Consider the following 85,317-nt stretch of genomic DNA (forward strand, 5'->3'; position numbering starts at 1 on the left):
ATCGACGACGCGGAATTCCGGTACGGGCAGGACACCATCGACCCGGAGCTGACGGTCGACGCCCTGGAGCGGATGGCGGGCCGCCTGCGCAAGGCGGCGGCCGGCAAGGAGAGGGTCCTTTTCGCCACCGGCCACCCCGGAGGCCTGCTCGACGTGCACCGCGCGACGGCCGCCGCCCTGCGCGCGGCGGGCTGCGAGATCGTCGTCATCCCGGAGGGCCTCACCGCCGACGAGGGCATGGTCTTCCAGTTCGCGGACGTGGCGATGCTGGAGCGCGGCGCGACCCTGTGGCACACGCACTCCCCCGAGCCGATGAACGCGATCCTGGACGGCCTGGAGCGCGAGGGGCGCCCGCTGCCTGACCTGGTCGTCGCCGACCACGGGTGGGCCGGTCGGGCGGGCCAGCGCGGCCTCGACTCCATGGGGTACGCGGACTGCAACGACCCGGCGCTGTTCATCGGCGAGGCCGAGGGCACCCTCCAGGTGACGGTCCCGCTGGACGACCACGTCACGAGCCCGCGCTTCTACGACCCGATGACGGCCTACCTCCTGGACGCCGCGGGCCTCACGGCCACGGGTTGAGCCCTTCCTCGCGGCGCTGGGCGTACCCCGGCGTCGGGTCCAGATAGACCCGTCGTACGCCGGGAAACCGCTCCCGCACCCGCCGCTCGGCCTGTTCGCAGGCCCACTCGATCTGCGCCGCCGTCGAGGCGTCCCTGAAGTCGACCTTGGCGGCGACGAGCGCCTCGCGCGGCCCCTGGAGCAGCGTCGTCAGTTCGAGCACGGCCTCGACGTGCTCGGAGGCGAGGAGTTCGTCGCGGATCTCCTTGCGCATCGGTTTCGGCAGCGGGCGCCCGATGAGGAGCTGTGCGTTGCTGCGCCCGAGCACCCAGGCGACGTACAGGAGCAGCGCGCCGATGCAGAGCGAGGCCACGCCGTCCCACACGCCGGAGCCTGTGAGCTGGCCGCCGAGGAGTCCGAGGGCGGCAAGGACGAGTCCGGCCAGGGCGGCGGAATCCTCCAGGACGACGGCCTTCACGGCGGTGTCGGGCGTGTAGCGCAGGTAGCGTCCGAAGGACGCCCCGAAGCGCTCCGCCTCGCCACGGGCCTGTTTGACGCCGGTGCGCAGCGAATAGCCCTCCAGGAGGAAGGCGATGGCGAGCACGATGTACGAGATGAGCGGGTCGCCGAGCTCCTCGCCGGCCACCAGCGTGTGGATGCCGTCGTAGATCGAGAAGACGGCGCCGCCGACGAAGGTGGCGACGGCCGCGAGCATCGCCCAGATGTAGCGCTCGGGACCGTAGCCGAGCGGATGCTCCTCGTCGGCGGGCTTCTCGCTGCGTTTCAGGGCGGTGAGGAGCAGCAGTTCGGTGACGGTGTCGGCCAGGGAGTGCGCCGCTTCGGAGAGCATCGCGCTGGAGCCGCTGATGACACCGGCGACGGCCTTGGCGACGGCGATCCCGAGGTTGGCGACGGCGGCGACGATGACGGTGAAGGTGCTCTCGCCGCCGCCTCCGGGCGGTTCGGGCGGCCCGGTCCTGCTGCTGTCGACCTGCTCACTCATGTATCGGACGGTATGTCCGATCACCGGGGAACGCGAACGACACCTTCCTGGATCACCGTCACAGCGAGCTGTCCGTCCTGCGTCCAGATCCGCGCCTGGCCGAGGCCACGCCCGCCGGACGCCGACGGCGACTCCTGGTCGTACAGGAGCCATTCGTCGGCCTTGAAGGGGCGGTGGAACCACATCGCGTGGTCGAGCGAGGCGCCGACGACGTCACCGACCGCCCAGCCGCCTCGGCCGTGCGCGAGCAGCACCGAGTCCAGGAGCGTCATGTCGGAGACGTACGTGGCGAGGCAGACGTGCAGCAAGGAGTCGACGGTGTGGTTCGCGTACTCGTCGAGTTTGCCGTTCGTGCGGAACCACACCTGGGAGCGCGGCTCGCGCGGCTGCCCGACCGTGGCCCAGGGCGGCGCGTCCACGTAACGCAGGTCGACGGCCGCGCGGGCCTCGATCAGGCGGTCGGCCACGTGCTGCGGCAGATGGCGCGGCAGCATCTCGGCGGCGGTCGGGAGCGTCTCGGGGTCCGGCGCCGACGGCATCCCCGTCTGGTGCTCCAGGCCCTCCTCGTACGTCTGGAAGGACGCGGAGAGGTGGAATATCGGCTGCCCGTGCTGGACGGCGACGACCCGGCGCGTGGTGAAGGATCGGCCGTCGCGGATCCGGTCGACGGTGTAGACGATCGGCGCGCCCGGGTCCCCGGCACGCAGGAAGTACGCGTGCAGGGAGTGGGCGGGCCTGTCGGCGGGGACCGTGCGACCGGCCGCCACCAGCGCCTGGGCGGCCACCTGGCCGCCGAAGACGCGCGGGACGAGCGCCGAACGGCTCTCGCCCCGGAATATGTCCTCCTCGATCTGCTCGAGGTCGAGCAGATCGAGGAGTGACTCAAGTGCCTTGTTCATGAATCCAGTTCTACAGGGCGGTCTTTACGGGACCATGTCCTTGAAAGCCCATGTCCTTACAGGCTCATGTCCTTACAGGCCCATGTTCTTGGCGATGATCATCTTCATGACCTCGCTGGTGCCGCCGTAGATGCGGTTGACGCGGTTGTCCGCGTACAGGCGGGCGATGGGGTACTCGTTCATGAAGCCGTAGCCGCCGTGCAGCTGGAGGCACTTGTCGATGACGCGGTGCGCGACCTCCGTGTTGAAGAGCTTCGCGGAGGCGGCCTCGGCGGCGGTCAGCTCGCCCGCGTCCAGGGCCTCAAGGGCACGGTCGGCGACGGCCTCGGCGGCGTCCACCTCGGCCTGGCAGGCGGCGAGCTCGAACTTGGTGTTCTGGAAGGAGGCGACCGTCTTGCCGAAGACCGTGCGGTCCTGGACGTACTCCTTGGCGAACCGGACGGCGGCCTTGGCCTGCGCGTACGCGCCGTAGGCGATGCCCCAGCGCTCGGAGGGGAGGTTGCTGCCGAGGTAGTAGAAGCCCTTGTTCTCCTCGCCGAGGAGGTCCTCGACGGGGACCTTGACGTCGACGAACGCGAGCTCGGCGGTGTCGGAGGTCTTCAGGCCCAGCTTGTCGAGCTTGCGGCCGATGGAGTAGCCATCGGACTTGGTGTCGACGGCGAAGAGCGAGATGCCGTAGCGGCGGTCCTCGGCGGTGGGCGCGGAGGTGCGGGCGCACACGATCACGCGGTCGGCGTGCACGCCGCCGGTGATGAAGGTCTTGGAGCCGTTGAGGACGTAGTGCGTGCCGTCCTCGGAGAGCTTGGCCGTGGTCTTCATGCCCGCGAGGTCGGAGCCGGTGCCCGGCTCGGTCATCGCCAGGGCCCACATCTCCTCGGCGGAGACGAACTTCTCGAGGTAGCGCTTCTTCTGCTCGTCGGTGCCGAGCGCCTTGATGTAGGGCAGGGCGAGCAGTACGTGCACGCCGGAGCCGCCGAAGCTGACGCCCGCGCGGGCCGTCTCCTCGTACTGGATGGCCTCGAACTTGTGCGAGTCCATGCCCGCGCCGCCGAACTCCTCGGGGACGCTGATGCCGAAGAGACCGAGCTCGGCGAGCTTGTAGTAGAACTCGCGCGGCACCTGACCCGCGGCGAACCACTCCTCGTGGACCGGAACGACCTCGGCCTCGATGAAGGCGCGCAGGGTCTCCCGGAACGCCTCGTGGTCCTCATTGAAAACGGTACGGCGCACGGGGGAACTCCTTCGATACGACACCAGGCTCGACCAGACGCAACACGACTAAGCGCTTGCTCATATAAACGTTACCCGTCGGTCACCGGGCCGTCCAGAGAGAAGCCCTGTCGCTCCCGTCACGCCACGGCAGCCGCGAACGCCCCACGGGCGAGGCCGTGCAGCAGCTCGGCCATGGCCGTGCGACTGGGCAGCGCGTCGCGCCTGCTCAGGTGCGGCGTGGAGTTGAGCAGCCCGAAGACGGCGTGCACACAGACGCGGGCCTCGTTCTCGGCGAGGTCCGGATAGACCTTGCGCACGACGTCGACCCAGATCTCCACGTACTGCCGCTGGAGCTGGCGGACCAGCTTGCGGTCGGTGTCCCGCAGCCGGTCGAGCTCGCGGTCGTGGAGGGTGATCAGGGAGCGGTCGTTCAGGGCGAAGTCGATGTGCCCGTCGATCAGGGCGTCGAGCACCTGCTCCGGCGACCCGTCCGCGTCGGCCACGCACCGCTTGCCGCCGGTCAGGAGCTGTCCGCTGATGCCGACGAGCAGTTCGGCGAGCATCGCGTCCTTGCCCGCGAAGTGGCGGTAGAGGCCGGGCCCGCTGATGCCGACGGCGGCTCCTATCTCGTCCACTCCGACTCCGTGGAAGCCGCGCTCGGCGAAGAGCCGTGCGGCTTCTCTGAGGATTTGCTCGCGACGGGTGGGGGCGTCGGTTCTGGTGGCCATGGAATCAATTCTAGACAGGGCGGTTAGCGGTCGTTAACCTGAACGAAACGCGTTAACGCTCATTAACCGAGCAAGGGGGCTCGACTGATGCTGCAGGCACCGGTGCTGACGAGCGCGGCTGATCCCGCGTCCGAAGCATGGCGGACGAACGAGGCGGCGCACACCGCTCTCGTCGAAGACCTGCGGGCCAAGCTCGCGGCGGCCAGGCTCGGCGGCGGCGAGCGGGCCCGGGCCCGGCACGTCGCGCGCGGCAAGCTGCTGCCCCGCGACCGCGTGGACGGCGTACTCGACCCCGGCTCGCCCTTCCTGGAGTTGGCACCGCTCGCGGCCGACGGTCTGTACGGCGGGGACGCCCCGGCCGCCGGAGTCATCGCGGGGATCGGCCGGGTCTCCGGGCGCACCTGCGTGATCGTCGCCAATGACGCCACCGTCAAGGGCGGCACGTATTACCCCATGACGGTGAAGAAGCACCTGCGCGCCCAGGAGGTCGCGCTGGAGAACCGCCTGCCCTGCCTGTATCTGGTGGACTCGGGCGGCGCCTTCCTGCCCATGCAGGACGACGTCTTCCCGGACCGCGAGCACTTCGGGCGGATCTTCTACAACCAGGCGCGGATGTCCGGGGCGGGCGTCCCGCAGATCGCGGCCGTGCTCGGCTCGTGCACGGCCGGCGGGGCGTATGTCCCCGCGATGAGCGACGAAGCGGTGATCGTCCGCGGTCAGGGCACGATCTTCCTGGGCGGTCCGCCCCTGGTGAAGGCGGCGACCGGCGAGGTCGTGACGGCCGAGGAGCTGGGCGGCGGCGAGGTCCACTCGCGGGTCTCCGGAGTGACGGACCACCTCGCGGAGGACGACGCGCACGCGCTGCGGATCGTGCGAACGATCGTCTCCACGCTCCCGGAGCGCGGCGAACTCCCCTGGACCGTCCGCCCGGTCGAGGAGCCGAAGGTCGATCCGCTCGGGCTCTATGGAGCGGTGCCGACGGACTCCCGCACCCCCTATGACGTCCGCGAGGTCATCGCGCGCGTGGTCGACGGCTCCCGCTTCGCCGAGTTCAAGGCGGAGTACGGCACGACGCTGGTCACCGGCTTCGCCCACATCCACGGCCACCCGGTCGGCATCATCGCGAACAACGGCATCCTGTTCTCCGAGTCCGCCCAGAAGGGCGCGCACTTCATCGAGCTGTGCGACCAGCGCGGCATCCCCCTGGTCTTCCTGCAGAACATCTCCGGCTTCATGGTCGGCCGGGACTATGAGGCGGGCGGCATCGCCAAGCACGGCGCCAAGATGGTGACGGCGGTGGCCTGCACGCGCGTGCCGAAACTGACGGTCGTGATCGGCGGTTCGTACGGCGCGGGGAACTACTCCATGTGCGGCCGGGCCTACTCCCCCCGCTTCCTGTGGATGTGGCCGAACGCCAAGATCTCCGTGATGGGCGGCGAGCAGGCGGCCTCGGTCCTCGCGACCGTCAAGCGCGACCAGTTGGAGGCGCGGGGCGAGGAATGGTCGGAGGCGGACGAGCAGGCCTTCAAGGACCCGGTCCGCGCCCAGTACGAACAGCAGGGCAACGCGTACTACGCCACCGCCCGGCTGTGGGACGACGGCGTGATCGACCCCATGGAGACCCGGCAGGTCCTCGGCCTCGCCCTGACCGCGTGCGCCGAGGCCCCGCTGGGCGAGCCCGGCTTCGGCGTCTTCCGGATGTGAGGGGCGCCCGATGAGCGACATCCAGCAGGGGACCACCCCGGGGAGAGGGACGATGTTCGACACGGTTCTGGTCGCCAACAGGGGCGAGATCGCGGTCCGCGTGATCCGGACGCTGCGGGCGCTCGGCGTGCGCTCGGTCGCCGTGTTCAGCGACGCGGACGCGGACGCCCGGCATGTGCGGGAGGCGGACACGGCCGTGCGCATCGGTCCGCCTCCGGCCTCGGAGAGCTATCTGTCGGCCGAGCGGCTGCTCGACGCCGCGGCCCGCAGCGGCGCTCAGGCGGTCCACCCGGGGTACGGCTTCCTCGCGGAGAACGCCGAGTTCGCGCAGGCCTGCACGGACGCGGGCCTGGTCTTCATCGGGCCGCCCGCATCGGCGATCGACCTGATGGGCGACAAGATCCGCGCCAAGGAGACGGTCCAGGCGGCCGGGGTCCCGGTGGTCCCCGGCTCGTCGGGCAGCGGCCTGACCGACGCCCAACTGGCCGACGCGGCCCGGCAGATCGGCATGCCGGTACTGCTCAAGCCGTCGGCGGGCGGCGGCGGCAAGGGCATGCGGCTCGTGCGGGACGCCGACCTGCTCGCGGACGAGATCGCCGCCGCACGCCGCGAGGCGCGCTCCTCCTTCGGGGACGACACGCTGCTCGTGGAGCGGTGGATCGACCGGCCCCGGCACATCGAGATCCAGGTCCTCGCGGACGGCCACGGAAACGTGATCCACCTCGGCGAGCGCGAGTGTTCGCTCCAGCGTCGCCACCAGAAGATCATCGAGGAGGCCCCCAGCGTCCTGCTCGACGAGGCCACGCGCGCGTCGATGGGCGAGGCGGCGGTCCAGGCGGCACGCTCCTGCGGGTATGCGGGCGCGGGCACGGTGGAGTTCATCGTGCCGGGCAAGGACCCGTCCTCGTACTACTTCATGGAGATGAACACCCGCCTCCAGGTGGAACACCCGGTGACGGAGCTGATCACCGGCGTCGACCTGGTGGAGTGGCAGCTGCGGGTCGCCGCCGGGGAGGAACTGCCGTACGGACAGGAGGACATCACGCTCACCGGGCACGCGATCGAGGCCCGAGTCTGCGCCGAGGACCCTTCGCGCGGTTTCCTGCCGTCCGGCGGCACCGTCCTCGCCCTGCACGAACCGCAGGGCGACGGCGTGCGCACCGACTCCGGGCTGAGCGAGGGCACGGAGATCGGGAGTCTGTACGACCCGATGCTCTCGAAGGTCATCGCGTACGGCCCCGACCGCCCCACCGCCCTGCGCAAGCTGCGGGCGGCGCTCGCGGACACGGTGACGCTCGGGGTGCCGACGAACGCCGGTTTCCTGCGCAGGCTGCTCGCGCACCCGGCCGTGACGGCGGGCGAGCTGGACACCGGCCTCGTGGAGCGCGAGGCGGAGAGCCTCGTCCCCCGGGGCGTGCCCGACGAGGTGTACGAAGCAGCGGCGGCCGTGCGCGCCGCCGCCCTGGAGCCCACCGGCGACGGCTGGCGCGACCCCTTCTCGGTCCCGCGCGGCTGGCGCCTGGGCGGCACCCCGGCCCCGCTGACGCACCACCTCCGGGTGCCGGGACACGAGCCCGTCGCGCACGTCGCGGGCGAGGGCCCGCGCACCGTGGAGCCCGGCCGCGTCACGGTCCACGTGGACGGCCTCACCCACACCTTCCACCGCGCCGCGCACTGGCTCGGCAGGGACGGCGACGCCTGGCACGTCCAGGACCACGACCCGGTGGCGGCAGGCCTCACCGGTGCCGCCCACGCCGGGGCCGACGCCCTGACCGCCCCCATGCCCGGCACCGTCACGGTCGTCAAGGTGTCCACCGGCGATCACGTGAGCCAGGGGCAGAGCCTCCTGGTGGTGGAGGCCATGAAGATGGAGCACGTCATCTCCGCCCCGCACGCGGGCACCGTCAGCGAACTCGACGTCACACCGGGCGCGACCGTCGCCATGGACCAGATCCTGGCCGTGGTGATCCCGGACGACACGGAGGAGGAGAAATGACGCTCCCCATGACCGTCCCGGCCCGGGACCTCCCGCCCCGCGTCCGCATCTATGAAGTGGGCGCACGGGACGGCCTGCAGAACGAGAAGACGGTCGTCCCCACGGAGATCAAGGCGGAGTTCATCCGCCGCCTCGCCGCCGCGGGCCTCACGACCGTCGAGGCGACCAGCTTCGTGCACCCCAAGTGGGTGCCCCAACTGGCCGACTCGGAGCAGCTGTTCCCGCTCGTGCAGGACCTCGAACGGGACGCGGCGGCCCAGCTCCCCGTCCTCGTGCCGAACGACCGCGGCCTGGACCGCGCCCTGGCGCTCGGCGCCCGCAACGTCGCCGTCTTCGTCAGCGCCACGGAGTCCTTCGCCAAGGCCAACCTCAACCGCACGCTGGCCGAGGCCCTCGCGATGTCGGAGCCGGTAGTGGCGCGCGCACGCGAGCAGAAGGTGCACGTGCGGGGCTATCTCTCGATGTGCTTCGGCGACCCGTGGGAGGGCCCGGTGCCCATCGCGCAGGTGGTCCGCACCGCGAAGGCCCTGATGGACATGGGCTGCGACGAGCTGAGCCTCGGCGACACCATCGGCGTCGCCACACCGGGCCACGTCCTTTCCCTGCTCGCCGGGTTGAACGAAGAGGGCGTGCCGACGGACCGCATCGGCGTGCACTTCCACGACACGTACGGCCAGGCGCTCTCCAACACCCTCGCCGCCCTCCAGCACGGCGTGCGGACGGTCGACGCGTCGGCGGGCGGCCTCGGCGGCTGTCCGTACGCGAAGAGCGCCACCGGCAACCTCGCCACCGAAGACCTCGTATGGATGCTCGACGGCCTCGGCATCGAGACCGGCGTCGATCTCGGCCGCCTCACCGCCACCAGCGCGTGGATGGCCGAACAACTGGGCCGACCCAGCCCGTCCCGCACCGTCCGTGCCCTGACGGGCACCTCCCACCAGGAGCAGTGAAGAACGATGGACCACCGTCTGTCCCCCGAGCACGAGGAACTGCGCCGCACCGTCGAGGCGTTCGCGCACGACGTCGTCGCCCCCAAGATCGGCGACCTGTACGAGCGCCACGAGTTCCCGTACGAGATCGTGCGCGAGATGGGCCGCATGGGCCTGTTCGGCCTCCCCTTCCCCGAGGAGTACGGAGGCATGGGCGGCGACTATCTCGCCCTCGGCATCGCGCTCGAAGAGCTGGCGCGGGTCGACTCCTCCGTGGCGATCACCCTGGAGGCGGGCGTCTCGCTCGGCGCCATGCCGATCCACCTCTTCGGCACGGACGAGCAGAAGCGCGAGTGGCTGCCCCGGCTCTGTTCCGGTGAACTCCTCGGCGCCTTCGGCCTGACCGAGCCGGACGGCGGCTCGGACGCGGGCGGCACGCGTACGACCGCGGTGCGAGACGGCGACGAGTGGGTGATCAACGGCTCCAAGTGCTTCATCACGAACTCCGGCACGGACATCACCGGTCTGGTCACGGTCACCGCCGTCACCGGCCGCAAGGCGGACGGCCGTCCGCTCATCTCCTCGATCATCGTGCCGTCCGGGACGCCCGGCTTCACGGTCGCGGCGCCGTACTCGAAGGTCGGCTGGAACGCCTCGGACACCCGCGAGCTCGCCTTCTCGGACGTGCGGGTCCCGGCCGCGAACCTCCTTGGCGAAGAGGGCCGCGGATATGCCCAGTTCCTCCGGATTCTCGACGAGGGCCGGGTCGCCATCTCCGCGCTCGCGACGGGCCTCGCGCAGGGCTGCGTCGACGAATCGGTGAAGTACGCCAAGGAGCGGCACGCCTTCGGCAAGCCGATCGGGGCGAACCAGGCGATCCAGTTCAAGATCGCCGACATGGAGACGCGGGCGCACATGGCGCGGGTCGGCTGGCGGGACGCGGCGTCACGCCTCGTCGGCGGGGAGCCCTTCAAGAAGGAGGCGGCGATCGCGAAGCTCTACTCCTCCACGGTCGCCGTCGACAACGCCCGCGAGGCCACACAGATCCACGGCGGGTACGGCTTCATGAACGAGTATCCGGTGGCACGCATGTGGCGGGACTCCAAGATCCTGGAGATCGGCGAGGGCACCAGCGAGGTGCAGCGCATGCTGATCGCCAGGGAGCTGGGCTTCGCGGGATAGCCGGGCTTGGCAGGACGGGAGCGGGCTCGGCTGCACGGGGTGGGCGGGCTGCCCCTTCGCGGGACGGGCGGGCTCCCGGGATGACCCGGACAACCGCCGGATAACCATTCCCGCACCGGGGAAGGCGACCGCGAACGGCCACTGGACTTCCGCTTAGGTTAGGTTAGCCTAAGCGCTGATTCCGGCCAGTGGCCGCTCGCCACCGTCCTCACGAAAGCAGAGACCTCATGCCGAACGCCCGCTTCCCCCAGCCCTCCCGCCGCGGCATCCTCGCCGCCGGCGGCGCCCTCGGCCTCACGGCCCTGCTGGCAGCCTGCGGCGACGAGAAGAAGGACGGCTCCGGCGCGGCGGACTCCGGCGACTCCGGCCCCTGGAGCTTCAAGGACGACCGGGGCACGACCGCCAAGAGCAAGGGCACCCCGAAGAACATCGTCGCCTTCACCGGTGTCGCCGCCGCCCTCTTCGACTACGGAGTAGAGGTCAAGGGCGTCTTCGGCCCGACGAAGACCAAGGACGGCAAGGCGGACGTCCAGGCCGGCGACATGGACATCAGCAAGCTGACGATCATCGGCAACGAATGGGGTCAGTTCAACATCGAGAAGTACGCGGGCCTCGCCCCCGACCTCCTCGTCTCTACGATGTTCGACGACGCCGGCACCCTCTGGTACGTGCCTGAGGAGAGCAAGGACAAGATCCTCAAGCTCGCCCCGAGCGCCGGCATCTCCGTCTACGACCGCCAGATGACCCAGCCCCTCCAGCGCCTGCTCGCGCTCGCCGAGTCGCTCGGCGCCGACGTGAAGGCCGAGAAGGTCGTCAAGGCGAAGAAGCGCTTCGAGGACGCCGCCGAGCGGCTGCGCAAGGTCGCCAAGGCGAACAAGGACATCAAGGTCATGGTCGGTTCGGCCAGCCAGGACATCTTCTACGTCTCCGGGACGAACCTCTCCGCCGACCTGGAGTACTTCAAGTCCCTCGGCGTGAACTTCGTCGAGCCCTCCGAGGCCTCCAAGAAGGAGAGCGGCGGCTGGTTCGAGAACCTGAGCTGGGAGAACGTCAACAAGCACGGCGCGGACGTCATCATGATGGACAACCGCACCTCCGCCCTGCAGCCCGACGCCCTGGACAAGGCCAAGCCGACCTGGGCGAAGCTCCCCGCGGTCAAGGCCGGGCAGGTCATCCCGCGCGTCACCGAGCCCATCTACTCGTACGACAAGTGCGCGCCGATCCTCGAGGACCTCGCCGACGCGATCGAGAAGGCCAAGAAGGTCAGCTGACCCGGGCCCCGAAGGCACCCGCACGGCAACCCTCACTGAAGGCACCGCACCACAGCCCTCTCCGCATTCCGGAGAGGGCTGTTCCGTTTTCCTGCCTCTTGGTGACCAAGGGGACCCCCTGGGTTTAAGGAGGGGGGCAGTTAGGTTAGGCTTACCTCACTTCCCCCAAGTCCCCTCACCCAGAGGAAGTTCATGCGCTCGCACCTGCTCAACGACACCACCGCGGAGCGTTACCGCAGCTCCGTGACCGAAGGAGTCGAGCGGGTGGCGGCCAGAATCGCCACCACCTCACGCCCTTTCACCGGCGTCTCCGTCGACGACCTCGCGCCCCGCATCGAGGCCGTCGACCTGGACGAGCCCCTGCACGACACCATCGCCGCCCTGGACGAGCTCGACGAGCTCTACCTGCGCGACGCCGTGTACTTCCACCATCCCCGCTATCTCGCTCACCTCAACTGCCCGGTCGTCATTCCGGCCGTGCTCGGCGAGGCAGTGCTCTCCGCGGTCAACTCTTCCCTCGACACCTGGGATCAATCCGCGGGCGGCACACTGATCGAGCGCCGTCTCATCGACTGGACCGCCCAACGCATCGGGCTCGGCCCGGCCGCCGACGGCGTGTTCACCAGCGGCGGCTCGCAGTCCAACCTCCAGGCCATGCTGCTCGCCCGCGAGGAGGCCGCCAAGGCGGGAAAGCCGGCCTCCGAGCTGCGCATCTTCGCCTCCGAGGTCGGCCACTTCAGCATCCAGAAGGCCGCGACGCTGCTCGGCCTCGGCGAGGACGCCGTGATCGTCATCCCCACCGATCACAACAAGCGCATGCAGACCGTGGCACTCGCCCGCGAGCTGGAGCGCTGCCGCGACAACGACCTCACCCCCATGGCGGTCGTCGCCACGGCGGGCACCACCGACTTCGGCTCCATCGACCCGCTCCCCGAGATCGCCGAACTCTGCGAGCAGTACGGCACCTGGATGCACGTGGACGCGGCGTACGGCTGCGGGCTGCTCGCCTCGCTCAAGAACCGGCACCTCATCGACGGCATCGACCGCGCCGACTCCGTGACCGTCGACTACCACAAGTCCTTCTTCCAGCCGGTGAGCTCCTCCGCCGTCCTGGTCCGGGACCGGACGACGCTGAGCCACGCGACCTACCACGCGGAGTACCTCAACCCGCGCCGCATGGTGCAGGAACGTATCCCCAACCAGGTCGACAAGTCCCTCCAGACGACCCGGCGCTTCGACGCCCTCAAGCTGTGGATGACGCTGCGGGTGATGGGCGCCGACGCCATCGGCGAGCTCTTCGACTCCGTGTGCGACATGGCGGACGAGGGCTGGGCGCTGCTCGCCGCCGACCCGCGCTACGACGTCGTCGTGGAGCCCCAGCTCTCCACGCTCGTCTTCCGCTACATCCCCGAGTCGATCTGCGACCCGACCGCCATCGACCGCGCCAACCTCTACGCCCGCAAGGCGCTGTTCGCCTCCGGTGACGCCGTCGTCGCGGGCACCAAGGTCGGCGAACGCCAGTACCTCAAGTTCACCCTGCTCAACCCCGAGACCACGGTCGCCGACATCACGGCCGTCCTCGATCTGATCGCCGGCCACGCCGAGCAGTACCTGGGAGAGACCCTTGACCGCGCTTCCTGATCACCGAGAACCACTGGAATCAGCGGGACCGGTGGAACCGCTGGACTTCATCGGTATCGGCCTTGGCCCCTTCAACCTCGGCCTCGCCTGTCTGACCGAACCCATAGCCGAGCTGAACGGCCTCTTCCTGGAGTCCAAGCCGGACTTCGAGTGGCACTCGGGCATGTTCCTGGAGGGCGCTCACCTCCAGACCCCGTTCATGTCGGACCTCGTCACGCTCGCCGACCCGACGTCCCCCTACTCCTTCCTCAACTACCTGAAGGAAGCGGGGCGCCTGTACTCGTTCTACATACGCGAGAACTTCTATCCGCTGCGCACCGAGTACAACGACTACTGCCGCTGGGCAGCCGCGAAACTCTCCTCGATCCGCTTCAGCACGACGGTGACCGAGGTGACGTACGCCGACGACCTGTACGTCGTCCACACCTCCACCGGCGACACCCTGCGCGCCCGCCACCTCGTCCTGGGGACCGGCACCCCGCCGCACATCCCCGAGGCGTGCGCGGACCTCGGCGGCGACTTCATCCACAACTCCCGCTATCTGCAGAGCAAGGCGGAGCTCCAGCAGAAGGAGTCGATCACGCTCGTCGGCAGCGGCCAGTCCGCCGCCGAGATCTACTACGACCTCCTGAGCGAGATCGACGTCCACGGCTACAAGCTCAACTGGGTCACGCGCTCCCCGCGCTTCTTCCCCCTGGAGTACACGAAGCTGACCCTGGAGATGACCTCTCCGGAGTACGTCGACTACTTCCACGCGCTGCCGGAAGCGACCCGCTACCGCCTCCAGGACCAGCAGAAGACGCTCTTCAAGGGCATCGACGGCGACCTGATCAACGACATCTTCGACCTGCTCTACCAGAAGAACCTCGGCGGCCCGGTGCCGACGCGCCTTCTCACCAACTCCTCGCTGCAGAGCGCGCGTCACGAGAACGGCACCTACACCCTGGGCCTGCGCCAGGACGAGCAGGGCAAGGACTTCGAGCTGGAGTCCGAGGGCCTGGTCCTGGCCACCGGCTACCAGTACGCCACGCCCGACTTCCTGGAGCCGGTGCGCGACCGCATCCGCTGGGACGGCCGCGGCCGCTTCGAGGTCGCCCGCAACTACTCGATCGACACCACGGGGCGCGGCATCTTCCTGCAGAACGGTGCCGTGCACAGCCACTCGCTGACCAGCCCCGACCTGGGCATGGGCCCCTACCGCAACGCGTACATCATCGGTGAGCTGCTCGGCGCGGAGTACTACCCCGTCGAGAAGTCCATCGCGTTCCAGGAGTTCTCCGTATGACCACCGCCCCGGAGCTGACCCTCCGCCCCCTCGACCCGATGAAGGACGCCGAACTCCTGCACGGCTGGGTCACCCACCCCAAAGCCTCGTTCTGGATGATGCAGGAGGCCACGCTCCCGGACGTCGAGCGCGAGTACATGGCGATCGCCGCCCACGAGCACCACGACGCCTTCATCGGCCTGCACGACGGCGTTCCCGCCTTCCTGATGGAGCGCTACGACCCCAGATACGTCGAACTGGTCGGGCTCTACGACCCCGAGCCCGGTGACGTGGGCATGCACTTCCTCACCGCGCCGTCCGACGTGCGCATCCCCGGCTTCACCCGGGACGTGATCACCAAGGTCATGGCGACGCTCTTCGCCGACCCGGCGACCGCCCGCGTGGTGGTCGAGCCCGACATCGACAACACGGCCGTGCACGCCCTCAACGAGGCCGTCGGGTTCCGCGCGTCCCAAGTCATCCAGAAGCCGGAGAAAAGAGCTCTGCTGAGCTTCTGCACCCGCGACCAGTTCGAAACAGCAGTACGCGAAAGGGAATCGGCGATATGACCCTGTCCGACGCAACGGCGCACCTCTCCCCCGAGCGCTGGGAGCAGGCCAACCGCCTCCTCATCCGCAAAGCCATCGCGGAGTTCTCCCACGAGCGACTCTTCACCCCGGAGCCACTGGGCGACGACAAATACGTCATCCGCAGCGACGACGCCCTGACCCGCTACCGCTTCACCGCCAAGCGCCTGCGCCTGGACCACTGGCAGGTCGACGCCGACTCCATATCGCGGCACCGCGACGGCACCGAACTCCCGCTGAACGCCCTCGACTTCTTCATCGAGCTGCGCACGGCACTGGGCCTGAGCGACGAGATCCTGCCGGTCTACCTGGAGGAGATCTCCTCCACCCTCTCCGGCACCTGCTACAAACTGACCAAGCCCGCGATCCCGGCCGCCGAGCTCTCCCGCTCCGGTTTCCAGGAGATCGAGACCGGCATGACCGAGGGCCACCCGTGCTTCGTCGCCAACAACGGCCGGCTCGGCTTCGGCGTGCACGAGTACCTCTCGTACGCTCCCGAGACCGCGAGCGCCGTACGCCTGGTGTGGCTGGCCGCGCGCAAGGAGCGGGCCGCGTTCACCGCGGGCGCCGGCATCGACTACGAGTCGTTCCTGCGGGCCGAGCTCGGCCAGGAGACCCTGGACCGCTTCGACCGCAAACTCCGTGACCAGGGCCTGGACCCCGAGGACTACCTGCTGATCCCGGCCCACCCCTGGCAGTGGTGGAACAAGCTGTCGGTGACCTTCGCGGCCGAGGTCGCCCAACGGCACCTGGTCTGCCTGGGCGAGGGTGACGACGAGTACCTGGCCCAGCAGTCGATCCGTACGTTCTTCAACAAGAGCGACCCGGCCAAGCACTACGTCAAAACGGCCCTGTCGGTCATCAACATGGGCTTCATGCGCGGGCTCTCGGCCGCGTACATGGAGGCGACCCCGGCGATCAACGACTGGCTCGCGGGCCTCATCGACGGCGACGAGACCCTGAAGTCGACCGGCCTCACGATCATCCGCGAGCGCGCGGCCGTCGGCTATCGCCACCTGGAGTACGAGGCCGCGACCGACCGCTACTCCCCGTACCGCAAAATGCTCGCGGCCCTGTGGCGCGAGAGCCCTGTCCCGTCCCTCGGGGAGGGCGAGCAGCTGGCCACGATGGCCTCGCTGTTGCACACCGACCTTGAGGGCGCGTCCTTCGCGGGCGCCCTCATCGAGCGCTCGGGCCTCACCCCCGCCGAGTGGCTGCGCGGCTATCTGCACGCCTACCTGACGCCGCTCCTGCACAGCTTCTACATGTACGACCTCGTCTACATGCCGCACGGCGAGAACGTCATCCTGGTCCTGAAGGACGGCGTCGTACAGCGGGCGATCTTCAAGGACATCGCCGAGGAGATCGCGGTCATGGACCCGGACGCGGTGCTTCCGCCCGCGGTCGAGCGGCTGCGGGTCGAGGTCCCCGACGACCAGAAACTCCTGTCGATCTTCACGGACGTCTTCGACTGCTTCTTGCGCTTCCTGTCGGCGAACCTCGTCACCGAGGGCCTGGTCGACGAGGAGACGTTCTGGGGTGCCGTCGCCGAATGCGTCACGTCGTACCAGGAGGCCACGCCCCAACTGGCCGACAAGTTCAAGCAGTACGACATGTTCGCCCCCGAGTTCGCCCGGTCCTGCCTGAACCGGCTCCAGCTGCGGGACAACGAACAGATGGTGGACCTCGCCGATCCGGCGGGCGCGCTGCAGCTGGTCGGGACGCTGAAGAACCCGATCGCGTAAGCACACCCCCATAAGCCGAGTGGGGCTCCCGGGACGGTCCCCGGGAGCCCCACTCTCACGTGCTCAGGCAGTTACTTCGACGGCCACGGCACCTCGGGCGACTTGTAGTACCCGATGCCGAGGGCGTCCCAGCGCGGCCCCTGCTCCGCGAGCCGCTGCTTGTAGGTGTCCCAGTCGTGCGTCGACGCGGGCGACCAGCCGAGCTCGGCGATGCCCGGAAGACGCGGGAACGCCATGTACTCGATGTGCGCCGATGTCGAGAGCGTCTCCGACCACAGTTCCGCCTCGACACCCTGGATCGAGTCCGCGGGCGCGCCCGCGAGGTACGTCCCCGGGTTCCAGTCGTAGCTGCGCTGCACCGAGACGTAGCCCGCCCAGGACAGGCCGAGCGGGGTGTTCTTGTCGTACTTCATGTCGAGGTACGAGCGGTCGGCGGGCGAGAGGACCAGCTTCGTGCCCTTCTTCGCCGCGTTCACCACCTGCTCGCGCTCGGCGGCGCCGGTGGCGTCGTAGCCCCAGTACTGCGCGAGGGCGCCCTTGACGGGCGTGGCGCCGGTCAGCTGGTGCCAGCCGACCACCGTCTTGCCGTACTTGGCGACCACGGGCTGGACCTTGTTCATGAAGGTCACGTAGTCCTCGTGGCTGGTGGAGTGCGCCTCGTCACCGCCGATGTGGATGTACTTGCCGGGTGTCAGGGCGGCGATCTCGCGGATGACGTCGTCCACGAAGTCGTACGTCACGCCCTTCTTCACGCACAGCGAGCTGAAGCCGACCTCGGTGCCGGTGTAGAGCGGGGGCGCGACGCCGTCGCAGTTCAGCTCGGCGTACGAGGCCAGTGCGGCATTCGTGTGACCCGGCATGTCGATCTCGGGGATCACTTCGAGCTGCCGCGATGCCGCGTACTTGACGATGTCCTTGTACTGGGCCTTCGTGTAGTAGCCGCCCTTGCCGCCGCCGACCTGCGTGGAGCCGCCGTACGTGGCGAGCTTGGGCCAGGAGTCGATGGCGATGCGCCAGCCCTGGTCGTCGCTCAGGTGCAGGTGCAGCTTGTTGACCTTGTAGAGCGACATCTGGTCGATGTAGCGCTTGACCTTGTCGACCGAGAAGAAGTGCCGCGACACGTCGAGCATCGCGCCGCGGTGCTCGTAGCGGGGCGAGTCCTCGATGGTGCCGCCGGCGACCAGCCAGGGGCCCTTCTGCTTCGTCCTCTTCTCGGCGGCAGCGGGCAGTTGCTGGCGCAGCGTCTGGACGCCGTAGAAGAGCCCCGCGGCCTTGCGGGCCGTGATGGTGACGGAACCGCGCTTGGACTCCAGGCGGTAGCCCTCGGCGCCCAGGGACTTGTCCTTGGAGTCGAGGCGCAGCCGGATGCCGTCGCGGCCGCCGTCGTCGGTGACCTTCAGGGAGTAACCGGTCGAGGGACGCAGGACGTCCGCCAGATAGCTGCCGATCCGGTGCGCGTCGCGCGAGTCGTCGACCCGGATGCGGGTCTTGGAGCTGATCTCGTACGGGGAGCCGCCGGGGTCGGCGGAGGCCGGGGCCGGGATGACCTGGCCGAGCGGGGTCGGGGTGGTGGCCGTGGCTGCCTCCTGCAAGCCGCTTCCGCCGCCGGGTGCAGCGGCCACGGACGAGAATCCGGCCGCGGCGACGAGCAGCAGCGAGCCGAACAGACGGGTCGATCTGTGGTGCTGTCTCACGAGCGGGTCCCTTCGACGGGCCGTCACTGTGGTGCATCGCAATCGAACGGTCACCATGGGTACCGTGCGCCCCGTGGCGGGTCAAGGGTGTAGACCACTTCCGCGGCCTGCCGATGGAAGAATCGTCGCATGGCGGAAATCATCCAGCGCGACGGGACCTGGACCTTCGACGGAGAGACGCTGCGCCTTGTGCCGGGACGCGACAAGAACGTCCCTCTGCTGCGCAAGTCGCTGGGAGAACTGGCCGTGCCGCTGGCCGCATTGGCGGGCATCGCCTTCGAACAGGGCAAGAAGACGGGGCGCCTGAGGCTCCGTCTGCGGGACGGCGCGGACCCGCTGCTTCAGGCCGCCGGCGGCAAGCTGGGGGAAGCGGAGGATCCGTACCAGCTGACGGTGGAGTCCGACCGCTACGGGGTCGCGGAGTACGTCGTGGACGAGGTCCGCAACGCGCTGCTGCTCGAGCAGGTGCCGCCCGTGTCCTGCGACAGCTATCTGCTGCCGGGCCCGTCGGTGCCGCTCTCGGTGTCTGCGGGGGACGGCACGGCGAGCTTCGACGGTGAGCACATCCGCCTGGAGTGGAACTGGAAGACGGAGGAGGCGAAGTCGGCGTCCGGCACGCGCATGCTGGCCCTCGCCGACGTCGCGGCGGTTGAGTGGCAGCCCGCGGTGGGCCTGGAGAACGGCTATCTCCGCTTCACCGTGCGGCACTCGCCCACCAAGGCACCCCCGAAGTACGACCCGAACTCGGTCGAGCTGTGGGGCTTCAAGAAGGACCCCCTGATGGCGCTGGTGGCGGCGGCGGTACAGGTCAGGCTGCCGCATCCGGCGGGGGCGCCTGCGGAGTCCTCGGACGCACCCCCCGCCCTGACGGCGCAGGCCGCGCCCGCGCCCGCCGTCCCGGCCGAGGACGATCACGACGCGCTGCTGCGCCGGCTGCGCGAGCTGGGCGAACTGCACAAGGACGGGATACTCACCGACGAGGAGTTCTCCCTCGCCAAGCAGGCGATCCTGAAGCGCATGTAAGCCGCCGGGGCTTATTTTCGCTCCTTTTCGCCGCACTCCTGCCCGATTCCGGGCAGGATTGTTGCACCTGGAGGGCTATTCCTTCAGGATCAACGAATGCACGACGACCTGGTGGATCACCTCACCCGCAGCACCCCGCTCCAGCGGGGCGAAGCGCTGCGGGTCATCCAGGACGTGCTCGCCTACTTCGACGAGACGACCGAAGAGTTCGTCCGTCGCCGCCACCGCGAACTGCAGGGTCAGGGCCTGCTGAACGCGGCGATCTTCGAACAGATCTCGGCGGACCTCGGCTACCGCGCGGTCTCGCCGCCCGAGCTCACGCTCCGGCAGTTGCGCCGCATGATCTACGGCTGACCATCACCCTCTTACGGCTAGGACACCCTCTATGTGCGGAATCGTCGGTTATATCGGCAAGCGTGACGTGGCCCCCCTCCTCTTGGAGGGCCTCCAGCGCCTGGAGTACCGCGGCTACGACTCCGCGGGCGTCGTCATCACCAGCCCCAAGGCCTCCGGCCTGAAGATGGTCAAGGCAAAGGGCCGCGTCCGCGACCTGGAGGCCAGGGTGCCCGCCCGCTTCAAGGGCACCACCGGCATCGCCCACACCCGCTGGGCCACCCACGGCGCCCCCTCCGACGAGAACGCCCACCCGCACATGTCGGGTGACGACAAGGTCGCCGTCGTCCACAACGGCATCATCGACAACGCCTCCGAGCTGCGCGCCAAGCTCACCGCCGACGGCGTCGAGTTCCTCTCCGAGACCGACACCGAGGTCCTCACCCACCTCATCGCCCGCTCGCAGGCGGACAAGCTGGAGGAGAAGGTCCGCGAGGCCCTGCGCCACGTCGAGGGCACGTACGGCATCGCCGTCCTGCACGCCGACTTCAACGACCGCATCGTCGTCGCCCGCAACGGCTCCCCCGTGGTCCTGGGCATCGGCGAGAAGGAGATGTTCGTCGCCTCGGACGTCGCCGCGCTCGTCTCGCACACCCGCCAGGTCGTCACCCTCGACGACGGCGAGATGGCCACCATCAAGGCCGACGACTACCGCACGTACACCACCGAGGGCTCCCGCACGACGGCCTCGCCGACCACCGTGGAGTGGGAGGCCGAGTCGTACGACATGGGCGGCCACGACACGTACATGCACAAGGAGATCTTCGAGCAGCCCGACGCCGTGGACCGCGTCCTGCGCGGCCGCATCGACGACCGCTTCTCCACCGTGCACCTCGGCGGCCTGAACCTCGACGCGCACGACGCCCGCAAGGTGCGCCGCGTCAAGATCCTCGGCTGCGGCACCTCGTACCACGCGGGCATGATCGGCGCCCAGATGATCGAGGAGCTGGCCCGCATCCCCGCGGACGCGGAGCCGGCGAGCGAGTTCCGCTACCGCAACCCGGTCGTGGACCCCGACACCCTCTACATCGCCGTCTCCCAGTCCGGCGAGACGTACGACGTGCTCGCCGCCGTCCAGGAGCTGAAGCGCAAGGGTGCCCGCGTCCTGGGCGTGGTGAACGTCGTCGGCTCCGCGATCGCCCGCGAGGCCGACGCGGGCGTGTACGTCCACGCGGGCCCGGAGGTCTGCGTCGTCTCGACCAAGTGCTTCACCAACACCACGGTCGCCTTCGGCCTGCTCGCCCTGCACCTGGGCCGCATCCGTGACCTGTCGGTCTCCGACGGCAAGCGGATCATCGAGGGCCTGCGCAGGCTGCCCGGCCAGATCTCGGAGATCCTCAAGCAGGAGGACGAGATCAAGAAGATCGCCAAGAAGTACGCGGACGCCCGCTCGATGCTCTTCATCGGGCGCGTACGCGGCTACCCCGTGGCCCGCGAGGCCTCCCTGAAGCTCAAGGAGGTCTCGTACATCCACGCCGAGGCCTACCCCGCGTCCGAGCTCAAGCACGGCCCGCTCGCCCTCATCGAGCCGGCCCTTCCGACGGTCGCGATCGTCCCGGACGACGACCTCCTGGAGAAAAACCGCGCCGCCCTCGAAGAGATCAAGGCCCGCAGCGGCCAGATCCTCGCGGTCGCGCACCAGGAGCAGGAGAAGGCCGACCAGACCATCCTGGTCCCGAAGAACGAGAACGAGCTCGACCCGATCCTGATGGGCATCCCGCTCCAACTCCTCGCCTACCACACGGCATTGGCCCTGGGCCGCGACATCGACAAGCCCCGCAACCTGGCGAAGTCCGTCACGGTCGAGTAGCCACGGCCGCTCTGTCGCCGCAGACAGGGCCGCCGCAGACATGAACGCCCGGACATGAACGACCCCTCGCGCGTGCCACCAAACGCGCGAGGGGTCGTTCTTCAAGGGGCGGGGGCGCCCATTCCCCCGTCCCACGCCTGCCTCAGCCGGTGGCCGTCACTCCACGGTCGGCAGGGGGTCGTGCCCCTTGTTCGTACCCTTCACAAGGGCGCAACCCACCTGTACGCACGAGTAGATTTATCTACACGGGAAGGAAGTTGACGCCCCGCCACCCCTGTCCCACCTGGGACGGAAGAGCGTTACGGAATGACCACCACGGGCCGTTGCGCACGGCGCGCGAGCCGGCCCGCGACCGAGCCGAAGATGCGCCCCACGATCCCGTGCGTCGACCCGACGACGATCGCGTCCGCGGAGTACTCGCGGCCGACCTCTTCGAGTTCGTGGCAGATGTCGCCGCCGCGCTCGACGAGGATCCACGGCACCTCGGCCAGATAGTCCGCACACGCCAGTTCGAGGCCGAGCACTTCCGTGCGATGGTCCGGCACGTCGACGAACACCGGCGGCTCACAGCCCGCCCACACCGTGGTGGGAAGTCTGTTGGCGACATGCACGATGATCAGGCCGGATCCGGAGCGATGGGCCATGCCGATCGCGTACGAGAGCGCGCGCTCACTCGATGTCGAGCCGTCGAAACCGACGACGACACCGTGCCGGAAGGCCGGATCGCAGGAATGACGTGGTTCTTCCGCCGCCTGGGGGGTCGCCGTGGGATCGGCGACCTGCCGCTTGCGGTCCGCTGGGGGTTCGGAGAATTCGTGACCGGCCATGGGTGTCTCGGCGAAGGAGTCCTCTGTGGGAGGGTCGGCTCTGTTCGGGTCGTACGGCGCAGTGTGGAGCAGAACGGACAGGATCGGGCAGGGACGAGGAGGAGCGGCGACAACCACCGGAGCTGTGTCCGGGAATCATCTTCCCAACCCCATACCCCCAAGGGTACGGCGACACTCCTCTCCTGCCCAGAGCTTGCTATCGGCCCTGCGGGAGCCTCACGGCGTTCACCGGAGCATGCATGAGCAGCGCCCGTATGGCAATGGTTGCTGCCTGGTACAGGCGGTTTGGGCACCCGCTCGCGTGGTCTGCCGTCGGCCACCAGGTCTACGCCAGTGACCGGCCGGGCGACCACGCGTTGAACTCCGGTACGCCACCGCCACAGGGAGCCCGCCGTGCCTGGACCGCCGTCAGCCTCCTCAAAAGTCACGCCACCCTCAAGAGTCACGACATCCTCACGAGTGACGCCGTCCTCGCGAGCCGGGGCGCAGGGCCACCGGCGCCAGCCGCAGGGGGCGCACGAGCGTCCGCGCGGCGCTGTCCCGGCGCCACGCGCCGAGGGGACGCCTCCCACTCCCGCGCAGGACTCGGCGAGCGACGTCGTGCGCTGGGCCGCGTTCAGCTGCGTCCTGGTTCCCGTCGTCCTGGTGGGGTACGGGACATCACTGGCAGGCGCCGCGGGGGCGGCCCTGGGCCTCGTGGCCGTGACGGGGGTCTGCCGGCTGCTCCTGCGACAGTCGGAGCGGGGGGCGGAGCGGGGGGCGGCACGGCCGGTCGAGGAGCAGGACGACGACCGCCGCGGACGGCACGGACGGACGGGCGCGGGGGCGCACAGGAGCGGTCGGCATGCTGGTGGGTCTACGCCGGGGGGCTGACCGATTCGCGCGTACTCCCCCGTTGCTTTTCAGCCAACTTCCTATGGCCATGCATTCCTTGGCCGAAGGGGTACCCAACCCTGGTCCCACCAGGGCTGAAAGGCATGCGGAGGCCGCCTGAACCCTACGGGGACCGGCCACGGAGGCGAGGCGCACTTCCCAGCAACGCCCGTGAGTGCAACGCTTCGTGATCGACTGCTTCACGCCAAGTTGCCATGTCGACATAGTGCCGGGTCCTTAACTGGTCACCCCGGCAGCACGGGACGCAGTAGATTCGATCATGACTGTATTACGGCGGGGGACTGGTGGAGGACCGAGGGGAAACGTGCAGGAGCGACAGGTCCGACAGGAACGCCAAGAGCGCCGGGAACGCAGAGCCCGCAGAAAGCACAGCAAACAAAGCAAAAACAGAACAGGCCAAGAACAGGGAGCCGCGACGACCGAGGGGGGCTTAGCACCATGAGCCACGACTCCACTGCCGTGCAAGAAGCCGCGTCGCGGAAGCTTTCCGGACGCCGCCGCAGGGAGATTGTCGCGGTGCTGCTGTTCAGCGGTGGCCCCATCTTCGAGAGTTCCATACCGCTCTCCGTGTTCGGGATCGACCGGCAGGACGCCGGGGTTCCGCGTTACCGGCTGCTTGTCTGCGCCGGTGAAGAGGGGCCGCTGCGTACGACCGGGGGGCTCGAACTCACCGCGCCGCATGGCCTGGAGGCCATAGGGCGCGCGGGCACCGTCGTGGTGCCGGCCTGGCGGTCGATCACATCGCCGCCGCCGCCGGAAGCACTCGACGCGCTGCGCCGCGCACACGAAGAGGGCGCCCGCATCGTGGGGCTCTGCACCGGAGCCTTCGTGCTCGCCGCGGCCGGCCTGCTCGACGGCCGTCCGGCGACCACGCACTGGATGTACGCACCGACGCTGGCCAAGCGATATCCGTCCGTACACGTGGACCCGCGTGAGCTCTTCGTCGACGACGGAGACGTGCTCACGAGCGCGGGGACCGCGGCCGGAATTGATCTGTGCCTGCACATCGTGCGGACGGACCACGGCAACGAAGCGGCGGGCGCGCTCGCCCGCAGGCTCGTCGTGCCTCCGCGCCGGGCCGGCGGCCAGGAGCGCTATCTCGACAGGTCTTTACCAGAGGAGATCGGCGCCGACCCGCTCGCCGAGGTCGTCGCCTGGGCCCTGGAGCATCTCCACGAGCAGTTCGACGTGGAGACCCTGGCCGCGCGCGCGTACATGAGCAGGCGCACCTTCGACCGCAGGTTCCGCTCGCTCACCGGGAGCGCTCCCCTGCAGTGGCTGATCACTCAGCGCGTACTGCAGGCACAGCGGCTGCTCGAGACCTCCGACTACTCCGTCGACGAGGTAGCGGGTCGCTGCGGCTTCCGCTCGCCCGTGGCCCTGCGCGGTCACTTCCGCCGTCAGCTGGGCTCTTCGCCCGCCGCCTATCGGGCCGCTTACCGCGCCCGCAGGCCGCAGGGGGGTGAGCGGGCCCTGCTCGAATCCCCGGCGCCCGTGCCCGCCGCGCCGTCGGTGAACGCCGAAGGCGGGCCCGTACCGTCGCAGACCCGGCGTACGGCTGCCGCGAGTGCGCTCGGTCCCTCGACCTCGCTGCCCGCGGATCCGGGAAAGCCGTACTCGGATCTGTACGCGCCAGGCCGTCCGCCACTGCCCGGCCAGAGGAGTGCGCCGTAGGGTAAGACGCATGAACGATCGCATGGTGTGGATCGACTGCGAGATGACCGGGCTCTCGCTGGCGGATGACGCACTTATCGAGGTGGCCGCACTGGTCACCGACTCGGAACTGAACGTGCTCGGCGAAGGTGTGGACATCGTGATCCGCCCGCCGGACGCGGCGCTGGAGACCATGCCCGAGGTGGTGCGCAAAATGCACACCACCTCGGGGCTCCTCGACGAGCTGGCCGCGGGCACGACCCTGGCCGACGCCGAGGCGCAGGTCCTCGCGTACGTACGTGAGCACGTCAAGGAGCCGCGCAAGGCTCCGCTCTGCGGGAACTCCGTCGGCACCGACCGGGGCTTCCTGCTGCGCGACATGGGGACGCTGGAGGAGTTCCTCCACTACCGCATCGTCGACGTCTCCTCGATCAAGGAACTGGCCCGGCGGTGGTACCCCCGGGCGTACTTCAACAGCCCGGACAAGAACGGCAACCACCGGGCCCTGGCCGACATCCGCGAGTCCATCGCCGAGCTGCGCTACTACCGCGAGGCGATCTTCGTGCCGCAGCCCGGGCCGGACTCGGACACCGCGAAAACCATCGCGGCCAAGCACGTGCTGCCTGCGGAGTAGCCTCCGCGGAACCGCTCTGTACGGGGTCCGGAAAACGCGTGCGCGAGCACCCCTTCGGACCCTGTACACTTTTTCTCGGCCGGTCGGAAGAACGAAAAACGACCGGACATGGTGGGTGTAGCTCAGTTGGTAGAGCACCTGGTTGTGGTCCAGGTGGCCGCGGGTTCAAGTCCCGTCACTCACCCTGAATGATCAAGGCCCGGTCCGCGAAAGCGGACCGGGCCTTCTTCGTGTCGCGGACCTTCGTCTCCGGCCAGCACTCCGGCGGATACTGCATGCAGCAAAACGGCACGAAGGAGTGGAGAACGGTCTTGAGCAGCACGTGGCTCATCTACAGCGGGGCCCTGATGGTGGTCCTGGCGGCGGGCATCACGATGGTCGCGGGCAGGCCCGTGATGCCTCCCTGGCGTGATGCGCCGTCCGTCGTCGCCGGGGTCGGTGCCGGCGCCCTTGTGTGCGTCCTCGGTCTGGCCTTCGGTTCCCCGGCGTCGACGGCCGTGTCCGGCGGATGCTTCTGGCTGGCCGCGACCATGACCGCTGTGCACGCCCTGCGGGGCCGCGTCGGATCGCGGAGCTGACGACGGCGGCTTCCTCACACGGGGCGTGAACGCCGTCCCCGCGATGGACCCGCGCACACCCTTCCCGCCCGTGTGCGGGGCGGGGCACAGTGCAGGTGGCGCTTCGGGGGCCGTGTCGGTACGGACCCCCGGGGCGCACGGGTCGTAGGTCGCCTCCCGCGCCGACGGCCCGTTTGTCGTTCCAGGGGCCCTCAGGACGAGGCCCGCTCCACCAGTTCCGTCGGCAGGACCAGCTGGCGGTGTTCCAGGCGTCGGGCGGATGCGGGGCGGTCGTCGGCGATCTCGGCGAGCAGGAGGTCGATCATCGCGCGGCCCATCTCCTCGATCGGCTGGCGCACGCTGGTGAGCGGCGGGTCCATGTGGCGGGCGATCGCCGAGTCGTCGAAGCCGACAAGGGCCACGTCGTCGGGTATCCGGCGCCCGGCCTCGCGCAGCACCTGGCGGGCGCCCGCGGCCATCACGTCCGAGCCGGCGAACACCGCGTCCACGCCGGGGTGGGCGGCGAGCAGCTCCGTCATCGCCCGGCGGCCGCCCTCCTCCGTGAAGTCGCCCGGCGCGATGAGGCTCTCGTCCACCCGGTGGCCCGCGTCCGCCAGGGCGGCGCGGTAGCCGTCGAGGCGGCGCTGGGCGCCGTAGACGTCCAGGCGGCCCGTGATGGTGGCTATACACGTGCGGCCGCGCCCCAGGAGATGCTCCACCGCCGAGTGCGCGCCCGCGAAGTTGTCGGAGTCGACCGAGGGCAGCGCCTCGTCGGCCGAGCGGCGGCCGCTGATCACCGCGGGGATCTCCAGCTGGGACAGGAGGTCGGGCAGCGGGTCGTCGGCGTGCACCGAGACCAGGAGGACCCCGTCGACGCGGTGGGCCGCGAGGTACTGGGCCAGGCGCTGGCGCCTGCGGTCGTTCCCGGCGAAGATCAGCAGGAGTTGCATCTCCGTCTCGCCGAGCTCCGCCCCGACACCGCGCAGGACGTCGGAGAAGTACGGCTCGGCAAAGAACCGCGTCTCGGGCTCGGGCACGACCAGGGCGATGGCGTCGGTGCGGTTGGCGGCCAGCGCGCGGGCCGCCGTGTTCGGGACGTAACCGAGTTCCGCGACGGCGGCCTCGACCGCCGTGCGGGTCGCCTCGCTCACCCGCGGCGATCCGTTGATCACCCGGGACACCGTCCCGCGGCCCACTCCCGCCCGCGCGGCGACCTCCTCCAGGGTCGGTCGCCCGCCACTGCGGCTGCGTGCCCCGTGAGCTGCCATTGTCCGCCTCCCGTCGCACTTCCCCCGGCGAGGAATGTAGAGGAATGTAACAGCCTGATCTTTGCCGGGCAGAAGGGCCGATCATGCGGGCGTCCTCGTAACAGCCCGATAACTGAAGACATATCTCTCTGTCCGGTCCCTTGACACCCCCGCTTCAAGCTACGACTCTTCAACTCATCACTTGTGGGAGCGCTCCCACAGTACCTGACACGTACACATCCCGCACGTTCCCCGCCCGAGCCGAAGAGTCAAGCAACGGGGCAAGAAGTGCAGTTGGCCGGGGGGTCGGCACGTCAGGCAACAGGAGGACGTAATGCGCACGAGTTATCGCCGACCCGGTCGGCTGGTGGCCTTCGCGGCCGTGACCGCGCTGGCAACAAGCCTGCTGGCCGGTTGTTCCAGCGACGACGACAGCAGTTCGGAGGGCGGCGACGGCAAGGTCACGCTCAATGTCGGCACGTTCGGTGTCCTTGGCCTGAAGCAGGCAGGGCTCTACGACGAGTACGAGAAGTCGCACCCGAACATCAAGATCAAAGAGAACGTGATCGAGCGGAACGACGCCTACTACCCGAAGCTGCTCACCCAGCTCCAGTCGGGCGCCGGCGTGAACGACGTCGCCGCCATCGAAGTCAGCAACATCACCGAGGTCGTGCAGACCCAGGGCGCCAAGTTCGAGGACCTGAGCAAGGCCGAGGGCGTGGACAAGTCCACGTACCTCGACTGGAAGTGGAAGCAGGCCACGACCGAGGACGGCAAGACGGTCGGCCTCGGCGTCGACATCGGCCCGACCGCGCTCTGCTACCGCAAGGACCTCTTCAAGAAGGCCGGTCTGCCCACCGACCGCGAGGAGCTCGCCAAGGAGTGGTCCGGCGACTGGAACAAGTACGTCGCGCTCGGCGACAAGTACATGAAGAAGGCGCCCAAGGGCACCAAGTTCGTGGACTCCGCCTCCAGCGTCTACAACGCCGTCTTCGCCGGTGCCACCGAGCGGTACTACGACAAGAGCGGCAAGGAGATCTACGAGGACAGCCAGGGCCGCAAGGACGCCTGGGACGCGGCCATGAAGGTCGCCAAGGGCGACATGTCGGCCAAGCTCAAGCAATTCGACCCGACGTGGGACCAGGGCTTCGCCAACGCCAAGTTCGCCACCGTGGCCTGCCCGGCGTGGATGGCCGGCTACATCCAGGAGAAGACCGGCCCGGAGGGCAAGGGCCAGTGGGACATGGCCAAGGCTCCGGCCGACGGCAACTGGGGCGGAACGTTCCTGGGCGTGCCGAGCGCGGGCAAGCACAAGAAGGAGGCGACCGAGCTCGCCGTCTGGCTGACCCAGCCCGAGCAGCTCGCGAAGGTCTTCGCCAAGCAGGCCAGCTTCCCCTCCACCCCGTCGGCGTACGACACGCTGAAGCCGTCGCCCGCCACCAAGGCGTACTTCAACGACGCGCCCATCACGGAGATCTACGCCGACATCGCGAAGAACACCCCTTCGGCCATCTACGGCCTGAAGGACGCCCAGATCGGCCAGTCCATCACGGACATCGGTGTGCTCCAGGTGGAGCAGCAGGGCAAGTCTCCGGCTGAGGGCTGGGAGGCCGCGCAGAAGGAGATCAAGGATGTTCTGGGACAGTGACGCGCATGTCCGAGACCACTGAGTACGCCGAGACCGCGTCCCCTGAAGGGGACGCGGCCCCGGCCGCGTCCGGGACCCGCAAGGGCTCCCCCACGTCCTCGTGGCGCAGTCGCCTGTACCGCTGGGACATAAAGGCGTCGCCGTATGTCTTCGTCGCGCCGTTCTTCCTGTTCTTCGGTGCCTTCGGCCTGTTCCCGCTGCTCTACACCGGCTGGGCCTCGCTGCACCGCCTGGAGCTGACGAACCTCGACGACAGCACCTGGCTCGGCCTGGAGAACTACACCAACCTGCTGCAGAGCGAATACTTCTGGAACGCGCTCGGCAACACCTTCACCATCGGCATCATCTCCACCGTCCCCCAGCTGGCCATCGCCCTCGGCATCGCGCATCTGCTCAACTACAAGCTGCGCGGCTCCACCCTGTGGCGCGTGGCGATGCTCGCTCCGTACGCCACGTCGGTGGCCAGTGCCTCGCTGGTCTTCACGCTGCTCTTCGCGTGGGACGGCGGCATGGTCAACTGGCTGGCCGGGTCCATCGGCATCGACCCGATCAACTGGCGTGAATCCTCCTGGGGTTCGCAGTTCGCGGTGTCCTCGATCGTCATCTGGCGGTGGACCGGCTACAACGCGCTGATCTACCTGGCGGCGATGCAGGCCGTACCGCACGATCTGTACGAGTCGGCCTCGCTGGACGGCGCATCGCGCTGGCAGCAGTTCCGGCACGTGACCATCCCGATGCTGCGGCCGACGATCCTGTTCACGGTGGTCGTCTCGACCATCGGGGCGACCCAGCTCTTCGGTGAGCCGCTCCTGTTCGGCGGCACGGCCGGGTCCAAGGGCGGCGCGGACCACCAGTTCCAGACCCTTGGCCTCTATCTGTACGACCAGGGCTGGATCAACGGCCATCTGGGCAGGGCCTCGGCCGTCGCCTGGCTGATGCTCGCGATCCTGCTGATCATCGCCGCGGTCAATCTGCTGATCGCCCGACGTCTGAGGAAGGCCCAATGAAGTCCCGCACCACGGGCCCGACGACCGACGTCGCCGCGGACCCGCAGACCGACGTGGTCGCGAGCCCGAAGGCCGCCCGCGCCACGGGCCCGAAGGCAGGCCGCCCCCTGGGGCTCAAGGCCGGCCGCACGATGCACGCGGGGCCCGTGACGTACATCGTCCTTGCGCTGTTCACGGCCGTCTCGCTCGCCCCGCTGATCTGGACGGCGATCGCGGCCTCGCGCACGAGCGGGCGGCTCGCCCAGACACCGCCGCCCCTGTGGTTCGGCGGGAACCTCTTCAAGAACCTGGAGCGGGCCTGGACGGAGGCGAGCCTGGGTGACGCGATGCTCAACACCACGATCGTGGCGGGCAGCATCACGATCGGCACCGTGCTGTTCTCCACGATCGCCGGATTCGCCTTCGCCAAGCTGAAGTTCAAGTTCAGCGGTCTGCTGCTCCTCCTGACGATCGGCACGATGATGGTGCCGCCGCAGCTGAGTGTCGTACCGCTCTATCTGTGGGTCGCCGACCTGCAGTGGACCAACCAGCTCCAGGCGGTGATCCTGCCGACGTTCGTGAGCGCCTTCGGCGTGTTCTTCATGCGGCAGTACCTGCTGCAGGCGCTGCCGAGCGAGCTGATCGAGGCGGCCCGGATGGACGGCGCGAGCAGTCTGCGCATCATCTGGCACGTGGTGTTCCCGGCGGCGCGGCCCGCGATGGCGGTCCTCGGCCTCCTTACGTTCGTCATGGCCTGGAACGACTTCCTCTGGCCGATCATCGCGCTCAACCAGTCGAACCCCACCGTGCAGGTGGCGCTCAACTCCCTCGGTACGGGCTACATCCCGGACCGGGCGGTGATCATGGCGGGCGCGTTGCTCGGCACACTGCCGCTGTTGTTCGCGTTCATCCTGTTCGGCAAGCAGATCGTGAGCGGCATCATGCAGGGCGCGGTCAAGGGCTGAGGCCCTTTCCGGACCCTTCCGTCGCCAGGGTCGAGCCGCCGCCACCTCGGCCCTGGCCGCCTGCACCACCCTTGCTTCCCCTCCTTCTTCCCCCTTCCCATGGGAGCGCTTCCATGCCTGAACCCATTACCTTTCCGGCCGACTTCCTCTGGGGAGCCGCCACGTCCGCGTACCAGATCGAGGGCGCCGTACGCGAGGACGGCCGCACCCCCTCCATCTGGGACACCTTCAGCCACACGCCCGGCAGGACGGCCGACGGCGACACCGGTGACGTGGCCGTCGAGCACTACCACCGCTACCGCGACGACGTGGCGCTCATGGCGGACCTCGGTCTGAACGCCTACCGCTTCTCCGTCTCCTGGTCGCGGGTGCAGCCCACCGGGCGCGGCCCCGCCGTCCAGCGCGGCCTCGACTTCTACCGGCGGCTCGTCGACGAGCTGCTCGCCAAGGGCATCAAGCCCGCCCTGACCCTCTACCACTGGGACCTGCCGCAGGATCTGGAGGACGCGGGCGGCTGGCCGGCGCGCGAGACCGCCTACCGGTTCGCCGAGTACGCGGGCTTCGTCGCCGAGGCCCTCGGTGACCGCGTCGAGTCGTGGATCACCCTCAACGAGCCGTGGTGCAGCGCCTTCCTGGGCTACGGCTCCGGCGTGCACGCCCCCGGCCGCACCGACCCGGCGGCCGCGCTGCAGGCCGCGCACCACCTCAACCTCGCGCACGGCCTGGGCACGCAGGCGCTGCGCGCCGCCCTGCCGGCCCGCGCCCGCGTCGCGGTGAGTCTCAACTCCTCGGTGGTCAGGGCGGTTTCCGACAACCCCGAGGACCTGGACGCCCGCCGCCGCATCGACAACCTCGCCAACGGCGTCTTCCACGGCCCGATGCTGCACGGCGCCTACCCGGCGGACCTCCTCACCGACACCGCCCGGATCACCGACTGGTCCTTCGTCCAGGACGGCGACCTGGCCGCCGCCCACCAGCCGCTGGACGCGCTCGGCCTCAACTACTACACGCCCGCGCTGGTCTCGGCCGCGCAGAACGACCCCTCGAACGCACGCAACGACGGGCACGGCGTGAGCGACCACTCCCCGTGGCCCGGCTCGGACGACGTGGCTTTCCACCAGACGCCGGGCGACCGCACGGAGATGGGCTGGACCATCGACCCGACCGGTCTGCACGACCTGATCATGCGCTACACCCGGGAGGCACCGGGCCTGCCGCTGTACGTCACCGAGAACGGCGCCGCCTACGACGACAAGCCCGACGCGGAGGGCCGGGTCCACGACCCGGAGCGCATCGCCTACCTCCACGGCCACCTGGCCGCCGTCCGCCGGGCCATCACGGACGGCGCCGACGTCCGCGGCTACTACCTCTGGTCCCTGATGGACAACTTCGAATGGTCCTACGGCTACAGCAAGCGCTTCGGCGCGGTGTACGTCGACTACGAGACCCAGGCCCGTGTCCCGAAGTCCAGCGCCCGCTGGTACGCGGGCGTCGCGGCCGCCGGTGAGCTGCCGCTGGACGGCGCCGTGAGCTGACCGACGGCGGCAGTACTCCCTGAGGAGCCGAGTGGCAGGCTGCCGCACGGCTCCTTAGGTTTCCCATATGCCTCATATCGCAATAGATCAGGCACGGTGAGCGCCGGTGGGCGTACTCCGTGATCACCCCGAGTTCGCGCTGTTCGTCTGCCTCGCCCTGGGCTACCTGGTCGGCAAGGTGCGCGTCGGCCCCATCACCCTGGGCGGCATCTGCGGCACGCTGATCGTCTCGCTGCTGCTCGGCGCCTGGGCCAAGGTCGTCGTCTCCGACGACGTCAAGACGATCTTCTTCGCGCTCTTCATCTTCGCCCTCGGCTATCTCGCGGGCCCCCAGTTCTTCTCCAACCTCAACCGCAAGAGCCTGCGCTTCTTCGCGCTCTGCGCCATCGAACTCGTCTGTGTCCTGGGCATCGCGCTCGGCCTCGCCAAGGCCTTCGACCTGGACGTCGGCACCGCATCGGGCATCCTGGCGGGCGCGGCCACCGAATCGGCCGTCGTCGGTACGGCGACCGAGGCCATCGGCAAGCTCGACGGGCTCACCCCGGACCAGATCACCCAGTACCAGGGGCACGTCGCCACCGCGTACACGGTCTGCTACCTCTTCGGCCTGATCACCATCGTGCTCTACACCAGCCAGATCATGCCGATGATGCTGCGCATCAACCTGCGGGACGCCTCGCGCGAGCTGTGGGAGAAGATGCGCGGCTCGGGCGAAGCCCTGGAGTCCGACGAGCGCCAGGCCCTGCCCGGCATGGTCGGCCGCACCTATCTGGTGACGACGGCCGACGGCAGGACCGTCGGCGACCTGGAGTCCGAGCTCGAAGGACGGGTCACCGTCGAGGCCGTCAAGCGCGGCAGCAAGGCCCTCACGCCCCGCCCGGACCTCGCCCTGACCCTCTCCGACCTGGTCCTCGTCGTCGGCCTGCGTGCCAACGCCATCGAGGCGGGCCGTCTCATCGGCACCGAGACCCCCGGCATCCCCGGCGTCGACACCCCGCTCGCCACCGCCCAGGTCGCCGTCACCGAGAAGTCGTCGGACGGCCTGAGCGTGGAGGAGTTGCAGCGCGCCCATCCCGAGTTCGTCAAGGACGGCGTGTACGTCACCGACGTACTGCGCGGTGACCAGCATCTGCCCGCCGCAGGGGGCACCACCGTGCGGCGCGGTGACGTGCTCACCCTGGTGGGCGCGCGCTCCGGCCTGAACAAGCTGGTCTCGCGGATCGGCGCGGTCGTCAAGAACGACGCCACCGACTTCATCTATCTGGGCCTGGGCATCGCGGCCGGTTCGCTGCTCGGGCAGGTCGTCGTGCACTTCGGCGACGTCCCCATGTCGCTGGGCACGGGCGGCGGCTGTCTGGTCTCCGGGCTGCTCTTCGGCTGGTTCCGCTCCCGCAGGCAGACCTTCGGGGCGTTCCCGCCGCAGGCCGCCAACACCCTCAAGGACATGGGCCTGGCGATCTTCATCGCCTGTACGGGGCTCGTCTCGGGGCCACAGGCGTGGCCGCTGCTCAAGCAGTACGGGGCGCTGCTTCCGTTCGCCGGGATCGCGATGGTCCTCGTACCCGCGACGATCTCGCTCTTCGTCGGCCGAAAACTCCTGAAGATCGAGAAACCGCTGCTCATCGGCGCCATCGCGGGCCAGCAGTGCTCGACACCGGCGATCACCTCCGTCACCCAGGTGGCCCAGAGCTCGGTCCCCTTGCTCGGCTACACGATCACTTACGCCCTCTCCAACTTCCTGCTCCCCCTGACCGGGCCGATCCTCGTCGGCGTTCTCGGCACCTGAAGAGCGGCACACCCGGCGCACATCCGGCGCAGTCCCGGCGCACACCCGGAGCGTAGAAAATGATCGACTTCCTCAACCGGAACATCTTCCAGCCCCATCCCGAGTTGCTCGTCTTCATCACCGTGGCGATCGGCTTCCTCTTCGGGAAGCTGCGCTACAAGGCGATCGCCCTCGGCGCGGTCACCGGCTGCCTCATCGCGGGGCTGCTGCTCGGAGCGCAGTTCAAGGTCGAGATCGACGGGACGGTGAAGAACCTCTTCTTCACGATGTTCCTCTTCGCCCTCGGCTACAAGGTCGGCCCGCAGTTCTTCCGCGGCCTGAAGAAGGACGGCCTTCCGCAGGTGCTCAACGCCGTCGTGGTCTGTGTGACCGGCCTGCTCGTCTGCTGGGCCTTCGCCGCGATGCTCGGCTACGGGCCGGGGCTCTCGGCGGGGCTGCTCGGCGGGGCGCTCACCCAGTCCGCCGTCATCGGTGTCGCGGGCGACGCGATCTCCAATCTGCCGGGGCTCAGCTCCGCGCAGGTCAAGAGCGAGTCGAACCTGGTCGCCATCGGGTACGCGGTGACGTACCCGCTCGGCACGATCCTCTGCGCGATGCTGCTCGCCAACGTCCTGCCGAAGCTCTACCGCAAGGATCTCGCGGTCGAATCCGCCGCCCTGGCCAAGGAGCTCGACGCCCCCGGCGACAATCCCGACCTGGCCGAGGGCTACTACGAGGTCGTGCTGCGCGCCTACACCATCCAGCGCCCCGACCTCGCGGGACGCACCATCGAGGACTTCGAGAACCAGCAGCGCGAGCTGGGCCGCCGTCTCTACATCACCCGCGTACGCAGGGACGGGAACATCCTCGACCACGACCAGCGGACGGCCCTGCGCGAGAGCGATGTCGTCGCGCTGAGCGCGCTGCGCGGCTCGCTCGTCGAGTTCGACCCGCGTACGCACATCGGCGCCGAGACCGACGACATCGAACTGCTCGGCTACCAGACCGAATCCCTGCACGTCGTCGCCTCGGAGAAGGCTCAACTCGGCCGGACGATCGGGGACTTGCGCCGCGAACCGTTCATGGTCGGCGTCTACGTCGACAAGCTGTACCGCTCCGGCACCGAGTTCCCCTACCGCCTGACCACGAAGCTGGAGCGCGGCGACACCCTGGTCCTCACCGGCCCCAAACGCCTGGTGGACCCCGCGGGCAAGGAACTCGGCAAGCCCGTGCCGACCTCCTTCGCCACCGACATGATCTGGGTGGGCCTCGGCATCTTCCTCGGCGGCTGCATCGGCATCCCCGCGCTGACGGCGGGCGGCGTGCCGATCTCGCTCTCCACGTCCGGGGGCGCGCTGATCATGGGCCTCGTCTTCGGCTGGATCCGCGGCAAGTACCCCACATACGGAAACGTGCCGCCCGGCGCCCAGTGGTTCATGGACACCCTCGGGCTCTGCCTCTTCGTCGCGGTCGTCGGCATCAACGCGGGGCCGAGCTTCACCTCCGGCCTCTCGACGGCGGGCTGGGGCCTGCTCATCTTCGGCGCGATCGCCACGGTGATCCCGCTGATCGTCGGCTTCCTCTTCGGACACCACGTCCAGAAGATCCGCTTCCCGATCCTGATGGGCGTCCTGGCGGGCGGCCAGACGACCACCGCGGCGATCGGCGCGATCAACGAAACGTCCCGATCCCAGATCCCGACGCTCGGCTACACGATCCCGTACGCCGTCAGCAACGTGCTCCTGACCATCTGGGGCGCGGTCATCGTCCTGCTCCACCACTGAGTCCCCCGTCCCGTACGCATGTGAGGAACGAGCCGTGCCCAAGACCACCTTCACCCGCGAGGAAATCCAGTCGTTCGCCCAGCTCAGCCCGTTCGAGCTGAAGGACAAGTTCATCCAGATCGCCCAGGCGGTGCAGGCCGACAAGCCGGGACAGAAGGAGAAGTCCATCCCGCAGATGCTCAACGCGGGCCGCGGCAACCCCAACTGGGTCGCCACAGGACCCCGGGAGGCGTTCTACGCGCTCGGCTACTTCGCCCTCTCCGAGTCCCGCCGCGTCTGGACCGCCGACAACCTCGGCGGCATGCCGGAGAGGACGGGATCGGGCGCCCGCTTCGACACCTTCGTACGGCAGCACCCGGACCTGCCCGGCATCGACCTGCTCCAGAGCTGCGTCGAGTACGCCGTCGAGCGCTTCGGCTTCGTCAGGGACGACTTCGTCCATGAGCTGACGGACTGCTCGGTCGGCGACAACTACCCGGTCCCCGACCGGATGATGAAGCACGCCGAGCAGATCGTGCGCGGCTACGTCGCCGACGAGATGTTCGACCACAAACCCCCGGCGGGCAATCTGAGCCTGTTCGCCACCGAGGGCGGCACGGCGGCGATGTGCTACATCTTCGACTCGCTCATGAAGAACGGCATCCTGCACAAGGGCGACAAGATCGCCCTGATGGTGCCGGTGTTCACGCCGTACGTCGAGATTCCCGAGCTCGACACGTACGAGTTCGACGTGACGTACGTCCAGGCCAGCATGTTCGCCGAGGCGGGCGTGCGGGAGTGGCGCTACCCTGAGGAGGAGGTGGCCAAGCTCGCGGACCCCGACATCAAGATGCTCTGCCTGGTCAACCCCTCCAACCCACCCTCGCTCGCGCTGAGTCAGCGGGTCGCGGACCAGATCAAGCAGATCGTCGCCACGTCCAACCCGAACCTGCTGATCGTGACGGACGACGTGTACGGAACGTTCGTCGAGGGCTTCCGCTCCATCGCCGCCGACCTGCCGCACAACACGCTGCTCGTCTACTCGTACTCCAAGCACTACGGCTGCACGGGCTGGCGGCTCGGCGTCATCGGCCTCAACGACGACAACGTCATCGACGAGCTGCTCGCGGCGCTCCCGCAGGCCGAGAAGGACCGGCTCGCCAAGCGGTACGGGACGCTGACCCTTGAGCCGGAGAAGATCAAGTTCATCGACCGTCTGGTCGCGGACTCACGCCAGGTGGCCCTGAACCACACCTCGGGTCTCTCGCTCCCCCAGCAGATGATGATGGTCCTCTTCTCCCTCTTCGACATGCTGGACGAGGGGCAGACGTACAAGCTGCGCATCCGCGCGATCGTGCAGCAGCGGCTCGACCTGCTCCTGGAGGGCGCCGAGATGAAGATCTCGGACGACCCCAAGCGGGCCGGCTACTACATCGAGCTGGATCTGCTCGCCGAAGCGGAACGCGTCCACGGCAAGGACTTCGCCGACTTCCTGGAGAAGAACTACGAGCCGGTCGACCCGCTGTTCCGCCTCGCCGAACAGACGCATGTGGTGCTCCTGAACGGCGGCGGTTTCGAGGGGCCCGAGTGGTCGGTGCGGGTGTCGCTCGCCAATCTGGACGACCTCGACTACCTGAAGATCGGGCATCACCTCCGGGCGATCTTCAACGACTACGCGTCGGAGTGGAAGGCGTCCAAGGGGTAGTGCGGGACAAAAAGGTGGGCGCCCCGACCGGGTGGGGGGAACGTGGGGGTTCCGGTCGAGGCGCCGTGGGGGGCGGTGGTTCGGAAGGTTCAGCGGGGGGGGCGGGGCCTACTTGTAGGCGCCGAGCGCCTTCGTGAAGGCCAGCGGCTCCTGCTCGACCGACGAACAGGTCGGCTGCGCGCTGTTGCCCGCGCCGCCCTCGCAGGCCTTGTCGCGGGTCGACGACCACATCGAGAGCCAGCCGAGGCCCTTCTCCTCGGCGAACTTCACCAGCTGCTCGGCGTCGTCGACCTTGAAGACCTCGGTGGCGACGTCGTTCACGCCGATCATCGGGGTGACCGCGACGGCCTTCCAGGCCGCCTCGTCGGACAGGTCGAGGGCGCCCTTGATCTGCTTCTGCGTGGCGGTCGCGGCGTCGATGGCGTACTGGCCCATGTCACCGCTGTAGGAGGGCCCGTAGTCCATCGCCATGATGTTGACGGCGGAGACCTTGACGCCGTTCTTCTTGGCGTCGGCGACGAGGTCCACGCCCGGCTGGGTCAGGCCCTCGGGCATGACGGGCAGCGTGAACGAGACGTCCAGACCCTCGTGGTCCTTCTGCAGCTGCGCGATGGCCTGCGCGCGGCGGGTGTTGGCCGCGGTCTCGGGGAGCGCGGCGCCCTCGATGTCGAAGTCGACCTTCGTCAGTTTGTACTTGTCGATGACCTTGCCGTACGCCTCGGCAAGCGCGTCGGCGCTGTCGCACTTGAGGCCGAGCTCGGAGCCCGCGGCGCCGCCGAAGGACACGCGTACGTCGCCGCCCTTGGCCCGCAGGGCCTCGATCTGCGAGGCGACCTTGTCGTCGTCGAGCCCGGTGACGCCGCCCCACAGGGGCTCGCAGCTGCCGCCGGAGGTGATGAAGGCGAGGTTGAACTCCTTGACGCCGGTCTTGTCCGCGGTGTCGACCAGGTCGTACGCGGGGGCGAGCGAAGTGTCCACGAACGGGGCGAACTTGGCCTGGGCGGCGGCCTTGGCGGGGGTCTTGTCCGCGGGTGCCTTGGTCGCGAGGGCCGTCCCGGAGAAGAGGAAAGCGCCGCCGCCGACGAGGCCGGCGGCCACGAGTCCGCCTATGACCTTGGACTTGGTGCTCACCGTGCGCCGATGCGTGCTGCTCATCGCGTGCCTGCCTTAGCTGTGCGGGGGGTGGGGGTGCGTGCAGCACGTTAGCCTCGCGTGGGCGCGACATTGCGGGTAAATCGGGCTCTGCACTGGATCTTAGGGTCCGCTTAAGGGAGCGATCGGGGGTGGTTAAAGGTCGGCTGCCGGACGCGTCCCGCACACACCTTTTCCGCGCTCCGCGCGGTTCCTCCCACCCACCCGCCCGACACCCTGAGCCATCCCCTCACCGAAGAACTTCCCGCGCTTCGCGCGGATCTCTCCCACCCACCCGCCCGATTACCCCGCAGCAAAGCTCCACGGCGCCATTCGTCCACCCAGCCATGCGGGGTAATGGGTGGGTGGGTGGGAGACATCCGCCGCGAAGCGGCGGTTCAGGGGCAGCCCGCCCCAACTCGGGGCGCACCGGCACCGGCACCGGCACAAAGGCCTAGCGCACGCCGGCCGCACGCTTTCGCCGGCGTACGGACCCCCCGTGCCCCCGCCCCCCGGCGACCGGCCGTCGCCCGTCCAGCTGGATCCAGATGCGGACCTCGGTACCGCCAAGGACGGACCGCCCGACACGCACATCACCGCCGGTGGACTCCGCGAGCTGGCGGACGATGTCCAGACCGAGCCCCGTCGAGCCATCGGCCCCCGACCCCGCACCCCGCGCCAACGCGGCCTCAGGATCGGCGATCCCCGCCCCCGCGTCCGAGACCAGGATGATCACGGCGTCCTCGCCGCTGTGCACGTCCACGGCGAACGCCGCGCCCTCCCGCGTGTGCCGGAAGACGTTGCCCAGCAACGCGTCGAGCGAGGCGACCAGTTCGGGGCGCGCGACCGGTATCCACACCGGCCGCTCCACCCCCGCGACCCGCACCTCGCGCCCCTCGTCCTCCGCGAGCGCCGACCAGAAGGCCATCCGGTCCTGGATCACCTCGGAGGCGTCGCAGCCGGTGCCGGGGCCGACCGCGGCGGTCTGCGGTTTGGCGTCACGGGCGGTACGGATGATCGTGTCGACCTCGCGTTCCAGCTTCTCCACCGCGATACGGGTCTGCTCGGCGGCGGGGCCGTCCCCCAGCGAGGCCGCGTTGAGCCGAAGCACCGTCAGCGGGGTGCGCAGGCGGTGCGAGAGGTCCGCCGCGAGCTCCCGCTCATTGGCGAGGAGCTGCACCACCTGGTCGGCCATCGAGTTGAACGCCACGGCCGCAAGGCGCAGTTCGGTCGGTCCCTCCTCCTGCACCCGCGCGCCCAGCTTGCCCTCGCCGAGGGACTGCGCCGCCCCGACGAGCCGCTTGGCGGGCTGCACCATGCGTACGCCGAGCCGGTCCGCCACCGCCACGGACCCGATGATCAGCGCGACGCCGACGCCCGCGAGCACCAGCCACGCCGTGGTCACCCCGTTGCTGACCGCGCCCTCGGGCACGAAGATCTCGACCACGGCGATCTGGGTGGAGCTCAGGGCCGTCGGCTGGAGCAGCGCGAAGCCGCCCTCGACCGTCGCCGTCCGCGCCCGGCCCTCCTTGCGCGTGGTCTCCACCGCGTGCGCGTCCGCACGCGGGTCGCCGATCTCCAGGGCGGGTGCCTTGCCGACGGCCGGTACGTACACGGCCATCCGCCCCTCGCCGCCCGCCTCCGACGTGGCGACGGCCCGCGTCAGCTGGTCGCGGTCGGTGGTGATGGAGAGCGTGGGGCCCATGCCGGCGGCGTGCCGCTCGGCGTTGGAGAAGGCCCGGTCCCGCGCCATCTCCTGGATGACCAGGCCGAGCGGTACGGCGAAGGCCACCACGACCATCGTCGTGACGGCCAGGCACACCTTGACGAGCGCCCACCTCACAGCGGTGGCTCCAGCTTGACGCCGACACCCCGCAGCGTGTGCAGATAGCGCGGCCTGGCGGCCGTCTCGCCCAACTTCCTTCGCAGCCACGACAGATGGACGTCGATGGTCTGGTCGTCCCCGTAACTCTGCTGCCACACCTCGGCGAGCAGTTCCTTACGGGGTACGACGACGCCCGGGCGCCCGGCGAGGAAGGCGAGCAGGTCGAACTCCCGCCTCGTCAGGTCGAGCCGCGCCCCGTCCAGCTCGGCCTGGCGGCGCAGCGGGTCTATGGCGAGGCCGCCCACCCGTATCTCGCTGCTCGGCGGGGTCTCGCCCGCCGCGACGCGCGAGCGGCGCAGGACAGCGGCCATCCGGGCCGACAGGTGCTCGACGGAGAACGGCTTGGTCAGATAGTCGTCGGCGCCGTCGTTCAGGAGCCTGACGATCTCGGTCTCGTCGTCCCGCGCGGTGGCGATGATCACGGGGACATCGGTGATCCCGCGCAGCATCTTCAGCGCCTCGGAACCGTCCAGATCGGGCAGACCGAGGTCCAGGATCACCACGTCGAACTGGAAATGCGCCACCTCGCGCAGCGCCTCCAGGGCCGTGCCGACGCTGCGCACGGTGTGCGATGCCTCGGTCAGATGCCGGATGAGAGCGGAGCGTACGAACTGGTCATCCTCGACGACGAGCACACTTGCCATGGGCGGCACCGTACGCCATATGAGTGACCCCGGTCAGCCGGGACAGCGGTGGTCCCCGTGGTGCAGTATGGCTCGCGATGCGCAGAGGACTCATACACGCAATAGCTTGGTCGCTCGCCACGGGCGCGGCGGTCACGCTCTCCTGGTGGGGCGTCCACACGGTCATGGCGGGCACCGCCTACGACCCGCCGCGCGCCGTTCCGCTGGCCGCCGACGGCGACCGGGCCGAGCCGCTCTCGTCCTCCACGCACCGCCCGGATCCGACGCCGACGCCCTCGCCGTCGAAGACGAAGAAGCCCTCCGAACCGACGAAAATCCCCGAGAACAAGCCGTCGAAGTCGAAGACGAGCAAGCCGAGCACCCCCTCGGCGCCCGCGTCCACACCGGGCAGCGTGAAGAGCTACTCCTCCGACGGCGGCCGGGTCGTCTTCGACCTCGGCAAGGATTCCGCGACGCTCGTCTCGGCGACGCCGGCGGCCGGCTGGTCGGTGCAGGTGTGGAAGCAGGACACCTGGATCCGCGTGGAGTTCACCTCGGGCGCCGAGAAGGTCTCGGTGTTCTGCACGTGGCACGACCACGCCCCGGCGGTAGAAATCAACGAGTACTGACCGGTTGGTTCAGCGGATGCCCCAGAGTTGAGAAATTCGCTGCCTACGGCCCGGCGCAACGCCGTCAGCGGAACACCGAAGGCGGCGGTGCGGGCGAAGCCACCGCGCTCGCGTCCGTCACCGCCGCCGCTCCCCCGCTGAAGTCGACGAGCGCCCTGCCGTGCTCGACGCGTGCCGGATGCGAGTCCCCCGCACTGCGCCGGGTCAGCTCGGCGATCGGCAGCGGCCGGTCGGAGGCGACGAGCACCGCGTTGCCGAACCGCTTGCCGCGCAGGACCGCGGGATCGGCGATGAGCGCGAGCTCGGGGAAGAGCGTGGCGGCGGTGGCGAGCTGGCCGCGCAAGTGCGCGAGCGGGGGTCCGTCGGCGAGATTCGCGGCGTAGTAACCGCCGGGCTTGAGGACCCTGCGTACGTCACCTAGGAACTCGGCGCTGGTGAGGTGCGCGGGCGTGCGGGCGCCGCTGAAGACGTCGGCGACGACGAGGTCGGCCCAGCCGTCCGGGATCTTCGCGAGCCCTTCGCGGGCATCCGTACCGCGCACCCGTATCCGCGCCTGCGGGTCCAACGGCAGCTCGCGGCGGACGAGTTGGATGAGCGCCGTGTCGCGTTCGATGACCTGCTGGGTGGAGCGGGGGCGGGTCGCGGCTATGTAGCGGGCGAGGGTGAAGGCCCCGCCGCCGAGGTGCAGGGCCTGTATCGGCTTGCCGGACGGTGCGACGAGGTCGGCGGCGTGACCGAGCCTGCGCTGGTACTCGAAGTCGAGGTACGCCGGGTCGTCGAGGTCGACATGGGACTGCGGGGCGCCGTCCACGAGCAGCGTCCACGCGCGCGGCCTGTCCCGGTCGGGCATCAGCTCGGCGAGCCCGCCGTCCACCTCCTCGACGACGGCTTGCGCCTCTTCCCGGGATCGCCTGTTCCTTGCCATCGGACCATTATCGGCGTACGCGGACGGGGCGGCCCGATGACCTTGGTACGCCGCCCCGCCGCGGGCTCAGCGGCAGTTGTCGGCGGCCTCGATCGTGCGGGCCGCCATGCCGAGCGCCGCGCGCAGGACGGCGGGGTCGGTGACCGGATCGGTCTCGTCGGGGGGCAGCAGCCAGCCGGTGCCCGCGACCGGGGGCGGCGGGGGGACGGGCTCCGGCTCCGCGTGCAGGCGGGTGCCGCGGCCGAAGGTCTGCGTACAGGCGCTGCCCGGCAGGTCCCAGCCGTCGGCGGTGCCGGGCGGCACCAGGAAGCCCAGGGTGTCGCAGCTTCCGTCGTGCAGGACGGGGCCGACGGCGTCGCCCGCCCCGCGGCGCAGGATGTCGACGGCTTCGAGGCCCTGGCGGGCCGGGACGGTGACGAGATCGCAGAAGTCGGCGGGCTCACCGCCCTGCCCCGGCCCCTGCGGTGATCCCTGCCGTGCCCCCTGCCGCGGCGGTGCGCTGCGGTCCTGGCTCGGCAGGTGCCGTGCCGTCGTCAGCGATGCCCGCGATTCGCCGTTCTCCACGCCGATCTCCAACAAAGGGACCCCTCCTCGCAAGGGTGGGAGCCGCGTCGCTCCCTCTCCGCATGGTTCAACGCGGGACGGCGTCAACAGCTACGGCGTAATGCCGCCGCAAAGGATGGCAGTTCATGGCGGATCATGGGTGAGATATCCGGTTTGTAGCCAAACTCTGCGTGAGGCCCCCATCACAGCGGGTACGTTCGTGCTTCGCCGGAACAGGGGCAGCACCGTCGGATCCGCAGGATTCGGCACACTCCGGCACGATCCGTACGAGAGGGTCAGGCCATGGCGTCGTCACCGATGGCATCGTCAACTCCGTCCGCACGACCGAATCTTCGCTTCCGGCAACTGCGCGGTCAGCGCTCGCCGGGCGAGTTCGCCGCCGTGATCCGCCGCGCCGCTCGCGAGATCGGTGAGCGCGTCAGCTGCGACGCCCGTTACATCGGGCGCGTCGAAGCAGGCGAGATCCGATGTCCCAACTACGCCTACGAGCGGGTCTTCCTGCACATGTTCCCCGGCCGGACGCTCACGGATCTGGGGTTCGCGCCCCGCTCCACGGTGCGCGGCAGGGGGGCGCGCACCGAGTCCCGAGCGCCTGCGTCACACACCACGATCCATCTGTATGAGTCATCTCCGTCCGGGCCGACCGGCCCCGAAATGCACGAGTGCGACCCGTACGAGATCCAGAGCCACGAGGAGAGCGACGTGCGGCGTCGCGCATTCATGAGCGGCACGGCCTCCGTGGCCGCCGCCTCACTGGGTTCCTTCGGGCTCGCCGCCCCGAGTCCGGCCGAGGCCACCGCACGACGCGGCGGCCGGGCGGGCGAGGCCGAGGTGAGCGCGGTCGAGGAAGCCGTACGACAGATCAGGCTGCTCGACGACCGGCACGGCGCCGACGGTCTCTACCGGCGTGCGGCCACCCCGCTGCGGACCGCGTACGCCCTGCTCGACGCGGGCACCACCCGCCAGTCCACGGCGGACCGGCTGCACACGGGCGCCGGTGAACTGGCCATCTCCGTGGGCTGGCTCGCGCACGACTCGGGCCGGTTCGACGACGCACGCTCGCATTACGCGGAGGCTCTGGCCACGTCCCGGATGGCCGCCGACTCGGCCCTGGAGGCGCACGCCTTCTGCAACACGGCTTTCCTGGCGCGCGATGCCGGGCGGCCCCGCGAGGCGGTGCGGGCGGCGCAGGCGGCGACGCGGGCAGCGCTGCGCCTCTCGTCTCCCCGACTGCTCTCGCTCGTCTCGCTGCGCGAGGCCGGGGGCTGGGCGGGGCTCGGCGACCGGGCGGGCTGCGAACAGTCGCTGGCCCGAGCGCACGCCCTCTTCGACCGGGGCCCTTCGGACTCCGACCCGGAGTGGATGACCTTCTACGGGCCCGCCGAACTGGAGGGTCTGGAGGCGCAGTGCTGGTCGGCGCTCGGCGACTGGAACCGCGCGAGCCGGCACGCACGGCGCGCGGTGAGCGTGGCGTCGGCGCAGACCCCGCAGTTCACCCGGAACATCGCCCTCTACACCGCCGAACTCGCCGACGACCTGGCCCGCGCGGGCCGTCCGGACGAGGCCGCCACCGCGGGCATGCGGGTCCTTTCGCTCCTGGACGAGGTGCAGTCCTCGCGCATCCAGTCGATGCTCGCCACGACGGCCAGGGTGCTGCTTCCGCACCGGCGGGCTTCGGGGGTGTGCGGCTTCCTGGAGCGGCATGCTTCGTTGCCGCGGGTGGGCTGAGCGGCGGGTGGTCCGGGCCGCGTGGTCCGGGTAGCAGGTCGTTCGACCGCTATGCCAGGTGACCCGTGTCGTTCCACGACTCGACGGCCGGTTCGCCGTAGGCCCAGCCGAGGGTGGAGATCGAGGTCGGGTTGAGGCGGATGCGGGCGGCGAAGTCGATGCCGAGGCCCAGCCAGCGTGCGCCGATCGACCGCAGGATGTGGCCGTGCGCGAAGACCAGGACATCGCGGTCCGCGCTGCGCGCCCAGTCCACCACCTCGTCCGCGCGGGCGGTGACCTGCGCCAGGGTCTCGCCTCCCGGAACGCCGTCGCGCCAGATGTACCAGCCGGGGCGTACGCCTTGGATCTCGGCCGGGGTCATTCCCTCGTAGGAGCCGTAGTCCCACTCCATGAGCGCGTCCCAGGTGGTGGCACGGTCCCCGAAGCCGGCGATCTCGCAGGTCTCCCGCGCCCGGGACAGGGGGCTGGTGCGCACCTCGACGTCCGGGAGGCCGTCGAAGGGGGCGCGGTGCAGGCGCTCGCCGAGGAGTTTCGCGCCGTCACGGCCCTCTTCGAGGAGCGGGATGTCCGTCCTGCCGGTGTGCTTCCCGGACAGGGACCACTGGGTCTGTCCGTGCCGGGCCAGCAGGATGCGCGGTGCCATGTCGAGCCTTTCCGAGCCGACAGCCGTCGGTGGGGACCATCAGCCGTCATAGAGCGAATTCTGTGGACAGGCAGCTGTCCGTTCCCTCCATCATCACTCACGCGCGATGTCGCGATCATCCGTGCCCACAAGGAGCAACCCGCTTGACGATCTCAGCGTCTAAGACAGCCGGGGACCGCCTCGGACCGCTTCCGCCCACGCCGTAAGGTGAGGCGGCGGCGAACACCGCATGACCACGAATGGATGGGGGAACGACCGGATGCCGCAGACGGACACTCCGGGCACCGGGGGCACCGGAGGGCTTCGGCTTCGCTGGTGGACGGAACTGCCTCTCATCCTGGTGGTGTACGGCCTCTATTCGGCGGGGCGGCTGCTCGCGCGCGGCGACGTGTCCACCGCCGTCGACCACGGCGTGGCCATCCTCCGCGTCGAGAAGTTCCTGCGCATCAACGCCGAGAACCCGCTGAACCGTCTCTTCACCGACCACTCCTGGATAGGCGTCCCCGCCGACTTCTGGTACGCGTCGCTGCACTATCTGGTCACCCCCCTGATCCTCGTCTGGATCTTCCGCAGCCGCGCGGTCCACTTCCGTGCCGCGCGCGCGTGGCTGATGACCTCCACGATGATCGGCCTGGTCGGCTTCACGCTCCTGCCGACCTGCCCGCCCCGCCTGCTGAGCGCGGGCCACGGCTTCGTCGACACCATGGCGCAGTACAGCGACTACGGCTGGTGGGGCGGCGAGGCGAGTGCGCCGCGCGGGCTCGGCGGCATGACCAACCAGTACGCGGCGATGCCCAGCCTGCACGTGGGGTGGGCGCTGTGGTGCGGGGTGATGCTGTGGCGCCACGGGCGTTCGCCGCTGGCCAAGGTCGCGGCGGTGGGCTATCCCCTCATCACCACGATCGTCGTGATGGGCACCGCGAACCACTACTTCCTCGACGCCGTCGCCGGCGCCGCGGTGATGGGCCTCGGCCTGCTTCTCGTACGGCCGGTGCTGCGGCTCGCGGACCGGGTGAAGGCGAGGGTGCGGCTGCCGCTTGCGGTCGCGGGGACCTCGCCGGGCGGGGCGGCCGGGGCGTCGGAGGCGGCGCCCGTCGCGGGCTCGCCGTCCGTCTCGTACGCCCCGGAGTCCTCAATTGTCAGTGCCGGGTGCCAGACTTCGACAGGTGAGCGAATTCCCCTGCCGCGACAGCGGCCCGCCGAGCCAGGCGCCGAGCCGAGTGCCCGACCCGCCGAAGCGGGGGACAGCACTCCGACAGCGGCTCGCTGAGCTGCGCGGACCGGACGTCCCCGCTCAGCCGCTCGACGCACGCGCGCTCGCGGCCCTCGCCGCGAATCCGGGGTGCCAGAGGCGTGCGCTGCTCGACGGAGCGGGCGTGGACAAGGCGACCCTCGCGCAGTCGCTCGGCTCCCCCGCTTCGTTCGGGCAGTCGCAGTTCGCGTTCATGCGGGGCAACGCCTTCGAGGCGAAGGTCAAGGCGGACGGCGGCGCTGAGCTGCTGCGTCTGGTGCACGGCCGCCTCGGGGGCGGCCCGGAGCCGGTGCCGGGCGATTCGTCCGTCCCGGACCTGACCGCGGTGGGCCCCGAGGGACGTGCGGCGCGCACCGCGCTCGCGCTGCGCGAGGCGACGGCAACGCGGGGCTGGACCCTCCTGGACCACCCGATGCTGGCCCTGGACGTCGCCGGAACCCCCGCCTTCCTGGAGCCGGACGCGGTGGTGATCCACCCCGACGGCACCTGGACGGTCGTCGAGATCAAGTCCTTCCCGATGCTCGACGGTTCGGCGGACGCGGCGAAGGTGGGCGCGGCGGCCCGCCAGGCGGCGGTGTACGCACTGGCGCTGGAGCGGGTCGCGGCGCACATGGAGCCCGCTCCCGAGGTCCGCCACCACGTGCTCCTGGTCTGCCCGAAGGACTTCTCGAACCTCCCCACCGCGTCGGCGATCGACGTACGCAAACAACTCTCCGTGACGCGGCGCCAGTTGGACCGTCTGACCCGCATCGAGGACATCGCGGCGGCGCTCCCGGAGGGCACCACCTTCGACGTGAGCCGCCCCGCCGCCGATCTGACGGCAGCGGTCGAGTCGGTCCCCGCGACGTACGCCCCCGAGTGCCTGGCCGCCTGCGAACTGGCCTTCCACTGCCGCGAACGCTCCCGCGAACAGGACGCGGTGACGGCCCTTGGCCGCTCGGTACGGGGCGAACTGGGCGGCCTGACAACGGTCACCGGAGTCCTCTCCGCGGCAAACGGCACGACGGGAGACCCTTCCGACCCGGCGGTAGCGGCGTTGCGCAGAGCGGCGGCGCTGAGGCAGGAGGCATTGTCGGGCGCGGGGGCCTTTGACGGTCACACGGCGGGGGGCACGCCGTGCTGACCCCGCGGCCGAGCGCGGCGCCCGGCCGCGGCTCGTACCGGCACCTTGCGGCGGCCATTGCCCTCCGTTCTCCGGCGAGTGGGTGTTGCCGGGTGATCGGGTGGGTGGGCGGGAAAAAATCGCCGCGAAGCGGCGGCCGGACAGCGGACCCGCACCGCGCAGCGGACTCGCAGACGAGGAAGGCCCCCCGACCGTGTCATTGATCGACAACCTCGCCCGCCTTGAAGCGGTGGCCGCAGGCCGGGCGCAGCCGAGGGCGACGGCGAGGCATCGCCACCTCTCCCAGCGCCCCCTCGTCATCGTCCCCCTCACCACCGCGGGTGAGGCAGGCGCCCCGCTCGGCGCGCTCGTCGGGACCGAGCGGACCTCGCCCCGCGTGCTCGTGGTCCCCCAGCCCCGCGACCGCGACCTCCGCTTCACCTTCCTCTCCCAACTCGCGGACACCGTCCTGGAGTACGTCGACTCGTTCACGGACGACGTCGAAGCCGCGGAGCGCAGCGAGACGGACCCGGAGACCGGCAAGCGCGTCAAGGTGGAGGTCGAACTCTGCCAGGACGCGCCGCAGTTGATCGTCCCCAGCCGCGCCGGCATCGATTTCGTACGGCTCATCGGCCGCTCCACGCGCTTTCGCCGCACCGCCGAGCAGGACCCCGAGACCCCGTATCCCGCCCCGCCCCGCGTCCCTCTCCTCGGGCGCTGGCTGACCCACTTCGGGGAGCGGGCCCGCGTTCCCGGCTCCTCCCTCCTCGTCGCCATGACCGAGCTGCTCTCCCGGCACTGGGCCACCGGGCAGAGCAGCCTCGAGGACCAGCATCTGGGCGCCCTGCTCGCCTGGATCGAGGCCCCCGAAGGCACCTCCGGGGCCGATGCCGCCCTCCGCGCCGAGCTGGCCAGGGACAAGGACGGCCAGCTGCTCTGCCCGCCCGCGGGCCCCGCCACGGACCCGGCGTTCGACAACCGCCTCCTCGCCCCGGCCATCGAGCGCTACGACCGCGCGCGCGGAGCCCTCGCCGCCGCCGAGGACGGCATCGAGGCGGACACCCGGCTCGCCGCCCTGGCCGCTGCCGAGCGGGAGATCCGCTCCCTGATCGAGAGCAGGACCCGCCCCACGTGGGACGCGGTGTGGCGCGGCCTGGACGCGCTCTGCACCCTGCCCGAGGCCCCGCACGCCGCCGACCGCTGGACCCGCGACCGCTGGTCGTTCACCGGCCACCGGGACCGCGTGACGGCGGGCGAACCTCCGCAGCCCCGCATCGACGACGCGGTGACGGCGGCGAACAAGCTGGCCGCGCGGGAGCGCGAGCAGGCCAGGCTTGAGGCCCAGGAAGCGCTCGACGACCCGCTGGTGATGGCGGGCCGCCGGCTCGCGGGCGAGGCGTTCGCGGGCGAGGTGACGGAGGTGGTCATGGCGTACAGCGAGAGCAAGAGCCCGAGGCCGCGCCCGCTGGTCACGGTCCGTACGGACGACCACCCGCACCTGGCCGAGCGCGCGAAGGTGTACCGCTCGCTCCAGGGCAAGCCGCAGACGGCCGAGTTCGTCACGTACGAGGGCGAAGGCACCGTCGTGCTGCGCATCATCGACAAGATGGGCCGCGGCAAGGAGCCCGAGGCCGGCTCCGTGCCGGACAAGGGCGACCGGATCTGCTGGACGCTCTTCGAGCACGAGCAGCGCGGCGGCCCCAAGCTTCCCGACCCCGAGGCGACTCCCTGGACCCACGGCGGCCCGCCGGGCGAGGCCGCCGAGCGCCCTGACGCCGTGACGCCGGAGGACACCCTGTGAGTCCGACCGCCCCCTTCGACCGCGCCTCCTTCGACCCCGGCGCCGCAGCCGCCCGCGCCACGGACGCGATCCTGCACGACACGCTGCACGGCGCGCACCGCGGTGTCGTCGTCGACTCGCCGCCCGGCGCGGGCAAGTCGACCCTCGTCGTCCGCGCGGCCCGCGAACTGGCCGCCGCAGGACGCCCGCTGATGGTGATCGCGCAGACGAACGCCCAGGTCGACGACCTGGTCCTGCGCCTCGCCGAAAAGGACCCCGAGCTGCCGGTCGGCCGCCTGCACAGCAGCGACCCGGACGCGTACGACAAGGCCCTGGACGACCTGCCCTTCGTCCGTACGTCCACGAAGGCCGCCGACCTCGCGGGGATGGACGTCGTGGTGTCCACCGCCGCGAAGTGGGCGCACGTCGAGGTCGCCAAGCTCGACGGGCCCTGGCAGCACGCCATCGTGGACGAGGCGTACCAAATGCGCTCGGACGCGCTGCTCGCCGTGGCCGGACTCTTCGAGCGGGCCCTGTTCGTGGGTGACCCCGGCCAGCTCGACCCGTTCTCGATCGTGGGCGCCGAGCAGTGGGCCGGCCTGGCGTACGACCCTTCGGCCAGCGCCGTGACGACGCTGCTCGCGCACAACCCCGAACTGCCCCAGCACCGCCTGCCGGTGTCCTGGCGGCTGCCGGCGTCGGCGGCCCCACTGGTCTCCGCGGCGTTCTATCCGTACACCCCCTTCCGCAGCGGCACGGATCATGGCGACAGGACGCTCAACTTCGGCGTGCCGTCGGATGGTTCGGGCCCGGACCGGGTGATCGACGAGGCGGCGGAGGCGGGCTGGGGCCTGCTCGAACTGCCCGCGCGGAACACGCCGCGTACCGACCCCGAGGCGGTACGCGCGGTGGCGCAGGTCGTCCGGCGTCTCCTGGACCGCGGCGGCGCCGCGACATCGGAGCGCGACCCGGATCCCACCCCGCTCACCGCCGACCGCATCGCCGTCGGCACCGCGCACCGCGACCAGGCGGCGGCGGTGCGCGCGGCCCTCGCGCTGCTCGGCGTCGCGGACGTCACGGTGGACACCGCGAACCGGCTCCAGGGCCGGGAGTTCGACGTGACGGTGGTCCTGCACCCGCTCTCCGGCCGCCCGGACGCCACCGCGTTCCACCTGGAGACGGGCCGCCTCTGCGTCCTGGCATCCCGCCACCGCCACGCCTGCATCGTGATCTGCCGTGCGGGCGTCAGCGAACTCCTGGACGACCACCCGTCGACGGAACCGGTCCAACTGGGCGTCACGGTGAAGTTCCCGGATGGCTGGGAAGCGAACCACGCCGTACTGGCCCGCCTCGCCGAACACCGGGTGGCGTGGCAGCCGTAGGGATGGGGCCGGGGAACCCCGAACCCCCCGGATCCCAAGGCCCATGGCCCCCTTGCGCAGCAAGGGAGAATGGAAGACGGCCCCCCACGGCCGGACACCGTACGAGGAGGATGAACCATGGCGGAGCCCGAGCGGCACCGGACCGAGCAGCGTCTGCGCCCCGCGCCCCTGCTCTTCGAGCCCGCGGAAGCCGTCGCCGACCCGGAGCACTTCTTCGACCTGGAGTCGATGGAGGACCCGCGGGAGCTCCTCGCCAGAGCGACCGAGCTGACCCACGCCTTCCGCGCCGCGACGGACCGTTCGGTCGAGTTCCAGGCGATCGCGGCCGCACAGCTCGCCGACCCCCGCCGCTTCGACCGCCTGACGCCCGCTGCGATCGCCGAGCGCGCGGAGTGGACCGAGGACTACGCGAAGAAGATGGTCGAGTTCGGCCGGGACCTGCTGCGCGGAGCCGGTACGGGCGGTGGCGGCGGCCCGGAGGCTTGAGGTCTGCCGGGGAGGGCCGCCAGGCCGCCAGGCAGGCTGCGGGGCCCTCCCCAGAAGCGGGACGGCCGCACAAGCTAGGGCCGGACAGCGATGTATGGGGGCCCACCGCGATAACGAGAGGGCCCCGCCCCGGGGATGCCGGGCAGGGCCGCCACGCGGGGCCGCCGGACAGGCCGCGGAGGCCCGTCCCGGGAACAGCACGGGGGGCTGAGGCTGGGAGCAACACGGGGAGGGCCGAGCCTGGGAGCAGCACGGGGAGGGCCGAGGCCGCCGGGCAGACCGCAGAGGCCCGTCCCGGGAGCAGCACGGGGACGGCCGAGGCCGCCGGGCAGGCCATGCGGGGTCACCGGACACACTCCCCCGAGGTCCCGCCGGAGCCCCCTTCCAGAAGCCCTCTCCCAGCGCTCGGACGATCGTGGGGCATATGCCAAGCAGGGCAAGGTACCCCCTCCCGACCCCCGCTGTCCCGATTTCCTGCAACTCTCTGAAATGGAACGCTCACCGCCGGTAGATGTATTCGCCATGAGCGGTACACGTCTTCACCCCGGCCCTGCCCCCGCCGACACCCAGGACAGCTCTGACGTCACCACCGAGGGAGCCGCCTGGCTCGCCTCCGCCGAAACGTATCCCCGCAGCGCCCTCGCCCACTGGCGCAGCCGCCCCACCGCCCCGGCCGTCCTTCCCTGCGGCTCCGTCTTCGACGTGGTGAGCGTCCCGGCGGTCTTCGGACGCCGGATGCTCGACCGCCTGTGGGACGAGGGCCCCGGCTCCGGCCCCGTCGCGGCACACCGCGGCCGCATGCTCCTCTTCGCCGCCCCCGGCACCGCCCAGCGTCTGCCCTCGCTCCTGGAGTGGGAGGAGTGGGGCCGCGCCGTGCCCGGCATCCTCTGCCACGGCACGGGGGACGCCGTGACGGTGCCGCCGATCTCCGCGGAAACCCGCGAGCCCTCCCCCGGAACCCTGCCGCCCGGCCGCCTCGAAGGGCACCTCGAATCGCGCTGGCTGGTGGCTCCAGACGCCCGGCATCCCTGGCTCCCGGGGCCCGAGGTGGTGCTCTGGGCCTGTGTCCGCGCGGCCCGCGCGGCGGCCGGCTCCGCGGTGCGTATATCGATTTTTCCTCGCGGCGATCAGGATGCTAAGGTCTACGACGTCAGCAGGCGCCGTTAGCTCAGTTGGTTAGAGCAGCTGACTCTTAATCAGCGGGTCCGGGGTTCGAGTCCCTGACGGCGCACAGACAGAAAGAAGCCCCTCGCGCAAGCGAGGGGCTTCTTTCATGTCCGGGCCCGGAACGAAAGCCTCAGCCCACCGACACGTTCACCGTCCACGCCCCCGTGGCCGTACGCCCCTCGACCTCGATGCGTACGCCCTCGTCCGGCACCGTGAAGCTCTCCCCCACGCTCACCGGCGCGTCCGCCAGCGGCGGATACACCGAGTCGCTCCAGCACGCGTCCGAATCCGGGTGGGCATCGAGGACCTCGACCGGGCCGCCGCCGGACGGTGCCTCATTGCGTACGCGATAGACGAGCACCCCCTCGCTGCAGGTGGCGTGGTCGTTGCCCGTCGCGCCGCGCGCCTCGATGGCGATCGCGCTGTCGCGGCCGGTCCGCACGACCGCCAGCTTGGTGCCGCCGACACCCCCGCGCGCGGGCCGCGCCGACAGCGGATCCAGGGTCAGCCGCTGCCCCCCGCCCTCCACGCAGACCACCTGCCGCCGGTCCAGCCAGCCGAGCTTCCACTTGTGCCAGGCGAACAGGTCGGGCGAGAGGCCGAACTGGCTGCCCATGACGTCCCAGTCGCCGACATGCGTGTCCCAGTCGCCGTCGCCGTCCGTCGGCCGGTGGTAGAGGTCGGGCAGGTCGAAGACGTGGCCTGTCTCGTGGGCGAGGACGTTGCGGTCCGGGGGATGCCCCTCGAAGACCGTGACGATGCGCTTGATGTCCGTGCCGTCGGCCCGCATCGGCCGGTCGAAGTTGACGACCTTCGTCGCGTCCGAGTCGACACCGGGCGCGTCCGGGTCGGCGATGAAGTAGACGACGTCGTACCGCGAGAAGTCGACGTGCGGATCGGCGGCGGCCACCGCGTCCCGCAGATAGGCGCTGCGCCGGGCCGCGTTCCAGTCCCGCTGTATCGCGTACGAGGTGGAGTAGTCCGGCATCTCGACCCACTCGCGCTGCGCGTGCGGGCGCAGCGCGAACTTGCCGTAGGAGGCGCGGTCGAAGAACTGGCTGGTGGCCGGGAAGTAGTCGGCCGCCAGCTCCCCGGGGGCGCTGCGGGGCGGGGAGTCGGGGAAGGAAAAGAAGACCATCACCGCGTCGAGGCTGCGCTCCGGGCGCTGATAGGCGGTGTTCCAGGTGTCCAGGCCCTCCGAGTGGTGCGCCGGCGTGCGCTCAAGCGCACAGGGCATCGCCGGGGCGTCGGCGACCGCGGGGCCCGCGACGAGCCCCGTGGCGGCGAGTGCGGTCAGGGACGTGAATGCGGCGGCCGCGCTGCGCCACCGGGGTCTCTCCCCTCCACGGGTGAGTCCCCAGGGGGGTAGCTGACGCGGCACGTCCACCTCCGGGTGCGGATTACGGGGCATCCCACCCACCCTGTGTTGAATTATTCAAATACGCCCTGTTTGTCTAACCCGGCCGAGTGATAAGCGGTCTTACTAGCGCTCACCGAACGTCACAAGTGGTCCCCGGGCAGATTGAGGCGCAAGGGAAGCGGTACAGGGGTGAGCAGAAACGATCTGCCGCCGGGCGGGTGCCAAACCCATGCCGGGCATGCGCCTGTCCTATGCCGGACCCGGCCGCCACGCGGTACCGCCCGGTGGCTGGAAGCGCCGTCCGGCCAGCCCCTATGATCGGCACACCTTCCTGCGCGGGCCCGGCCTCGCCGAACAACTGCACTGCGGGAGCAAGTGGTGAACGGAACGTCTGAAGGCCAAGCGCCCACAGCGGTCACAGCACCCGACCTCGCCAGGGCGCCCACTACGGAGCGTCGTCGTCCGGGGCAGCGGCCCGATCACCGGGCCGCCTTCGCCGCGGCCCCCCTCGCGCTCGGCGTCGTCGACGGCGAGGGCCTCCTCGTCGACGCCAATGACGCGCTCGCCGAGCTGCTCGGCGCGACCCCGGACGACCTGACGGGACGCCTCGCCGCCGATCTGGTGGACCTGGCGTCGGACGCCCGCACCTGGCACGCGTACCGCGAGGTGCTCCGCGGCCGCCAGGCGAAGCTGCGCTGCACCCGGCGTCTGAAACACCCGGACGGTCACTCGCTCTGGGTCCAGGTCACCGTCTCGCCGATGCCCGGCGGTCGTACGGTGCTGCTCGCGGCCACCGACATCAGCGCGCGCCGCGAACTCCAGGCGCGGCTGCGGCATCTGCAGATGCACGATCCGGTGACGCGGCTGCCCAACCGCAGCCTGTTCTTCGAACGCCTCGCCGCCGCGATCGAATCGGGCGCGTACGACGACGCGGGCACCGGCAGGATCGGCCTCTGCTATCTGGACCTCGACGGGTTCAAGGCGGTCAACGACACCCTGGGCCACCGGGTCGGCGACCGGCTGCTCGCGGCCGTCGCCGAGCGGCTCACGCGGTGCGCCGACGAGGCCGGTCACGGCAGGGCGGCGGTGCCGCTGGTCGCGCGGCTCGGCGGCGACGAGTTCGCGCTGCTGGTCGAGGACTCGACGGGCACGGACCAGCTCGCCGACCTCGCGGACGCGGCGCTCAAGGCGCTGCAGGTCCCCTTCGATCTCGCGGGCCAGCGGCTGTCCGTATCGGCGTCGATCGGCGTCGTGGAGCGGCGCGCCGCCGGAACCACGACGACCTGTCTGATGCAGGCCGCCGACACGACGCTGTACTGGGCGAAGTCGGACGGCAAGGCGCGCTGGACGCTCTTCGACCCCGAGCGCAACGCCCACCGGATGACCCGGCAGACGCTGTCGAGTTCGCTGCGTCCGGCCGTCGACCGCGGTGAGTTCGTCCTCGACTACCAGCCGCTTGTACGCCTGGAGGACGGCGGTGTGCGCGGGGTCGAGGCGCTGGTGCGGTGGCAGCATCCGCACTTCGGGCTGCTGACGCCGAATCGGTTCATCGGATTGGCCGAAGAGGACGGTTCGATCGTCCAGCTGGGCCGCTGGGTGCTCCGGACGGCGTGCCGTCAGGCCCGGCAGTGGCAGCTGGACCACCCGGAGCGGCCACCGGTCTTCGTGAGCGTCAATGTCGCGGTGCGGCAGGTGTGGGACTCGGACCTGGTCGCCGACGTCGCTCAGATCCTCGCCGAGACGGGCCTGGCCCCCGAGCTGCTCCAGCTCGAACTGACCGAGTCGGCGGTGATGGGCTCGGCGGGCCGCCCGTTGCAGGCCCTGCAGTCGCTCAGCGACATGGGGGTGCGGATCGCCATCGACGACTTCGGCACGGGGTACTCGAACCTCGCGTACCTGAGCCGGCTGCCGGTGTCCGTCCTGAAACTGGACGGCTCCTTCGTGCGGGGCTTCCAGTACGACGCCGAGGCGGGCGAGGGGCACATCAACCCCGCCGACGAAGTCATCGTCGAGGCGCTCGTGCAGCTCGCGCACCGGCTCGGCCTGACCGTCACCGCGGAGTGCGTGGAGACCACGTCACAGGCGGCACGGCTGCGGCGGATCGGCTGCGACACCGGGCAGGGGTGGCTGTACTCCCGCCCGGTGGCGCCGGATCGTATCTCCGCGCTGCTCGCCGCGGGCTGAGGGTCAGGCGCCGGGCAGTCCGTAGGCGTCCGCGATCAATTCGTACGAGCGCAGGCGCACGTCACCGCTGTGCGCGTTGGCGGTGATCATCAGCTCGTCGGCGCCGGTGCGCTTGGCGAGGTCGTCCAGGCCGGTGCGGACCTGGTCGGCGGTGCCGTGGATGACATTGGAGTTCCAGCTGTTGACGAACTCCCGCTCCATCTCGCTGAACGCGTACGCCTCGGCCTCTTCGGGCGTCGGGACGAGCCCGGGCTTTCCGGTGCGCAGCCGGACCATGTTCAGGGCGGCGGCGAGAACCTGGCGCCGCGCCTCGCCCTCTTCGTCGGTCGCGAGCGCCGATACGCCGATCAGGGCGTACGGGGCGTCGAGGACCGCGGAGGGCTTGAAGGACTCCCGGTAGAGGTCGAGCGCCGGGATCGTGTTCTGTGCGGAGAAGTGGTGCGCGAAGGCGAAGGGCAGGCCGAGGACGCCGGCGAGGCGGGCGCTGAACCCGGAGGAGCCAAGGAGCCACAGGGGCGGGCGGTGCGAGGACTGGACGCCGCCGGGGGACGTGGCCTGGATCGGGCCGGGGACGGCGTGGATACGGCCGTACGGGTGGCCGTCGGGGAAATCGTCGTCCAGGAAGCGGGTCAGCTCGGCGAGCTGCTGCGGGAAGTCGTCGGCGCCTTCGTTCAGGCGGTCCGTCCTGCGCAGGGCGGCGGCGGTCGCGCCGTCCGTGCCCGGGGCGCGCCCCAGACCCAGGTCGACGCGCCCCGGGGCCATGGCCTCCAGGGTGCCGAACTGCTCCGCGATGACGAGAGGAGCGTGGTTCGGCAGCATGACGCCGCCCGAGCCCAGGCGGATCCGCTCGGTGTGGGCGGCGAGGTGGGCGAGGATGACCGCAGGCGACGAGGAGGCCACGCCCGGCATGGAGTGGTGCTCGGCCACCCAGTAGCGGTGGTAGCCGCGCTCCTCGCCCAGCTTGGCGATCTCCACGCTCTTCTTCAGGGCGTCGGTGGCGGTGCGCCCCGCCCCCACGGTCACCAGGTCGAGCACGGACAACGGAACCGGCGCACTGCCGTGCCGCTCGCCGCGGATGTCGTCGCTCGGTTCCACTGTCACGGGGTCCAGCCTCCTGCTGCGCGTACTTCTGCGGTTCTTCTTACTCCGCACGACCCAACAGGAGGGTCACTCCGTTTTATTCCCGGGGAGCCGGACACGGGTCCGGCGGGGCCGCAGGGCCCCGCCCCGCCACCCCCGGCGCTACCCCCGCACCTGCACCACCGGCTCCTTCGTGAACAGTGCGCCCAGGGATGGCGCGTTCACCCGGCGGGCCGCCAGGCGCAGGCCCTCCCAGACCGTGACCTGGTTCGCCGTCAGGACCGGCTTGCCCAGCTCCTGCTCCAGGTCGTGGACGTAGGCCGCGGTGTGCAGGGCCGTGTCGGGGAGCAGGAGCGCCTGCGCGTCCGGGTGGTCGCCCGCGCGGGCCATGGCGCGGACCTCCTCCCAGCCCCACGTACCGACCTCCGCGGCGGTGATGATGCCGCTCCCCCGCGTCGACACGACCTCGACCCCGGACGCCTTCAGGAACGAGGCGAAGAGCCCCGCCACGTCCTCCGGATACGTCGCCGCGACCGCGACCCTGCTCGCGCCCACCTCGCCCACCGCGTGGGCGAAGGCGAACGACGTACTGGACGCGGGCAGGCCCGCCGACCGGGCCAGGGCGCGGACCTGGTCGTGCGCCCCCTCCCAGCCGAAGACGAAGCTCGCGCTGGTGCAGGCCCACACCACGGCCTCCGCGCCGGCCAGGCGAAGCTCCTCGACCCCTGCGGCGAGCCGTTCCGGTGATCCCATCTCCAGGAGCGCGTCGACCCGGTGCGCGTCCTCGCCGATGTCGGTGTGGACGACCTGCAATCGGACATCACTTCCCAGCATCTGCTCCATGCGGGGGTAGTCGTCCTCAGCCGAGTGACCCGGATAGAGGAAACCAAGTGCGGTCACTTCCAGCCTCCTTCAAGGCAGCGGTGGTGGTCCTTCGGGCAGACCCTCGGACAGGCCCCGGGGCGGATCGACCGGCAGCACGCCGGGCAGCGAACCCGGCCCGGTGACCGGGCCCGCGCCCGGCCTGGCGCTCGGATTGATCAGCGCCTGGTAGGGCCCTACGGCATGGGTACCCAGACGGCGCAGCGCCGACCACATCGTTACCTGGTTCGCGGAGATCACCGGCATCCGCAGCTCGGCCTCAAGCTGCGGAATGACGTCGTAGGTCGCCAGGTTGGTGCAGCTGATGAAGAGCGCGTCGGCCCCGCCGAGCACCGCCCTGCGCGCCATGTCCGCCACGTCCTTGTACGGCACTTTCCAGATGTGCCGGGTCAGGCCCAGATAGGCGCGGCCGGTGACGGACACACCGGATTCGGCCAGATACTCCTCGAGGGACTGGGTCACCGACCAGGTGTACGGCGTGACGAGCGCGATGCGCCGCGCGCCCAGATCGTCGAGCGCTTCGAGCAGCGCGCCCGAGGTCGTGACGGAGGAGACCGCGCCCTCCCGGCGCATGGCCTCGCACATCGCGCGCTCGCCGGCGATGCCGCCGACGAAGCTGCCCGACGTACAGGCGTACGCGAGGACTTCGGGTTCGGCGGCGCTCAGGGCACGCACCGCCTCGGCCAGCGTTTCGTGCTCGCTGACGAGTCGTGCCAGGTCAAGGCTTACCTCGACGGGCACGTACGGAGTACGGGTCAGGTGGAGGGAGACCTCGTCCGGCACCCAGCGCCAGAGCTCCCTGTCGAGTGCGAAGTCGAATGGTGCGACGACACCTACACCGCGTTGAGGGTGCGGTCCGCCGAGGAAAGAGACGTCCATGAGCAGGCCCCAAGTTCGTGCGTGCGTGCATTTGAGGGACCGGCCGGGGGCCGGGAGATGCGGAACCGGCGACGCGCCGGGACGTCGGGACGGGGCAAAAGGCGCGAAGAAAGCGCTACAGAGTGTGCTACGACCTCGCACGGAGCGTACTCAGTCGTGGGGTGCTTGTGATAGAGCACCTCTGTTGACGAAGGTAGTTTCAGGTGCGAGCGTGGTCAATCCGCGCATCTCAGACGGCTCTGGCCGACACAAAACTCAGGGAAGCGGACTCTCATTGCGAAACGGTTTCTCCCCGATGTCCGAATCAAGCTCTGATCCGATGTCCGAAACAACCGTTCTGGTCCTTGACGCCCCGTCCCCCGCTCCGCCGCCCCGCCTGGGCAGCCTCACGGGCCGCGCCCGGATCCTGCACGCGGACGCGGACACCCTTTCGGCCCAACTCCCCCACGCCGACGTTCTCCTGGTGTGGGATTTCCTCTCGGACGCCGTGCGCCAGACCTGGCCCGGCGAGGGGCAAAGGCCCCGCTGGGTGCACACCGCGAGCGCGGGCGTGGACCGCCTGATGTGCCCCGAGCTCGTCGAGTCCGACACGCTGGTCACGAACGCCCGCGGCGTATTCGACCAGCCGATCGCCGAGTACGTGGCCGCCCTGATCCTCGCCATGGCCAAGGATCTGCCGCGCACCCTCCGGCTCCAGGACGCACGCACCTGGCAGCACCGCGAGACCCAGCGGATCTCGCGTACGCGCGCGTGTGTCGTGGGTTCGGGCCCGATCGGGCACGCCATCGTGCGGATGCTGAAGGGCCTGGGGATCATCACCGCGCTCGTGGGGCGCAGCGCACGCAGCGGCGTGCACGGACCCGACGAACTCGACCGGCTCATGGCGCGCGCCGACTGGGTGGTGTGCGCGGCGCCGCTGACGGACGACACGCGCGGCATGTTCGACGAGCGGCGCTTCGGCATGATGCAGCCGTCGGCGCGCTTCATCAACATCGGGCGCGGCGCGCTGGTCGTGGAGGACGCCCTGGCGGCCGCCCTGTCGAAGCGGTGGATCGCGGGCGCGGCACTCGACGTCTTCGAGCACGAGCCGCTGCCGGCGGACAGCCCGCTGTGGACGGCGCCGGGCCTCCTGGTGTCCCCGCACATGAGCGGTGACGTGGTCGGCTGGCGCGATGAACTGGGCGCGCAGTTCGTCGAGTTGTACGAGGAGTGGGCGGCCGGGCGGCCTCTCTCGAACGTGGTCGACAAGAAACGCGGGTACGTACCCGGGAACTGATCGTTCCCCGAGCCGCCCCCGAGCCACCCCCACCCCCTGAGCCCTTGAGGCGAGCCACTTCCCTCCCCCCTGAGGAGCGTGCATGACCGAGCTCACGGATCTCACCGCGGTACAACTCGTCGAGGCCTATCGCAAGGGCGAATTCAGTCCGGTGGACGCGACACGGGCGGCGCTGCGCAGGGCCGAGGACGTGCAGCCCGTGGTGAACGCCTTCGTGCGCGTCGACGCCGAGGAGGCCCTCGCGCAGGCCGAGGAGAGTACGCGGCGGTGGCGGCGCGGTGAGCCGGCAGGCCTGGTGGACGGGGTTCCCGTCTCGGTCAAGGACATCCTGCTGCAGCGCGGCGGACCGACGCTGCGGGGGTCCAGGACGGCGCGCACGGAGGGGCCCTGGGAGGAGGACGCGCCGTCGGTGGCGCGGCTGCGCGAGCACGGCGCGGTGTTCATCGGCAAGACGACGACGCCCGAGTTCGGCTGGAAGGGCGTCACGGACAGCCCGCAGAGCGGGATCACCCGCAATCCGTACGACCCCTCGCGCACCGCGGGCGGTTCGAGCGGCGGCAGCGCGGCCGCCGTGGCACTCGGCGCCGCGCCGGTGTCGCTCGGCACGGACGGCGGCGGCTCGGTGCGCATCCCCGGCTCCTTCTGCGGCATCTTCGCGCTGAAGCCGACGTACGGAAGGGTGCCGCTCTACCCCGCCTCCGCGTTCGGCACGCTGGCGCACGTCGGCCCGATGACGCGGGACGCGGCGGACGCGGCGCTCCTGATGGACGTCATCAGCGGTCCCGACCCGCGTGACTGGTCGGGGCTGGGCCCGGCGGCCGACAGCTTCCGCGCGGGTATCGAAGGCGGCGTACGCGGACTGCGCATCGCCTACTCCCCTTCGCTCGGCGGTCAGGTGGCCGTACGGCCCGCGGTCGCCGCGGCGGTACGGCAGGCGGTGGAGTCACTTGCGGCGCAGGGTGCGTACGTGGAGGAGACCGACCCGGACTTCACGGACCCGGTGGAGGCGTTCCACACGCTGTGGTTCAGCGGCGCCGCTCGCGTGATCCAGCATCTGCCGCCCGCGCAGCGGGCGTTGCTCGACCCCGGGCTGCGGGAGATCTGTGCGCAGGGCGCCCGGGCCAGTGCGCTCGACTACCTTGCCGCAGTTGACGTACGCATGGAGCTCGGCCGTCGCATGGGCGGCTTCCATCAGACGTACGACCTCCTGATCACTCCGACCTTGCCGATCACCGCTTTCGAGGCTGGAGCGGAGGTACCGAAAGGTTCCGGCCATCGTCGGTGGACCGGATGGACGCCGTTCACGTACCCCTTCAACATGACGCAGCAGCCGGCCGCGACCGTCCCCTGCGGGGTGGACCGCGACGGGCTGCCCATCGGGGTGCAGATCGTGGCGGCGCGGCACGCCGACGCGCTCGTCCTGCGGGCCGCGCACGCGCTGTACGAAGCGGGCAGCGCTCGGATCGCGCCGCCCGCCGCTGTCTGAGCCGCCGGGCGGGATCTACGCCCTGCGGAAATTCAGCGTCTCGCCCTGCGCGCCCGCGCGCCACAGGTCGTTGCAGGCCTCGGCCATCCGGTCGAGGCCGTCGACCACCTGCCCCCAGACGATGCCGGGAACCCAGCCGACGTCTCCGTTGAGCAGCAGGTTGTTGCGCTCGTAGAAGAGCGCGAGGTCCACGACCGTGGCGCCCGCCTTGACGTCGGCGGCCGGTTCGTACCCATAGGCCTGTGTGCCCAGCTGTGTCCCGTTGAACGAGAAATAGCAGAGGTCGCCGGGAATGGGGGTGACTGTCGGATTCTCCAGGGGCGGCTCGCGGTCCGCGAAAGCCGGGAAAAGGGCGTAGATCTCATTGCGGGCATACTTCGCGTGATAGACGTCCTCCGCCAGCGGGAGCGCCTCCCACACCGCCGCGCAGGTCACCGGGGCCCGGTCGTCGAGCAGCTTTGCCGTGCACGTAACTCCCCGCTTGGCGAGGGAGACTTCGATGAATCGGTCTGCCATGTGTCCCATGCTCCTCCCTGGGTCAAGACCACAACGATTGCATCAGGGGCCGAAATTGGCCCGCATATTCTGCGTCGAGTCGGGTAGCCGCGCGCCCATGGCTCCACCACATGAGAACAACGAGGGATTCACAGGCAGCAGGCTTCGCCGCCGCTCCCTGCTCGCAGGAGCAGCGGCGCTCGGAGCTCTCGGGGCTGCGGGGTGCGTGAAGGTTCCGGAGGAGGGGAAGGTCGAGGGCGGGGATCTACTGAGCAAGCTCCGCGATGCGGGGACCGTGCGGATCGGTGTGGCGGGAGAGCTTCCCTTCGGCTACATCGACAAGAAGGGTGAGGTCACCGGGGAGGCACCGGAGATCGCCAAGGTGATTTTCCCGAGGCTCGGGGTGCCGAACGTCAAGGCAGTGCCCACCGAGTTCGGCGCGCTGATTCCGGGGCTCACCCAGGCGCAGCAGTTCGACGTCGTGTCCGCGGGGATGTACATCAACCCGGTCCGCTGCGCGCAGGTCCTCTTCTCCGATCCCGACTACCTGATGCTCGATGCCTTCATCGTGAAGAAGGGCAATCCGCACGGGATCAAGCGGTACGAGGACATAGTCAAGAAGAAGCTCAAGCTGGCCAGTGGCACCGCGTACGCCGAGATCGCCTACGCGGAGGCCGCGGGCGTGAAGGACATCCTCATCCTGCCGGACCCGGTGGCGGGCCTCGCCGCGGTCGAGCAGGGCCGGGTCGACGCCTTCGCGGGCACCGCCATCACCACGCGTGACGTGGTCAAGGGCAGCAAGCGGGCCGAGGTGACGGAGCCCTTCCAGCCCGAGGTGGACGGAAAGCCCGCCTACGGCGCCGGCGGCTTCGCCTTCCGGCTCTCCGAGAAGAAGCTGCGCGACGCCTTCAACGCGGAGCTCCAGAAGATGAAGAAGAGCGGGGAGCTGCTGCGGGTCGTCGGCAAGTTCGGCTTCACCAAGGACGAGATGACCAAGCTGACGCTCGACGATCTGTGCCCGCCCGTGAAGGGAGCCTCCTGATGATGACGTGGGACTTCATCACGGCGTGGTTCCTGCCCGGTCTCTGGATCACCGTGCAGATCACGGTCTACAGCGCGGCGCTGGCCTTCGTCATCGCCTTCGCGATCGGCGTGCTGCGTACGTCGCCGCTCTGGATCGTGCGTTTCCTGGCCGGGGCCTACTTCGAGATCTTCCGCGGCACGTCGGCCCTGGTTTTCATGTTCTGGATGGCCTTCACGTTGCCGATGCTGTTCGGCTTCAGCTTCCTGCCGATGGCCGCCGGTGTGCTGGCCCTCGGGATCACCTACGGGGCGTACGGCTCGGAGATCGTGCGCGGCGCTCTCGCCGCCGTGCCGGTGGCGCAGCGCGAGGCGGGGGTTGCGCTGAACTTCACCAAGACGCAGCGCCTGCGCAAGATCGAGATCCCGCAGGCCTGGCCCGAGATGCTGCCGCCCTTCAACAACCTGCTGATCGAGCTGCTCAAGGGCACCTCGCTGGTCTCCCTCATCGCGGTGGCCGACATGACCTTCGCGGGCAACCTGTGGCGGCTCGTCACCGCCGAGAGCGCTCCGGTCTACACGGTCCTGCTCGTGGTCTATTTCGTGCTCGCCTTCGTCATGACGCGCGGTATGCGGCTCCTTGAGCGGCACGCGAAGAAGAAGATCGGCCAGGCGCCGGAGAAGCTCGGCCTCTTCAGCGGACTGCGCTCCAAGTCGTCGATCGATGACATGACCGTCACCGGGGGTGCCAAGTGAACTGGGACTGGTCCAACGTCGAAGACTTCATGCCCCATTTCTGGGACGGCCTTGTCGTCACTCTCCAGGCGGTGGCCTGGGGCACCGTGATCGCGTTCTCCCTGGGTCTGCTCTGGGCGATCGCCCAGCGCTCCGACCAGGTGTGGATCCGCTGGCCGGTGACGGCGATCACCGAGTTCATCCGGAACACGCCGCTGCTCGTGCAGCTGTTCTTCCTGTTCACCGTCGTCCCGGAGTTCGGCCCCACGATGTCGCCGCTCACCACGGGCATCGTCGGCCTCGGTCTGCACTACTCGACCTACACCGCCGAGGTGTACCGCGCGGGCATCGAGGGCGTTCCCGTCGGCCAGTGGGAGGCGTCCACCGCGCTCAGCCTGCCCAAGCGCCGCACCTGGACCGCGATCATCCTGCCGCAGGCCATCCGCCGTGTGATCCCCGCCCTGGGCAACTACGTGGTGTCGATGCTCAAGGACTCCCCGCAGATCGCCGCCATCGGCGCCCTGGAAATGCTGGGCGAGGCCAAGGGATTCACCCAGGCGACCTTCACCTACGAGGCCATCAGCATCGTCGGCATCGCCTTCATCGTCATCGCCTACCCGGCTTCCGTTCTTCTCCGAGTCTTGGAGCGTCGTCTTGTCCGCTGACAGCAGCACTTCCCAGGAAATCCCCAACCCGGCCGTGGACGGCAGCGAGCTGATCCGCTTCGACAAGGTGGTCAAGCGCTACGGCTCGAACACCGTCCTCGACGAGCTGGACTTCTCCGTCGACTCCGGCAAGCACGTCACTCTGATCGGCCCGTCCGGCTCCGGCAAGACCACGATCCTGCGCCTCCTGATGACCCTGGTGAAGCCCGACCAGGGCACCATCAAGGTGGGTGGCAGATACCTCATGCACGAGGAGAAGAACGGCAAGCTCGTCCCGGCGAACGAGAAGTACATCCGCGAGGTCCGCAAGAACATCGGGATGGTCTTCCAGCAGTTCAACCTGTTCCCGAACATGAAGGTCCTGCGCAACATCACCGAGGCGCCGGTCCAGGTGCTCGGTCTCGGCAAGGACGAGGCCGACCAGCGGGCTCGCGAACTGCTCGAACTGGTCGGGCTCACCGAGCACATCGACAAGTACCCGAGCCAGCTCTCCGGCGGTCAGCAGCAGCGCGTCGCCATCGCGCGCGCCCTGGCGATGCGCCCGCAGGTGCTGCTCCTGGACGAGGTCACGTCCGCGCTCGACCCCGAGCTGGTGGCCGGTGTTCTCGACGTCCTGCGGGACATCGCGCACACCACGGACATCACCATGCTCTGCGTGACCCACGAGATGAACTTCGCGCGTGACATCTCGGACCAGGTCCTGATGTTCGACTCGGGCCGGGTCATCGAGGCCGGGACCCCGGAGAAGATCTTCACCGAACCCGAGCACGAGCGGACCCGGGAGTTCCTCAGCGCGGTCCTGTGACCGCGGACCGTAATCACCCGTAATGATCCGCCGATGATCCGCACGAGAACCCGGGTGATGACGCTGGCATATGCCAGAGTGGCGCGTTCCTGCTGACAGGGCCGGGGGCGCGCCACATTCTCGTCAACAGCCGCTCCAAATCGGCCTCTTGGCGGCTATCGTGGGACGGAGCCCAGCTGTCCGGAACCGTTCCATGCAGGGGGAAGCCGTGGCGCTGAAGCACGAGCCGACGACGCCGCAGCACTCGGTGCAGAGCGCCCTGCGGGTGCTCGAAATCGTCGCCCGGCACGACACCGGCGTCACCGACGCCGAGCTGGCCCGCCAGACGAAGCTCCCCGCACCCCGGCTCGCCGCCCTGCTGCGCATGCTCCGCCGCGAGGCGTACGTGGACCAGACCGCCGACGGCGCGTATGTGACCGGTGACTCCCTCAACCGTCTCGGCTCCGCCGAGGGCCGCGACCGTGCGCTGCGGGACAAGCTCAAGGTGACGCTCGACGGGCTGCGCGACACGATCGGCGCGGCCGTCTACATCAGCCGGTACGAAGACGGCGAAATCAAGATCACCGACTTCGCGGACGGCCCCCGCACCCCGAAGGTCAACGAGTGGGTGGACTTCCGCTCCTCCGCACACGCCAGCGCGGTCGGCAAGAGCCTGCTGACCCAGCTCGACCTGAACGGCCGCAGGGACCACCTCTCCCGCCACAAGATGGCCCGCCTCACCTCGCGGACGATCACGAACGAGCGGGTCCTCCTGAACCGCCTCGCCGCCCAGCCCGCCACGGTCCCGGTCCTCGACCTCCAGGAGTACGCGGTCGGCACGGTCTGCGCCGCGGTCCCCATCACCGCGGGCTCCGCGGTCGGCTGCCTGGCGCTCTCCCTGCCGGTGGAGCACGCGCACCGGCTGCGGGAAGCGGCCCGGACGCTCAATCGCGGGGCGGCGCCGGTGCTGCTCTCCCTCGCGATCTAGGGGCGGACCGCACGGCGATCCCGGGCGGTTCTGAGCACCCCCCGGGACCAGGTATTATTTTCGAGTCAGCAGGCGCCGTTAGCTCAGTTGGTTAGAGCAGCTGACTCTTAATCAGCGGGTCCGGGGTTCGAGTCCCTGACGGCGCACGACAGTGAGAAGCCCCTCGCGCAAGCGAGGGGCTTCTTTCTTTGCCTGTCCCCGCATGTCCCTTCCCCCGCATGTCCCTCCCCCCCCGTATATCCCCCGCACCGGTGAGGACAGCTCCGCACGGGCGCCGCGATACTGGCACGGCCTCCTGCCCCGAGGAGCCCTTGATGCAACGACCCCTGCTCGCGCTGTCCCGGGTGTCCCGGCTGCGCACCACCCGCCCCTATGTGGTGGACACCGCACTCACCGCCGTGGTGCTCTTCGCCGTCTCGCTCCAGTTCCTCTTCCCCGACGAGGGGGGCGACCCGCTGAGCCCCGGCGGATTCGTCCTGGGTGCCGGGACCGCGGTGCCGCTGATCTGGCGGCGCCGCGCACCCTTCGCCTGCGCCGCCTTGATCGCCGTCTTCACGCCCGCCATGGCGCTCTACCACCGGCCGCCGCCCGACGTCTGCTTCGGCGGCATGGTCGCCCTCTACACCGTGGCCGCCCTGAGCCCGCCGCTGAAACGGCGCGTCATGTTCGGCGGATGGCTGGCGGGGGCCGCCATCACCATGGCCTTCAAGGAGCACGCCGAGCCCTACGAATACCCCTTCCACCTGATCAGCCTCATCAGCGCGTACGCCCTCGGGGCCTTCGCCCGCGTGCAGCGCGCGTACACCGCGGCCCTGGAGGACCGGGCCCGGCGCCTGGAACGGGAGCGCGCCACCGAGACGGCGCGTGCGGTCAGCCAGGAGCGGTCCAGGATCGCCCGCGACATGCACGACATCCTCGCCCACGCGGTGAGCCTGATGGTGGTCCAGGCGGAGGCGGGCCCCGTGGTCGTCCGCAGCGATCCGGACCGCGCGGTGGGGGCGTTCGACGCGATCGCGGGCGCGGGGCGCGACGCGATGGTGCAGTTGCGGCGCATCCTGGGCGTACTGAGAGAGCCGTCGGCCCCGGACGGACGAGACCCGCAGCCGACGCTCGCCGCGCTCCCGGAACTGACCGCCCTCGTCGAACGGGCCGGTCTGCGCGTCGCGTTGGCGCAGACCGGGCAGCCGCGCCCGCTGCCGCCCTACGTCGAGGTGGCCGCGTACCGCATCGTCCAGGAGGCGCTGACCAACTGCGTGAAGCACGCGGCGGCGACGGAGGCGTCCGTCCGGCTCGACTGGTCGGACGTCGAGCTGCGGGTACGGGTCCAGGACGACGGAGTCGGGTTCCGCGCCCCGGCGGATTCGGGGCACGGGCTCGTCGGCATCCACGAACGTGCCGCCGCCTGCGGTGGCACGGCCGTGGCCGGCGACGGACCCGATGGCGGTTTCCGTGTCGCGGTACGGCTGCCCACGGCATCCTGGGGTGATGAGCATCCGGGTGGCGGTCGCGGACGATCAGGAGCTGGTGCGCAGCGGCTTCTCCATGATCCTTGAGGCGCAGCCCGACATCGAGGTGGTGGCGGAGGCGGGTGACGGCGCGCAGGCGGTGGCGGCGGTCCTGCGGCACGGTCCCGACGTCATCCTCCTGGACATCCGGATGCCCGGCATGGACGGCATCGAGGCGGCCCGCCGGGTGTGCGCGCAATCCAGCTGCCGGGTGGTCATGCTGACCACGTTCGACCACGACGAGTACGTCTACGAGGCGCTGTACGCGGGAGCCAGCGGCTTCCTGCTCAAGGACGTCCGCCGGGACGACCTGGTGCACGCGGTGCGGGTCGTGGCGGCCGGGGACTCCCTGCTCGCGCCCTCGGTGACGCGGCGCCTGGTGGCGGACGTGGTCCGGCGCCGCCGCACGGAGTCCGACGCACCCGACGTGTCGTCCTCCGAGCGCCTCGCGGTGCTCACCGCCCGCGAGGAGGAGACGCTGCGGCTGCTTGCCCGGGGGCTCTCCAATGCGGAGATCGCGGCGTCGTTCACGGTCAGCGAGCACACGGTGAAGACGCATGTCAGCAACGTCCTGTCGAAGCTGGGGCTGCGGGGCCGGGTGCAGGCGGTGATCTGCGCGTACGAGACGGGGCTCGTGGTGCCGGGGGGTTAGGTCTGTCGCGGTTCGCGCCGGGCGGGGTGCATTCACTCTCCCCCGCACGACCGAGACCTACCCCGCACGGGGGAGGCCGCAAGACCGCTCGCCACGGCGATCCGCCGCACACCCGCCGAGGACGACTCTGAGGGCGACCCGGACCCCGTCCACGGAGGAGGCAGAGCCATGCTGGCCGCCCTCGCTCGCACAGCGACCCGACGACCCAAGACCGTCATCCTCATCTGGCTTCTCCTCCTGGTCCTGGGCTTCGGCTTCGGCACCCGTGTCTTCGGCGACCTGACCTCGTCGGTCGAGGACGTCCCCGGCAGCGAGTCGGTCGCCGCCTCGGAGCGGCTGGACGAACTCACCCCGTACGGAGACGACTTCAACGCCGTCGTGTCGGGCCCCGCCGTCGACACCCCGCAGCTCCGCGCCCAGGTGGGCGACGCGATCGCCGACGTACGGAAGCAGCCCGGCATCGCGCAGGTGCCGGACCCGTACACCACGCGGGGTCTGGTCGCCGGGGACGGCAAGGCCCTGCTCATCCCCGTCACCCTCAAGGGCGGCCTCGACGACGACGCCGAGGAAGAGGCCACCGGCGACGCGGCCGACCGCATCCGCGAGATCAGCGCGGGCGATGTGGCGGTGAGCGGCGGGCCGCTGCTCGGCGAGCAGATGGGCGGCAGGGCCCAGGAGGACGTCGCACAGGCCGAGTTGATCACGCTGCCCGCCGTCCTCGTCGTTCTGCTGCTCATCTTCGGCGGGCTGCGGGCGGCCGGGCTTCCCCTCCTGGTCACCGTGAGCGGCGTGGCCGGTGCCTTCCTGACGCTCTACGGCTTCAGCCAATTCACCGAGATCTCCGTCTACGCCGTCCAGATCGTCACGATGCTCGGCCTCGGTCTCGCCGTCGACTACGCACTCCTGATGGTGATCCGCTTCCGCGAGGAGCGGGGGAAAGCGGGTGAGCGGGGGCAGACGAAGGACGATGTGGCGCGGGCCGTGCACGCGACCGTCGCCCACGCCGGACGCACCGTCCTCTTCTCCGGTCTCACGGTGGCCATCAGCCTGTCGGGGCTCGTCTGGTTCCCCAGCCCGTTCCTGCGCAGCATGGGCCTGGCGGCCAGTGCGGTGGTCGTCGTCGACATGCTGGCGGCGCTGACGCTGCTGCCCGCGCTGCTCGCCCTGTTCGGCGGCAAGATCGCGCCTTCGGGCACGAAATCCCGTACGCGTAACCGGCTCTGGCTGCCTCGCGGGTCCCGGCCCGCATCCGAACCCGGCGCTTTCTTCGCCCGCCTCGCGCTCTTCTCCGCCCGGCGCCCGCTGGCCGTGGCCGGCACCGTCGTCGCCGTACTGACCCTCCTCGCGCTGCCCGCCTTCGGGATGCGGATCAACATCGGGGACGCGCGGCAGCTCCCGCACGACACCGAGGCGCGGCAGCTCTACGACACCGTGCGCGAGCACTATCCGGCCGGGGCGGACACCGACCCCGTCCAGGTGCTCATCGGGGCCGGCGCCGACCCCGGCGCCGAGGCCGGGTTCCGCGCCCTGCCCGGCATCAGGGCCGCCGACAGCGAGCGGCTCTCCGACGGCACGGTCCTGCTGGAGCTGACCCCGAAGGGCTCGGTCGACGGTCCCGCAGCCACCCGGATCGTGGAGCAGGTGCGCGACCTCCGCGGGGACGAGCCCGTCCAGGTCACCGGCAACGCCGCGGGCCTCGTCGACTTCCGCTCGATGCTCGCCGAGCGCGCACCCTGGGCCGTACTCACCGTCCTGGTGGCCCTGTTCGCCCTGCTCTTCGCCTTCACGGGCTCACTGCTGCTCCCCCTGCGCACGCTCGCCACCACCCTGCTCAGCCTGGGAGCCGCGCTCGGCGTCGTGGTGTGGGTCTTCCAGGACGGGCATCTGGCGGGGCTGCTCGGGAGTGAGGGGCTCGGGGCGCTGAGTCTGACCGCGCCGCCGCTGATCATCGCGATCGCGTTCGGGCTCGCCATGGACTACGAACTGTTCATCCTGTCCCGGATGCGGGAGACGTGGCTGGAGACCGGCGACCACCGGGCCGCCACCGTCGAGGGCCTGCGCCGCTCGGGTCGTGTCGTCAGCTGTGCGGCGCTGCTGCTCGCGATCGTCTTCGGCGGCTTCATGACGGGTGGCTTCGCGCCGATCCTGCAGATCGGGCTCGGTCTGACGCTCGCCGTGCTCATCGACGCGACCCTGGTCCGGATGTTCCTCGTCCCGGCGACGATGACGCTGCTGGGCAGGCGCGCCTGGTGGGCGCCGCGCTCGATGCGAAGGCTCCACGAGCGCTACGGGCTCCGCGAGGAGGCGCCGGTGGCAGACGACCCCGTACCGGTCGGGCAGGGGCGCGGCCGAGCGGTCAGGCAAGCACCACCCAGTCCATGACCAGGGCGGCCACCAGGCCGACGGCGAGCAGATAGCTGCCGAGCCGGGTCCGTCCGCGCCTGCTGAGTTCGATCACCAGGCCGCAGAGGACGAGCAGCAGCCCGTACACCCCCACGACCAGGACGGACGACCGGCTCGCCAGGCGTACGGCGAGCACCACGGCCGCCGCGGCCATCAGCACCGAGGCCGCGGCGATCCGTATGCGCCGGGCCTGGCGCGGCGTGAGGCCTGCCCGGCCTGCCCCCATCTGGTCTGACGTGCTCATGGTTCAGGATCGTAATCGACCTGACCGGTGGCCATTGCATGGATCGGCGGGACGGGTCCGTTCCTCCTGCTCAGGCCCGGAGGTACGCCAGGACCGCGAGCACCCTGCGATGGGTTCCGTCGCCGGGCGGCAGGTCGAGCTTGCCGAGGATGTTGCCGATGTGTTTGCCCACCGCGGCCTCGCTGACGACGAGTTCGGCGGCGATCGCCGCGTTCGACCTGCCTTCGGCGACCAGGCCGAGCACCTCGCGCTCGCGCGGCGTGAGCTGCTCCAGGGGGTCCCGGCGGCGCCTGAGCAACTGCCGTACGACCTCCGGGTCCACGACCGTGCCGCCCTCCGCCACCTGCGTCACCGCGTCGGCGAACTGCTCGACCTGCCCCACGCGGTCCTTGAGCAGATAGCCGACGCCGGTGCCGTCGCCGGTGTCCAGGAGCTCGGCGGCGTACGAACGCTGCACGTACTGGCTGAGCACCAGGACCGGCAGCTTCGGCCGCTCGGCCCGCAGGGCGAGGGCGGCGCGCAGGCCCTCGTCCTGGAAGGAGGGCGGCATGCGTACGTCGGTCAGGACGAGGTCGGGGTCGTGCGCGTCGACGGCGGCGCGGAGCCCTTCCGCGTCACCGAGCGCGGCGGGCACTTCGTAGCCGAAGCGGGTGAGCAGGCCGATGAGCCCTTCACGGAGCAACACGCTGTCCTCGGCGACAACGATCCTCAGTCTGCTGGGTCTTGGGGGTTCAGGGCTCGGCAAGGGATCTCCACGGACAGTACGGTCGGGCCGCCGGGCGGGCTGGCGACCGTCAGTGTGCCATCGAGCACCGCGATCCGGTCCGCGAGGCCGGTCAGGCCGCTGCCGCGGGCGGGGTCAGCGCCGCCCTTGCCCTCGTCGCGCACGTCGATGCGGAGTACGTCCTGGTGGTGGCGGGCGCCGATGTGCGCGCGGGAAGCGCCGCTGTGGCGGGCGATGTTGGTGAGGGCCTCGCGGATGGTGAAGTACCCGGCGGCCTCGACGGATTCGGGAAGTCGGGGCAGGCCGACGAGGTCGGTGTCTACGGGGATCGGGGAGCGGTCGGCCGCGTCGTCGACTGCGGCGGCGAGACCGTAGTCGACGAGGACTTGGGGATGAATGCCGCGAATGAGCTCGCGCAGTTCGGTCAGGACGTTCCCCGCCTCGTCGTGCGCTTTGGTGAGCCGGTCGGCGAGTTCGCTTCCGGGGGGCGCGTCGAGCCGGGCCAGGCCCAGGATCATGGTCAGCGCCACGAGCCGCTGCTGGGCCCCGTCGTGCAAGTCCCGCTCGATACGCCGCCGTTCGGCTTCGAAGGCGTCGACCAGGCGGGCCCTGGAGCGGGTCACTTCTTCCAGCTGCGTGGTCAGCTCGGCCTCGCGCGGGGCGAGGAGGAGGCGGGCGAGGGCGGCTCGGGCGGTGGCGTAGGCGCCGAGGGGGTAGAGCAGCGGGGCGAGCAGGGCCAGGCCGAGGAGGGCGGTGGCGAAGGCGTGCGGGTAGTCGCTGACCAGCCAGAGCTTGGCCGCGCGTATCTCGCCGCCGTCGAGGGCTAGTTGGGCGGGGGCCGCCATCAGGACCGCGGGGGCTCCGACGGTGCAGGCCAGTACGAGCAGATCCATGGGCCACAGGACGAGGGCGAGCAGCGCGGTGTACGCGAGCTCCCGCCAGGTGGCCTGCTCCTTGACCCGCAGCGTGAACCAGGCGGGGATGCCGGGGGCTTCGGGGGTGCGGTGCGGGGTGGGGGCGGGGGTCGCCGGCTCGACGAGACGGAGCCTGCGGCGTTCGACGGCGGCGACGGGAATGCCGGCGAAGGCGAGGAGGGCAAGCAGGGGAAGCCCTACGAGGACGACGGCAAGGGCGGCCCCGAGGACGGCGGCCACCACGCCGCCCACGAGAACGACCACCCCGAGCAGCACACCCCCGAGGAGATACGCGACCCCTCTCCAGGGCGCACTGCTCCCCAGATACCTACGCCGCCGCAGCCCCACCCACACGCTTTCGCTGGTCATGGGGGGAGGGTATGCGGGGGTGGGGCGGGGCGGCCTTAGGCTCCCCTGCCTTCATCACCCTTCAACGCGGGGGGATGCGGGGCGATCGGGCGGGTGGGTGGGAAGGCCCGTTCCGGCAACGACAACGGCAACAGCCCCTCGCGACCCTGGGCGCGGTACTGGGCCAGCAACGCAGACTCGTCCCCCGGAGACAGGGGCTGATAGGCGCCCGCCCCCGGGCGCCACCACACCGGGTCCCCGCACCGAAACCCCTCCCCCCGCAAGACAGCCCGCGCCACCTTGTTAGTGGCGGTAACCGGCATCTGCCCCACCACCCGCACAAAGCGAGGCGCCATCTTCGTCCCCAGGTCCGGCTGGGAAAGCAGGAACTCCGCAAAGGCGAGGGGGTCGAAAGCAACCCCCGCCCGAGGCGCGACCGCAGCCATCACCTGATCCCCCGCCACAGGATCCGGCACCGCGTACACCGCCACCGCCGCCGCCTCCTCCCACCGCGCGAGGATGTTCTCGATCACCGCCGCCGCCAGGTTCTCGCTGTCCACCCGGAGCCGGTCGTCCGTACGCCCCGCGAAGTAGAAGAACCCCTCCGCGTCGCGGTAGAAGAGGTCCCCCGTCCAGTACCAGCCGTCCCGCAGCCGCGCCGCGTCCGCCTCGGTATTGCGCCAGTACCCCTCGAAGGGAGTCCGGCCCTTGTTCACCAACTCCCCTATCGCCGCGTCCCCGTTCAGCAGGCGCCCGTCCGCATCGAAGACCCCGCGCGGGCACTCCTCCCGCGTACCGGCGTCCACCACCACCAGCTCGCTCCCCGGCACCGCGAGGCCGATCGCCCCGCCCGGCGTCTTTGGCGTCCGCTGGATCGCCGCGCCGCCCTCCGATGACCCGTACCCCTCGACGAGCCGCACCCCGAACCGCTTCTCGAACCGCGCCGCGTCCACCGCCCCGGCCTCCGTGCCGAACCCCATCCGCAGGGGGTTCGCCGTGTCGTCGGCCTTCTCGGGCGTGGCCAGGACGTACTGCACCGCCCGGCCCACGTACGTGAAATACGTGGCCCCGTAAGCCCGTACGTCGTCCAGGAACGCCGACGCCGAGAAGCGCCGCCGCAGCGCCACCCCCGCCCCCGCCGCGAGGGCGGGCGCCCAGTCCGCGATCACCGCGTTGCCGTGGAACATGGGCATGCAGATGTAGTGGACGCCGTCGGGCCCGAGCCGGAAGTGGCTGACCAGCGACTGCCCCGCGGCGGCAAGGCGGCCCTGGCTGCAGATCGCGGCCTTGGGCGCCCCGGTCGAACCGGAGGTGAAGTAGAGGAGCATGCGGCTCGCCGGCGTCACCGCCGGCGATATCTCCGGCTGTGCGTCGGCGTAGGGCGCGAGCAGTTCGGCGTACGCGGCCGTGTCCGTCACCAGGATGCGTACGCCCGGCAGTTCGAGACCGTCGAGGAGCGCCAGATGCGCCCGTTCCGTGACCAGGACCCCGCAGTCCGTGTGCACGATGTCGCGGGCCAGTTCCGCACCCCTGCGAGTCGGATTGATGCCCGCCACCGCCGCCCCCGTCAGCGCCGCCGCGCTCAGCCACAGCGGATACTCGGGAGTGTTGTCGAGCAGCACACCGACATGCGGCTCACCCCCTCTCGGCAGCAGATCGGCGAGAAGGGCCGCCCTCGCCGCGGCCCCCGCGGCGACTTGGTGATGAGTCAGCTCCTGGTCCTCGAAGCGCAGCCCTGGGCGATGGTCGCCCCAGCGCGCCAGCACGAGTTCCGCGACGGTGCTCCCGGTGGACTCCATGACCGCGCACCATAATTGATGGGTCGTCAGATGAGGAGAGGGCGTACGACGACGCAGAGCCGCGCACGCCGTCCCGTACGCGGACGACGTGCGCGGCACCTACCGGTGGGGAAGACCGGGGAAGGTCATGGAGTGGAATGTCATGGGGTGGAACGACGTTCCGCCAGGACGGCTCAGAACTTGACGTCGGAGCAGGCGTAGAACGCGTTGGCCGTGTCGTGGACCGTCCACACCGCGACGATCACGTGGTGTCCGCTTCTGCCGCCGGGGATCGTCCCGGAGTGCGAGAGCGTGGCGGGCGGCTGCTGGCCGTTGTAGGGGACGTTGAGGAACGGGGTGGTTTCGAGGGCGGCGCGCGTCACCGGCTTGCTCTCGTCCCAGCCCTGCTTGGTTATGTAGTACTTGAAGTCGGTGGTGCGGTGACGTGCCGTGAACTGCCAGCGGAAGGAGTAGTTCTGACCGGCGCTGACGCTGGTCGTCGGCCATGCGCCGCCGCCCGGCGCCTTCGGCTGGTTGAGCGAGTCGAAGCCGCTGACGCCCGCCGAGCAGATCTTGCCGTCGGCCGGACCCGCCGCCGGGAAGCCTTTGGGGCCCTCGACGCTCTGCGGCTCGTACTGGATGGAACCGCAGCCGCTCACCGTGCCGTTGGAACAGTTGATCTGACGGCTGGCGGGCAGATCGGTGTAACCGTGACCGCTCGCGCCACCGGACGAGAGCGCGAGCGCTCCGACGGTGGTGGCGCCGAGCATGGCCGCGTACATCTTCTTGTTTCGCATGCTGCCGCTCCAGGGGAAACGTGGGGATTCCGTGAGCCGTGCGCGCGCCGCGGCACCGCGCCGCCACGGGTGCGGGGCGCGGTGAATGCAGTGAGTTCTGCGGTCTAGACCAAGCTCAGATTATTGCCGGTAGTTGAACATGTCCATACCAATCGTGGAGACGATCCGATCGCAGCGACGGCGCGACTTCTCCACGAGTTCGCCGTTGGGGCCGTCGTTCGTCGCCACCCACGCGGCCGCCCCGTCGGCCGTCCGGCCGCCCGCCAACTGTCGCTCGACGAGCCGCAGTTGACGTACCTTCGCAGGTGCATCCACGTACCAGCACTCCCCCATCAGGCGCCGCGCATCGCGCCAGCCGGGCAGATCGCAGGCCAGATAGTTCCCCTCGGTCACGACGAGCCGGGCAGCCGGCGGGACACGGTGGCGGGCGGCGATCGGCTCGTGGAGAGTGCGGTCGTAATCGGGTACGTAGATGTCGTGGCCGGTGTCCTCCAGGACACGGGTGAGGAGCGCGACGTATCCCCGGACGTCGAAACTCGGCTCCGAGCCCTTGCGGGAGGTGAGGGAGAGGCGCTCCAGCTGATCGTTCGAGAGGTGGAAACCGTCGAGCGGGAGATACGCGGCGCCCTCGCCGATGGTCTCCACCAGTGCCCGCGCGAACGTCGACTTGCCCGCGCCGGGCGGCCCCGCGATCCCGAGGAGGGTGCGGGGCCGGTCCGCGGTCAGCCTCCGGGCGTCCCCGGCGAGGGCCGCGAGGTCGGGGGCATCGTGGTCAGTGGTGTGGTCAGCGGTCTCCATGCCCCGTATAGAACGCCACCGTCAGGTCCTTGACCAAGGCCTTGCGTTCGTAGTCGTCGAGCTCGACGAGCCCGCGGGTGGTCAGCCGGGTCACCGTGTCCTCCACGGAGTCCACCACCGAGGTGAGCACGCTGTCGCGGTGCCGCGCGTCCAGGGCGGCGACCCGGCGCAGGCGCATGGTGTCGGCGATCTCGGGGGCGTACTCGATGCGGGTCGGCTGGGCCTGGAAGATCTGGATGCCGACCGGCTCGGTCTCCGCCGCGAGCATCCGGGTCAGCGCGTCGCCGACGGCCTCCGCGTCGCGCAGGGTCGGGGTGTCGTCGTGGAAGGCGTCGGCGGGCAGCCGGGACAGGACGCGTGCCGTCGCCGCCTCGACGCACTCGCGCAGATACTCCTGGTGGTCGGCGACCCCGAGCGTCGCCCGCGCCGCGTCCTTGACCCGCCAGACGACGAGGACGACGACCCGCAGCGCGACCCCGCCCCGGTCGACCGCGGGCATCGGCTCGCTGCGCCAGTGCCGGAGGCGTACGTCGACACGGCGGCGCAGGAGAAGCGGGTTGACCCACATCAGACCGGTCCGGCGGACGCTGCCGCGGTAGCGCCCGAAGAGGGTGAGCACCCACGCCGCGCCGACCCGGCCGCGGGCCAGGCCCCCGAAGCCGAAGAGGGCGAGCGCGCCCGACCCGGCGAGCGAGGCCCACTGCGCCAGGCCGAGCCCGGCGTACGCGTCGTACCCGCCGTACCCGTCAGGACGGGGCAGCCCGGCTGCTTGCGCCACCGACTCGGGCAGCACCCCGGCCCACCACAGCGCGGCCGCGCACCCGGCGACCCCGGAGGCTCCGCCGAGCACGCCGACCATGCCGGGCAGCACCCGCGCGGGACGCTCGCCAAGCGCCGGGTCGATGTCGGGCAGCGGCCGGGCCACCGGGGCGGGGGCCGGCGCCGCGGGCCGGCGGGCGGTGCGGGGCTGCTCCCCCGTGCCCTGCCGGCGCCGCACCACTGCGGGCGCCAGCGACACTCCGGGGTCCGCGGGGTCGTCGCGGAAGAGCAGGTGGATGGGGATCTCGGTGGTGGCCTCGCTCTGGATCAGGCGCGGCGAGCGGGCAGCCGGATCCGGGGCCGCTGCGACCTGCGGGTCCTCGGGCTGGGGTGTCTGTGACCGTGATGCCGCTGTCGCACTCATCCTTGCCTCCGCCTCATACGTGCCTCCGCGTCATACGTGCCTCGATGTCCTGCGCGCCCGGGTCTCGTACGTGCGCTCACGCGAACAACCGCCGCCAGGTCTCCGGCCCCGGATATCCGTCCGCCGCCGCGCCCCGCCAGCCCTGGGCACGCTGGAACGCCTCGACGTTGCGGCGGTCGCTCTCGCTCCACCGGGGGCCGGGGCCCCGGGCGTAGTGCTTGCCGAAGCCCTTCTTCACCAGCTGTCTGCCGAGCTGCTCGATGGACGCGCTCGACCGGCCCGGGCGGAACACCCCGCTGCCGGGGTACGCCGGAGCCCGGCCCTGGCTGCCGCCGCTGCCGCCGCCACCCGCGGCCGGGATGTCGCGGCCCTTGCCCGACATCAGGTACGACCACGTCGCGGGGCCGGGCAGACCGTCCGCGTCCTTGCCCTTCCAGCCCTGCGCCAGCTGGAACGCCTGCGTGGCCCGGCGGTCCGCGTCGCTCCAGCGCGGCCCCGGACCGGACGTGTAGAAGCGGGCGCCTCCCCGGCGGACGAGGGCCTTGCCGAGCTGGGTGACGTACTTGTTGTTCGCGCCGGGGCCGAACGACCCCGCACCGGGATAGGCCGTCCCCGTGCCGGGCCGCGCACCGCCGGGGGCGCCGCCCGTCACCCCCTTGTAGCGGTAGGCCAGATAGCGGCCCCCATTGCTCCAATAGGCATAGGGAGTCGTCTGCTTACGGGCGTGCGGGCGGGTCTGCTCGTACGCGATGTATTGCGTACCCGCGGTATTCGCCCAGCCGCCGAAAATGGTCACGTGCGACCCCTTCTCGGGGTTCGCGGGATTGTGGAAGAGAAGCATGTCGCCGGGCTGCAGCTGGGCCTTCGTAATGCGCACCCCGTACTTCGCCAGGCTGCCGGTCCATTCGTTGCCGCCGAGATTCCAGGCCATGGAGACAAAGCCCGAGCAGTCCTGCCGGTAGCCGTCGGACCAGTACTTGCTCATGCTGTACGGCACCTTCGCCGCGACCCACGTCCCGGCGCGCGCGAGGATCGCGGCCCGCGTCATGGGCCGCGGCGCCTCAGCCGTGGGCCCCGGAGTGCCCGACGCGCCGGGCGCCCCGTGCAGCCCGCTCTTGCCGCCCTGCGGACTGCCGGGGCCGGGGTCCGCCCCGGAGTCGGAATCGATTCCGGGGCCTTCGTCCGAAGGAGTCCCCACCGCCGCACCCGGCACCCCGCCGGGCACTCCTTCCGGCACCCCGCCAGGCACCGCCCCCGGTGGTCGCGTCGGCTGCTGCCCGGCATCGGGCGCGGCCGCCGCCGGAAGCTGACCGCCGCCGAGGACGGTGCCCGCCGCCGCGGCGACGACAAGGGCGCGCCGCGCTCCGTGCGCCGCCGGGTGACCGCCGAGGCGTACGGGTAGCGCATGGGTCATGGCTCGTCGCCGGTGAATGCATCCGGGGCAGTCGCAGTCGCTCTCGGGGGCGAATTCCTCGAATACCGGAGCACCCTCCATGCGATTCCCCTCACACCCCAGGAAAGAATGTCTGTGTCGCATCTGCACAGTCGTCAGCTTCGCAACTGTCGGGCGATATCGCATGTTGACGGTCCGAATGATTGATCCGCCCCGCATTCACGTCCCCGCGCCCCTCCCCGGGACCCGCCCGCCCGCACCCCGACCTCATCCCACCCCGGCCGCCCCCAAGCTCCCCGCGGTTCGGAGCACGTGCTGACGTCCGGTAGAGTTCTCCAGGTCAGCAGGCGCCGTTAGCTCAGTTGGTTAGAGCAGCTGACTCTTAATCAGCGGGTCCGGGGTTCGAGTCCCTGACGGCGCACAGACAGCGAAAGCCCCCCGTTCACGCGGGGGGCTTTCGTGTTTCCCGCGCCGGGTGGATACGCGTCTTCCGCGCCGGGTCGATACCCGTGTCCGTACCGCTACCGTTGCGCCATGGCGCGCGACATACAGGAGCGGATCAAGAAGCTCATCATCGACCAGCGGCTCCCCTCGGGAGCCTCTCTGCCCACCGAGCCCGAACTGATGGAACGCCTCGGCGTCAGTCGGAACTCAGTGCGAGAGGCACTCAAGGCGCTGCAGGCCATGGGCATCGTGGAAATCCGGCACGGTTTCGGCACATATGTCGGACCCATGTCGGTGGCTCCGATGATCGAGGGCCTCACCTTCCGTACGGTGGCCGGCCACTACCGCGGCGAGGACAGCCTGCTCCAGCTCCTGGAGCTGAGGGAGGCCGTGGAGACCGGGCTCATCGCCCGCCTCGCCGGCCGCATCCCGGCGGCGGACCTCGCCGAACTGGACGCCATCGTGGACCAGATGGACACCGAGACGGCGGCCAAAGACGGTCAGAACGGCCGCCCGGGTGCCGTGCAAACCGAAACCGACCGCGCATTTCACGCCACCCTCTACCGCTGCCTGGGCAATCCGCTCCTCGGTGAAGTTCTTGAAGCGTTCTGGGACGCCTTCCACAAAGTACGCACCGATCTGGTGGACGTGCCGCAGGATCCCAAGGTCACCTGCCGTCAGCACCGCGAGATCCTCGACGCGGTCCGATCCGGCGATGTGCTCCGGGCCGAGCGGGCGATACGGGAACACTTCGGTAATATTCGAACGCGATTGAGCGCTCCTGTCCCAACAGGCGGCAACAGGTAACTCAAATCGCTCGTATGACCGGTAAACACCTTGTTTCGCTCTTGCGATCATGGCTAGGGCCGTAGAACCTTGTGCAGGAGCCATTGGCTCTCATGAGGCAGACGGTGCGGCGCAGTTGGGGGCCCGGCCGGAGCCCGCGGGGGGAAGGGGCGGGGGTCCCTTTCACGAACAGATGCCGAGGGGGGCATCATGCAACCGGAAGGTAGCTGTTCCATGTCTAAGGGGACGGTGGCCTGTCACTGATGCGTTCGTGAAGGTCGCGGGGGACCGTAGCGAACGGAAGGACCAACGAACACGCGGGCGACCGCGTGCGGGGGGATGACTCATGACGTCGACGCCGACGGGCGCGCGGCCGAACGACCCGTCAGAGACGACCCAACTGCGGGTGCCGTCGCACCGGACAGGTGGGTTCAGGCGTATCAAGAAGGCACTGCCGAGATACGACTACGAGCACTACAGCCGTCTCGCGGGGCCGCTCACGCAGCCTGATCCGACCAAGCCGTACAAGGTGCAGTACCGCTCTCTGCTCTCGCAGGAGCCGCACCGGATAAGAGCCGCCCTGATGCTGGGGGCCGCGCCGCTGCTCTCCCTCGTGCTGCTCGCCTGGCTGCTGCAGCCGACGCACTGGACGAAGCGCGACTACGTCGCGAACGACTGGCTGCCGACGCTCGACATCGTGATGCTCATATCCATCGGCCTCATCGAGTTCTTCCGCTGCATGAACGTGCTCTCGAACGCGCACGCCACGCTCGTCGCACGTGACCCGATACCCGTGGTGCCCGAGACCGGCACCCGTGTCGCCTTCCTCACCTCCTTCGTGCCCGGCAAGGAGCCGCTCGAGATGGTGACGAAGACCCTGGAAGCCGCGGTCAAGATCCGGCACCGCGGTCTGATGCACGTCTGGCTCCTCGACGAGGGCGACGACCCGGCCGTCAAGGAAGTCTGCCAGCGGCTCGGCGTGCACCACTTCTCCCGCAAGGGCATCGCGAAGTGGAACATGAGCAAGGGCCCGCACCGCGCCAAGACCAAGCACGGCAACTACAACGCCTGGCTGGACGCGCACGGCGACGACTACGACTACTTCGCATCGGTCGACACCGACCACGTCCCGATGCCGAACTACCTGGAGCGGATGCTCGGCTTCTTCCGCGACGAGAACGTCGGCTTCGTCATCGGCCCGCAGGTCTACGGCAACTACGACAACTTCATCACGAAGGCCGCCGAGTCCCAGCAGTTCCTCTTCCACGCCCTGATCCAGCGCGCGGGCAACGCGTACGGCTCCCCCATGTTCGTCGGCACGAGCAACGCCGTCCGCATCAGCGCCCTGAAGCAGATCGGCGGTCTGTACGACTCGATCACCGAGGACATGGCGACGGGCTTCGAGATCCACCGCGCCACGAACCCGAAGACCGGCAAGAAGTGGAAGTCGATCTACACCCCGGACGTGCTCGCGGTCGGTGAGGGCCCCAACGCCTGGACGGACTTCTTCACGCAGCAGCTGCGGTGGTCGCGGGGAACGTACGAGACCATCCTGAAGCAATTCTGGAAGGCGCCGTTCTCGCTGCCGCCCGGCCGGCTCTTCAACTACACGATGATGGTCATCTTCTACCCGATGTCCGCCATGAACTGGATCCTGGCCGCGCTCTCCTGCGCGCTGTTCCTCGGCATGGGCGCATCGGGCGTGAACATCGACCCGACGATCTGGCTGATGCTGTACGGCAACGCCTCGGCGCTGCAGATCGGCCTCTACATCTGGAACCGCCGCCACAACGTCTCGCCGCACGAGCCCGAGGGCTCCGGCGGTATCGCGGGCATGGTGATGTCGGCGCTCTCCGCTCCGGTGTACGCACGCTCCCTGATGGATGCCGCGCTGCGCCGCAAGAGCAAGTTCGTGGTGACTCCCAAGGGCGATTCGGCAAGCCCGGACACACTGTTCGGCACGTTCCGGATCCACCTGTTCTTCATCCTGGTCTTCGCGGGATCGATGGCCGCCGCGTTCGTCTTCGGCCACGTCCACCCGGCGATGATCGTCTGGGCCACGTTCGCCCTGCTGATCACGGCCGCGCCGATCTTCGCCTGGCGGTGGGGCATGCGGCAGGACAAGAAGAAGCGCAAGTCGCGGCACGGCGGAGGCCCTTCGGGACCGCCGTCCGACGGGGGGCAGGGCCCGACGGTGCCGCAGCAGCGCGACGGCGATGCCACGGCCCGGCTGCCCCAGGCGCACGACGCCCCGCAGGGACCGCACGCGCCGCACGCGCCTCAGCAGAAGCCCAGCTGGGCATCGAACGACCAGACCATGCAGATCGCCCTTGGGGGACGTAAGAAATGAAGGACCGCTCCAGCCGCCGCCGCGCCCGCCGCATTGCGATAGGCGCGGCGGTGGTCATAGCGCTGGCCGGGATGAACGGCCCGTGGCTCTGGCGCGTGGGTTCCGAGAAGTACCACGACTACAAGATCAACAAGCCGGAGTACAAGGCCGACAACGGTCACTGGCAGGTCGTGAACTTCCCCGAGGAGTACCGCCAGAACACGATCCACGCGGCGCTCCTGCACACCGGCAAGATCCTCCTGGTCGCAGGCTCCGGCAACAACCAGAAGAACTTCGACGCCAAGAAGTTCGACACCCGCCTGTGGGACCCGGTCAAGAACACGATCAAGAAGATCAAGACGCCCGTCGACCTCTTCTGCACCGGCCACACGCAGCTCGCGAACGGCAATCTCCTGATCGCGGGCGGCACCCAGCGCTACGAGAAGCTCAAGGGCGACATCACCAAGGCCGGCGGCCTGATGGTGGTGCACAACGAGGACCCGGACAACCCGATCACGCTGCCGTCGGGCACGAAGTTCACCGGCAAGAAGAACGGCAAGACGTTCGTCTCCAAGGACCCCGTCGTCGTCGAGCGCGCGAAGAAGGTCTTCGACAAGGCGACCGGCGCGTTCGTCCGCAACGAACCGGGCCTCGGCCGGGTGTACGTGGAGGCGCAGCAGAGCGGCACGAAGCACGAGACGGGCACGCAGGACAACTACCGCGTGCAGGGCCTCAAGGGCGCCGCGACGCGCAACACGTACGGCATCGCGCAGAAGCTCGCCCTGGACAAGAAGGACTTCCAGGGAATCAAGGACGCCTTCGAGTTCGACCCGGTCGCCGAGAAGTACATCAAGGTCGACCCGATGAACGAGGCCCGCTGGTACCCCACGCTGACCACGCTCTCGGACGGCAAGGTGCTCAGCCTTTCCGGCCTCGACGAGATCGGCCAGCTGGTCCCGGGCAAGAACGAGCTGTACGACCCCAAGACGAAGAAGTGGACGTACACCAAGCAGGTCCGCCAGTTCCCGACCTACCCGGCCGTCTTCCAGCTGCAGAGCGGCAGGCTCTTCTACTCGGGCTCGAACGCGGGCTACGGCCCTGACGACGTGGGCCGCAAGCCCGGCACCTGGGACCTGGAGACGAAGGGCAGCTGGAAGGGGATCCCCGGGATGAGCGACCCGAATCTCCTGGAGACCTCCAACACGGTCGAACTGCCGCCCGCGCAGGACCAGAAGTACATGGTGGTCGGCGGCGGCGGTGTCGGCGAGTCCAAGAAGTCCAGCAAGAAGACGCGCATCGTCGACCTCCTGGACGACAACCCGAAGTTCGAGGACGGCCCCGAGCTGGAGAAGGGCACGCGTTACCCGCAGGCCTCGACCCTGCCCGACGACACGGTCCTCATCTCCGGCGGCTCGGAGGACTACCGCGGTCGCGGTGACTCGAACATCAAGCAGGCGCGGATCTACGACGCCAAGACCGGCAACATGCGGCGGGTCGCCGACCCGGAGGTGGGCCGCAACTACCACTCGGGGTCGATCCTGCTGCCCGACGGCCGCGTGATGTTCTTCGGCTCCGACTCGCTCTACTCGGACAAGGCCAACACCAAGCCCGGCGAGTTCGAGCAGCGCATCGAGATCTACACCCCGCCGTATCTGTACCAGGGCTCGCAGCCGGGGCTCAGCGACGGGCCCAAGGAGATCAAGCGCGGCGGGTCGGGGACCTTCAAGACGCAGCACGCCTCGTCCATCAAGACGGCCCGCCTGATCAGGCCGAGCGCCTCGACGCACGTCACGGACATCGACCAGACCTCCGTCGCGCTCGACCTGAAGAAGTCCTCGGACGGCGTCACGGTGACGATCCCGCGGGAGAAGAGCCTGGTCGAGTCCGGCTGGTACATGCTCTTCGTTACTGACGACCAGGGCACCCCGAGCAAGGCGCAGTGGGTCCACGTCCCGTAAGAAACGCCCCGTAAGGGGCGCGAGGCTGTGACATTTGCGGCTCCGCCGCGTGGGCGCGAGCAACCACAGAAAAGCCGCAGTCGCATCTGCCAGGATCTCGGCAGATGCG

Annotated in this window: 71 protein-coding genes, 4 tRNA genes and 1 pseudogene (1 of these 76 running past the window's edge); 50 read left to right on the forward strand and 26 right to left on the reverse strand. The window is 70.1% G+C overall.

Annotated elements, in window-relative coordinates:
- A protein-coding gene (locus ACWFR3_RS08600; RefSeq protein ID WP_453733820.1) for a phosphatase crosses the window boundary here: on the forward strand, positions 1 to 582 show its 3' portion. Its footprint begins 216 nt before the window's first position; the window shows 582 of its 798 coding nt (coding positions 217-798); its start codon lies beyond the left edge, outside the window; the stop codon is at positions 580 to 582.
- On the opposite strand, the gene ACWFR3_RS08605 is transcribed toward ACWFR3_RS08600, so the two are convergent.
- The 4 genes from ACWFR3_RS08605 to ACWFR3_RS08620 form a co-directional block, all read right to left on the reverse strand.
- The gene (locus ACWFR3_RS08605; RefSeq protein ID WP_453733821.1) at positions 566 to 1,564 is read right to left on the reverse strand and encodes a cation diffusion facilitator family transporter; all 999 of its coding nucleotides are present in this window, start codon (positions 1,562 to 1,564) and stop codon (positions 566 to 568) included. The genes ACWFR3_RS08600 and ACWFR3_RS08605 overlap by 17 nt on opposite strands.
- A gap of 20 nt (positions 1,565 to 1,584) precedes the next feature.
- Positions 1,585 to 2,463 carry an acyl-CoA thioesterase gene (locus tag ACWFR3_RS08610; RefSeq protein WP_453733822.1) on the reverse strand — a complete coding sequence of 293 codons (879 nt, stop codon included), beginning with the start codon at positions 2,461 to 2,463 and terminating at the stop codon, positions 1,585 to 1,587.
- Between the two features lie 72 nt (positions 2,464 to 2,535).
- Positions 2,536 to 3,693, reverse strand: a complete 1,158-nt coding sequence (locus tag ACWFR3_RS08615; RefSeq protein WP_453733823.1) for an acyl-CoA dehydrogenase family protein — start codon at positions 3,691 to 3,693, stop codon at positions 2,536 to 2,538.
- Between the two features lie 119 nt (positions 3,694 to 3,812).
- The gene (locus ACWFR3_RS08620) at positions 3,813 to 4,403 is read right to left on the reverse strand and encodes an SACE_7040 family transcriptional regulator (protein WP_453733824.1); all 591 of its coding nucleotides are present in this window, start codon (positions 4,401 to 4,403) and stop codon (positions 3,813 to 3,815) included.
- A gap of 87 nt (positions 4,404 to 4,490) precedes the next feature.
- Between ACWFR3_RS08620 and ACWFR3_RS08625 the strand changes: the two genes are divergently transcribed.
- From ACWFR3_RS08625 to ACWFR3_RS08665, 9 genes are all read left to right on the forward strand, one after another.
- Positions 4,491 to 6,107, forward strand: a complete 1,617-nt coding sequence (locus ACWFR3_RS08625; protein ID WP_453733825.1) for a carboxyl transferase domain-containing protein — start codon at positions 4,491 to 4,493, stop codon at positions 6,105 to 6,107.
- Positions 6,108 to 6,159: 52 nt separating this feature from the next.
- Positions 6,160 to 8,103, forward strand: coding sequence for an acetyl-CoA carboxylase biotin carboxylase subunit (locus ACWFR3_RS08630; protein WP_453733886.1), 1,944 nt, complete (start codon positions 6,160 to 6,162; stop codon positions 8,101 to 8,103).
- Positions 8,100 to 9,053: a hydroxymethylglutaryl-CoA lyase gene (locus tag ACWFR3_RS08635; protein ID WP_453733826.1), complete on the forward strand. Its 954-nt coding sequence runs from the start codon at positions 8,100 to 8,102 to the stop codon at positions 9,051 to 9,053. Before ACWFR3_RS08630 ends, ACWFR3_RS08635 begins: the two co-directional genes overlap by 4 nt.
- A gap of 6 nt (positions 9,054 to 9,059) precedes the next feature.
- Positions 9,060 to 10,214, forward strand: coding sequence for an acyl-CoA dehydrogenase family protein (locus tag ACWFR3_RS08640; RefSeq protein WP_383277534.1), 1,155 nt, complete (start codon positions 9,060 to 9,062; stop codon positions 10,212 to 10,214).
- 227 nt (positions 10,215 to 10,441) lie between these two features.
- On the forward strand, positions 10,442 to 11,485 hold the full coding sequence (locus tag ACWFR3_RS08645; protein ID WP_453733827.1) for an ABC transporter substrate-binding protein: 1,044 nt from the start codon (positions 10,442 to 10,444) through the stop codon (positions 11,483 to 11,485).
- Between the two features lie 192 nt (positions 11,486 to 11,677).
- Positions 11,678 to 13,126: a pyridoxal phosphate-dependent decarboxylase family protein gene (locus tag ACWFR3_RS08650; protein ID WP_453733828.1), complete on the forward strand. Its 1,449-nt coding sequence runs from the start codon at positions 11,678 to 11,680 to the stop codon at positions 13,124 to 13,126.
- The gene (locus ACWFR3_RS08655; protein ID WP_453733829.1) at positions 13,110 to 14,411 is read left to right on the forward strand and encodes a lysine N(6)-hydroxylase/L-ornithine N(5)-oxygenase family protein; all 1,302 of its coding nucleotides are present in this window, start codon (positions 13,110 to 13,112) and stop codon (positions 14,409 to 14,411) included. Before ACWFR3_RS08650 ends, ACWFR3_RS08655 begins: the two co-directional genes overlap by 17 nt.
- The gene (locus ACWFR3_RS08660; protein ID WP_453733830.1) at positions 14,408 to 14,959 is read left to right on the forward strand and encodes a GNAT family N-acetyltransferase; all 552 of its coding nucleotides are present in this window, start codon (positions 14,408 to 14,410) and stop codon (positions 14,957 to 14,959) included. Before ACWFR3_RS08655 ends, ACWFR3_RS08660 begins: the two co-directional genes overlap by 4 nt.
- Positions 14,956 to 16,722, forward strand: coding sequence for an IucA/IucC family protein (locus ACWFR3_RS08665; RefSeq protein WP_453733831.1), 1,767 nt, complete (start codon positions 14,956 to 14,958; stop codon positions 16,720 to 16,722). The genes ACWFR3_RS08660 and ACWFR3_RS08665 overlap by 4 nt, the downstream gene beginning before the upstream one ends.
- Positions 16,723 to 16,793: 71 nt before the next feature.
- On the opposite strand, the gene ACWFR3_RS08670 is transcribed toward ACWFR3_RS08665, so the two are convergent.
- On the reverse strand, positions 16,794 to 18,416 hold the full coding sequence (locus ACWFR3_RS08670; protein ID WP_453733832.1) for a beta-N-acetylhexosaminidase: 1,623 nt from the start codon (positions 18,414 to 18,416) through the stop codon (positions 16,794 to 16,796).
- 129 nt (positions 18,417 to 18,545) lie between these two features.
- Between ACWFR3_RS08670 and ACWFR3_RS08675 the strand changes: the two genes are divergently transcribed.
- The 3 genes from ACWFR3_RS08675 to glmS all read left to right on the forward strand — a co-directional run bounded on the left by ACWFR3_RS08675 (position 18,546) and on the right by glmS (position 21,642).
- The gene (locus tag ACWFR3_RS08675; protein ID WP_453733833.1) at positions 18,546 to 19,439 is read left to right on the forward strand and encodes a DUF4429 domain-containing protein; all 894 of its coding nucleotides are present in this window, start codon (positions 18,546 to 18,548) and stop codon (positions 19,437 to 19,439) included.
- Between the two features lie 96 nt (positions 19,440 to 19,535).
- Positions 19,536 to 19,793 (forward strand): hypothetical protein, encoded by a 258-nt coding sequence (locus ACWFR3_RS08680; protein ID WP_453733834.1) that lies wholly within the window; start codon positions 19,536 to 19,538, stop codon positions 19,791 to 19,793.
- A 31-nt stretch (positions 19,794 to 19,824) separates the two neighbouring features.
- The gene (glmS, locus tag ACWFR3_RS08685; protein ID WP_453733835.1) at positions 19,825 to 21,642 is read left to right on the forward strand and encodes a glutamine--fructose-6-phosphate transaminase (isomerizing); all 1,818 of its coding nucleotides are present in this window, start codon (positions 19,825 to 19,827) and stop codon (positions 21,640 to 21,642) included.
- A gap of 299 nt (positions 21,643 to 21,941) precedes the next feature.
- Here the strand turns inward: glmS and ACWFR3_RS08690 are convergent, their stop codons facing one another.
- Entirely contained in the window at positions 21,942 to 22,469 is a 528-nt protein-coding gene (locus ACWFR3_RS08690; protein WP_453733836.1) for a universal stress protein, read from the reverse strand.
- A 600-nt stretch (positions 22,470 to 23,069) separates the two neighbouring features.
- Between ACWFR3_RS08690 and ACWFR3_RS08695 the strand changes: the two genes are divergently transcribed.
- From ACWFR3_RS08695 to ACWFR3_RS08715, 5 genes are all read left to right on the forward strand, one after another.
- On the forward strand, positions 23,070 to 23,342 hold the full coding sequence (locus ACWFR3_RS08695) for a hypothetical protein (RefSeq protein ID WP_453733887.1): 273 nt from the start codon (positions 23,070 to 23,072) through the stop codon (positions 23,340 to 23,342).
- Between the two features lie 459 nt (positions 23,343 to 23,801).
- Positions 23,802 to 25,037, forward strand: coding sequence for a GlxA family transcriptional regulator (locus ACWFR3_RS08700; protein WP_453733837.1), 1,236 nt, complete (start codon positions 23,802 to 23,804; stop codon positions 25,035 to 25,037).
- Between the two features lie 10 nt (positions 25,038 to 25,047).
- Positions 25,048 to 25,650 (forward strand): oligoribonuclease, encoded by a 603-nt coding sequence (gene orn, locus ACWFR3_RS08705; RefSeq protein WP_453733838.1) that lies wholly within the window; start codon positions 25,048 to 25,050, stop codon positions 25,648 to 25,650.
- Positions 25,651 to 25,761: 111 nt separating this feature from the next.
- Positions 25,762 to 25,834 (forward strand) — tRNA-His (locus tag ACWFR3_RS08710).
- A gap of 127 nt (positions 25,835 to 25,961) precedes the next feature.
- Positions 25,962 to 26,228 (forward strand): hypothetical protein, encoded by a 267-nt coding sequence (locus ACWFR3_RS08715; protein ID WP_453733839.1) that lies wholly within the window; start codon positions 25,962 to 25,964, stop codon positions 26,226 to 26,228.
- A gap of 191 nt (positions 26,229 to 26,419) precedes the next feature.
- Here the strand turns inward: ACWFR3_RS08715 and ACWFR3_RS08720 are convergent, their stop codons facing one another.
- Positions 26,420 to 27,475, reverse strand: a complete 1,056-nt coding sequence (locus tag ACWFR3_RS08720) for a LacI family DNA-binding transcriptional regulator (protein ID WP_453733840.1) — start codon at positions 27,473 to 27,475, stop codon at positions 26,420 to 26,422.
- Positions 27,476 to 27,788: 313 nt separating this feature from the next.
- On the opposite strand from ACWFR3_RS08720, the gene ACWFR3_RS08725 reads away from it, so the two are divergent.
- The 7 genes from ACWFR3_RS08725 to ACWFR3_RS08755 all read left to right on the forward strand — a co-directional run bounded on the left by ACWFR3_RS08725 (position 27,789) and on the right by ACWFR3_RS08755 (position 37,821).
- On the forward strand, positions 27,789 to 29,102 hold the full coding sequence (locus ACWFR3_RS08725) for an ABC transporter substrate-binding protein (RefSeq protein WP_453733841.1): 1,314 nt from the start codon (positions 27,789 to 27,791) through the stop codon (positions 29,100 to 29,102).
- Between the two features lie 5 nt (positions 29,103 to 29,107).
- On the forward strand, positions 29,108 to 30,109 hold the full coding sequence (locus tag ACWFR3_RS08730) for a carbohydrate ABC transporter permease (protein ID WP_453733842.1): 1,002 nt from the start codon (positions 29,108 to 29,110) through the stop codon (positions 30,107 to 30,109).
- Between the two features lie 131 nt (positions 30,110 to 30,240).
- Entirely contained in the window at positions 30,241 to 31,053 is an 813-nt protein-coding gene (locus ACWFR3_RS08735; RefSeq protein ID WP_453733888.1) for a carbohydrate ABC transporter permease, read from the forward strand.
- Between the two features lie 113 nt (positions 31,054 to 31,166).
- Entirely contained in the window at positions 31,167 to 32,588 is a 1,422-nt protein-coding gene (locus tag ACWFR3_RS08740) for a GH1 family beta-glucosidase (RefSeq protein WP_453733843.1), read from the forward strand.
- Positions 32,589 to 32,694: 106 nt separating this feature from the next.
- Complete coding sequence (gene aspT / locus ACWFR3_RS08745) at positions 32,695 to 34,374, forward strand: aspartate-alanine antiporter (protein WP_453733844.1); 1,680 nt, start codon at positions 32,695 to 32,697, stop codon at positions 34,372 to 34,374.
- Positions 34,375 to 34,433: 59 nt separating this feature from the next.
- The gene (gene aspT, locus ACWFR3_RS08750; RefSeq protein ID WP_453733845.1) at positions 34,434 to 36,137 is read left to right on the forward strand and encodes an aspartate-alanine antiporter; all 1,704 of its coding nucleotides are present in this window, start codon (positions 34,434 to 34,436) and stop codon (positions 36,135 to 36,137) included.
- 34 nt (positions 36,138 to 36,171) lie between these two features.
- Positions 36,172 to 37,821 (forward strand): bifunctional aspartate transaminase/aspartate 4-decarboxylase, encoded by a 1,650-nt coding sequence (locus ACWFR3_RS08755; RefSeq protein WP_453733846.1) that lies wholly within the window; start codon positions 36,172 to 36,174, stop codon positions 37,819 to 37,821.
- Positions 37,822 to 37,929: 108 nt separating this feature from the next.
- Here the strand turns inward: ACWFR3_RS08755 and ACWFR3_RS08760 are convergent.
- The 3 genes and pseudogenes from ACWFR3_RS08760 to ACWFR3_RS08770 form a co-directional block, all read right to left on the reverse strand.
- Positions 37,930 to 38,874: pseudogene (locus ACWFR3_RS08760) on the reverse strand (chitinase); the annotation flags it as partial.
- Between the two features lie 532 nt (positions 38,875 to 39,406).
- Positions 39,407 to 40,795, reverse strand: a complete 1,389-nt coding sequence (locus tag ACWFR3_RS08765; protein ID WP_453733847.1) for a sensor histidine kinase — start codon at positions 40,793 to 40,795, stop codon at positions 39,407 to 39,409.
- Positions 40,792 to 41,481: a response regulator transcription factor gene (locus tag ACWFR3_RS08770; RefSeq protein ID WP_453733848.1), complete on the reverse strand. Its 690-nt coding sequence runs from the start codon at positions 41,479 to 41,481 to the stop codon at positions 40,792 to 40,794. Before ACWFR3_RS08770 ends, ACWFR3_RS08765 begins: the two co-directional genes overlap by 4 nt.
- A gap of 77 nt (positions 41,482 to 41,558) precedes the next feature.
- On the opposite strand from ACWFR3_RS08770, the gene ACWFR3_RS08775 reads away from it, so the two are divergent.
- Positions 41,559 to 42,089 carry a hypothetical protein gene (locus ACWFR3_RS08775; protein ID WP_453733849.1) on the forward strand — a complete coding sequence of 177 codons (531 nt, stop codon included), beginning with the start codon at positions 41,559 to 41,561 and terminating at the stop codon, positions 42,087 to 42,089.
- A gap of 64 nt (positions 42,090 to 42,153) precedes the next feature.
- Here the strand turns inward: ACWFR3_RS08775 and ACWFR3_RS08780 are convergent, their stop codons facing one another.
- Together ACWFR3_RS08780 and ACWFR3_RS08785 are read right to left on the reverse strand one after the other, a co-directional pair.
- Entirely contained in the window at positions 42,154 to 43,014 is an 861-nt protein-coding gene (locus ACWFR3_RS08780) for a spermidine synthase (RefSeq protein WP_453733850.1), read from the reverse strand.
- A gap of 66 nt (positions 43,015 to 43,080) precedes the next feature.
- Complete coding sequence (locus tag ACWFR3_RS08785) at positions 43,081 to 43,593, reverse strand: hypothetical protein (protein ID WP_453733851.1); 513 nt, start codon at positions 43,591 to 43,593, stop codon at positions 43,081 to 43,083.
- Between the two features lie 267 nt (positions 43,594 to 43,860).
- On the opposite strand from ACWFR3_RS08785, the gene ACWFR3_RS08790 reads away from it, so the two are divergent.
- On the forward strand, positions 43,861 to 45,306 hold the full coding sequence (locus tag ACWFR3_RS08790; protein ID WP_453733852.1) for a tetratricopeptide repeat protein: 1,446 nt from the start codon (positions 43,861 to 43,863) through the stop codon (positions 45,304 to 45,306).
- 49 nt (positions 45,307 to 45,355) lie between these two features.
- Here ACWFR3_RS08790 and ACWFR3_RS08795 read toward each other — a convergent pair whose 3' ends face one another.
- Positions 45,356 to 45,949, reverse strand: a complete 594-nt coding sequence (locus ACWFR3_RS08795; protein WP_453733853.1) for a histidine phosphatase family protein — start codon at positions 45,947 to 45,949, stop codon at positions 45,356 to 45,358.
- Between the two features lie 259 nt (positions 45,950 to 46,208).
- Between ACWFR3_RS08795 and ACWFR3_RS08800 the strand changes: the two genes are divergently transcribed.
- From ACWFR3_RS08800 to ACWFR3_RS08830, 7 genes are all read left to right on the forward strand, one after another.
- A complete protein-coding gene (locus ACWFR3_RS08800) occupies positions 46,209 to 47,219 on the forward strand; it encodes a phosphatase PAP2 family protein (protein ID WP_453733889.1) in 1,011 nt (336 codons plus the stop codon).
- Positions 47,170 to 48,324: a hypothetical protein gene (locus ACWFR3_RS08805; protein WP_453733890.1), complete on the forward strand. Its 1,155-nt coding sequence runs from the start codon at positions 47,170 to 47,172 to the stop codon at positions 48,322 to 48,324. The genes ACWFR3_RS08800 and ACWFR3_RS08805 overlap by 50 nt, the downstream gene beginning before the upstream one ends.
- Positions 48,325 to 48,517: 193 nt before the next feature.
- Positions 48,518 to 50,104, forward strand: coding sequence for a hypothetical protein (locus ACWFR3_RS08810; RefSeq protein ID WP_453733854.1), 1,587 nt, complete (start codon positions 48,518 to 48,520; stop codon positions 50,102 to 50,104).
- Positions 50,101 to 51,465 carry an AAA domain-containing protein gene (locus ACWFR3_RS08815; RefSeq protein WP_453733855.1) on the forward strand — a complete coding sequence of 455 codons (1,365 nt, stop codon included), beginning with the start codon at positions 50,101 to 50,103 and terminating at the stop codon, positions 51,463 to 51,465. The genes ACWFR3_RS08810 and ACWFR3_RS08815 overlap by 4 nt, the downstream gene beginning before the upstream one ends.
- A 117-nt stretch (positions 51,466 to 51,582) precedes the next feature.
- Positions 51,583 to 51,951 (forward strand): hypothetical protein, encoded by a 369-nt coding sequence (locus ACWFR3_RS08820; RefSeq protein WP_453733856.1) that lies wholly within the window; start codon positions 51,583 to 51,585, stop codon positions 51,949 to 51,951.
- Positions 51,952 to 52,473: 522 nt separating this feature from the next.
- Positions 52,474 to 53,118 (forward strand): bifunctional DNA primase/polymerase, encoded by a 645-nt coding sequence (locus ACWFR3_RS08825; protein WP_453733857.1) that lies wholly within the window; start codon positions 52,474 to 52,476, stop codon positions 53,116 to 53,118.
- A tRNA-Lys gene (locus ACWFR3_RS08830) sits at positions 53,109 to 53,182 on the forward strand. Before ACWFR3_RS08825 ends, ACWFR3_RS08830 begins: the two co-directional genes overlap by 10 nt.
- Before the next feature lie 66 nt (positions 53,183 to 53,248).
- Here the strand turns inward: ACWFR3_RS08830 and ACWFR3_RS08835 are convergent.
- Complete coding sequence (locus tag ACWFR3_RS08835) at positions 53,249 to 54,529, reverse strand: M6 family metalloprotease domain-containing protein (RefSeq protein WP_453733858.1); 1,281 nt, start codon at positions 54,527 to 54,529, stop codon at positions 53,249 to 53,251.
- Between the two features lie 327 nt (positions 54,530 to 54,856).
- Between ACWFR3_RS08835 and ACWFR3_RS08840 the strand changes: the two genes are divergently transcribed.
- A complete protein-coding gene (locus ACWFR3_RS08840; RefSeq protein WP_453733859.1) occupies positions 54,857 to 56,662 on the forward strand; it encodes a putative bifunctional diguanylate cyclase/phosphodiesterase in 1,806 nt (601 codons plus the stop codon).
- Between the two features lie 3 nt (positions 56,663 to 56,665).
- Here the strand turns inward: ACWFR3_RS08840 and ACWFR3_RS08845 are convergent, their stop codons facing one another.
- The 3 genes from ACWFR3_RS08845 to ACWFR3_RS08855 all read right to left on the reverse strand — a co-directional run bounded on the left by ACWFR3_RS08845 (position 56,666) and on the right by ACWFR3_RS08855 (position 59,503).
- Complete coding sequence (locus tag ACWFR3_RS08845; RefSeq protein WP_453733860.1) at positions 56,666 to 57,763, reverse strand: LLM class flavin-dependent oxidoreductase; 1,098 nt, start codon at positions 57,761 to 57,763, stop codon at positions 56,666 to 56,668.
- Positions 57,764 to 57,904: 141 nt separating this feature from the next.
- A complete protein-coding gene (locus ACWFR3_RS08850; RefSeq protein ID WP_453733861.1) occupies positions 57,905 to 58,642 on the reverse strand; it encodes a maleate cis-trans isomerase family protein in 738 nt (245 codons plus the stop codon).
- Between the two features lie 12 nt (positions 58,643 to 58,654).
- Positions 58,655 to 59,503, reverse strand: coding sequence for a maleate cis-trans isomerase family protein (locus ACWFR3_RS08855; RefSeq protein WP_453733862.1), 849 nt, complete (start codon positions 59,501 to 59,503; stop codon positions 58,655 to 58,657).
- 319 nt (positions 59,504 to 59,822) lie between these two features.
- Between ACWFR3_RS08855 and ACWFR3_RS08860 the strand changes: the two genes are divergently transcribed.
- Together ACWFR3_RS08860 and ACWFR3_RS08865 are read left to right on the forward strand one after the other, a co-directional pair.
- Positions 59,823 to 60,779 (forward strand): D-2-hydroxyacid dehydrogenase, encoded by a 957-nt coding sequence (locus ACWFR3_RS08860; RefSeq protein ID WP_453733863.1) that lies wholly within the window; start codon positions 59,823 to 59,825, stop codon positions 60,777 to 60,779.
- A gap of 82 nt (positions 60,780 to 60,861) precedes the next feature.
- Positions 60,862 to 62,265 carry an amidase gene (locus tag ACWFR3_RS08865; protein ID WP_453733864.1) on the forward strand — a complete coding sequence of 468 codons (1,404 nt, stop codon included), beginning with the start codon at positions 60,862 to 60,864 and terminating at the stop codon, positions 62,263 to 62,265.
- Between the two features lie 15 nt (positions 62,266 to 62,280).
- Here the strand turns inward: ACWFR3_RS08865 and ACWFR3_RS08870 are convergent, their stop codons facing one another.
- A complete protein-coding gene (locus ACWFR3_RS08870; RefSeq protein ID WP_453733865.1) occupies positions 62,281 to 62,781 on the reverse strand; it encodes a DUF3830 family protein in 501 nt (166 codons plus the stop codon).
- Between the two features lie 97 nt (positions 62,782 to 62,878).
- On the opposite strand from ACWFR3_RS08870, the gene ehuB reads away from it, so the two are divergent.
- From ehuB to ACWFR3_RS08915, 9 genes are all read left to right on the forward strand, one after another.
- On the forward strand, positions 62,879 to 63,802 hold the full coding sequence (gene ehuB, locus ACWFR3_RS08875) for an ectoine/hydroxyectoine ABC transporter substrate-binding protein EhuB (protein WP_453733866.1): 924 nt from the start codon (positions 62,879 to 62,881) through the stop codon (positions 63,800 to 63,802).
- A gap of 2 nt (positions 63,803 to 63,804) precedes the next feature.
- Positions 63,805 to 64,536 carry an ectoine/hydroxyectoine ABC transporter permease subunit EhuC gene (ehuC, locus tag ACWFR3_RS08880; RefSeq protein WP_453733891.1) on the forward strand — a complete coding sequence of 244 codons (732 nt, stop codon included), beginning with the start codon at positions 63,805 to 63,807 and terminating at the stop codon, positions 64,534 to 64,536.
- Entirely contained in the window at positions 64,533 to 65,180 is a 648-nt protein-coding gene (gene ehuD / locus ACWFR3_RS08885) for an ectoine/hydroxyectoine ABC transporter permease subunit EhuD (protein WP_453733867.1), read from the forward strand. The genes ehuC and ehuD overlap by 4 nt, the downstream gene beginning before the upstream one ends.
- A gap of 34 nt (positions 65,181 to 65,214) precedes the next feature.
- Positions 65,215 to 65,985, forward strand: coding sequence for an ectoine/hydroxyectoine ABC transporter ATP-binding protein EhuA (gene ehuA, locus ACWFR3_RS08890; RefSeq protein ID WP_453733892.1), 771 nt, complete (start codon positions 65,215 to 65,217; stop codon positions 65,983 to 65,985).
- Between the two features lie 208 nt (positions 65,986 to 66,193).
- Positions 66,194 to 66,952: an IclR family transcriptional regulator gene (locus ACWFR3_RS08895; RefSeq protein ID WP_453733868.1), complete on the forward strand. Its 759-nt coding sequence runs from the start codon at positions 66,194 to 66,196 to the stop codon at positions 66,950 to 66,952.
- A 72-nt stretch (positions 66,953 to 67,024) separates the two neighbouring features.
- A tRNA-Lys gene (locus ACWFR3_RS08900) sits at positions 67,025 to 67,098 on the forward strand.
- A gap of 168 nt (positions 67,099 to 67,266) precedes the next feature.
- Complete coding sequence (locus tag ACWFR3_RS08905; RefSeq protein ID WP_453733869.1) at positions 67,267 to 68,505, forward strand: sensor histidine kinase; 1,239 nt, start codon at positions 67,267 to 67,269, stop codon at positions 68,503 to 68,505.
- A complete protein-coding gene (locus tag ACWFR3_RS08910; RefSeq protein ID WP_453733870.1) occupies positions 68,438 to 69,109 on the forward strand; it encodes a response regulator in 672 nt (223 codons plus the stop codon). The genes ACWFR3_RS08905 and ACWFR3_RS08910 overlap by 68 nt, the downstream gene beginning before the upstream one ends.
- 168 nt (positions 69,110 to 69,277) lie before the next feature.
- Positions 69,278 to 71,491, forward strand: a complete 2,214-nt coding sequence (locus ACWFR3_RS08915; protein WP_453733871.1) for an MMPL family transporter — start codon at positions 69,278 to 69,280, stop codon at positions 71,489 to 71,491.
- On the opposite strand, the gene ACWFR3_RS08920 is transcribed toward ACWFR3_RS08915, so the two are convergent.
- The 8 genes from ACWFR3_RS08920 to ACWFR3_RS08955 form a co-directional block, all read right to left on the reverse strand.
- Entirely contained in the window at positions 71,466 to 71,756 is a 291-nt protein-coding gene (locus ACWFR3_RS08920) for a hypothetical protein (protein ID WP_190080288.1), read from the reverse strand. The genes ACWFR3_RS08915 and ACWFR3_RS08920 overlap by 26 nt on opposite strands.
- Before the next feature lie 70 nt (positions 71,757 to 71,826).
- Positions 71,827 to 72,501, reverse strand: a complete 675-nt coding sequence (locus tag ACWFR3_RS08925; protein ID WP_453733872.1) for a response regulator — start codon at positions 72,499 to 72,501, stop codon at positions 71,827 to 71,829.
- Positions 72,465 to 73,763 carry a sensor histidine kinase gene (locus ACWFR3_RS08930; RefSeq protein WP_453733873.1) on the reverse strand — a complete coding sequence of 433 codons (1,299 nt, stop codon included), beginning with the start codon at positions 73,761 to 73,763 and terminating at the stop codon, positions 72,465 to 72,467. The genes ACWFR3_RS08925 and ACWFR3_RS08930 overlap by 37 nt, the downstream gene beginning before the upstream one ends.
- A gap of 35 nt (positions 73,764 to 73,798) precedes the next feature.
- Positions 73,799 to 75,541 (reverse strand): AMP-binding protein, encoded by a 1,743-nt coding sequence (locus ACWFR3_RS08935; protein WP_453733874.1) that lies wholly within the window; start codon positions 75,539 to 75,541, stop codon positions 73,799 to 73,801.
- A 173-nt stretch (positions 75,542 to 75,714) separates the two neighbouring features.
- Complete coding sequence (locus ACWFR3_RS08940; protein ID WP_453733875.1) at positions 75,715 to 76,317, reverse strand: lytic polysaccharide monooxygenase auxiliary activity family 9 protein; 603 nt, start codon at positions 76,315 to 76,317, stop codon at positions 75,715 to 75,717.
- Positions 76,318 to 76,437: 120 nt separating this feature from the next.
- The gene (locus ACWFR3_RS08945; RefSeq protein ID WP_453733876.1) at positions 76,438 to 77,115 is read right to left on the reverse strand and encodes a nucleoside/nucleotide kinase family protein; all 678 of its coding nucleotides are present in this window, start codon (positions 77,113 to 77,115) and stop codon (positions 76,438 to 76,440) included.
- On the reverse strand, positions 77,102 to 78,298 hold the full coding sequence (locus ACWFR3_RS08950) for an SPFH domain-containing protein (RefSeq protein ID WP_453733877.1): 1,197 nt from the start codon (positions 78,296 to 78,298) through the stop codon (positions 77,102 to 77,104). Before ACWFR3_RS08950 ends, ACWFR3_RS08945 begins: the two co-directional genes overlap by 14 nt.
- 76 nt (positions 78,299 to 78,374) lie before the next feature.
- On the reverse strand, positions 78,375 to 79,793 hold the full coding sequence (locus ACWFR3_RS08955) for a peptidoglycan-binding protein (protein ID WP_453733878.1): 1,419 nt from the start codon (positions 79,791 to 79,793) through the stop codon (positions 78,375 to 78,377).
- Between the two features lie 245 nt (positions 79,794 to 80,038).
- Between ACWFR3_RS08955 and ACWFR3_RS08960 the strand changes: the two genes are divergently transcribed.
- The 4 genes from ACWFR3_RS08960 (at position 80,039) to ACWFR3_RS08975 (ending at position 85,208) form a co-directional block, all read left to right on the forward strand.
- Positions 80,039 to 80,112: transfer RNA gene (locus ACWFR3_RS08960), tRNA-Lys, on the forward strand.
- A 113-nt stretch (positions 80,113 to 80,225) separates the two neighbouring features.
- A complete protein-coding gene (locus tag ACWFR3_RS08965; RefSeq protein WP_453733879.1) occupies positions 80,226 to 80,942 on the forward strand; it encodes a FadR/GntR family transcriptional regulator in 717 nt (238 codons plus the stop codon).
- A gap of 325 nt (positions 80,943 to 81,267) precedes the next feature.
- The gene (locus ACWFR3_RS08970; protein ID WP_453733880.1) at positions 81,268 to 83,271 is read left to right on the forward strand and encodes a glycosyltransferase family 2 protein; all 2,004 of its coding nucleotides are present in this window, start codon (positions 81,268 to 81,270) and stop codon (positions 83,269 to 83,271) included.
- Complete coding sequence (locus ACWFR3_RS08975) at positions 83,268 to 85,208, forward strand: galactose oxidase-like domain-containing protein (RefSeq protein WP_453733881.1); 1,941 nt, start codon at positions 83,268 to 83,270, stop codon at positions 85,206 to 85,208. Before ACWFR3_RS08970 ends, ACWFR3_RS08975 begins: the two co-directional genes overlap by 4 nt.
- The last annotated feature ends 109 nt before the right edge of the window (positions 85,209 to 85,317 follow it).

Source organism: Streptomyces sp. NPDC055189 (assembly GCF_053606765.1).

Bases quoted from the DNA above. Each gene is read 5' to 3' on its own strand.
- ACWFR3_RS08625 (WP_453733825.1), top strand. From the start codon at position 4,491: ATGCTGCAGGCACCGGTGCTGACGAGCGCGGCTGATCCCGCGTCCGAA.
- ACWFR3_RS08915 (WP_453733871.1), top strand. From the start codon at position 69,278: ATGCTGGCCGCCCTCGCTCGCACAGCGACCCGACGACCCAAGACCGTC.
- ACWFR3_RS08910 (WP_453733870.1), top strand. From the start codon at position 68,438: ATGAGCATCCGGGTGGCGGTCGCGGACGATCAGGAGCTGGTGCGCAGC.
- ACWFR3_RS08665 (WP_453733831.1), top strand. From the start codon at position 14,956: ATGACCCTGTCCGACGCAACGGCGCACCTCTCCCCCGAGCGCTGGGAG.
- ACWFR3_RS08660 (WP_453733830.1), top strand. From the start codon at position 14,408: ATGACCACCGCCCCGGAGCTGACCCTCCGCCCCCTCGACCCGATGAAG.
- ACWFR3_RS08930 (WP_453733873.1), bottom strand. From the start codon at position 73,763: ATGACCAGCGAAAGCGTGTGGGTGGGGCTGCGGCGGCGTAGGTATCTG.
- ACWFR3_RS08865 (WP_453733864.1), top strand. From the start codon at position 60,862: ATGACCGAGCTCACGGATCTCACCGCGGTACAACTCGTCGAGGCCTAT.
- ACWFR3_RS08630 (WP_453733886.1), top strand. From the start codon at position 6,160: ATGTTCGACACGGTTCTGGTCGCCAACAGGGGCGAGATCGCGGTCCGC.
- ACWFR3_RS08725 (WP_453733841.1), top strand. From the start codon at position 27,789: ATGCGCACGAGTTATCGCCGACCCGGTCGGCTGGTGGCCTTCGCGGCC.
- ACWFR3_RS08945 (WP_453733876.1), bottom strand. From the start codon at position 77,115: ATGGAGACCGCTGACCACACCACTGACCACGATGCCCCCGACCTCGCG.
- ACWFR3_RS08920 (WP_190080288.1), bottom strand. From the start codon at position 71,756: ATGAGCACGTCAGACCAGATGGGGGCAGGCCGGGCAGGCCTCACGCCG.
- ACWFR3_RS08645 (WP_453733827.1), top strand. From the start codon at position 10,442: ATGCCGAACGCCCGCTTCCCCCAGCCCTCCCGCCGCGGCATCCTCGCC.
- ehuB (WP_453733866.1), top strand. From the start codon at position 62,879: ATGGCTCCACCACATGAGAACAACGAGGGATTCACAGGCAGCAGGCTT.
- ACWFR3_RS08905 (WP_453733869.1), top strand. From the start codon at position 67,267: ATGCAACGACCCCTGCTCGCGCTGTCCCGGGTGTCCCGGCTGCGCACC.
- ACWFR3_RS08790 (WP_453733852.1), top strand. From the start codon at position 43,861: ATGGCGTCGTCACCGATGGCATCGTCAACTCCGTCCGCACGACCGAAT.
- ACWFR3_RS08870 (WP_453733865.1), bottom strand. From the start codon at position 62,781: ATGGCAGACCGATTCATCGAAGTCTCCCTCGCCAAGCGGGGAGTTACG.
- aspT (WP_453733845.1), top strand. From the start codon at position 34,434: ATGATCGACTTCCTCAACCGGAACATCTTCCAGCCCCATCCCGAGTTG.
- ehuC (WP_453733891.1), top strand. From the start codon at position 63,805: ATGACGTGGGACTTCATCACGGCGTGGTTCCTGCCCGGTCTCTGGATC.
- ACWFR3_RS08775 (WP_453733849.1), top strand. From the start codon at position 41,559: ATGCGCAGAGGACTCATACACGCAATAGCTTGGTCGCTCGCCACGGGC.
- ACWFR3_RS08955 (WP_453733878.1), bottom strand. From the start codon at position 79,793: ATGGAGGGTGCTCCGGTATTCGAGGAATTCGCCCCCGAGAGCGACTGC.
- ACWFR3_RS08640 (WP_383277534.1), top strand. From the start codon at position 9,060: ATGGACCACCGTCTGTCCCCCGAGCACGAGGAACTGCGCCGCACCGTC.
- ACWFR3_RS08735 (WP_453733888.1), top strand. From the start codon at position 30,241: ATGCACGCGGGGCCCGTGACGTACATCGTCCTTGCGCTGTTCACGGCC.
- ACWFR3_RS08820 (WP_453733856.1), top strand. From the start codon at position 51,583: ATGGCGGAGCCCGAGCGGCACCGGACCGAGCAGCGTCTGCGCCCCGCG.
- ACWFR3_RS08740 (WP_453733843.1), top strand. From the start codon at position 31,167: ATGCCTGAACCCATTACCTTTCCGGCCGACTTCCTCTGGGGAGCCGCC.
- glmS (WP_453733835.1), top strand. From the start codon at position 19,825: ATGTGCGGAATCGTCGGTTATATCGGCAAGCGTGACGTGGCCCCCCTC.
- ACWFR3_RS08720 (WP_453733840.1), bottom strand. From the start codon at position 27,475: ATGGCAGCTCACGGGGCACGCAGCCGCAGTGGCGGGCGACCGACCCTG.
- ACWFR3_RS08970 (WP_453733880.1), top strand. From the start codon at position 81,268: ATGACGTCGACGCCGACGGGCGCGCGGCCGAACGACCCGTCAGAGACG.
- ACWFR3_RS08965 (WP_453733879.1), top strand. From the start codon at position 80,226: ATGGCGCGCGACATACAGGAGCGGATCAAGAAGCTCATCATCGACCAG.
- ACWFR3_RS08610 (WP_453733822.1), bottom strand. From the start codon at position 2,463: ATGAACAAGGCACTTGAGTCACTCCTCGATCTGCTCGACCTCGAGCAG.
- ACWFR3_RS08855 (WP_453733862.1), bottom strand. From the start codon at position 59,503: ATGGACGTCTCTTTCCTCGGCGGACCGCACCCTCAACGCGGTGTAGGT.
- ACWFR3_RS08800 (WP_453733889.1), top strand. From the start codon at position 46,209: ATGCCGCAGACGGACACTCCGGGCACCGGGGGCACCGGAGGGCTTCGG.
- ACWFR3_RS08650 (WP_453733828.1), top strand. From the start codon at position 11,678: ATGCGCTCGCACCTGCTCAACGACACCACCGCGGAGCGTTACCGCAGC.
- ACWFR3_RS08935 (WP_453733874.1), bottom strand. From the start codon at position 75,541: ATGGAGTCCACCGGGAGCACCGTCGCGGAACTCGTGCTGGCGCGCTGG.
- ACWFR3_RS08605 (WP_453733821.1), bottom strand. From the start codon at position 1,564: ATGAGTGAGCAGGTCGACAGCAGCAGGACCGGGCCGCCCGAACCGCCC.
- ACWFR3_RS08825 (WP_453733857.1), top strand. From the start codon at position 52,474: ATGAGCGGTACACGTCTTCACCCCGGCCCTGCCCCCGCCGACACCCAG.
- ACWFR3_RS08770 (WP_453733848.1), bottom strand. From the start codon at position 41,481: ATGGCAAGTGTGCTCGTCGTCGAGGATGACCAGTTCGTACGCTCCGCT.
- ACWFR3_RS08700 (WP_453733837.1), top strand. From the start codon at position 23,802: ATGAGCCACGACTCCACTGCCGTGCAAGAAGCCGCGTCGCGGAAGCTT.
- ACWFR3_RS08730 (WP_453733842.1), top strand. From the start codon at position 29,108: ATGTCCGAGACCACTGAGTACGCCGAGACCGCGTCCCCTGAAGGGGAC.
- ACWFR3_RS08940 (WP_453733875.1), bottom strand. From the start codon at position 76,317: ATGCGAAACAAGAAGATGTACGCGGCCATGCTCGGCGCCACCACCGTC.
- ACWFR3_RS08795 (WP_453733853.1), bottom strand. From the start codon at position 45,949: ATGGCACCGCGCATCCTGCTGGCCCGGCACGGACAGACCCAGTGGTCC.
- orn (WP_453733838.1), top strand. From the start codon at position 25,048: ATGAACGATCGCATGGTGTGGATCGACTGCGAGATGACCGGGCTCTCG.
- ACWFR3_RS08780 (WP_453733850.1), bottom strand. From the start codon at position 43,014: ATGGCAAGGAACAGGCGATCCCGGGAAGAGGCGCAAGCCGTCGTCGAG.
- ACWFR3_RS08690 (WP_453733836.1), bottom strand. From the start codon at position 22,469: ATGGCCGGTCACGAATTCTCCGAACCCCCAGCGGACCGCAAGCGGCAG.
- ACWFR3_RS08975 (WP_453733881.1), top strand. From the start codon at position 83,268: ATGAAGGACCGCTCCAGCCGCCGCCGCGCCCGCCGCATTGCGATAGGC.
- ACWFR3_RS08835 (WP_453733858.1), bottom strand. From the start codon at position 54,529: ATGCCCCGTAATCCGCACCCGGAGGTGGACGTGCCGCGTCAGCTACCC.
- ACWFR3_RS08675 (WP_453733833.1), top strand. From the start codon at position 18,546: ATGGCGGAAATCATCCAGCGCGACGGGACCTGGACCTTCGACGGAGAG.
- ACWFR3_RS08620 (WP_453733824.1), bottom strand. From the start codon at position 4,403: ATGGCCACCAGAACCGACGCCCCCACCCGTCGCGAGCAAATCCTCAGA.
- ACWFR3_RS08950 (WP_453733877.1), bottom strand. From the start codon at position 78,298: ATGAGTGCGACAGCGGCATCACGGTCACAGACACCCCAGCCCGAGGAC.
- ACWFR3_RS08860 (WP_453733863.1), top strand. From the start codon at position 59,823: ATGTCCGAAACAACCGTTCTGGTCCTTGACGCCCCGTCCCCCGCTCCG.
- ACWFR3_RS08635 (WP_453733826.1), top strand. From the start codon at position 8,100: ATGACGCTCCCCATGACCGTCCCGGCCCGGGACCTCCCGCCCCGCGTC.
- ACWFR3_RS08680 (WP_453733834.1), top strand. From the start codon at position 19,536: ATGCACGACGACCTGGTGGATCACCTCACCCGCAGCACCCCGCTCCAG.